This window comes from Streptomyces sp. NPDC041124 (assembly GCF_055592385.1).
Genome location: NZ_JBVIYR010000002.1, coordinates 449,322 through 559,200 on the forward strand (window position 1 = coordinate 449,322; position 109,879 = coordinate 559,200).

Consider the following 109,879-nt stretch of genomic DNA (forward strand, 5'->3'; position numbering starts at 1 on the left):
GGGCGACGCCGACGAGGACGGACGGGTGACGGTGACGCTGCCGGTGGAGTCCGAAGAGGTCGCGCACACGCAGCTGACGGCACTGGGGGCGGAGGCGGAGGTGCTGGCGCCGGCGAGGCTGCGGGAGCGGTTCGCGGCGGACGCGGCGCGGCTGGCGGAGGTGTACGGGCGGCGGTGACGGGGCCGGCCCCGGGCCGGCGTTCTCCGCCCCCGCCGTCCCTGGGGGCTCCGCCCCCGGACCCCCGTTCGCGCGGTTCCCCGCGCCCCTGTACGCGCGTCCGTGCGTGCACTGCGGGTGCGTCCGCGAGACGCAGGGTCGATGCTGGAGCACGTGATGGACGAGACGGAGTTCTGGGAGCTGGTGGACAACGCCCGGGAGGACGCCGAGGGCGACCCGGAGGAACAGGCCGATCTGCTCGTGGAGCGGCTCGTCCGGCTGGATCCGGAGGCCGTCCTGGACTTCGCCCGTCACTTCGAGTCCCGCTACCACCGCGCCTACCACTGGGACCTGTGGGGCGCCGCGTGGGTGCTCCTCGACGGGGCGAGCGACGACGCCTTCGACTCCTTCCGGTGCTGGCTGATCGGTCAGGGCCGTGAGGTCTTCGAAGGGGCCCTGCACGACCCGGACGCGCTGGCCGACCTGCTGGACGACGACTTCGACGAGGAGATCGACGGCGACGGCGAGGACCTCGGCTACGCCGCGGACGAGGCCTACGAGCAGCTCACCGGGACGGTGGCACCGGACCTGGAGCTGCCTCCGGCCCCGGTGGAGCCGGAGGGCACACCGCTCGACTTCGAGGACGAGGCGCTGCTCGCCGAACGCTATCCGCGGCTCTGGGAGCGCTTCCGGGACTAGGTCCGTCCCGCGGACCGTGCCGCGGCCCCCGTGGGTCCGCCCCCCGCCCGAGCCGGTCTCCCGAGCCGACCGGGCACGGCAGCCCGCGCGCGGCTTGATCCGCCGGAGGGGCCCTCGCGGGCTCCGCTCCTCGTCTCCTCGTCCGGTCACAGCCGCCGGTGGGGGGTCGGCGCCTGGCGCAGGGGGGCCGCGTTGGCCTGGGTGAGGGCGGAGGCGGTGTGGGCGGCCGGGCCGAGGACGACGGCCGCGGCGGCGCACAGCGCCGCCCAGGGGCGGCGCAGCGCGTCCGCCCAGGTGGTACTTCGAGGGGTGTCACTCATGGGTGTGCTCTTCGTTCTGTGTGACGTTCCGCTTCAGGGTGTCCCGTGTGGATGCGGCGGCCTCCTCTCGCATGGCCCGCTCTGCGGTGTCGCGGCCCTGGATGCGGGCCGCGAGGGTCCTGATGTCGGGGAGGCGGGCCTGCAGGGCGGCGCCCGGGCAGCTGGTCATGAAACCGTCGCTGTGGCCGGCGACCGCGTGCAGCGTGGCGGCGGTGCCGGCCGCGTAGCGGCTGCCGCCGTTGCTGGAGACCAGCCGCACCTCGGCGCGCGGATCGGTGCCGGACGTGCCGAGCTTCCACGCGGCCAGTGCGGCGATCGCGTCGAGCATCTCGGACGGCACGTGGGCGCCCTCCGTGAAGGTGCCGAGAGCGGCGATGCCGGTGGTGCGGTGGTTGAAGCCCTGGGTGTGGGCGCCGGTGACGGGGCGGTCGGTGCCGCCGGCGCGGCCCTCGTAGATGGTGCCGCAGCGGTCGACGACGAAGTTGTATCCGAGGTCGTCCCAGTCCCGGCCGACGGTCTGCCCCTCGTACAGGCCCTTGATGATGGCGGGCGCCTCCGCGCAGTCGTACGTGCCCGGCGAGTCGGTGTGGTGGATGAAGACCGCGACGACCTCGTCGTCGTAGCGCGGTGGCGGCTGCTCGCGGGCGCCGTCGCCCAGCCAGACCGCGCGCGGCACGATCGGCGGCCGGGGCGCCCGGAAGGCGGGTTCGGCCCGTGCGGCGGCGGAGGCCGTGCCGGCGGATCCCGCGGCCCGCTCGACGCCGTAGGCGCACAGCACCAGGGCGACGGCGGCGGCCACGCCCGGCAGACAGCCGAGCGCCACCGTGGCGGCTGCCGGCAGCCGGCGGGTGCCGCGCCCGCCGGGTATCCGGGAGGCGCGGCGCTTCCGCGCTCCGCGCGGTCGTCTCGGAACACGCATGGCCCCACTGTGGGTCCGGTCGGCGGGGTCCGCGATCCGTGCTGTGCCATCCGGTGGAACCATCGTGTCGGTCCGCGACGTTCTCCCCGTTACACGCGCGCGTGGCCGCTGCCCGGCGGCCGTCGCGCGCGTGGCTGATCACCGGGCCCCTCCCCCACGTACAGGGGGCCCGAGAGAAAGGCGGCGTGTGTGGACCTGCTCGACATCCTGCTGTTGCTGGTCGTCCTGGCCTACGCGGCGTCCGGTTACCGGCGCGGGCTGCTGGCCGGCTGTGTCTCGCTGGCCGGTTTCGTGGGCGGTGCGGTCATCGGCGTGTGGATCCTGCCGTGGGTCATGGACCTGGTGACGGCGGGGACGACGGGGGCGACCGTGACGGCCGTGTTCACGGTGCTGCTGCCGGCCGTGGTGGGTCACGAACTGGCGGGGCGGCTGGCGCTCCGGCTGCGGCGGGAGCTGGACCGGGGCCCGCTCAGAGTGGCGGACGGGCTCGGCGGCGCGGTGGCGAACTCGGTGGCCGTGCTGATCGTGGCGTGGGTGGCGGCGAGCGTGCTGGGGGCGTCGTCGTCCCCGCTGGTGACGTCGGCGATCCGCGACTCGCGGCTGCTGGGCGCGGTGCAGGACGTGATGCCGGACACCACTCCGGGCTGGTTCTCCCGGGCGACCTCGGCGCTGACCGAGGCGGGCTTCCCGCAGGTGTTCAACCCGTTCGAGAACGAGTCGACCGCCGAGGTCGCCGAACCGTCCGGCGACAGCGTGACGGCGGCCGCGACCCGCGCGGCGCAGCGCAGCACGGTGAAGGTGGAGGGCGTGGCGGGCACGCAGGGCCGCGAGGGCAGCGGGTTCGTGTACGCGCGGGAGCACGTGATGACCAACGCGCACGTGGTGGCGGGCATCGACGAGCCGACCGTGCGCGTGGGCGGGGTCGGGCGGACGTACGAGGCGCGGGTGGTGCTCTTCGACCCGCAGAAGGACGTGGCCGTGCTGTACGTGCCGGACCTGGGGGCTCCGGTGCTGGACTTCGTGGACGACGCGGGGCGCGGCGACTCGGCGGTGGTCGCGGGCTATCCGCAGGACGGCGACCTGAACCTCCAGGCGGCGACGGTGGCGGGCCGTCTCCAGGCCAGGGGGCAGAACATCTACAGCGACGCGACGGTCACCCGCGAGATCTACTCGATCCGCTCCACCGTCCGCCCCGGCAACTCCGGCGGCCCGCTGCTGACCACCGACGGCCGGGTGTTCGGCGTGGTGTTCGCGCGCTCCACCACGGACGCCGAGACGGGGTACGTCCTGACGGCGGACGAGGTCGCGGAGGACGCCGAGCGCGCCGCGGAGGCGACGGCGCCGGTGGACACGGGCGAGGTGGTGACCTCCTAGCGGCCGGTCACAGCAGCGGCCGGCCCATCGCGACGTCGTCGACGTACGCGCCGTCGAGGAAGAACTCCCCGGGCAGCACCCCTTCCACGGCGAAGCCCTCCGACGCGTACAGCGCCCGGGCGACCGTGTTGTGGCCCAGGACGCGCAGCGTGATGCGGCGGGCGCCCCGGCGTCGGGCCTCCGCCACGGCGGCCCGCACCAGGGCCCGGCCCGCGCCCCTGCCGCGCGCCTCCTCGGCGACGGCGAGGCCGCGGATCTGCTGGACGTGCGCGTTGGACTTGAGCGGGGTCGGGTGGCCGAGCCTGATGTAGCCCACGAGGCGGCCGTCGTGCTCGGCGACGAGGTGGGCGTCGGGCCCGCACGTCTCGCGGAAGAACGGTTCGTCCGGCTCGGGCCGGGGCATGACGGCGAACTCGTGGGACCAGGTCTCACGGTCGAGGCGTGCCAGGTCTCCCTCGTCCTCGGGGCGGGCGGGGCGTACGAGCGGCTCGGTCATGGCCTTGAGGTTACGGCTGCGGCGAGTGGTCCCGCCGAGAATTTCGCGCCGCCGGGGGGCAGGATGGACGGCATGGAGCGTTCGCGAATCGCGGTGGCCGGGGCGTCCGGGCTCATCGGGGCCGCCCTGGTGCGGTCCCTGACGGCTGACGGGCACTCGGTGGTCCGGCTGGTGCGGGCTGAGCCCCGGGGGGCGGACGAGGTCCGGTGGGACGCGGAGCGGGGATCCGTGGACGCGGCAGGGCTCGCCGGGTGCGAGGCGGTGGTGAACCTGGCGGGGGCGGGCGTCGGCGACCACCGCTGGACGGACGCCTACAAGGCGCGGATCCGCGCCAGCCGGGTGGGGGGCACGACCGCGCTGGCCGAGGCGCTCGCCGGCCTGCCCGAGGACGTCCGGCCCCGGGTGTTCGTGAACGGCAGCGCGATCGGCTACTACGGCGAGACCGGTGACCGGGCGGTGGACGAGAGCGCGCCACCGGGTGAGGGGTTCCTGCCGCGGGTGTGCGTGGAGTGGGAGGCCGCGGCGGCGCCCGCGCGGGAGGCGGGCGTGCGGACGGTGTTCGCGCGGACCGGCCTGGTGGTGGCGCGCGGGGGCGGAGCGTGGGGCAGGCTCTTCCCGCTCTTCCGGGCCGGTCTGGGCGGGCGGATGGGCGACGGACGCCAGTACTGGTCGTTCATCGCCCTGCACGACGAGGTGGCGGCACTGCGCCACCTCCTCGACACCGACGGGCTGTCCGGCCCGTTCAACCTGACGGCCCCCCATCCGGCGACCAACCGGGAGGTCACCGCGACGATGGCCCGGGTGCTGCGCCGGCCGGCGGTGCTCCCGGTGCCGGAGGCGGTGCTGCGGACGGTTCTGGGCGAGATGGCCGGGGACGTGCTGGGCAGCGCCCGGGTGCTGCCGGCGCGGCTGCTGGAGTCGGGCTTCCGGTTCGCCTTCCCGCGGATCGAGGGGGCGGTGCGGGCGGCCCCGTGAGCGGCCCGCGGCAGGCCGCCGAGCGCCGCCCCGCGAGCGGATCCGGTCGAATCCGACCGCTGCGCGCACGAAACTGAGCCCCCTGCGACCTCACCGTGCCCATCCGGTGTGTGTATGCGACCGTCGTGCGCCCGTGCACTGCCCATGCGCGACTGACCCGGCGACCGGACACGGACCTAACCTCGACCGGAACTCGGGTATCCCTGGGGCCTGTTGAGGGCATGACGTCTCCAGCGCCCGCGCAACCTCGAGGAGGGGCACGTGCTTGAGCCCACGTACCAGGCGGACGTCGTCGTCGTGGGAGCCGGGATCGCCGGACTCTCCGCGGCTCGACGACTGACCAGCGCAGGAGTCACCACCATCGTCCTGGAGGCAGCCCACGAGGTGGGCGGTCGCATGGCGACCGAGGAGATCGACGGCTTCCGGCTCGACAGGGTCGGGCGGCTGCTGTCCACGGCGTATCCCGAACTGCGGGAGACCCCGGGGCTCGACGGGCTGGTGCTGAAACCCTTCGATCCCGGTGTCCTGCTGCACAGCGACGGACGGCACCACCGCGCCGGCGCGCAGCCGGGCGCGCGGGGGGCGCGCAGCGCGAGGGGCGCACTCCATGCGGTGCGCGCCCTGGCGAGCACTCCCCGGCCCGGGGCCGGCCCCAGGAAGCCGGTGGCCGTGCCGGGCCGGCAGGTGTCCGTGCCCCGCAACCGCAGCGGCGCTCCGCTGGGCACGGCGGTGGACCAGGCCCGGCTGGGGGCGGCGCTGACCAGGCTCGCGGGCACGCCCGCCGAACGGCTGCTGGCCCGGCCGGAACTGCCCGCCGCCGAGGCACTGGTGACCCGGGGCCTGCCCGCCCGCACCGTCGACGGCTTCCTGCGCCCGCTGCTCGCCGCGCTGTTGTGCGACCCGGACCTCGTGACGTCCAGCCGGTGCGCGGATCTGGCCCTGCACTCCTTCGCCGGCGGGCGGCTGTGCCTGCCGGAGGGCGGCGCGGAGACGCTGCCGCGGCGGCTGGCGCGGACGCTGCCACCGGGCACGGTGCGCACGGGGGTGCGGGTCACGTCCGTGTCCACGACCTCGGTGACCACCGCGGAGCACGGCGAGTTCCGGTGCGGCGCGGTGCTGGTCGCGACGGGGGCGCGGGCGGCGGCGGAGCTGCTGCCGGGACTGCGGGTGCCGGGCTTCCACCCGGTGACGGTGGTGCACCACACGACCGACGCGGTCCCCTCGACCGGTGCGTCGCTGCTGCTGGACGCGGACCGGGGCGGACCGGTGGCGCACACGGCGCTCGTCAGCGCCGTCGACCCGTCCCGCGCGCCGGCCGGCCGCACGCTGGTGACCTCCACGGTCCTGGGGCCGGCGACCCCGGGGGTGGACACGGCGGTGCGGATGCATCTGGCGCGGCTGTACGGGGTGTCCACGGCGCGGTGGGAGACGCTGGCGGTGCGTCACACCGCGGAGGCGGTGCCGCAGATGCGGCCGCCGCACGACCTGCGGCGGCCGGTGCGCCTGCTGGCGGGGCTGTACGTGTGCGGGGACCACCGGGACACGGGGTCCGTGCAGGGGGCGTTGCACTCGGCTCGGCGGGCGGCCGCGGCGCTTCTCGCGGACCTGGGCGTGAGCCGTTCGCTGCACACGGCGGAACCGGTCCCGACGGCGCACGCGGCGTGACGCTGCCACACCGTGCTTGAGCGCACCCCCGGCGCCGCTGCGGGCCGGGAGGGTCCGCGCAGCCCGGCGCGGGCGGGGTGCCGTCGCGCCCGCCCTCCCCCATCGCCCCTGCGGCAGGACTGCCCGCGGAGAGCGGAGGGCGGCGGCACGACGGCGGACAGCGGCGCCGCAGGCGTACGACCGACCACCGTCAGCCGGCCGGCGACCCCGCCGCGACGCACCCGTCAGCTGTGGGCTGCCACCCTGTCGCGGTAGGTGCGGACCGGGCCCGCGTCACGGTACGGCTCGAGTCTGCGTTCGAAGTCGCGGACGTACTCCACCGCCCGCACCGAGCGCATCTCGGCCGCCTGCCCGGCCGCCTCCGCGGCCAGCTGACACGCCTGGTCCAGTTCACCGAGCCCCAGCCGCGCGGTGGCCAGCACCATCCGGCAGAGCAGCCTGCTGCGGGCGTACCCCGGCGACCGCAGCTGCAGCGAGCGCTCGGCATGCTGCGCGGCGGCCCGGAACTGCTGCAGGTCCCGGTGGCAGTGACCGAACTCGTCCGCGAGCTGCGCCTCGTCGAACGAGCGCGCCCAGTACGGCACCTCGTCCCCCACCCGCGCGCCCTCCAGCGCGCGTTCCGCGCGGGCCAGCGCCGCCGTGGAGGCCCGCACCTCTCCGAGCACCGCGTGCCCCCGCGCCTCGGCGGCGTGCAGCATCGACTGCACGGCGGCCGGTGCGGAGCCCCCCGCCCCCTGCTGGGCGACCCGCGCGAGCTGCACGGCTTCCCGCCCGTGCCCGAGGTAGACGGCCTGCCGGCTCATGGTGACCAGGACGTACGCGCCGTAGGGCCGGTCCCCCGCCGCCTGCGCGAGCCGCAGCGCCTGCACGAAGTACCGCTGGGCGAGCCCGTGCGCGGCGATGTCGTACGAGGTCCACCCGGCCAGCCGGGTCAGGTCCGCGGCAGCGGCGAACAGCCGGCGGCCCGTCTGCTCGCCGTACGTGCCCCGCAGCATCGGCTCGCACTCGTGCTCCAGGTACCGCACGAGGGCCTGGCGGGCGTGCCCGCCCCCGTACGCGTCGTCGAGGGTGCGGAACAGCTCGGCGACCGACCGCAGCGCGGCGATGTCGCCGCCGGTGACCCGCTGCCCCGGCCCGCGCTCGGCGGCGCCGCGCCTGCGGGCGAGGAGGTCGGGCGTCAGCAGGGTGCGGGGCGCGGGGCGCCCCTGCGCGGGCACCCGGGCCGGCGGTTCGGCGCGGGCGACCTTCTCGTCGGCCCGCCCGATGAGCCAGTCCCGGCTCGGTACGACCAGCCCGGCCGAGGTGAAGGCGATCTTGCGCAGTTCGGCATGGCTGCCGGAGTCCTTGCGCCACAGCCCGCTGACGATGTCGACGGCCTCCTCGGGACCGGCCGCGAACTCCAGTCCCGCGTAGACCGGGGCGCAGGCGTCGAGGCCGAGGTCCTGGGCGGTGAGGCGGCGCCCCAGCCGCCGGGTGAACACCTCGGCGATCAGCGCCGGCGTCGTCCCGCGCGGCTGCTGACCGCGCAGCCAGCGCGTCACGGAGGTCTTGTCGTATCTCAGGTCGAGTCCGTGTTCGAGACCGAGCTGGTCCACGCGACGGGCGAGTCCCGCGTTGGAGAACCCCGCTTCTGCGATGAGCGCGGCGAGCTGTCGGTTGGGCGTGCGCTGCGCGGGTCGTTCCGTCATCTGCGGTGCGGTCTCCTGCCTTCCGGCTGTGGGGTGCCCGGATTGCCTGTGAGCAGCCCATTCGGCGTCATGGGACGGCGCGAATGTAGCGGAGAGTGAGCACCTGATCGCAGGCAACAACCGGCATTCATCCGATCGTGTGAGGATTGACCCGAAAGCTGACGGGCGGGCGGCGGACGTACAGTGGCGTGGGCGCGTCGCGCGCCTGACGACGTTCTTGGGAGGCGTGTCGCCGTGAGTGAGTTGCGGTTCGTCCGGATGGGCTTCGGGGCCGAGGCCGTCGACTACCAGCTGGCCTGGGACGAGCAGCGCCGGGTGCACGCGGCGCGGTTCGCCGACGAGGCGCCCGACACCGTGATCCTCCTGGAGCACCCCCCGGTCTACACGGCCGGCCGGCGCACCGAGGCGAGCGAGCGCCCTCTCGACGGCACCCCCGTCATCGACGTGGACCGCGGCGGCAAGATCACCTGGCACGGCCCCGGCCAGCTGGTGGGCTACCCGATCCAGAAGCTGCCCCGCCCGGTGGACGTGGTCGCGCACGTCCGGCGCCTGGAGGAGGCGCTGATCCGCACCTGCGCCGACTTCGGCCTGGAGACCACGCGGGTCGAGGGCCGCAGCGGCGTCTGGGTCCTCGGCGACCCGGTCGAGCAGCGCCCGGCACTGGGCGGGCTCTCCCTCGACTTCGACCCCCGGCTGCAGGACGACGAGTTCGACCCCCGCCTCGACGGCCCGGAGTACGCGCCGTCCAACGCCGGCCAGCGCCGCGAGGACCGCAAGATCGCCGCGATCGGCATCCGGGTGGCCAAGGGCGTCACGATGCACGGCTTCGCGCTGAACGTGAACCCCGACAACAAGTGGTTCGACAAGATCATCCCGTGCGGGATCCGCGACGCGGGCGTCGCCTCCCTGGCGAACGAACTCGGCCGGGACATCACGATCGACGAGGTGCTGCCCGTGGTGGAACGCCACCTCCGGGACATCCTCCTCAACGCCGAGCTGAAGCCCCGGGAGATCGAGAGAACACCGGCATAAAGGCCGCCCGCCCGGTGTTGAACGCCTCGGGCGCCCAGGTCGCGGCGAGAACCGCGGGTGGCCGCCCTCAGCAGGGCCACACCCTCGCCGGGCCTTCACATCCACGGGCGTACGCTTGAGCACGCCGAAGAATCAATCGCTAGGGAGCCGGTCGTGTCCGCAGTCGCACCCGACGGACGCAAGATGCTGCGCCTGGAGGTCCGCAACAGCCAGACCCCCATCGAGCGCAAGCCCGAGTGGATCAAGACCCGGGCGAAAATGGGCCCCGAGTACTCCAAGATGCAGAACCTGGTCAAGAGCGAGGGTCTGCACACCGTCTGCCAGGAAGCCGGCTGTCCGAACATCTACGAGTGCTGGGAGGACCGCGAGGCGACCTTCCTCATCGGCGGCGACCAGTGCACCCGGCGCTGCGACTTCTGCCAGATCGACACGGGCAGGCCCGAGGCGCTGGACCGTGACGAGCCGCGCCGCGTCGGCGAGTCGGTCGTCACCATGGACCTGAACTACGCCACCATCACCGGCGTCGCCCGCGACGACCTGGAGGACGGCGGCGCCTGGCTGTACGCGGAGACCGTGCGCCAGATCCACGCGCAGACGGCCGAGCGCGCCGACGGCCGCACCAAGGTCGAGCTGCTGGCCCCCGACTTCAACGCCGTGCCGGAACAGCTGGCCGAGGTCTTCTCCTCCCGCCCCGAGGTCTTCGCGCACAACGTCGAGACGGTCCCCCGGATCTTCAAGCGGATCCGCCCCGGCTTCCGCTACGACCGCTCCCTGAAGGTCATCACCGAGGCCCGCGACTACGGGCTGGTCACCAAGTCCAACCTGATCCTCGGCATGGGCGAGACCCGGGACGAGGTCAGCGAGGCGCTGAAGCAGCTGCACGACGCGGGCTGCGAACTGGTCACCATCACCCAGTACCTGCGGCCCTCCGTGCGCCACCACCCCGTGGAGCGCTGGGTGAAGCCGCACGAGTTCGTGGAGCTGAAGGAGGAGGCCGAGCAGATCGGCTTCTCCGGTGTGATGTCCGGCCCGCTCGTCCGCTCCTCGTACCGCGCCGGCCGCCTCTACCGGATGGCCGTCGAGAAGCGAGGCACGTACGTGGCCTCCCAAGCCGTCTGAGACCGGCCCCGGAGGCACCACCCCGGGGACACGGACATCGCGTGTGAATTCACGCACAAGGCCCTACCGGCCGGTACCGGCCGAGAGAACGCGGTCCCGACCGTCCTCGCAGATGAGGGCACAGGTCGGGACCGCGTAGGCGTTCCGGGAGCGCCCACCGAGGCTTCATGCCTGTTTGACCGGCTGGTCACGCCCTGGTAACACCAGTCAGTGAGCCTGGAATCACCGCACGTACACCACGTGCCCCCCTACCCGCCCGCACCGAGGGAGACCTCCACCATGCAGGCCGCGCCCGTCCGCGCCACTCCCATCCCGTCCTTCACCACCGCACTGCGCGCCGTCGAGTCACTGCTGATGAGCAGTGGTCAGCGCACCGCCCGCCGCAACGCCTGGACCTCCGTGCTGGAGGACCGCCGGCGCGCCAGGGACCGGGTCGAGACCCAGCGGGTCCTCGACCGGACCGCCTCCCCCCGCCTCTGAGCCCGTCACCCCCGGCACTGCCGTCGAAGGCGCTCCGGGGGGCACGTAGACTTCATCGCATGGCGAGGAAGGAAACCGCAGCGGACGCTGCGAACCCCGGGCGACTGAAGCAGATCGCCCTGACCTACAAGATGACCCGCAGGGCCGACAAGAAGATCGGTCTTGTACTCGCGGCTGTCGGAATCGTCACCTTCGGTGTCTTCCTCGCGATCGGTTTCTTGATCGGGCACCCCATCTATCTCGGCATCCTGGGCTTCCTGCTCGCCTTCCTCGCGACGGCGATCGTGTTCGGGCGCCGGGCCGAGCGGGCGGCCTTCGGGCAGATGGAGGGACAGCCGGGCGCCGCCGCGGCGGTGCTCGACAACATCGGCCGGGGCTGGACGACGACCCCCGCGGTGGCGATGAACCGCAGCCAGGACGTGGTGCACCGCGCGGTCGGCAAGGCCGGCATCGTGCTGGTGGCCGAGGGCAACCCGAACCGGGTGAAGAGCCTGCTGGCGGCCGAGAAGAAGAAGATGAACCGCATCGTCGCGGACGTCCCGGTGCACGACCTGATCGTGGGCACGGGCGAGGGCCAGGTGGAGCTGAAGAAGCTGCGCACGACGATGCTCAAGCTGCCCCGGGTGCTCTCCGGCCCTCAGGTCACCGTGACCAACGACCGGCTGCGCGCCCTGGGCGACCTGATGAGCAACATGCCGCTCCCCAAGGGCCCGATGCCCAAGGGAATGAAGCTGCCGAAGGGCGGCGGCGGCCAGCGGGGCCGCTGACCCCCACCCTTTCGCGGATACGCCGATGGGGGCGCCGGAACCACTTCCGGCGCCCCCATCGGCGTATCCGTCACCTCTCGGGGCTGATCTCAGCTCCGCGCCCCGGCAGCGGGCCCCGGACGGCCGGATCCGCACCCTTCGACGGCGGACCTCAGATCCGCACCTCGACCGTGCGGGCCAGCCGGTCGTGCAGACCGCGCCCGTCGCGGTCCCAGATGAGGGCGGGGACGGCCAGGCACAGCAGGACCGAACGCACCAGCCCGCGCAGCGGCCGCACCCGGCCGCTGTCGAGGGCGACGACCCGCAGCCCGAAGAGGCGCTTGCCCGGGGTGAACCCGACCGTGCCGACGGTCAGGACGCTCAGCACAAGGAACACCAGCAGCGCCCAGTTGCCGGTCGACTGTCCGTCGTAGCCGTCGGTGATGAGACCGTATGCGATCAGCATGCACAGACCCCAGTCCACCGCGAGGGCGCCGAGCCTGCGGCCCGGGCGGGCGATCGAGCCCGGCCCGTCCTCCGGCAGTCCCAGCTGCTCGCCCCGGTAACCGAAGTCGGCACCGGCGTCCTCCAGGGCCGCGCGCGGCCCGGACAGCCATGATCCGATTGCTTGCCTGTTGTCCACCCGTCCACGGTACTGCGCACGGAAATGACCACAGGACGGCGGGGTGCGTCGGGGCTACCGTGGAAGAGGGGCTGGTTAACTTGTGCGAAACAAATGGGTCACGCACGAGAAATGACCCGTCCCTAGGGTCGAGTGCAGCGAGTGCCGCCCACACCCGGCAGCACAGACGATCTACCACCCCGGCGGGACGGTCGGGAGTAGGAGGAGCTGGATGTTCCAGAACGCCGACGACGCCAAGAAGTACCTCGCGGACGAGGACGTCAAGTTCATCGATGTCCGGTTCTGCGACCTGCCGGGTGTGATGCAGCACGTCACGATCCCCGCCGAGGCGTTCGACCCCGACGAGGAGCTCGCGTTCGACGGATCGTCGATCCGCGGGTTCCAGGCCATCCACGAGTCCGACATGTCGCTGCGCGCGGACCTGTCGACCGCCCGCCTCGACCCGTTCCGCCGTGACAAGACGCTGAACATCAACTTCTTCATCCACGACCCGATCACGGGCGAGGCGTACTCCCGCGACCCGCGCAACGTGGCGAAGAAGGCCGAGGCCTACCTGGCCTCCACCGGCATCGCCGACACTGCCTACTTCGGCCCCGAGGCCGAGTTCTACGTCTTCGACAGCGTGCGCTTCAAGACGTCGGAGAACGAGTCCTTCTACCACATCGACTCCGAGGCCGGCGCCTGGAACACCGGGGCCCTGGAGGACAACCGCGGGTACAAGGTCCGCTACAAGGGCGGATACTTCCCGGTCCCGCCGGTCGACCACTTCGCCGACCTGCGCGCCGAGATGTCCCTGGAGCTGGCCAAGGCCGGCCTGAAGGTCGAACGGCAGCACCACGAGGTGGGCACCGCCGGCCAGGCGGAGATCAACTACCGCTTCAACACGCTGCTCGCCGCCGCCGACGACCTCCAGCTCTTCAAGTACATCATCAAGAACGTCGCCTGGCGCAACGGCAAGACCGCGACCTTCATGCCCAAGCCGATCTTCGGTGACAACGGATCCGGCATGCACGTCCACCAGTCGCTGTGGACGGGCGGCGAGCCGCTCTTCTACGACGAGCAGGGCTACGCCGGCCTGTCGGACACCGCCCGCTACTACATCGGCGGCATCCTCCGGCACGCCCCGTCGCTGCTGGCCTTCACCAACCCGACGGTGAACTCCTACCACCGCCTGGTGCCGGGCTTCGAGGCCCCGGTGAACCTGGTGTACTCGCAGCGCAACCGCTCCGCCGCGATGCGCATCCCGATCACCGGATCGAACCCGAAGGCCAAGCGCGTGGAGTTCCGCGCCCCCGACGCCTCCGGCAACCCGTACCTGGCCTTCTCGGCACTGCTCCTCGCGGGCCTGGACGGCATCAAGAACAAGATCGAGCCGGCCGAGCCGATCGACAAGGACCTCTACGAGCTGGCTCCCGAGGAGCACGCCAACGTGGCGCAGGTCCCCACCTCCCTCGGCGCCGTGCTGGACCGCCTCGAGGCCGACCACGAGTTCCTTCTCCAGGGCGACGTGTTCACGCCGGACCTGATCGAGACGTGGATCGACTTCAAGCGCCAGAACGAGATCGCCCCGCTCCAGCTCCGCCCGCACCCGCACGAGTTCGAGCTGTACTTCGACGTGTGATCCTCCCGCGTCACGCCTGCGCCCCCGCCTCCGGTTCTCCGGGGCGGGGGCGCTGTCGTGTGTCCGGAAAGCTTCCCTCTGGGCGGACGGAGAGGGATCCTTGGTCTGACACTGCTGTTCGAGAGAAAGTCACGGGGATGTCCGAAAGGGACGACGAAGAGCGGGAGTTCGACCTCAGGTGGGCGGACGGCGCCGAGCACAAGGAGCCGTCGGCCCGGGCCCGTATGCTCGCCGCGCGCTGGAAGGACAACCCTCCCGGACCGGTCCCGTTCCGTGCCGACCCCGAGCACAGGGGGTCCTCCGGCCGCTCGTCCTGGGTGTCGACGGCCGTGGTCCTCGGCTGCGTCGTCGCGGTGATCGTCCTGCTCGGGTACATCAACTTCCAGCCGTACTGATTGGCCGCGCCCCACGCCCGCGCGGCCTCTACGCTCGTCCGGAGACGGCAGGCCGGCAGGGGTGGGGCGGTATGCACGACGACATCAGGAGCGGCGGGGCGGCGGCCGGCCGGGTCATCCGGGGCGTGCCCCTCACCGAGGCCCTGGACACCGCCGACGCCCTGGCGTGGACCGCGTTCGACCTGGGCGCCCGGGACCTGATCCGCTGCCGGCGCGCGCTGCCGTGGCCGGTCCCCGGCGCGGAGGCGGACTCCCGGCTCGCCCTCGGGCTGTGCCATCCGGACGGTCGGGTGCGTGAGGCGTCGCTGGACGGGGCGGTGGAGCACCCCGTGCTGCTGCCGCTGCTCGCCGTGCGGGCCGGCGACTGGGCCGGGCCGGTGCGCGGCATCTTGAGGCGGTGCCGGGCGCCCCGTACGGCGGGGGCGCCCGGCGCCGGTGCGGGTGTCAGGTGTCAGCGGTTGTAGCGCATGAACGCGCGCACCATGTGGCACGTCGTGTCCGACGGCGGGTGGACGCCGATCAGCGCCGCCGTGCGGCGGATCTTCTCGTTGCGTGCCTGGTTGGGCAGGTAGACGCCGGAGTCGAGCAGGGCGATGGCGAGCCGCATCGCCTTGAGCCGGCGGTTGTGGGTGACGTACCACTCGCGCGGGCGGCCCGCCGGCAGGGGGCTCTTCTCCACCGGGGCGCAGGGCAGTTCGAGCAGCACGGGGCGCGTCGCGGTGGACTGGGTGGGCAGGGGCTTCGGCTTCAGTGCGGCAGCGGGCACGGGCATCCTCCTGTCGCGGTCGGGGCGGTCGGCCGGGGTCCATGACGACCCCGGCGAATCCCTCGAACACTGCTCCCATTCTACTGCCCGGCACTGACAATCAGCAGACCTCCACGAGCCATCAAATGCGCTGGTGAGCACGGGATTTCACGTCTCGCCCCACCGGTCCCGCGTGACACGCGCGCCCGGGCCTGAAATTCGAACAAACAGGGAGCGGCGTACCGTGTGCGGCATGGAGATCTGGATCAATCCGGCCTGTTCGAAGTGCCGTGCCGCCCTCGGCCTGCTCGACGCCGAGGGGGCCGACTACACCGTCCGCCGCTACCTGGAGGAGGTGCCGGGCGAGGACGAGATCCGCGCGGTGCTGGAGCGGCTGGGACTGGAGCCGTGGGACATCACGCGGACCCAGGAGGCCGAGGCGCAGGAGCTGGGACTCGAGGAGTGGGCGCGGGACGCCGGTGCGCGGGACCGCTGGATCGCTGCGCTGGCCGCGCGTCCGAGGCTGATCCAGCGGCCGATCATCACGGCGGACGACGGGACGGCGGTCGTGGCCCGCTCGGAGGAGGCCGTCCGGGACGCCCTCTCCCGCCGAACGAGCGTGTGACACGAGCCACTTCGGCGACTTGGCGGGGCGGCTGAGCAACTCCGTTCGGTATCTCGTACATAGCGGCGTACGCCCCCCTACCTCTTCAGGAGGCGCGCATGTCGCGCAGGAGAAGTCTCGGTCCGAAGAAGAAACTCGCGCTGTTGCTGAGCGCCGCCACGGTGGCGGGCGGCGGTGCCGTCGTCATGGCGACCACGTCGAACGCCACCCCGCCTGCGGCCACCACCAGGTCGGCGGCGGACTCGACGGTCTGTCAGGGCCTGGCCACCGCGCTCGGCAACAACGAGAAGTTCATCGAGGGCCAGCGGGCCGCCCCCGACGCCCAGTCCCAGGCGCGGATCGCCAACCGTGAGGCGGTCATCGCGCAGATCAAGGTGCAGCAGGAGGCGTCCGGGTGCACGGTTGGGGAGTCGGCTCAGGGCTCCCGGACCGCGCAGCCGGAGCAGCCCGCCGCCCCGTCGCAGCCGGCCCAGGGTGACCAGGGCCAGGGCGGCCAGGACCAGGGCGGAGGCCAGGCCGGTGGTGAGGGCGCCGCGGCCTCGGGTGAGCAGGTGTGCAACGGGTCGACCGTCACCCTCTCCGGTGAGGCCGGCGCCCCGGCCGCGTCCAGCAACCAGTTCCCGGCCGGGACGAAGCTGAAGGTCACCAACCTGGACAACGACAAGTCCACGACGGTGGAGGTCACCTCGGTGTCCGGCAGCTGCGTGCTGCTCAACGACGCCGCCTTCGAACAGGTCCGCGAGCCCGGCAAGTTCCTGATACGCCGCGCGGTGATCGAGAAGGTGGGGTGAGGCCCGGATTCCCTCCCGGGGGCCCGCTGCTCACGGTCGGGAGCGGCGGGCCCCCGGCGCGTCCATCGCATACACCGCGCCCCTCCCCGCTCCCCTCCCACTGAGGGGGACGGGGCGCACCGCGGGCCGGTAACACGGGGTTCACATGCGGGCAATGGCCGGGAAATCGCCTGTTGACAAGCTGCGTGCCATCGACGGCGGCGCCCCAGTGCCGCAGCGCCGCAGCACCCGCACAAGCGCGCCAGACCCACCCCGAAGGATGTGGACCGTGAGCTTCAAGGCCGAGTACATCTGGATCGACGGCACCGAGCCGACCGCCAAGCTGCGTTCCAAGACGAAGATCATGGGCGACGACGCCAAGGGCGCGGACCTGCCGATCTGGGGCTTCGACGGGTCCTCCACCAACCAGGCCGAGGGGCACGCCTCCGACCGCGTCCTCAAGCCGGTCTTCGTCTGCCCGGACCCCATCCGCGGCGGTGACGACGTCCTGGTGCTGTGCGAGGTCCTGAACACGGACATGACGCCGCACGCGTCCAACACCCGGGCCGCGCTGGCCGAGGTCGCCGCGAAGTTCGCCGGCCAGGAGCCGGTCTTCGGCATCGAGCAGGAGTACACCTTCTTCAAGGGCGCCCGTCCGCTCGGCTTCCCGGAGGGCGGCTTCCCGGCCGCGCAGGGCGGCTACTACTGCGGTGTCGGCTCGGACGAGATCTTCGGCCGGGACGTCGTCGAGGCGCACCTGGAGAACTGCCTGAAGGCGGGCCTCGGCATCTCCGGCATCAACGCCGAGGTCATGCCCGGGCAGTGGGAGTTCCAGGTCGGCCCGCTGGCCCCGCTGGAGGTCTCCGACCAGCTGTGGGTGGCCCGCTGGCTGCTCTACCGCACCGCCGAGGACTTCGAGGTCTCCGCCACCCTCGACCCCAAGCCGGTCAAGGGCGACTGGAACGGCGCCGGCGCCCACACCAACTTCTCCACCAAGGCGATGCGCGAGGGCTACGACGCGATCATCACCGCGTGCGAGTCGCTCGGTGAGGGCTCCAAGCCGCTGGACCACGTCAAGAACTACGGCGCCGGCATCGACGACCGCCTCACCGGCCTGCACGAGACCGCCCCGTGGAACGAGTACTCCTACGGCGTCTCCGACCGCGGCGCCTCGGTGCGCATCCCGTGGCAGGTCGAGCAGGACGGCAAGGGCTACATCGAGGACCGCCGTCCGAACGCCAACGTCGACCCGTACGTGGTGACCCGTCTGCTGGTCGACACGTGCTGCACCGCGCTGGAGAAGGCCGGCCAGATCTGATCCGTCCCCGCTGTCCTCACGAGGGGCGTCCGCCGTTCACGGTGGGCGCCCCTCGCGTCGTCTGCTTCAATAGGCACATGGCCGGCTACCGCAAGTACGAGGCGACGAGGCGCAGTGACCTCGAGCCGTTCTGGCCGTCCCGTCAGCACCACGACTTCGACCGGGCGTGTTGTCGCGCGACGAACGCGCCGGCCCGCTGACGCCCGGATCTCCTCCCGGCCCTCGGCCGCCGCGCACCGCGTACGTCCCCGACGAACCCTTCGCGCGAAAGAGCTGACGTCCCATGGCGACCTCCCGTTCCCTGTCCTCCGTGCCCTCCGTCTCCCCCGCCGCTGCGGCCCCGCCCCGGCTGCGTGCCGTCGAACGGGACGAGGTGGTGACGGTCGCCGGTCTGCTGCCGCCCGGCGCCACCTGGCTGCCCGCGCCGCCGAACGCGGTGCCCGTGCTGCCCGGGCGGCCCCCGATGGTCGGCTATCTGGTGCTGGTCCCCGCCGACCGGCAGCCGCCGTTCGCGACGGCGGCACCGGAGCCCGCCGAACCCGCCGGTGATCCGCTCGTGCGCGTCGACCCGGTGCAGCGCACCGCCGAGGTGGACGGGCGCCCGCTCGACCTCACCTACCTGGAGTTCGAACTGCTCGCCCATCTGGTGGCGCATCCGGGCCGGGTGCACACCCGGGACCACCTGGTCGGCACGGTGTGGGGCTACGGCCATGTCGGTGACGGCCGGACCGTCGACGTCCACGTCGCCCGGCTGCGCCGCAAACTGGGAGCCGAGCACCGGGACACGATCCGCACGGTGCGCCGGGTCGGCTACAAGTACGTCCCGCCGGCGGGTCGCTGAGCGGACGGCACGGTCTGCCGTCAGCAGATTGCCGTTCCGTCCCGCCGCCCGGGCGGGCAGAGTCGCCGGTATGAGACTTCTGTTGCTGGGTGGTACGGAGTTCGCGGGCCGGGCCGTCGCCGAGGCGGCCGTGGGGCGGGGCTGGGAGGTGACCGTCTTCCACCGGGGCCGGCACGAGGCCCCGGCGGGCGTGCGGACGCTGCGGGGCGACCGGACCGCGCTCGACGGTCTGGCGGCGCTCGACGAGGACCCCGGTGAGTGGGACGCCGTCGTCGACACCTGGTCGGCCGCGCCGCGCGCGGTGCGGGACACGGCACGGCTGCTGCGGGACCGCGCCGGACGGTACGTGTACGTGTCGAGCTGCTCGGTGTACGCGTGGGCCCCGCCCGCCGGGTACACCGAGCAGGCTCCGGTGGTGGAGGGCGCCTCCCCCGACGCGGACCTCACGGACTACGCGCGGGACAAACGGGGCGGGGAGCTGGCCGCCGTGGACGCCTTCGGCGCGGACCGGTCGCTGCTGGTGCGGGCCGGACTGATCCTCGGGCCGTACGAGAACGTGGGGCGGCTGCCCTGGTGGCTGAACCGGACGGCGCGCGGCGGCCCGGTCCTCGCCCCGGGCCCGGGCGAGCTGCCGCTGCAGTACGTCGACGTCCGCGACCTCGCGGAATGGATCCTCGGGGCGGCCGAGCAGGGGCTGAGCGGGCCGTACAACCTGATGTCGCCGCAGGGGCACGCGACGATGCGCGAGCTGCTGGAGGCCTGTGTGCGGGCTACCGGCGGCTCCGCCGAGCTGCGGTGGACACCGCCGGAGACGGTCCTCGGGGCGGGCATCGAGCCGTGGACGCAGTTGCCGGTGTGGGTGCCGCCGGGCAGCGACCTGCACGACGCGCTGCACTCGGCGGACGTCTCCCGGGCGGTCGCGGCCGGGCTGCGCTGCCGCCCGGTCGCCGAGACCGTGGCCGACACCTGGCGCTGGCTGACGGAGATCGGCGGCACCGCGCCGCAGCGGCCGGACCGGACGACCCTGGGGCTCGATCCGGCGGTGGAGGCGAAGGTGCTGGGCATCACCGGGGAGGTATAGACAGCACCACCTCCCCGGCGGTCGCGGGCCGGCTGGTGCCGAGGGAACGGGCGGCCGCCGGGCACACCGCCGCTTCACCCCGGGTGTCTGCTCCGCAACTCCCGGTGCCACAGCGCTTGTTGACACCCCCGTGGCGTACTGACTTTCCATCGATTCACGGGACGGGTGAACACCCGTGGGGCGGCTTCCGTACTCAAGGGAGCCGCTTCACTCCTGTCGGGCCGCTCGACGCCCCGCAATGGGATGCCCCCGTAAGGAAGGTCAAGAGGAGTTCCATGGGACGCAACACAAGAAAACGTCGGATGCCGCTGGCGACCAAGGTGACCGCCGGGGCGGCGGCCCTGGCGCTCGGCGGGGGCGGGCTGGTCTGGGCGAACTTCTACGCCTCGGCTCACGAGGACGGAGGTCACCACAACCGGACGAAGTCGAGGAGCGCGCAGGTCGCGACGATCAACTGTCCGGACGTCGGCCAGAAGCTGACCAGGGTGCCGCGCAGCGCCCGCAAGGGCGTCGCGAAGGAACTGGCGGCGCTCGACCGGCAGATCACCGACGCCTACACGCGTCTGGCGGAGACCCGCCAGGCCCAGGCCGGCGACCCGAACTACGTCGACAACGCCATCCTCGGGCCGCTGAAGTCCAAGCGGACGGCCACCCTGGACCGCATCGGCATCAACATCAACCGGGCGGGCGGCAAGGCGCCGCGCGACTTCGGCCGGTTCGCCCCGTGCCAGGGCGTGCCCGTCGACCAGGGCAACGGCAACGGCGGCCAGGACCAGGGTGGTGGCGGCCAGGACAACGGCGGCGGACAGGACGGCGGCCAGGACAACGGCGGCGGACAGGACAACGGCGGCGAGCAGGGCAACGGCGGACAGGCCCAGAACGGGCCCGTGGCGGACGACTTCATCAGGATCGAGGACGTCCCGCCGAACTCCCGCAACCTGCCCAACGGTCTGGCGGCGAACGGCGACGGCGGTTCGACGGGCTCCTTCACCACCGCGTGCGGCACCAACGAGAACGCGCTGCGCAACTCGGACAACGTGATCGTCGCCCCCGGCGTCAGCAACGGTGCGCAGCACCAGCACGACTACGTCGGCAACCAGGCCAACACCGCCTTCGCCAGCGACCAGGACCTGGCGAACGGCGACACCACCTGCCAGAACCAGGGCGACCGGTCGTCGTACTTCTGGCCGGTGCTGCGGATCCAGGACGGTACGCAGGACATCGACCAGGGCCGGCCGGGCGGCGGCCAGGACGGCAACGTCGGCAAGATCGTCGCGCCCTCCGCGGCGGAGCTGAAGTTCGTCGGCAACCGCACGGGCGACGTCGTGGCGATGCCGAGGGCGCTGCGCATCATCACCGGTGACGCGAAGGCCTTCACCAACGGCCTGAACAACGCCAACACCGCCTGGAGCTGCACCGGCTTCGAGGACCGGCAGGTGACGGACAAGTACCCGATCTGCCCCGAGGGCAGCAGCGTGGTGCGGACCTCCGCCTTCCAGAGCTGCTGGGACGGCCAGAACATCGACAGCGCCAACCACCGCACGCACGTCGACTTCGTCGAGGCGGACGGCACCTGCTCGAACGGCTTCCAGGCCATCCCCCAGCTCCAGGTCCGCCTGGTGTACGACGACATCCCGGCCCCGCAGATCCAGGACGGGCAGGTCGTGAACCCGTTCGCCGTGGACTCCTTCCCGGAGCAGCTGCACAAGCCGATCACCGACCACAACGACTTCATCAACTTCTTCGACGAGGACCTGATGAACCAGATGGTCGAGTGCATCAACAGCGGCCAGGACTGCCAGTAGTCCGGTAGTCCGGTAGTCCGGTAGTCCGGTAGTCCGGTGACGTGACGCCGAAGAGGCCGGCGGTGGGGCCCCCACCGCCGGCCTCTTCGGCCGTCCGCGCCCGCCGGGTCAGCCGTGGTGGCCGCCCCGGTTGTGACTGCCGCCGGGGTTCATGTGCTCGGAGCCCTCCTCCATGGTCCCGCCGAGGGTGCTCCGCAGGGCCGTGACGGTCCTCTCCTCGCCCACGGCCACCCACTTGCGGCCGACGAGGTAGTAACCGCCGTAGTCCTTGGCCGTGTTGAGCCACTCGCGCTGGCCGCGGTCGGTGGCGAAGGTGGCGAGGACGTACTTCTCGCCGCCCTTCTCGCACAGCGCCTGGCGGATCGTGTCGGCGTCGGTCTGCATGTCCGGCTCGCACTTCGCCTCGGCGGCCAGGTGTTCCAGGCTGCCCGTCGCGGTGGGCGGCACCCGGTCCTCGTCCGTGCCGCCGGATCCGCAGCCCGCCAGTGCCAGGGCCGCCACCGCGCCGGTCAGCGCGAGCATCGGTCGGGTCACCCTCATGTGTTCCTCCGGTCCTTGACGGCGACATCGTGACGGCGACACGCCGCACGGAGCCCCGGCGCGGGGCCCTCGGCCTCCCATACGGACACGGTGGCCGCCGTGCTCACCTCACGGGCCGGGTCAGGTGACCATCCGCCCGTTCGGTCGTTCTGCTGGGCGTGCAGTCACAGGATGCCGCCCAGCCCGCCGCGCCCTCCCCTCCGGCCGGTCCGGTCGTCGACGTCGAGCAGGCCGAGGCCGCTCTCGTCGAGCACTATCCGCGGCTGGTCCGGCTCGCCTACCTGGTGCTGCCCTCCTCCATGGGCCGGCGCCGGCGGGTCCTCACCGCGCACGGCCTGGTGCAGCGGGCGCTGCCCCGCGGCCGCACCCCCGCGCCGCTGATCCCCGCCCAGCAGGCCGGCCGGACCGGCGACCCGGGGTACGCGCTGGTCCGGCTCCAGGTGCTGCGCACGGCGCTGGGGCGCGGGGCCCGCGGCGGCCGCTGGGCGCCGCTGCCGCCCCTGCCGCGGGTGTGGGGACTGAGCCTGTTCCCGCGTCCCGGCGGCGCCGGCGAACTCGCCCTGGACCAGCGGATGGCGGCCCTGTCCGGCCCGGCACGTGCCGCCCACGTGCTGCGCGGCCTCGAGCGGCTCCCGGACGGTGACGTCACCGAGGTGCTCCTGGCCGCGGGCGTCGCCGACGTGGAGGGCGCGCTGGTGGAGGCCGACGGGATTCCCGACCCGTACCGGCTGCTGGACTCCCCCGAGTTCGACCCCTGCTCGCTGCAGGCCCGGCCGCCGGACCTGCTGCGCCGCCGCCGGCACCTGAGGGCCGCGCTGGTCGGCGGGGCCGCGCTGGCGGTGTGCGGGACGCTGCTCGCGCTGCCGGGCGGCGGCTGGGGCGCGGACGGTGCCGCCGCTCCCCCGTACGCGCAGAACCCGGCGGCGCGGGCCGCGCTGGACCCCGGGAAGCTGACCCGGGTCTCCCCCGCCGCGTGGAAGACCTCCGCGCGCACCGACTTCTCCGTGTGGCCGGCGCGCGGCGAGCGCACCGGCGACCGGGCACTGCTGCGCCGCGCGCTGGCCGTGTGGGCGCGGCCCGGGAAGAGCGTGCGGGTGTCGGCGACCCCGGGCACCCCCGCCGGCGGGCCCGCGGGACCGCCCCAGCTGCTGTACGCGGGGACGGTCGACACCGCGCGGGTGGTGATCCTCTACGACGGTCTGCGGGTCGTCCGCTACGCGGAACCCGAGGAGGGCACCGAGGGTGCCGTGCTGGACCTCGCCCGCGCCGACGGTGCGGGGAGGGCCGGGTCGGGCGCGGTGGTGCTGAGCCGGGCCGACGGCAACGTCCGCTACCTGACCGCACCCTGGGTGCGCCGGGCCGCCGAGCGGGACCTGCGCGGGCCGGGCTCCGGCGCGATGGCCCTGACCCTCGTCGACGGGGTGACCTCGCCCCTGGCGAGCCCCGCGCTGCGGGAGGGTCCCTGCACGTCGTGGAACGTGCTGCGCCTGAGCGACGGCACGGGCACCCGGATGCTGACCGACCTGGGCGAGCTGGTCCCGGCCCGGCTGACCGCGGGGCCTCCCGGGGCACCGCGGGACGCCTCCGGCGCGAAGGCGCTGCGCACCTGGGCGCCGTACGCCTGCTCGCTGGCCGCGGTGCGCTCGGCGGGGGTGCGGAGCGTGAACGCCTGGGCGTTCGCGGAGCAGCCGCTGCCCGGGGCGGCGGGGGCGGCGCAGTGGGTGTGCACGCGGGCCGAGACCTGGCGGGGCGGCGGGGCCAGGGTGCTGGCGCAGTTCCTCGCGCCGGGTGCGCGGGCCGGGGCGGTGGCGGCGAAGGCGCAGGACGTGCCGGAGTGCGGGAAGCGGGAGCCGCGGGTGCTCGCCGGGGTGCTGTGGAGGTCGGGGGCGGGCGGCTGGTACCTGCTGGCCGCCGGCAGCCGCGACACCGCGTCGGTCAGGGCGACGGGCGGCGTCGAGGGGTCGGCCGGGGGCCACCTGCTGACCGTCCGCGCCGCGCAGGGTGCCCGGGCGGACCTCCGGGGGAGACTGGAGGACGGGCGGTCGGTCAGCGGGCTGCGCTGAGGGTGTGAACACCGTCGGCCGGTCCGGACCGTTCGCGGCCGAATTCGATCGGTAAGGTGTGCGCATGACTACCGGGGCGCGTCGCAGGATGGGAGTGGAGGAGCGGCGGCAGCAGTTGATCGGCGTGGCCCTCGAACTGTTCAGCCGGCGCTCCCCCGACGAGGTCTCCATCGACGAGATAGCGGCGCGGGCCGGCATCTCGCGCCCGCTGGTCTATCACTACTTCCCCGGCAAGCTCAGTCTGTACGAGGCCGCGTTGAGGCGTGCCTCGGAGGATCTGGCGTCCCGGTTCGTGGAGCCGCACGAGGGCCCGCTGGGATCACGGCTGCGGCGGGTGATGGCCCGGTTCTTCGACTTCGTCGAGGAGCACGGCCCCGGTTTCGCCGCCCTGATGCGCGGCGGCCCGGCGGTGGGGTCCTCGGCCACCAACGCGCTGGTCGACTCCGTACGGCAGGCCGCGTACGACCAGATGCTGTCGCACCTGGGGGTGGTGGGCCCGGCGCCGGCCCGGCTGGAGCTGGTCGTACGGTCCTGGGTCTCGCTCGTCGAGTCGACCGCGCTGATCTGGCTGGACGGGCGGCGGGTGCCGCGCGAGGAGCTGGAGGCGCAGCTGGTGCAGGACTTCGCCGCGCTCGCCGCCGTCGCCGCCTCCCGCGACGAGGAGCTGGCCGCGCTGCTGCGCGCGCTGCTGAAGAACGAGCCGGGGGACGGGCCGTTCACCGACCTGGCGGTCCGGCTGATCGCGCTGGCCGGTCCCTGAGTCCGGAACCGGAGGTGCGGGAACCGCGGGCCCGGGAACGGCGGGCCGGTGAAAGCACCGCGGCCGGGCCTCCCGCCGAGCCGGACGGACCGGCGGGGCCGGCGGCCGGCCCCGCCGAGGCGGACGAGGACGGCATCCCGGTGCGGCCGGCCTGGCTGGGCCGCCGCGGCCCGTCGTGCCCCCCTCCGCCGGCCCGAGCGGGCCTACTCGCCCTCGAACTTCCGGTACGACGCGTCCAGCTCCCGCACCTCGGCGGAGGCGTGCAGCGTCTGCCCCTCGGACGGCTTGACGTACTGCCGCAGCAGGTCCAGCACGGCCTCGGTGAGACGGGCCTTGGTCTCGTCGCTGCGGCCGGCCAGCAGGGCGATGTGGACGTGCACGAGGGCGTGCCCGTCGGTGTCGGGGCCGACCACGACGTCCTCGGTGCGCCGGAACCGCGTCTTGCACGCCGGCGGCCTGGCGGCCGCGATCTCCACCACGGCGGTGTGCAGGTCCCGCGCGAACGCGGGCCGGTCGAAGCCGTCCGTGAGCCGCTCGGAGTAGTCGACGGTGATCTGCGGCATGAGCCCTCCTGTTCAAGGTCAGGAGGGCTCACCCTAACCGCAGTGTCCTACGGGGTCAGCCGGCGGTGGTGAACACCGCGACCGTGCGCGCCGGAACGGTGAACGTGCCGGTCCCCTTCGCGTACGACGAGGTCTTCACGACCGCGTCCCCGCCCGCCGCCTGCACCGGGTGCAGCCGGTAGCCGGTCCCGGCGAGCGCGGCCACGGACTGCTCCTGCCGCTTGGGCGTGGCGTTGAAGACCACGACCAGGCCGCCGAGCCTCATGGTGATCACGCCGGGCGTCTCGTCCTTCCCGGAGAGCGGGAAGGAGAGCCGGGACTGCACCTGGGCCGCGGTGCCGAGGGAGAAGACCTTCTCCGTCGTGCGGATCCTCAGCAGGTCCTGGTACGCGGCCGTGGTGCCCTGGATCTGCGGGCAGCCGACCCGCACCGAGCCCAACAGGGGCTTCGCGTAGGGCCACTTGTCCTCGTTGTCGGCGGCCGGCGGCAGCCCCCGGCCGAAGCCGTTGCCGGCGGCGCAGTTCCAGTGGATGGCGTTGAACCAGTCGCCGCTGTCGTAGGAGTTGCGGTCCAGCGACTTGGAACGCAGCAGGTCGGTTCCCGCCTGGGACAGCGCCGGGCCCTGGGAGAGGGTGGCCGTCGCCATGGCGAGGACCTGCATGCGGGCCCGGTCGCCGGCCGGGGTGTCCTTCGGCAGCTTGAAGGCGAGCGCGTCGAACAGCGACTCGTTGTCGTGCGCGTCCGCGTAGGCGAGGGCGTCACCGGGTACGGCCGCGTATCCGGCGGGTGCGCCGTTGTAGTCGACCTGGGAGCCCTTGACCTCCTTGCCGCTGGTGTCGGTGAAGGTGTAGCCGGCGAGGTTGCCGGAGAGCCCGACCTTGATCAGGTCCTGGTAGTGCAGGAGGCGGGCCTTCTGCTCGGCCTCGGTGCCGTTGCCCTTCGAGGAGTTGGGGTCGGTGTAGAGGCCGGAGGCGAAGCCCTGCACGCCGGGGTCCTCGTCGAAGGGGCCGCCGCCGCGCACGGCGTCACGGGCCCGGTCGGAGAAGGTGGCGATGCCGGTGCCGGCCATGTTCTGCTGCGTGGCCTGCTCGAAGCGGACGTCGTCGGCGATCTCGCCGAAGTTCCAGCCCTCCCCGTACAGGATGATCTTCTTGCCGTCGACGCCGTCCTTCTTGAGGGTGAGCGCGTCGAGGGCCTCGCGCACGGCGAGCATGTTGGCCTTCGGGTGGTGGCCCATGAGGTCGAAGCGGAAGCCGTCGACCTTGTACTCCCTGGCCCAGGTGACGACCGAGTCGACGACGAGCTTGCCCATCATGGCGTTCTCGGGTGCCGTGTTGGAGCAGCAGGTGCTGTTGGCGACGGAACCGTCGGCGAGCAGCCGCTGGTAGTAGCCGGGCACGATCCGGTCCAGGACCGAGGTCTGCGCCTGGCCGTGGGACGCGGTGTGGTTGTAGACCACGTCCATGACGACCCCGAGGCCCTCCTCGTTGAGCGCCTTGACCATCTCGCGGAACTCGACCGTGCGGGCGGTGCCGTCCGGGTCGGTGGCGTAGGAGCCCTCGGGGACCGTGTAGTGGTACGGGTCGTAGCCCCAGTTGTAGGCGTCCTTGGCGGCGGCCTTCGCCACGCACTCCTGCTGCCGGGCGGAGTCGGCCGGGTGGGAGGCGAGGTCGCAGTCGACGGTCGCCTGGTCGGACTTCTTCTCGGGGATGGTGGCGATGTCGAACGCGGGCAGCAGGTGCACGTAGGAGGTGCCGGACTCCGCCAGCTCCCGCAGGTGCCTGCTGCCGTCGCTGTCCTTGTCGGTGAAGGCCAGGTAGGTGCCCGGGTTCTTCGCCGTGCGGTCCTCGACGGAGAAGTCGCGGATGTGCAGTTCCTGGATCTGGGCGTCCTTCAGCGGCACCGCCTTCGGCTTGGCGAGGGAGGTCCAGCCCTTGGGGGCGAGGCGCCGGTCGGCGAGGTCGACGACGAGGCTGCGCTCGGAGTCGGTGGTCAGGGCGACCGAGTAGGGGTCGGTGACCGTGTTGGTGGTGATCTCGCGGGTGCTGGGCGCCCACACCTCGACCTTGTACCGGTACTCCTCGCCCTTCCAGGAGGGCGGGCCGGTGACGGACCAGACGCCGGTGCCGTCGTCGCGGCGCATGCGCACGGTGCGGTCGCCGATCTCCAGCGACACGTTCCGTGCGGTGGGGGCCCACACGGAGAGGGTCGGGCGGCCGCCCTGGAAGACCGGGCCGAGCCTCGCCTTCGTGGCGCCGGCGGCGTAGAGGTCGTCGAGGACGCCTGCGGTCTGCACGCCGGTCGCCGCGAGCACGGCGCCGTTCGCCGCGTGCTGGGTGGCGACGACCTGGCCGCGCAGGGCCTCGCGCACCCGGTCCCGGTCACGCGGGTCGACGGACCAGGCGGTGCCCTGGGCGAGGTGCGGGAACTGCGCCTTCTGGGCGTCCGTGAGGGCCGTCTTCGTCAGGCGCAGCCAGCGGGCGTCGCCGCTCTGCAGCGTCCCGTCCCGGACCGTGACGGAGCCGGTGCGGGAGGCGAGGAGCTGGGTGGAGGCGGCGGCCTCGGAGCCGTCCCAGACGAGGGTGTCCCGGTCGATCCAGACCGCCTTGGAGGTGGTCAGGTCGAGGGCGGCCGCCGAGCCGGCGGGCTGCGGCAGCAGGTACTTCTCCTGGCCGCTCACCAGCCACACCTCGTGGCCGTTGGCCTTGAGGTCGAGCGACTGGTCGGTCGGGAGGTCCTTCTCGTCGCCCTTGTGGAGGATGTAGCTGAGGCTGGTGGCACCCGCGGCGAGCGGCACCTCGAAGACAGCGCCATAGGGGTCAGTCTTCACCGGCTCCAGGGGGTTCGACCAGTCGGTGGGCTCCGCGGCACCGGTCCAGGTGTGCAGGCCCCAGCCGTCGTAGTTCCCGTCCGCGCGGTGGTAGTGCAGGACCGCCTTGGTGGTGTCCTGGGCCGGGTACTCGGGCCGTTCGGTGACGACGGGTTCCTTGCCCTGCTCGATCCAGACCTCGCCCGCCTTGGTGAGGTCGATCGTGCGGTCGGTGGCGACGTCCTTGTTGCCGTCCTTGTCGATGACGAGGAAGCCCAGGTCGGACGCGCCGGGCTTGAGCTTGACGTAGGCGAAGGCGCCGTAGGCGTCGCGGCCGGTGAAGGGGTGGCTGTCCGGCCATTCGGTGGCCTCGCCGTCCGCGAGGTCGCCCCAGGCGTACAGGCCCCAGTCCTCGTAGTCGCCGTCGGCGCGCTGGTAGTGGACGACCGCGTAGTCGCGGGTGGCGGCGGTGGGCGGCTCCGTCACGGGCGGCGTGCCGGTGGTGGAGGCGGCCAGGGCGCTCGCGGTGCGGCCGGCCGAGTCGATGACGACGGCCTTGTAGCGCAGGGCGGTCCCGGCGGGCACGTCCTCGCCGATGGTGTGGGTGACCTTGTGGGGGGCGTGGTCGGCGGAGCCGAGGGTGCGCCACTTCCCGTCGCCGGTCTGGGCGGCGAAGACGACCCGGTTGAGCTGTCCGCCCGAGACGTCGGCGGTGAGCTCGACGGTGCCGGTGGCGCCGGCCTCGGGGGCCTTCAGGGTGACCGTGGGCTTCGCGGCGGGCTTGCCGAGCGGGCCGGATGCCTTGAGGACGATCGCCGAGCCCGCCGGGACGGTGACGGTGATCTTCTTGTCGGCGTCGCTGGTGACGGTGGCGTCGGTGCCGTACAGGCCCGTGAAGGCCATGCGGGCGGAGCCGGTCGGGAAGGTGGCCCGCTTCGCCTCACCGGCGTTGTTGAAGGCGACGACGTACTCGGTGGTGTCCTTGCCGGTGGCCGTGCGGGAGAAGGCGTAGACGCCCGCGCCGTCGGCGGCGTACCGCTCCTGCTGGATGCCGTCGGTCAGGGCCGGGTGTGCCCCCCGCAGCTTCGCGAGGGCGCTGATCTGCCGGTAGAGCGGCGAGCGCGTGTCGTAGGTGTCCTCGGCGTGGGTGCGGTCGGAGCCGATCAGGTCGTCGTCCAGGTAGTCGGCCGTGCGGGAGGCGAAGAGGGTCTGGCGGGCGTCCTTGTCGCCGCCGGCGCCGGTGAAGCCCTGCTCGTCGCCGTAGTAGACGACCGGGTTGCCGCGGCTGAGGAACATCAGCTCGTTGGCGAGCATGTCCTTCTTCAGCAGTTCCGCGTCGGACGCCTTGGGGTTGTCCTGCTTCAGGAACGTCCCGATGCGGCCCATGTCGTGGTTGCCGAGGAAGGTGACCTGCTCGTAGGCGTTGGCCCGGTCGGTCGTGTACTTGTGGTCGGCGCCGAAGACGGAGGCGAGCTTCTTGGCGCTGCCGCCCTGCGAGGCGTACTGGCGGGCCGCCTCCTGGAAGGGGAAGTCGAGCGTGGCGTCGAGGCGGCCCTCGGTGACGTAGGGGGCGGTGACGTCGGTGTCGGCGGAGTAGACCTCGCCGAACATGAAGAAGTCGTCCCGGCCCTGCTTGGCCGCGTAGGCGTCCAGGGCGGTGGCCCACTGGGTCCAGAACTCCATGTTGACGTGCTTCACGGTGTCGATCCGGAAGCCGTCGATGTCGAAGTCCCTGACCCAGCGCTGGTAGATCTTCTCCATGCCGTCGACGACCTCGGGACGCTCGGTCCACAGGTCGTCGAGGCCGGAGAAGTCGCCGTACTCGCTGGACTCACCGGCGAAGGTGGAGTCGCCGCGGTTGTGGTACATCGCCGGGTCGTTGAGCCAGGAGGGGACCTTGACCCGCTTCTTCGCGTCGGGCACCACGGGGGTGCGCGGGAAGGAACCGGTGTCCACGCGCGGGAACGGGCGGGTGCCGTCGGCGTAGTCGGTGTCGTCGAAGGGCTCGCCGTCCTTGGTCAGGTACGGGAAGGCGCCCTTGGAGAGGTAGCCGTAGGACTTCTCCTCGTAGTCGACGACGTCGGCGGTGTGGTTGGTGATGACGTCGAAGAAGACCTTCATGCCCTTGGCGTGGGCCTTGTCGATGAGGGTCTCGAGGTCCTTGTTGGTGCCGAAGTGCGGGTCGACCTGAGTGAAGTCGGTGATCCAGTAGCCGTGGTAGCCGGCCGAGGCGTCCTTGCCGGTGCCCTGCACGGGCTGGTTCTTGAAGATGGGCGCCATCCAGATGGCGGTGGTGCCGAGCCCCTTGATGTAGTCGAGGTTCTTCGTCAGGCCCTTGAGGTCGCCGCCCTGGTAGAAGCCCTTGTCGGTGGGGTCGTACCCGTGGGCGAGGCGTGAACCGGTCAGTCCGCCGCGGTCGTTCTTCGGGTCGCCGTTGGCGAAGCGGTCCGGCAGGACGAAGTAGAACTGCTCGCGGGTCAGGTCGTGTCGCGCCGGCGACGTGGCGAGCCGCGCGTCCGAGGGGGGCGCGGGCGGGGTGGCGGCGCGGGCCGCGAGCGGCTGCACGAGCGCCGCGGCGAGCGCGGCCACGGTGACGGCGGCGACGCGCCGCCCCCGTGCGGTGCGGCGCCCCGGGGGCGCGGTCCATCTGGGTATCAAGGCGTGAACTCCTTGCGCTTACGGCTCATTGGGTCCGACCCCACGCCACGGCACGGCCTGTTTCGGCCACGTCACCGGAGCGTCGGCGTGACGGTATCGCCGTTGAAAGCTTTACAGCAAGGGCTCTGAAAGTAACGGTAAGGAATTGCACCGGTGACGCCGGCCGCGCCGCCGCCGGTGAACGGCGGCGCGACCGGCGCGCGTTCAGCAGCCGGACTTGCCGGCGTACACCGCGAGGGCGGTGTGGGCGCCCAGGGTTGCGGTCAGCTGTCCCGAACCGTTCACCGTGACGGGGGTGTTGTTCTGCACGTTGCAGTACGTGCCCGCCGGGAGGGACGTCTGGTAGGTGCGGGTGAGGGAGCCGGACTCGTGGTTGATGGCCACGAAGCCCTTGCTGCCCCGGCCGAAGGCGATCGCGTCGCCCCCGTTGTCCCACCAGTTGGTGACCGCCTGTCCGCGGGTGGCGTTGCGGAAGGCCACCATGGACTTGATCTCCGGCCAGTTGTGCTGGCACTTCCAGCCGCTTTGCCAGCAGGCGTTCACCTGACCGCCGTTCGGCGGTCCGGCGTCGTGGTCGGAGAACTCGTAGCCGGAGTTGATGTCCGGGGCGCCGTAGGGCCAGGCCAGCATGAAGACGTTGGCCAGGGTGTAGGTGGCGTTGTCCTTGTAGGACAGCGTGCTGCCGTTGCGCTCCGTGTCGTGGTTGTCGACGAAGACGCCGGAGACGGAGCTGTTCATGTAGCCCCAGCCCTCGCCGTAGTTCTTCAGGTAGGCGAGGTTCTCGTTGGTGAAGACCCGCTTGAGGTCGTAGGCGTAGCGGAACTCCTGGACGTCGCCGTTGCCCGTGTACTCGGTGGGCTGCACGGCCTCGCCCGCGCCGAAGATGACCTCCTGCTTCCAGTACGCGCCCGGGTTGGTCAGGCGGGACTTGATGTCGGCGAGGTCGGCGGCGGGCATGTGCTTGGCCGCGTCGATGCGGAAGCCGTCCACGCCGAGGGAGAGCAGGTCGTTCATGTACCGGGCGATGGCTCCGCGGACGTAGTCCTCGCCGGTGTCGAGGTCGGCGAGGCCGACCAGTTCGCAGTTCTGGACGTTGCCGCGGTCGCCGTAATTGGTGATCTGCGAGGTGCAGTTGTCGAAGTCGTACGAGGAGTAGAGGCCGGGGTAGTTGTACTTCGTGTACGGCGAGCCGCCGGTGCCGGTGCCGTTGCCGGCGGACATGTGGTTGATGACCGTGTCGGCGACGACCTTCACGCCGGCCGCGTGACACGTGTCGACCATGTTCTTGAAGGCGGTCCGGTCGCCGAGCCGCCCGGCGATCTTGTAGCTCACGGGCTGGTACGAGGTCCACCACTGCGAGCCCTGTATGTGCTCGGCGGGCGGGGAGACCTGGACGTATCCGTAGCCCGCGGGGCCCAGGGTGGTGGTGCACTCGCGGGCTATCGAGGCGAAGTTCCACTCGAAGAGGACGGCGGTGACGTCCTTGCTGCCCGGCGGGGAGGCCTGCGCCCCGGTCGGGGTCATGACAACCGCGGCTGCCGCGAGTGCGGTGGCCACGGCGAGGGTTCTGCGTGCCATGTGGGGTTCCTTCTTCATCGAAGGGTGTGGGGAAGCCGCCGGAGTCGCCTGAAGCTTCTTGCAGAAACCTTCAGCAACCTTGCGGCAACGCAGATGTTAGAGGCCCGCCACCCGAAAGGGCAGCGGGCCGTACCAACTTCAATGAAAAAAGTTCCGGGACGGGCGAACGTCAGCCCGCGGTCCACCACACGGTGGTGTCCCCGGGGACCTTCGCCTCGGCGCCGGTTTCGGCGACCTCACCGTTGGAGATCAGCACCCGGCCGTACGAGGGCACGCTCACCGGCTCGCCCGTGGTGTTCGCGACGCAGACGACGTCACCGCGGCGGAAGGCCAGGACGCCTTCCGGGGCCGGCAGCCACTCCACCGCGTCACCCGCTCCGAGGTCGGCCTGGTCCCGGCGCACCGCGAGCGCGCTGCGGTACAGCTCCAGGGTCGAGCCGGGCGCGCCGGTCTGCGCCTCGACGCTCAGCTCGCCCCAGCCCTCCGGCTGCGGCAGCCAGCTGCCGCCGTCACCGAAGCCGTACGACGAGCCCTCGCGGGTCCACGGGATCGGCACCCGGCAGCCGTCGCGGTAGCCGTCCTGGCCCGCGCCCCGGAAGTACGCCGGGTCCTGACGCACCTCGTCGGGGAGGTCGACGACGTCGGGCAGGCCGAGCTCCTCGCCCTGGTAGACGTAGGCCGAACCGGGCAGCGCCAGCATCAGCAGGGTCGCCGCGCGGGCCCGCCGCAGGCCCAGCTCACGGTCGCCGGCCAGCCGGATCTGGGTGCCGAGGCCGGGCGGGTTGCCGAAGCGGGTGGCGTGCCGGGTGACGTCGTGGTTGGACAGCACCCAGGTGGCGGGAGCGCCGACCGGACGCATGGCGTCCAGCGTGCGGTCGATGACGGCGCGCAGCTCCTCGGCGTCCCAGTGCGTGCCCAGGTACTGGAAGTTGAACGCCTGGTGCAGCTCGTCGGGGCGCACGTAGTTGGCGGTGCGCTCGACGGTCGGGGTCCACGCCTCGGCGACGAAAATGCGCTCGCCGCTGTACTCGTCGAGGATCAGCCGCCACTGCCGGTAGATGTCGTGCACACCGTCCTGGTCGAAGAACGGCATGACATCGTTGCCCAGCAGCTTGAGCTGCTCGTGGTTTCCCAGGTCCGGCAGGCCCTCGGCCTTCACCATGCCGTGGGCGACGTCGATGCGGAAGCCGTCCACGCCCATGTCCAGCCAGAACCGCAGGATGGAGCGGAACTCGTCACCGACGGCAGGGTGCTCCCAGTTGAAGTCCGGCTGCTCGGGCGCGAAGAGGTGCAGGTACCACTCGCCCGGGGTGCCGTCGGGCTCGGTGACGCGGGTCCAGGCCGGGCCGCCGAAGATCGACTCCCAGTCGTTGGGCGGCAGTTCGCCGTTCTCCCCCTTGCCGGGGCGGAAGTGGTAGCGGTCGCGCGAGGGCGAGCCGGGGCCCTCGGCGAGGGCGCGCTTGAACCACTCGTGCTGGTCGGAGGAGTGGTTGGGCACCAGGTCGACGATGATCCGCAGGCCCAGTCCGTGGGCGTCGCGGATGAGCGCGTCCGCGTCGAGCAGGGTGCCGAACATCGGGTCGACGGCGCGGTAGTCGGCGACGTCGTAGCCGGCGTCGGCCTGCGGGGAGGCGTAGAAGGGGCTGAGCCACACGGCGTCCACGCCGAGGTCGCGCAGGTACGGGAGGCGGGCGCGGATGCCTTCCAGGTCGCCCATGCCGTCGCCGTTGCTGTCGGCGAAGCTGCGCGGGTACACCTGGTAGATCACCGCGTCCCGCCACCAGTCGCGGCGCCGTGCGACGGTGGCGACGGCCGCGTCGGTCGTGGGGGTCGGGGCCGGGGCGGCGGAGTGCTGCTGGCTCATGTCGTCCTTGATACGAGTGCGGTCGGGGAAGCGAGTGGGGGTCGGCGGCGGTTGGGCGGAAGACGAGGCGGCCGCGGTGACAGCGGGGTCTGGGGGTCCCCCCGCTCGAGCGAAGCCGAGAGCGGGGGGGGCACCGCGGCCGCCTGCCCGCGCGAGTCAGGCGCGCGGGAGTCGTTGCCCGAAGGGGGTCAGCCCTTCGTGCCGCCGGCCGTGAGGCCGGTGACCAGGTTCTTCTGCACGAGGTAGAAGAACGCGGAGACCGGGATCGCGATCAGGACCGCGGTGGCGGCCATGAGGTTGCGCTGTGCGTCGTGCTCGCTGACGAAGCTCTGCAGACCGACGGCGAGGGTGTACTTCTCGTCGTCGAGCATGAACGTCGTGGCGAAGGCGACCTCGCCGAACGCGGTGATGAAGCTGTAGAACGCGGCGACCGCGAGTCCGGGCTTGGCGAGCGGCAGGATCAGCCGCAGGAAGGTGCCGATGGGGGTCAGCCCGTCCACGCGTCCCGCCTCGTCGATCTCGAACGGGATGGTGTCGAAGTAGCCCTTCATCAGCCAGGCGCAGTACGGCACCGCCGTCGAGCAGTAGACGAGGATCAGGCCGAAGTAGGTGTCGATGAGCCGCAGGTCCGAGAGGATCTGGTACATCGGGACCATCAGGACGGCCACCGGGAACATCTGGGTGAGCAGGAGCACCCACATGAACTTCCTGTACCCCGGGAAGCGCATCCGGGAGACCGCGTAACCGGTGGTGGCGGCGACGAAGACGCCGATGACCGTCGTGCCGAGCGAGACGATCAGCGAGCTCTTCAGCCAGTCGAAGAAGTTCGTGTTCTGCAGGACGTGTGTGTAGTTGTCCAGTGTCATCTTGCCCCAGATGGCACCGGGACGCAGGTAGTCGTCCGGGTCGGGGCCGAGGGACAGGAAGACCAGCCAGGCGACCGGGAACAGCGCGATCAGGCTGGCCACGGTGAGGACGCCGTGCGAGGTGAGCTTGGCGAGCGGGCTCGCCTCGCCGCGCCGGCGGGACCTGCCGGCCGGGGGCTTGTCGTCGGCAGGCCGGTCCGCCGGAGCAGGGGTGGTGACGGTAGAGGTGCTCATGGGGACTCCTGCCTCAGATCGCGAGCTGCTGCTCATTGCGGTTCAGCCAGCGGCGGTAGAAGGAGGTGAAGACGACCAGGATGGCGAGCAGCAGCATGCCGTAGGCCGCCGACTCGGCGAACTCGCGCGGCTGCTGTCCGAAGCCGAGGTAGTAGGCCCAGGTCACGAGGATCTGCGCGTCCGGCGCGGTGTTGCCGAACAGCAGGAAGATCACGGCGAACTGGTTGAAGGTCCAGATGACGCCGAGCAGGACCACGGTGGAGCTGACCGAGCGCAGGCCGGGCAGGGTGACGTGGCGGAAGCGCTGCCAGGCGGTCGCGCCGTCCATCTCGGCCGCCTCGTACAGGCTGGCGTCGATGGACTGCAGTCCGCCGAGCAGGGAGATCATCATGAAGGGCACACCGCACCAGGTGTTGACCATGATGGCGGAGAACCGCTGCCAGAAGGTGTCCTCCAGCCAGGCCGGGGTCGGCAGGCCGAGGAAGTCCAGTCCGGAGTTGATGATGCCGGCGTCGGCGAGCATGAAGCGCCAGCCGAAGACGGTGACGAAGGTCGGCACGGCCCACGGCAGGATGAGGACCAGCCGGTAGAGGGTGCGGCCGCGCAGCTTCTGGTTGAGCAGCAGGGCCAGGCCGAGGCCGATGCCGTAGTGCAGGGTGACGCAGGCGGCCGTCCACACGATCGTCCAGAGGAACTTGGACCAGAAGCGGTCGTAGGCCGTCTCGCCCCACAGGATGTCGGCGTAGTTGTCGATACCGATGAACTTGTAGGTGGCCTCGATCTCGTTGACGCCGATGGTGCGGGCCGAGTTGAGGCTGTCGGCGTCGGTGAGCGTGAGGTAGAAGCCGTAGGCGAGGGGGTACAGCACGATGACGCCGAGCACCAGCGCCACCGGCGTGATCATGGCGTAGGCGTACCAGTACTTCTGGTATCCGCGCTTCAGGCGGCTGACCGGCCCGGGGCGGGGCGCGCGGTCACCGCGGCGCTTGCCGGTCGCGCGGTCGATGGCGACTGTCATGGTTCGGCACCTTCTGGATGATCAAGGGGGACGGCACACAGGCCGGTGGCCGCCGGACCCTCCCCTCCTGGAAGCGGATCCGGCGGCCACACGGGCGTTACTTGCTGAAGTCCGGCACCAGCTTGGTGATCGCGGCCTCGGCGTCGCTCAGGCCCTTGTCCAGGGACTCCTTGCCGCCGGCGATCTGCGGCAGCTCGGTGTCCATCGGGCCCCACAGGGAGCTGTACTCGGGCAGGGCCGGGCGCGGCTGGGCGGCGGAGAGGACCGTCTGGTAGCCGGCGATGCCCGGGTCGGCCTTGACCTGGTCGGTGTAGGCGTCGTCACGCGTGGGCAGCGTGGAGTTCTTCAGCGCGATGGTCTCCTGCGCCTTGGCCGAGGTCATGAACTTCACGAACTTCAGCGCGGCCTCCTGCTTCTCCTTCGTGGAGCCGGCGTAGACCGAGAGGTTGTGGCCGCCGGTGGGGGCGCCCGCCTTGCCGGCGGAGCCGGCCGGGACGGTGGCGATGCCGAGGTTGTTCTTGTCCGTGAAGGCCGTGCCCTTGTAGAAGTTCGTGATCTCCCACGGGCCCTGGATGATCGAGGCGACCTTGCCGTTGACGAACGCGTCCTGGATGTGGGCGTAGGCGTCGGCGGTCACGTCGGCCTTGTGCAGGCCCTTGCCCTCGAAGAGGCTCAGCCAGGTGCCGTAGGCCTTCTCGGCCTCGGGCGACTTGACGGTGATCTTCTTGGCGTCGGCGTCGACCATGTCGGTGCCCTCGCCGTACAGGTACGGCTGGGCGTAGTAGCCCTGGGTGGAGCCCCAGTAGCCGTCGACGCCGGTCTTGTCCTTGATGGTGGCGGCGGCCTTCTTCAGGTCGTCCCACGTCTTGGGGGCCTCGACGCCGGCCTTCGCGAACAGCGCCTTGTTGTAGACGAAGGCGAGGGTGTCCGTGGTGAAGGGGACGCCGTAGGTCTTGCCCTCGTACTTGGCCTGCTCGAGCAGGTTGGACTTGAACTTGTCCTGCTCGGCGAGGGCCTCGGTGCCGTCCAGCGGCAGGAAGAAGCCCTTCTTGGCGAAGGCGGGCGTCCAGCCGACCTCGGAGCGCAGCACGTCGGGGGCACCCTTGGAACCGGCGGCGGTGTCGAACTTGTTCTGCGCCTGGTCGAAGGGGACGTTGACGAACTTGACCTTGATGTCCTTGTTGGCGGCCTCGAACTCCTTGACCAGGGCCTGGTAGGTCGGCGCCTCGTTGGTCGCGTTGGAGGTGTCCCACCAGGTGATGGTGACCGGGCCGCCGGCCTTGTCGCCGCTGTCGCTGTCTCCGCCGCAGGCCGTCGCCGCGAGGGCGAGGGACGCCACCAGCGCGGTGGCCGCTATGCCACGCCGCATGAGGTTCTCCTTGAGGGTTAAAGCCCGTGAGTGCAAGAGCGGCCCCGTCTGCCGTCCTGCGAATCGTGCCGACTGCGCCGATGGAGCCGCCGGGCGACGTGAACGTAACAGCGCCGGAACGTTTCCGAAAGACCTTGCAGAAAAGTTTTGCAAGCGGGGTGGATGGTTATGCCGCCGTGACCTGTTCTCGACCGTCACGCGACACGGGTTTCCGCCCGTACGGCAGGGGTTCGGACTGTTGTGCAAGACTCTGCAAGCACTTGCCATCCGTTGCCGCCGGGGGAATCATCCCTTGCGGACCGGTCGCCGGCCACGACATGGCGGACCGGACCCCGACCACGACTTGAGGGATCGCGATGACCCAGCAGCCCGCGACGGGCCGTCCCACGGCGCGCACCAGGCGCCCGATCGGTGGGCAAGGCGGGAACAGGCAGCTACAGTCCGGTCCTGTGACCACACGGCTTGCTGATATCGCTGCTCAGGCGGGGGTGAGCGAGGCGACCGTCAGCCGGGTCCTGAACGGGAAGCCGGGCGTCGCCGCCACCACCCGCCAGTCCGTGCTCGCCGCCCTCGACGTGCTGGGCTACGAGCGCCCGGTCCGGCTGCGGCAGCGCAGCGAGGGCCTCGTCGGGCTGATCACCCCCGAACTGGAGAACCCGATCTTCCCGGCACTGGCCCAGGTGATCGGGCAGGCGCTGACCCGCCAGGGCTACACGCCGGTGCTCGCCACCCAGACGCCGGGCGGGTCGACGGAGGACGAGCTCACCGAGATGCTCGTGGACCGCGGGGTGGCCGGCATCATCTACGTCTCCGGGCTGCACGCCGACACCACCGCCGACATGCAGCGCTACGAGCGACTGCGGGCGCAGGGCGTGCCGTTCGTCCTCGTGGACGGTTTCTCGCCGAAGGTGCAGGCGCCGTTCATCTCCCCCGACGACCGGGCGGCGATGGCGCTCGCCGTCACCCACCTCGCCTCCCTCGGACACACCCGGATCGGACTGGCGCTCGGGCCGAAGCGGTTCGTTCCGGTGCAGCGCAAGATAGAGGGCTTCGTGCGCGCCGTGCAGGAGCAACTGGGCCTGACGGCCGAGACCGTGGAGACGGAGCTGGTCCAGCACTCGCTGTACACCCTGGAGGGCGGCCAGGCCGCGGCCACCGCGCTGATGGACCGCGACTGCACGGCGGTGGTGTGCGCGAGCGACATGATGGCGCTGGGTGCCATACGGGCGGCCCGGCAGCGGGGTCTGGACGTGCCGAAGGACATCTCGGTGGTCGGTTTCGACGACTCCCCGCTGATCGCCTTCACCGACCCGCCGCTGACCACGGTCCGCAAGCCGGTCCCGGCGATGGGCCAGGCCGCGGTGCGCACGCTGCTGGAGGAGATCGGCGGGACGCCCGCGCCGCACAGCGAGTTCGTGTTCATGCCGGAACTGGTGGTGCGCGGTTCGACCGCTTCGGCCCCTGGGGACCGGAATCGTCCTTAGGGCGGAGAAGATGCGGGTCCTGCCCGACCGAGGGATGATCGGTGGGGGACGTCTTCTCTGGCAGAATCTGTGCCCATGGGTGACCCGACCGTGACCACGCTCGAAGGCCAGGAAGAGGCCATAGCGCACCCCGTCGCGGACGAGGCGTCGGGGCGGCGGGGGCTGCTCCGTGCGCGCACCCCCCGACGGCCGCGGCTGTGGTTCGAGATCATGCTGATCGCGGTGAGTTACTGGACGTACTCACTGATCCGCAACGCGGTGCCCGAGCAGCGGGCCGAGGCCCTGCGCAACGCCGACTGGATCTGGCAGTTCGAGCGGCAACTGGGCCTGGCCTTCGAGGAGTCCGTCAACCACGCCGTCAACTCGGTGACCTGGCTCATCGTCGGCATGAACTACTACTACGCCACCTTGCACTTCGTGGTGACGCTGGGTGTCCTGGTGTGGCTCTACCGTAGTCATCCCGGCCGGTACGCGGCGACCAGACTGGTGCTGTTCACCACGACCGGCTTCGCCCTGGTCGGCTACTACCTGTATCCGCTGGCCCCGCCCCGGCTGATGAACGGCCAGGATTTCATCGACACCGTGCTGGTCCACCAGACCTGGGGGTCGATGGCCTCCGGCGATCTGAAGAACATGTCCAACCAGTACGCCGCGATGCCGTCGATGCACATCGGCTGGTCGCTCTGGGCCGGTCTGACGATCTTCGCGGTGGCCACCGTCCCGTGGGCACGGGTGCTGGGCCTGGTCTACCCGGTCGCCACCCTGGTCGTCATCGTCGCCACCGCCAACCACTTCTGGCTGGACGCGGTGGGCGGGGTGGTCTGCCTGGCCGTCGGCTACGGGATCGCGCTGCTCTGGTACGGCCGTCTGCCGTACGCCCTGCCCCGGCAGGTGGCCGGGCCCGCGCGGAAGAAGCGGGCTCCGGACGTCCCGTGGGCCGCGGAGGCCCCGGCCCCGGGCGCGTCGAAGTCCCCGGACGCCTCGAACTCCCCGGAAGTCCCGGAGGCACCGCAGCGGATTCGGGTGCCGAAGCAGGGCTGAATCCGGGTGCCGGTGCGGGGATGACCGCCCCGGGGCGCTACGCCCCCCCGTAGAACAGCTCCTCCACCACACCGCGTGCCCGTCGTGCCGTGCGCCGGTACGCGTCGAGCATGTCGCCCGCGTGACCGGGGCCGTAACCCAGGTAGCGGCCCACGGCGCCCAGTTCCCGCGGCGCGGTCGGGAAGGTGTCCCCCGCGCGGCCCCGCACCAGCATCACGGCGTTGCGCACCCGGGTGGCCAGCACCCACGCCTCGTCGAGGATGCCGGCGTCCTCCTCGGAGATCATCCCGGCCGTGCGGGCGGCGGCCAGCGCCTCCCGCGTGCGGGTGGTGCGCAGGCCCGGCTCCCGCGCCCCGTGCCGCAGCTGGAGCAGCTGCACGGTCCACTCCACGTCGGACAGACCGCCCGGGCCGAGCTTGGCGTGCAGCTTGGGGTCCGTGCCGCGCGGCAGCCGCTCGGACTCCATACGGGCCTTCAGCCGCCGGATCTCCCGCACGGCCTCCTCGCCGAGACCCTCGGCCGGATAGCGCAGCGGGTCGATCAGTTCGGTGAAGCGGCGGCCCAGCTCCTCGTCCCCGGCGACGGGTTCGGCGCGCAGCAGCGCGTGCCGCTCCCACACCAGCGACCAGCGCCGGTAGTACGCCTCGTAGGACTTCAGGGTGCGCACCAGCGGGCCGGACTTGCCCTCCGGGCGCAGGTCGGCGTCGATCAGCAGCGGCGGGTCGGCGCTGGACACCTGGAGCAGCCTGCGCATCTCGGCGACGACCTTGTTCGCGGCCTCGGCCGCCTCCCGCTCGTCGGCGCCCTCGCGCGGTTCGTGGACGAACAGGACGTCGGCGTCGGAGCCGTAGCCCAGCTCGTGCCCGCCGAAGCGGCCCATGCCGATGATCGCGAACCGGGTGGGGAGCGTGTCCCCCCAGCCCTCCCGGACCACCGCGCGCAGCGTGCCGGCGAGGGTGGCGGCCGTCAGGTCGGAGACCGCGCCGCCCACCAGGTCCACCAGGGCGCCCTGGTCGGCCTCGGCGGGCTGGGACTCGGTGCCGTAGGAGCCGACGATGTCGGCGGCGGACACGCGGAACAGTTCACGGCGGCGCACCCCGCGGGCAGCGGTGACGCCCTGGGTGGCGTTGTCGGCGCGGCGGACGGCGGCGAGCACCTCCTGCTCCAGCAGGGCGCGGGAGCGAGGGGTGAGCCCCCCGCCGTCGCCGTCGCCGAGCAGCGCCACCGCCTCGGGGGCGCGCATCAGCAGGTCGGGGGCGAGCCGCCCGGCGGAGAGCACCCGGGCCAGGTTCTCGGCGGCGGCGCCCTCGTCGCGCAGCAGCCGCAGATACCAGGGGGTCTTGCCGAGCGCGTCGGAGACCTTGCGGAAGTTCAGCAGACCGGCGTCCGGGTCGGCGGAGTCGGCGAACCAGCCGAGCAGCACGGGCAGCAGGGTGCGCTGGATGGCGGCCTTGCGGGTGACGCCGGACGCCAGCGCCTCCAGGTGACGCAGCGCGGCGGCCGGGTCGGCGTACCCGAGGGCCACCATGCGTTCCCGGGCCGCCTCGGCGCTGAGCCGGGCCTCCCCGGGGGCGAGCGCGGCGACGGCGTCGAGCAGCGGCCGGTAGAACAGCTTCTCGTGCAGCCGCCGTACGACGGAGGCGTGACGCTTCCATTCCCGGGTCAGGGTGGTGACCGGTTCGGTGCGCAGGCCCAGGGAGCGGGCCAGCCGGCGCAGATCGCTCTCGCCCTCGGGGACGAGGTGGGTGCGCCGCAGCCGGTGGAGCTGGATGCGGTGCTCCATGGAGCGCAGGAAGCGGTAGGCGTCGTCGAGCTGGGCGGCGTCGGCGCGCCCGACGTAGCCGCCGGCGGCGAGGGCCTTGAGCGCGTCGAGGGTGGTGCCGCTGCGCAGGGAGGCGTCGGCACGGCCGTGCACCAGCTGGAGCAGCTGCACGGCGAACTCGACGTCCCGCAGGCCGCCGGGGCCGAGCTTGAGCTGGCGGTCGATCTCGGCGGCGGGGATGTTCTCCACCACCCGGCGGCGCATCTTCTGCACGTCGGCGACGAAGTTCTCCCGCTCGGCGGCCCCCCACACCAGTGGCTGGACCGCGGCGACGTACTCCTCGCCGAGCGCGAGGTCACCGGCGACCGGGCGGGCCTTGAGCAGCGCCTGGAACTCCCAGGTCTTGGCCCAGCGCTGGTAGTAGGCGAGGTGGGAGGCGAGGGTGCGCACCAGCGGCCCGTTGCGGCCCTCCGGGCGCAGATTGGCGTCGACGGGCCAGATGGAGCCCTCGACGGTGGTCTCGGAGCAGATCCGCATCAGGTGCGAGGCCAGCCGGGTCGCGGCGCGCAACGCCTTGTCCTCGTCGGCCCCGCCCGCCGCCTCGCCCACGAAGATCACGTCGACGTCGGAGACGTAGTTCAGCTCGTGTCCCCCGCACTTGCCCATCGCGATCACCGCGAGCCGGCACAGGGCGGCGTCCTCCGGCGCGTCGGCCTGCGCGAGGGCGAGGGCGGCGCGCAGGGTGGCGGTGGCCAGGTCGGCGAGCTCGGCCGCGGTCTCGGCGACCTCGATGGTGCCGCAGACGTCACGGGCGGCGATGGACAGCAGGCAGCGCCGGTAGGCGACGCGGAGCGCGACGGGGTCGCCGGCGCCGGCGAGACCGCGTTCGAACTCCTCGACGCCGGGGTGGAGATCGCGCGGTTCGTAGGTGACCAGGGCCTGCCAGTCGCTGGGATGGCGGGCCAGGTGGTCGGCGAGCGCCTCGGACGCGCCGAGCACCCCGAGCAGCCGGTCCCGCAGCGGCTTGGCGGCTATCAGGGTGTCCAGCAGCTCCTGGTGGGCGGTGGGCCCCTCCTGCGCCTCGAGCATCCGCACCAGGCCGAGCAGCGCGAGATCGGGGTCGGCGGTCTGGCCGAGGGCGTCCAGCAGTACCGGGTCGTTGCGCACCGGCGCCAGCCCGTCGCTGTCGAGCAGCCGCTCGGCGGCGGACGGATCGGTGAAGCCGTGCCGCAGCAGCCGCGTGAAGATACTGCTCCTGCGCCCCGGCGCCGACGTCATCCCCGGCCTCCCTCGTGCCTCGGATCAGGGTCGTACGGCCATGAGCCTAGCCGGAGTACGGGCCCGCGGCCCCGGGTGGCCGGGGTCCGGGGCGGGGCAGGGTCCGGGGCCGGGGCGGGGTCCGGCCCCGCGATGAGTTCCGGGCGCGGGCGGGGTCTGATGGAGAGGGCACGAAAGGCCGACCCGTGAGGGAGTTCCCATGAGCGTCACCCCCGAGACCCGCCTCGACCCGCGCTACAGCGATCCGGAAGCCGGTCCGCCGCCGCCCTGGTCGGAGGTGGAGCGGCTGATCTCGGAGGCCGAACTGTTCTGGATCTCCACGGTCCGTCCCGGCGGCCGCCCCCATGTCACCCCGCTCCCGGCCGTCTGGTCGGCCGGCGCGCTCCACTTCTGCACGGGCCCCGGCGAGCGCAAGGCCCGCAACCTGGCGGAGAACCCGCACGTCGTGCTGACCACCGGCACCAACACCTGGAACCGGGGCTACGACGTGGTGGTGGAGGGCGAGGCCGTCCGGATCGCCGACGAGGCGCGACTGCGGGGGCTGGCGGCGGCGTGGGAGGCGAAGTACGGCGCTTTCTGGCACTTCGAGGTGCGGGACGGGCACTTCCACCACGGGCCCGGGCACGCTCTGGTGTTCTCGGTGGCGCCGCGGACCGTGTTCGGCTTCGGTAAGGGGGAGCCGTTCAGCCAGACCCGGTATCGGTTCCCCGACGCCGGTGACGCCGTATCCGACGAAGGAGCCGCAATCTCATGGACATGACCCTCGAAGTGATCCCGCTGTCGGTGCGCGACATCGACCGGTCCAGGGACTTCTACCGGGACAAGGTCGGCTTCCACGTCGACATCGACGAGGAGGTGATGCCGGGCATGCGCATCGTCCAGCTCACCCCGCCGGGTTCCGGCTGCTCGATCGCGCTCGGCGACAGCTTCTGGGAGACGACTCCCGGACCCACCCCGTCCCCCGGTTCCTACCAGGGGCTCCAGCTCTGCGTCGCCGACATCAAGGCGGCCCGCGCGGAACTGGTCGAACGGGGCCTGGACGTCTCCGAACCGGTCCAGTACGCGGAGTCCGACGGCGCCACCTTCATGTACTTCACCGACCCGGACGGCAACGGCTGGGCGATCCAGGAGTACCGCAGGCGGGCGGCGGAGCCGCTGCACAAGGTGCTGGGGGACCAGGCCGGGTGACAGATCCCCGGCGTCGGCGGTCAGAGATCGTCCGGGAGGATGCGGAAGCAGGAGAAGCCGCCACCCGCGGGCCGGAGCGCGCGGAAATCCCGGAGGTCCCTGGTGAGGACGGCATCCGTGCCGTACTCGGCGGCGAGCGCGACATTGACCGCGTCCAGCAGGTCCAGGTTCAGGGACGCGTAACGTGCGCGGACGGTCAGCGCGGCATCCATGATCTCAGGCGTCGGCGGGGCGAGGACCAGTCGCATCTGCCGTACGCGCTCGATGAGTGCGCGGAGGATCCCGTCGGCCGCCGCGCGACCGGCGCGGCTGGTGGCCACCTGATGCACCTCGGTGAGGGCGAGCGGGCTGACCACCAGGAAGCCGCACTGATCCGCGGCCTTTCTGGCCGCGTGATGATCCGGGTCGGCCCGATTGAAGAGGGTGAGGATGCCGGAGGTATCGGCGATGGCGATCACGCCGCGTCGCCCCGGTTCCGGCGCTCACGCTCTTCGTGGCCGTGGGTCACGGCGGACCGGATGTCGTCCTTGTCCACGGGGCCGCCGAGGTCGAACGTCTCCTCGTCGGACACGAACGGCTCGTCCCACACCCGGTGCGCCAAGGCGATGCGGTGGATTCCCTCGCGGATTATCTCCGCCTCCGGAACCCCCAGGCGAGCAGCCGCCTCCTTGATCAGGAGCAGGTCGCTGTCGTCGGCGTAGACATTGGTGCGCTTCAAAGCCATAGCGAAATGGTACAGGATGTGTACCACTGGACGGGCGCGACCGACGCTTCCACACTCCCAGCCCGGACGCGCCCCGCCGGACGGGGCGCGTCCTGTCCGGTCCGGCCCGCTCACCCGGCATCACACGGCAATTCCCCTTATTGCGTGTCAAAGCATCCCAAAAGGCCACTCGGACGGAGACGAACGGCCCTGCGTGTGCCGACGCGCGCGTTCCGGTCCCACACCGGGGCACGGGCACGGGCCGTACGTGGACATCCGATGAGGGGAAGTCGCCGATGAGTGAGTCCGTACGCACCGGAACCGGGAACACCGGAGAGAAGGTCAGGGCGGAGACCTCCGCGACGGCCGGACAGGCCAAACAGTCGGCCGGGCAGGTCGCGGGGACCGCGGCGGAACAGGCCCGGAACGTCGTGGGTGAGGCACGGCAGCAGGCCGGCACCGTCATGGAGGACCTGCGCGGCCGTGCGATCCACGAGGCGGACGGGCAGACGAAGCGGGCGGCCGGCACGCTGCGGAGTTGGGCGAACGACTTCTCCGGACTGGCCGCGCACGCCGAGAGCGACTCGCCCGCCCGCAGCCTGGCGGCCCGGGCCGGCGACAGGGGACAGCGGGCGGCGGACTACCTGGAACGGCGGGGAGTCGAAGGGCTCGCCGCCGATTTCCAGGACTTCGCCCGCCGCCGCCCCGGCGCCTTCCTCGGCGGCGCGCTGCTGGCCGGACTGGCCGTCGGGCGCCTGGCGAAGGTGACGCAGTCGGCGTCCCGGGCGGACGGGAACGGGCAGGCGCCGACCACCGCGGCCCCGGAGCCCCGGGCCCTGCCGGTCGCTCCCCCGCCGGTACCGCCGAACCCGATCTCGGCCCCGGCCGGCACACCGGGCCGCCCGTACCCGGAGGCCTGAGATGGCCACGATGTCGCCGCTGTCCCGGGCCCGCTCGGCCGAGCCCGCGGCCATGGAGCGGGAGAGGTCCACGGGTGAGCTGCTCTCCGAGGTGACCTCGGACCTCCAGGTCCTCTTCCGTCAGGAGGTGGAGCTGGCCAAGGCCGAGATCAAGGAGGAGGGCACCAAGGCGGGCAAGGCCGCCGGCATGTTCGGCGGAGCCGGCTTCGCCGGCTACATGGTCCTGCTGTTCCTGTCGCTCGCGGCCATGTTCGCCCTGGCCAGTGTGATGGACGAGGGCTGGGCCGCCCTGATCGTAGCCGCCCTGTGGGGAATCGCCGGAGCCGTGCTCTACCAGAAGGGCCGCGCGAAGATGCGCACCGTCTCCCCCAAGCCCGAGCAGACCGTCCAGACCCTGAAGGAGGACGCGGAATGGGCACGTCACCCGACCAAATGAGGGCCGAGATAGCGGCCACGCGCAACCAGCTGTCCGCGGACGTGGACCGGCTCGCCGACCGGGCCAGCCCGCGCCGCATGGCCCGCCGCCGCAAGGCGAGGATGCGCCGCACGGTGTCGGGCGTCCGCGACCGCGTCATGGGCACCGCGTCCCACACCGCGCACGGCGTGACCGGCACTGCCCGCTCGGCATCCGGTTCGGTGCAGTCCGCGGCGGGTTCCGCGGCCGGTTCGGTGCAGTCCGCGGCGGGTTCCGCGGCCGGCTCGGTGCAGGAGGGCACCGAGCGGGCGGCCGAGTCGGCGCGCGAGGCCGCCGAGCAGGCGGGGCAGGTCGTCCAGCAGACGCCCGAGATGGCCCGCCGCCGGACGCAGGGCAACCCGATCGCCGCCGGCCTGGTCGCCTTCGGCGTGGGCCTGCTGGCCGCCTCGATGATCCCGGCCTCCGAGAAGGAGCAGCAGAAGGCGTCCGAGCTGATGGAGCGCGGCGCCGAGGCGCTGGAACCGGTGAAGCAGGCCGCCACCGAGTCCGCGCAGAACCTGAAGGAAGGCGCCAAGGAGGCCACGCAGAGCGCGGCCGCGGAGGTGAAGGACACCGCCCAGCAGGCGGCCCGAACCACCCAGGACGAGGCCCGCGGCCAGGCCGGCCAGGTCACCGACCAGGCCCGCGACTCCGGCCGCAGCCTCAAGGACGAGGCCCGCGACCGCTCCGGTTCCCCTTAGGGCCGGGTCCGCGCACGGAGCCCCGCCGGGCCGCCGCACGCGGTTCGGTGGGGCGGCCCGGCGGGGCTCCGTGCGCCGTTTCGTGGCCCGTACCGCGGGCTGAGACCGGGGGCCGCCGCCAGGACGGCCCCCGGTACGCGTCAGCTCGCGTAGGTTTCGAACTCGGCGATCCTCGGGGTGCCGTTGGCGCTGGTGATCTCGAAGGTGATCTTCTTCAGGGACGTCGGGGCAAAGCTGATGGCGCCCGCTCCGCTGCCGGAGGCCAGGACCGCTCCCGTGTCGTGGTTGATGACGCGGTAGGCGCCGATGGTGCCCGAGCCGGAGGCCAGACGGACGTTGGCCTTGGAGACCGTGGTGGCGGAGCCCCACTTGACCGAGACCGAGCCGGTCGAGCCGGACGGCGACCAGTAGGTGCTCATGTTGCCGTCACGGACGTTGCCGTAGCTGGTGCCGTCGGCCTTGGAGGAGCCGTCGGCGCCCGCTGTGAGGCTGAGGTTGGTGCCGGTGGGCGGGTCGGTCGGGTCCGGGTCGGTGGGGTCCGGGTCCGGGTCCGTCGGACCGGGGTCGGTCGGGTCCGGGTTCTGCGGGGTGCAGCTGCCGTCCGAGACCTTCAGGCCCTTGTTGGCGCCGGCCGTCTGACTCACCACGCTCGGCACGCAGTTGGCCGCGTCGAGGGTGTAGGAGTACGGGATGCTCACCGAGGTGTTCGACGTCGGGTTCGGTCCGGCCGGGTTGTTGTCGCCACTGCGGGAGGACCAGGTCACGTTGTCGAAGATGTTGCCGCTGACCTGCCAGTAGCCGGCCTCGCTGGTGTAGAAGGTGCCGAGGACGTCCTTGGAGTCCTCGAAGTAGTTGTTGTCCACCTTGGCGCGGGCGCCGGCCCGGGAGTTGATCCCGGACTCGTTCAGGTTCTTGTAGTGGTTGTTGTAGACGTGCGCGATGCCGCCGCGCAGCAGGGGCGCACGGGAGTCGATGTTCTGGTACAGGTTGTGGTGGAACGTGACGTAGCCGTTGGAGCGGTCGCTCTCGCTGGAGCCGATGAGGCCGCCGCGGCCGGAGTTGCGCAGGATGCTGTAGGACAGGGTGACGTACTGGGTGTTGTCCTTCATGTCGAACAGGCCGTCGTAGCCCTCGGACTCACCCCCGGACGCCTCCAGCGTGGTGTGGTCGACCCAGACGTTGCGGACGCCGCTCTCCATGCCGATGGCGTCACCGCCATTCGACGTGGGCGAGCCGGACTTCTTGACGTTCCTGACGGTCACGTTCTGGATGATGATGTTGCTGGACTCCCGGATGTGGATGCCCAGTTGGTCGAAGACGGCACCGCTGCCGACGCCGACGATCGTGACGTTGCTGATCTGTTTCAGCTCGATCTTGTCGGCGGCGGTGTTGCAGCTGCTGCCGGACACCTTGGTGGTGTTGCCGTGGTTGATGGTGCCCTCGACCTGGATGATGATCGGGGTCGAACTGCTGGCCCGGCCGCACAGGGCCTGGTGGATCGCGGTACCGGTGGTGGCACGGACCGTCTGGCCGCCCGCACCGCCGGTCGTCCCGCCGTTCTGGGTGGCGTAGCCGGTGACGCCGCCGGTCGCGGCGGATGCCGTGGACGTCGACATGGCCACGCCGGTCGCGGCCGCGAGGGCTCCCGTGGCCAGTAATGCGGAGAGCCGTACGGCGACTGATCGTCTCATCTCGTCCTCGCCTTTCGTTCTCTGAGTCGGGGGTGGGGGAGGGCACGCATGCACGGGCAGAACTGTCATGCGCATGACAGCAAGACCGATGAGAGGGGGCGGGGTGGGCCGGACCCATCGGCGAGAAAGCGCTTTCTTTCTGCTCCTGTCGCGACAGTAGGGCCACGCCCGAGCGACTGGCAAGGCTCCGTGCAGTTACGGAATGTCGACGTCCGTTTCGATGGCCGCCGGCCTGGGTGCGTCCGTGCCGCCCTGACCTGCCGTTACGGCGACCACCGAGAGACGCCCGCGGCGAGGATCGCCACCGGATCTCCCCGACGCCGGTCTCAGCCGGCCGAACGACCAGCGACGTCGGACGCCAGGCTCAGAGCGGCCACCACTTCCTCGTCCTCGAAGTCCGATCCCCTCCGCGAGCGGTTCGGGCCTCGGAAGCCCCTTCCCGCCTCACGCCCGGTCTCGGTCGTCGGGCCACATCTGCACGACCCACTCCTCGAGGGGATCCTCGTGGGGCCCCTGCGGTGGAAAGGGGTCGAGCGCGAGGGGGGCCTCCACGTGATCCCGGCCCCGGCACAGCAACCGCAGCCGATAACGCCCCGGCCGAACAGCGATCTCGCCGTAGTCGACACCGCCCAGGTCGACGACGTACACCCTCTCTCCCAGCCGGGCGCGGAACATCCGCTCGTAGTCCCAGGAACCTGTCGGCTCACCCACGGGTCCGTCCCAGACCTCCAGGCGCACCAGGGGGTAGAAGTCGTTGTCGCTGGACGACAGACGCCAGCCGTCCCCGGGGATCTGGACGACATCGTCCTCCGCCGGTGCCTCGTCGAAGAAGAGGGGACCGACCTGGATGGTCCGGTGGAACACGCGGCCGGACGTCAACCGAGTTGACCGGACGGGGCACTTACTCTCCTCACCCGGCGGAACGAGCAGACGCCGTCAGGCTAACGCCGCCCTGCCGCCGAGTCGGCGGGTCACCCGCTCCGCACCTACAGCACGGGCAGGTTCTTGCGCAGTTCGAAGGCGGTGACCTCGGAGCGGTACTCCTCCCACTCCTGCTTCTTGTTGCGCAGGAAGAAGTCGAAGACGTGCTCGCCGAGGGTTTCGGCGGCGAGGTCGCTGCGCTGCATCAGGGTCAGGGCCTCACCCAGGTTCTGCGGGAGGGGCTCGATGCCGAGCGCGCGGCGCTCCGCGTCGGAGAGGGCCCAGACGTCGTCCTCGGCGCCCGGCGGGAGTTCGTAGCCCTCCTCGATGCCCTTCAGGCCGGCCGCGAGGAGCAGGGCGTAGGCCAGGTAGGGGTTGGCACCGGAGTCGAGGGAGCGGACCTCGACGCGCGCCGAGCCGGTCTTGCCGGGCTTGTACATGGGCACCCGGACCAGGGCCGAGCGGTTGTTGTGGCCCCAGCAGATGTAGGACGGAGCCTCGCCGCCGGCGCCGGCGGTGCGCTCCGAGCCGCCCCAGATGCGCTTGTAGCTGTTGACCCACTGGTTGGTGACCGCGGAGATCTCCGCCGAGTGCCGCAGCAGGCCGGCGATGAAGGAACGGCCGACCTTGGAGAGCTGGTACTCGGCGCCGGACTCGTAGAAGGCGTTGCGGTCGCCCTCGAAGAGGGAGAGGTGGGTGTGCATGCCGGAGCCCGGATACTCGGAGAAGGGCTTGGGCATGAAGGTCGCCTGAACCCCCTGCTCCAGCGCCACCTGCTTCATGACCAGGCGGAACGTCATGATGTTGTCCGCCGTGGAGAGCGCGTCCGCGTAGCGCAGGTCGATCTCCTGCTGGCCGGGGGCGCCCTCGTGGTGGGAGAACTCCACCGAGATGCCCATCGACTCCAGCATGGTGATCGCCTGGCGGCGGAAGTCCATGCCGACGTTCTGCGGGGTGTGGTCGAAGTAGCCGGAGTTGTCCGCGGGGGTCGGGCGGCTGCCGTCCAGCGGCTTGTCCTTCAGCAGGAAGAACTCGATCTCCGGGTGGGTGTAGAAGGTGAAGCCCAGGTCGGAGGTGCGGGCGAGGGCGCGCTTGAGGACGTAGCGGGGGTCGGCGAAGGACGGGGAGCCGTCCGGCATCAGGATGTCGCAGAACATCCGGGCCGTGCCGGGGGCCTCGGCGCGCCAGGGGAGGATCTGGAACGTCGACGGGTCCGGCTTGGCGATCATGTCGGACTCGTACACCCGGGCGAAGCCCTCGATGGCGGAGCCGTCGAAGCCGATCCCCTCGTCGAACGCCTGCTCCAGCTCGGCGGGGGCGACGGCCACGGACTTGAGGAAGCCCAGCACGTCGGTGAACCACAGGCGCACGAACCGGATGTCGCGCTCCTCCAACGTCCGGAGCACGAACTCCTGCTGCTTGTCCATCTTCCGCTTCCCCATCCTTGCCGGTCAGGCCGCCTGTCCGCGCCCGCGCCGCGGGAGGCGGGCGGGCGTCCGAGCGGGCACACGGGCATCCCACCACACCAGCGTTTCATACGCGTTGCCGACCTTGATCGGCCGACCGGCGGCGGGTCGAACACCTGGCACACGACAGGTGTACCGCTTCGGTGTCCATCTTGCCTGCTGGGGGCCGGGTGCGTCACGGGCGGTGGCCGCGCGGAGTCCTACGGCCTCGGCGAGATGCCCAGGAGCAGGGGACCGGTCGGGTCGGCGACGATGTCCGCGACCGTGATCGGGTCGAGCGTGGCGTAGAACGCCTCCTGGGCCCGGCGCAGGGCGCCGCGCAGCCGGCAGGCGGAGCTCAGCGGGCAGGGGGCCGACCCGGCCGTGCCCTCGCAGTCGACGACGTCCCCCTCGCCTTCGAAGGCGCGGACCAGGGCGCCCACCGAGGCGGTGCGGCCCTCCTCCGTCAGCCCCAGGCCGCCGCCCCTGCCGCGCCGGGCCGTGAGCAGGCCCCTGTGCTGGAGCTCGGCGACGACCTTGGCGGCATGGGTGTACGGCACGTCCATGGCCGTCGCCACGTCGCGGGTGGTGGGATTGGATTCGCCGGTCACGGCGAGGCGCATGAGGACCCGGAGAGCCAGGTCGGTGGAGCGCAGGAGCCGCATACCGTGCAGGGTAGGTAATGCGAATCGCGGGTTCAAATTATGGGGGTGTGGAGGTTGTGTGCGGGTTCGGCCGGGGAGCCGGCCGGGTTCGGTTCGGGAGCCGGGCCGTTTCCGATTCCGGTGCCCTCTACGACTCGCCCCGGCTCCCTATTACGATCAGCTGATCCGTTCGTCCCCCGCCTCCCCCGAAGGACACGCCCATGGGCTCCGCCAAGAAGAGCAGCGCGGCACGCACGGCACGCATAGAGGAGATGCGCCGCGCCGAGAAGGCCCGCGAGCGCCGCAACCGGATCCTCGTCATCGCCGCCAGTGTGGCGGTCGTCGCCGGGCTCGCCGTCGGTGGTGTGGTGCTCGTCCAGTCGCAGTCGGACGACGGCGGCGGCAGCACGGCGGGCGACGGCAAGAACCCGGGCACGTTCGTCACCGACAAGGACGGTGTACGCGCCTGGGAGGGCGAGCTGGGGCGCGACCACGTGACCAAGGCCGTGGACTACCCCGCCACTCCCCCGGTGGGCGGTGACCACAACCCGGTGTGGATGAACTGCAACGGCGACGTCTACCCCGACGAGATCAGGAACACCAACGCCGTGCACTCGCTGGAGCACGGTGCCGTGTGGGTGACGTACAACGCCGGCGCCGACAAGGCCGACGTGGACGCGCTGGCCGCGAAGGTGAAGAAGACGCCGTACACGTTCATGAGCCCCGTGGACGGGCAGAAGGAGCCGCTGCTGCTGACCGCCTGGGGGCACCAGCGGACGGTGACCGGGGCGGACGACCCGGCCGTGGACGCGTTCCTCGAGAAGTTCGTCCAGGGCGAGCAGACGCCCGAGCCCGGGGCCGCGTGCACGAACGGGCTGACCGAGTGAGGCAGTTCGGACTGATCGCCGGGGCCGCGCTGACGGCGCTCGTCGCGGCCGGTGCGATCACCTACGCGGTGGCCGGGGACGAGGGGTCGTCGGCTGTCGTGCCGGCCGCGGACTCGGCGGACGCCGGGTTCGCCCGGGACATGGCCGTGCACCACCAGCAGGCCGTGGAGATGTCGTACATCGTGCGGGACCGGACCGACGACGAGGAGGTCCGGCGGCTCGCCTACGACATCGCCCAGACGCAGGCCAACCAGCGGGGCATGCTGCTCGGCTGGCTCGACCTGTGGGAGCTGCCCAAGGTGTCCGCGGATCCGCCCATGACCTGGATGGGCATGGGCGACGGCGCCTCCGGCGAGGACGGGGCGCTGATGCCGGGGATGGCGACGAACGCCGAGATGAAGCGGCTGGGGACGCTCAACGGGAAACAGGCGGAGATCTTCTACCTCCAGCTCATGACGGACCACCACAGGGGTGGGGTCCACATGGCGCAGGGGTGTGTGAGCGCGTGCGAGGTCGGGGTCGAGAAGCGGCTCGCGCGGGGGATGGTGGAGGGGCAGGAGTCGGAGATCGCGCTGATGGAGGGGATGCTGGAGGAGCGGGGGGCGGCTGCCCGCCGACCGTAGGGGTGCCGGGTCCCCGCCGGCCGTGGCAGAGCTGGGGCTCCGCGACATCGCGTCGGTTTGACGATTACACTGGGGCGCGTGCCTCAACTACGTCTCGCCCTGAACCAGATCGACTCGTGCGTCGGCGACCTCGCCGGCAACGCCGAAACGATTGTCCGCTGGACCCGGCACTCCGCCGAACAGGGAGCGCACCTCGTGGCGTTCCCCGAGATGGTGCTGACCGGGTATCCCGTCGAGGACCTCGCCCTCCGGTCGACCTTCGTCGAAGCCTCGCGTGCCGCGCTGCGCTCCCTCGCCGCGCGGCTCGCCGAGGAGGGCTTCGGGGAGCTCCCGGTGATCGTCGGCTACCTCGACCGCAGCGCCGCCGCCCAGCCCCGGTACGGCCAGCCGGCCGGCGCCCCGCAGAACGCGGGCGCCGTGCTGTACGGGGGTGAGGTGGTGCTGACCTACGCCAAGCACCACCTGCCGAACTACGGCGTCTTCGACGAGTTCCGGTACTTCGTGCCCGGCGACACCATGCCGGTGGTGCGGGTGCGGGGTGTGGACGTCGCCCTCGCCATCTGTGAGGACCTGTGGCAGGACGGGGGGCGGGTGCCGGCGGCGCGTTCGGCGCGGGCCGGGCTGCTGCTGTCGATCAACGCCTCGCCGTACGAGCGGGACAAGGACGACACCCGGCTCGAACTGGTGCGCAAGCGGGCGCAGGAGGCCGGGTGCACGACCGCGTACCTGGCGATGACGGGCGGGCAGGACGAGCTCGTCTTCGACGGGGACTCCATCGTGGTGGGCGGTGACGGCGAGGTCGTGGCGCGTGCGCCGCAGTTCGCCGAGGCGTGTGTCGTGGTCGACCTGGAGCTGCCCGCGGCGGCCGCCGAGGCGCCGGTGGGTGTGGTCGACGACGGTCTGCGGATCGACCGGCTCGTGCTGTCCGAGGAGCCCGTGCCCGCGTACGAGGCGGAGCCCGCCGGGGGGTACGCGGAGCGGCTCGACGATGACGAGGAGGTGTACTCGGCGCTGGTCGTGGGGCTTCGGGCGTACGTCACGAAGAACGGGTTCCGTTCCGTGCTGATCGGGCTGTCCGGGGGGATCGACTCGGCGCTGGTCGCCGCGATCGCCTGTGACGCGGTGGGGGCGGAGAACGTGTACGGCGTGTCCATGCCGTCGAAGTACTCCTCGGAGCACTCGAAGGGCGACGCGGCGGAGCTGGCGCGGCGGACGGGGCTGAACTACCGGACCGTCGCGATCGAGCCGATGTTCGACGCGTACATGGGGTCGCTGGGGTTGACGGGGCTCGCGGAGGAGAACCTGCAGTCGCGGCTGCGGGGGACGCTGCTGATGGCGATCTCCAACCAGGAGGGGCACATCGTGCTGGCCCCCGGGAACAAGTCGGAGCTGGCGGTCGGGTACTCGACGCTGTACGGGGACTCGGTCGGGGCGTACGGGCCGATCAAGGACGTGTACAAGACGTCGGTGTTCCAGCTGGCGGAGTGGCGCAACCGGGCGGCGGTGGAGCGGGGGCAGACGCCGCCGATCCCGGAGAACTCGATCTCCAAGCCGCCGAGCGCGGAGCTGCGGCCGGGGCAGGTGGACACGGACTCGCTGCCGGACTATCCGGTGCTGGACGCGATCCTGGCGCTGTACGTGGACCGGGACCGGGGGGCCGACGAGATCGTCGCGGCCGGGTTCGACGCGGAGCTGGTGGCGAAGACGCTGCGGATGGTGGACCGGGCGGAGTACAAGCGGCGGCAGTATCCGCCGGGGACCAAGATCTCCCCGAAGGGCTTCGGCAAGGACCGCCGCCTGCCGATCACCAACGGCTGGCGCGAGGGGGCGCGGCCGGTCGGCTGACGGTGGTCGGTCGTGTGCCCGCGGCGCCGCTTGCCCTCCGGTGGGGCTTGGGTAGCGCCCACGGTGGGTGGGTGGTGCGGAGCCCTGCCGGGGGTGTCCGTCCTCCGCCCTCCGCGGGCAGTCGTGCCGCAGGGCGACGGGGGAGGGCGGGCGCGACGGCACCCCGCCGGCGCCGGGCAAGTACCGGGGCTGTGCAACGCCCCGCATCCGCCCGGCCGCAGGCGTCCGTTCAGTCCGACGGTGTCGCGAGCGTGACGCGGGCCGCGACCGGGAGGTGGTCGCTGGCCGTGGCCGGGAGGGTCCAGGAACTTTCCGGTTCGGCGCCCCTGATGAGGATCTGGTCGATCCGCGCCATCGGGAACGACGCCGGCCAGCTGAAGCCGAAGCCGCTGCCCCCGGCGCCCTGGGTGGAGCGCATCTGGGAGGTGACGGCGTTCAGGGCGCGGTCGTTCATCGTGCCGTTCAGGTCGCCGAGCAGGACGACGTTCTCCAGGGGTTCTCCGGCGATGGCCTCCCCCAGCGCGTCGGCGCTCTTGTCACGCTGCCGGGCCGTGAAGCCGGCCTCCATCTTCACCCGTACCGAGGGCAGATGGGCGACGTAGACCGCGACCTGGCCGGCGGGTGAGGAGACCGTGGCCCGCATCGCGCGCTTCCAGCCGAGGCGGATGTCGACCGCCCTCACGTCGGTCAGCGGGTACTTGCTCCACAGGCCGACCGTTCCCACCACCGCGTGGTGTTCGTACGCCGACGCCAGCGCGGATTCGTAGGCGGGTACCTGCGACGCCTTCAGCTCCTCCAGGGCCAGCACGTCCGCGCCCGCCGCGGCGACGTCGCGGGCCGTGCGCGTGGGGTCGGGGTTGTCGGCGTTGACGTTGTGCGTGACCACCGTCAGGTCGCCGCCGGGCACGTTCTTGTCGCTGAGCAGACCGCCGAAGAGGTTCAGCCAGACGGCCGCCGGGAGGATCGTCGCGATCAGCGCCGTCGCCGACTTGCGGACCAGTGCGAGGAGGAGCAGGACCGGGATGAGCAGGCCCAGCCAGGGCAGGAACGTCTCGACCAGGCTGCCGAGGTTGCCGATCCGGTTCGGGATGTGGGAGTGGGCCAGCATGACCAGGGCCAGCAGGGCCGCGCAGGCCGCCAGGACGAGGCCCCGGCGCCAGATCCGGCGGTCGCCGCGCCACCCTCTGCCCAGGCGGTCCAACAGGCGCCGGAACGGGGAGACCGGGCGCTCGGGCCCCGAGCCGCCGCCGTCCGTCTCCGTCATGTACGCCTGCTGCGCCATACCGTCGCCTCACAACCTGCCGTGCACACCGTCACCCCGTTGGTGAAGACCCTAGGGGATGATCGGCTCCGATCTCGCCGCCGCTCGGCGGCCGTACTCCGGCGAGGACGTACGGGGACGCTCGGGTAGTTCCGGGCGGGGGTGGTGAAAGCGCCGTCTGTGACGAAACGCGCACGGGGGGACTAGCCGCTGACGGGGCGTAGGCCCTGCAGGAGGGTGTCCACGACACGTTCGGCGAGGTCGTCCGGGAGGTCGGCGTCGGGGCGCAGGAGGGTGCGGACGAGGAGGGGGCCGACGACGATGTCGTTGAGGAGTTCCACGTCGGTGTCGGCGCGCAGTTCGCCGCTCTCCTGGCCCCGGCGCAGCACCTCGAGGCAGAGCCTGCGCCGCGGCACGACGACGGTGTCGTGGTAGGCGGCCCAGAGGTTGGGGCTGCTCTTCATCTGGGCGTGCACGTGGTGCAGGATCGCCGAGGTCCTGCCCGCCAGGCCGCGCAGCCGCAGGGACTCCAGCAGGACGACGAGGTCGTCGCGCACGGAGGTGCCGGGGAGTTCGGGGTCCGGTGCCTCGGCGGCGCGTACGACGTCGACGAAGAGTTCCTCCTTGCCGCTCCAGCGGCGGTAGATGGTGGCCTTGCCGACGCCCGCGGTGCGGGCGATGCGTTCGATGGAGAGCTCCGCGAGGGGCACGCCGTCCTCCAGGAGCGCCATCACCGACTCGATGATGGCGCGTTCGGCCGCCTCGCTGCGGGGGCGTCCCCGTGCGGGTCCGTCCTGCCGGGGGGCGGTGCCGGACGGGCTCACGTCGTCGGGTCCTTTCGGTGTGCTGCGGTGATTGTCCCCCTCTCAGTCCGCCGTCGAGACCAACTCCTGCCTGTGGTCGTCCTCTTCGGACTTCGATGGCCGGCCGGGCAGATACACGGCGACGACGATCGCGCCCAGCACCGCGATGCCCGCCCCCCACAGCGCCGTGACGTGCATCGCGTGCAGGAACGCCGCGTCGGCCGCGCCGGTCAGGGCCTCGCCGCGGGCGCCCAGGCGGTCCGCGACGGCCAGGGTGGCCTCGATGGACTCGCCCGCGGCGTGCCGGGCGGCGGGCGGGAGCAGACCGAGTTCGTCCTCGATGTCGCCGCGGTAGGCGGCGGACAGCACCGAGCCGAGCACGGCGATGCCGAGGGCGCTGCCGACCTGCCGGAAGGTGTTGCTGAGCGCGGACGCCGAGCCCGCCTTCTCGCGCGGCAGCGCCTGCATGACGAGGACGCTGACCGGCGTCATGACGTGCGCCATGCCGGCGCCCATGAGGAGGAAGACGACTTCCAGGACCCAGATCGGGGTGTCCCCGTCCAGGACGGCGAACGCGGCCAGCGTCGCCGCGAGCGTCAGCAGGCCGGCGGTCGTGGTGGCCCGGTTGCCGAAGCGGTCCACCAGGAGGCGGGCCCGGGAGGCGAAGTAGAACTGCGCGACGGCCAGCGGCAGCATCAGCAGGCCCGTCTCCAGCGGCGAGTAGCCGCGCACGCTCTGGACGTAGAACACCGCGAAGAAGGTCACGCCCATCAGGGCGAAGAAGACCAGGGTGATGGCGACGATCGACGCGGAGAACACCTTGTTGCGGAAGTAGGTGACGTCGACGGACGGGTGGTCGCTGCGCTTCTCGTGCACCACGAAGGCGACGAGCACGGCGAGACCGGCACCCGTGGTGGCGAGCACGGTCGGGTCGGTGAAGTCGGCGAGCTGGCCGCCCTTGATGATGCCGTAGACGAGCAGCACCAGGCCGGTGACGGACAGCACGACGCCGACGGGGTCGATGCGGCCGGGGTCCGGGTCGCGGGAGTCGGGGATCAGCCACAGCATCAGGGGGACGGCGAGGACGACGATGGGCACGTTGACCAGGAAGACGGAGCCCCACCAGAAGTGGTCCAGGAGCAGTCCGCCGGTGATCGGGCCGATCGCGATGGCCAGGCCCACGCCGCCGGTCCAGATGCCGATGGCCTTCGGCTGCTCGTGGCGTTCGAAGACGTTCATCAGGACGGCCAGGGTGGCCGGCATGACGAACGCCGCGCCGAGGCCCATCACGGCGCGGAAGCCGATCAGCTCGGCCGGTGAACCGGAGAACGCGGCGAACGCCGAACCGGTGCCGAACACCGCCAGACCACCGATCAGCACCTTCTTGCGGCCGAGCCGGTCCCCCAGCAGCCCCGCGGTGAAGAGCAGGCCGGCGAAGACGAGCGTGTAGGAGTTGATCGCCCACTCCAGCTCGCTCTGCGTGGCGCCCAGACCGGTGGGGGCCGGAGTGGAGATCGTCTTGATGGCGACGTTCAGGATCGAGTTGTCCAGGACGACGATCAGCAGGCTCAGCATCAGCACGCCGAGGATCACCCAGCGGCGCCGGTGCACGGCTTCCGGGACCCGGCGGGCAGGGGTGGTGGCGGCAGGTGAGGTCATGTGGCCCAGCGTAGCGATTTCCGATACGACACCGTCTCGTAACACGTGCGTTTTGCCCCGTTCTTTCCGGAACATTGCGCACGGACGCGGAGGCCCCGGGGCTGCCTCTGGCCCTCGCCCTGTCGAAGTGCCACCATGGACGTGGTCCGGGGACGCCGTCAGGGCGCCTCGAGATGACGTGTTGGGAGACGGTTCCATGACGCAGCTTTCGGCTGCCCAGACCGGGACGGCACCCGGTTCCCCCTCCGGCGGCAAGACGCTGTACGGGGGCAAGGGCTCGCGCCGCATCACTGTCCGTGACATCGCCCTCGCCAAGGAGCGCGGCGAGAAGTGGCCCATGCTCACCGCGTACGACGCGATGACCGCGTCCGTGTTCGACGAGGCCGGCATCCCGGTCATGCTCGTCGGCGACTCCGCGGGCAACTGCCACCTCGGGTACGAGACGACCGTGCCCGTCACCCTCGACGAGATGACCATGCTGTCCGCCGCGGTCGTCCGCGGCACCTCGCGCGCCCTGATCGTGGCCGACCTGCCGTTCGGCTCCTACCAGGAGGGTCCGGTGCAGGCGCTGCGCTCGGCGACCCGGCTGATCAAGGAGGCGGGCGTGGGCGCCGTGAAGCTGGAGGGCGGTGAGCGCTCCCACCGGCAGATCGAGCTGCTGGTGGAGTCCGGCATCCCGGTGATGGCGCACATCGGGCTGACCCCGCAGTCGGTGAACGCGATGGGGTACCGGGTCCAGGGCCGCGGCGAGGAGGCGGCGCAGCAGCTGCTGCGGGACGCGAAGGCCGTGCAGGACGCGGGAGCGTTCGCGGTGGTGCTGGAGCTGGTCCCGGCGGAGCTGGCGGCCGAGGTGACCCGGGTGCTGCAGATTCCCACCGTCGGGATCGGTGCCGGGCCGCAGACGGACGCGCAGGTGCTGGTGTGGACCGACATGCTCGGGCTCACCGGTGGCCGGGTGCCGAAGTTCGTGAAGCAGTACGCCGACCTGCGTGAGGTCATGAGCGGGGCGGCCAAGGCGTTCGCCGAGGACGTCGTGGGCGGGACGTTCCCCGAGGAGGCGCACTCCGTGCACTGAGCGGCTTCGCCGCCGCTGACCCGTTCGGGTCACCGAGCCACTGCCGCACCACCTGTCGGCCCCGCTGATCGTCCCCCGTCGGCGGGGCCGACCCCTGTGCGCCCGCGGGAGCCGTCGGTGCCGCCGGCCGGCCTGTCGGCGGGATGTCGGCGGTTTGTCGGTGGCGGTCGGCACAGTCGTCGGCATGACGCGAAACGACAAGGAACCGGGGAACGCCGTTTCCGTACGGGGGCTGGTCAAGCACTACGGGGAGACCAAGGCGCTGGACGGGGTCGACCTGGAGGTGCGCGAGGGCACCGTGATGGGGGTGCTCGGGCCGAACGGGGCCGGGAAGACCACGCTGGTGCGGATCCTGTCCACGCTGCTCGCTCCGACGGCGGGGCACGCCACCGTCGCCGGGTACGACGTGGTCCGCCGGCCCCGGCAGCTGCGCCGGGTGATCGGGCTGACCGGACAGTACGCCTCCGTGGACGAGAAACTGCCGGGCTGGGAGAACCTGTACCTGATCGGGCGGCTGCTCGACCTGCCCCGCAAGGAGGCACGGGCCCGTGCCGACGAGCTGCTGGAGCGGTTCTCGCTCACCGAGGCGGCCCGGCGGCCGGCGGCCACGTACTCCGGCGGGATGCGGCGGCGCCTGGACCTGGCCGCCTCGATGATCGGCCGGCCCGCCGTGCTGTTCCTGGACGAGCCGACCACCGGCCTCGACCCCCGTACCCGCAACGAGGTGTGGGACGAGGTCAGGCGGCTGGTCGGGGACGGGGTGACGGTGCTGCTGACCACCCAGTACATGGAGGAGGCCGAACAGCTCGCCTCCGAGCTGACCGTGGTGGACCGGGGCAAGGTCATCGCGAGCGGCGGCATCGAGCAGCTGAAGGCCAGGGTCGGCGGCCGTACGCTGCGGATCCGCCCGGCCGACCCGCTGCGGCTGCGCCCGCTGGCCGAGGCGCTCGACGCCCTCGGCATCACCGGGCTGGCGTCCACCACCGTGGACACCGAGCGGGGTGCCGTGCTCGTACCGGTGCTCAGCGACGAGCAGCTGACCGCCGTGGTCGGCGCGGTCACCGCGCACGGCATCACGCTCAGCTCCCTCACCACCGAACTGCCCAGCCTGGACGAGGTGTTCCTGTCCCTCACCGGCCACCGTGCCAGTGCCCCGCGGGACGCCGTGCCCGCCGAGACCCCCGAGGAGGCCGTCGCCGTATGAGTGCCGCCACCGCCACCACTGCCACCACCGCCACCACCACCGCCGTCGGCGACCTCCGTACCGACGGGCGCATCCCGCTGCGCGCCCATGTGCGGCACACGAGCGCGCTGGTGCGCCGCAACCTGCTGTGGATCCGGCAGGACCCGGAGTCGATGTTCGACGCCGTGCTGTTCCCGATCGTCTTCACCCTGCTGTTCGTGTACGTCTTCGGCGGCTCCATCGGGCAGTCGCTGGGCGGCGGTCAGGAGGCCTACGTGCAGTACATCGTGCCCGGACTGATGGCCATGATGGGCATGAACATGGCCCAGGGGGTGGGTACGGGGTTCAACCAGGACTTCAACACCGGGGTGATGGACCGCTTCCGGTCGCTGCCGATCGGGCGCGGCTCGGTGCTGTTCGCGAAGATCTCGGTCGAGATGATGCGGATGCTGATCGCCACGGCGATCCTCCTGGTCGTCGGGGTGCTCGTCGGGTTCGACATCACCGACTGGCCGGGGCTGTTCGCCGCCGTGGGACTGTCCGCGGTGTTCGGGTCGGCGCTGATGTGGGTCTTCCTCACCCTGGGGGTGGTGATGAAGAACGCGCAGTCGGTGCAGGCGATGGGCTTCCTGGTGCTGATGCCGCTGCAGTTCGGCTCGTCCATCTTCGCGCCGCCGCAGTCGATGCCGGGCTGGCTGCGGAACTTCACCGAGTACAACCCGCTGTCCTCGCTGGCGGACGCCGCGCGCGGGCTGATGGTGGGCGGCCCCGTCGCGCAGGACCTGTGGATGACGCTGGCCTGGTCGGTGGGGATCACCGCGGTGATGGCGCCGGTCGCCATCCACAAGTTCCGTACGAAGACCTGATCACGCGGGTTCGAGCAGGGCGGCGGCCTCCTCCTCGGAGAGGCCGGCGCCCTCGGCGTACGCGGCCTCGTACGCCGTGTCGCCGAGGACCGCCCGGGTGCGCGCCTCCGCGCGTTCGCGCACCTCGCGTTCCACCAGCCCGGCGTGGTGTCCGGGCGGCAGCCAGGAGTCGGCGGCGCCGACGCAGCGGGCCGCGTCCCGCGCGTGCCGTCCCGCGTCGAGTCCGGCGAGGGCGACGGCACCGAGGGTGAGGTAGGCGGCACGCATGTGCGGTGCCATGGCGGCGGCCAGCGGGTCGCCCGCCTGCCGGACCGCCTCCCGGATGACGGCCAGGGCCTGCTCGTCGTTGCCCTCGGCCACCTCCAGCCAGCCCTCGGCGCCGAGGATGAACGCGTCGAAGACGACGTAGTGCGCGATGACGAACTCCTCGCGCAGGGCCCGCAGATGCTCGCGCGCCTCAGCGGTGCGTCCGGTCGAGCAGAGCCAGCCGGTGAGGAAGAGCCGGGCGGCGGGCAGCGCCTCGGTGTGCCGGCCCCGCGTGTCGTCGATGACCCCGCGCAGCAGTCGCTCACCGCGCTCGTGGTCACCCGCCTCCAGCAGTGCGCTGCCCAGCCGGGCGGTGAGCACGGCCCGGTGGGCGCGGGCGCCGAGGCGGTCCGCGCACGCGATCGCCGCTTCGAAGTCCGCGGCGGCCTCCTCGTACGCGCCTGCCCGTTCGCGGGCCTCGCCGCGCGCGGTGAGGGCCTCGGCGATGCCCCAGGTGTCGCCGAGCCCGCGGTGGATCTCCAGGGCCTCGTCGGCGTCGCGGCGGGCGTCACCGGCCCAGTCGCTGCGGTTGGCCAGGAAGTTGGCGCGCAGCTGGAGATTGCAGGCCAGCTCCCACTCGAAGCCGGGGTTCTCCCGGCAGGTGCGGATCGCCGCGTCGACCACCAGGCGCAGCCGGTCCATGTCGCCGGTCAGCATCACGGCGAACACCCACAGCAGGCCGGGCGGCCGGCAGACCTGCGGCAGGCCCGGTTCGTAGGTCGCCCCGACGAGGCGCAGCTTGTGCTGGGCCTGAGGGGTCTGCCAGTCGTCCAGCTCCGTGTCCATGTGCGCCAGGTGGGCGAGGTGCACCCCGCGCCGGGCCTCGGCGAGGACCTCCCCGGTCATGGGTGGCGGGGCGTCGGTGCAGCGCTGCCACAGCGGCGCGGCGGGCCGTACCGGTTCGGCGAACGGGTCCGGGGCCAGGGCCATCACCTCCGAGCACCAGTTGCGGGCCTCGATGCGCAGGTCGCGCATCTGCCAGTACCAGGTGAGCGACAGCGTGATGCACAGGGCCTCCTGCTCGTCGCGCAGGGCGACGGCGCGACGCAGGGCCGTGCGCACGTTCTCGTACTCCCGCTCCAGCAGCGCGATGGCGGCCGGCTGGCGCGGGCCGCGCAGCATCGGCTCGGTGGTGCGGGCGAGTTCACGGTAGTGCGTCAGGTGCGCCCGCTCGGCGCGCGGGCGGCGGCCGGACTCGCCGAGGCGTTCGCCGGCGTACTCGGCGACGGTCTCCAGGAGGCGGTAGCGCATCCCGTCGTCGCCCGAAGGGGAGGCCACCACCAGAGACTTGTCGACGAGGGAGCCGAGCGCCTCGAGTGCGGCCGGTCCGCAGACGGCTTCGGCGGCGGTGAGGTCGCAGCCGCCCGCGAAGACCGACAGGCGGCACAGGACGTCGCGTTCGTCCTCGTCGAGCAGGTCCCAGGACCAGTCGACGACGGCCCGCAGGGTCTGCTGCCGGGGCAGGGCGGTGCGGCTGCCGGAGGTGAGCAGCCGGAAGCGGTCGTCGAGACGGTCGGCGATCTGGCGCGGGGTGAGCATCCGCAGCCTGGCGGCGGCGAGTTCGATGGCGAGCGGCAGCCCGTCGAGACGGCGGCAGATCTCGGCGCACGCCTCCGGATCGTCGTGCGTGGAGAAGCCAGGGCGGGCGGCGGCCCCGCGGTCGGCGAGCAGCCGCAGTGCGAAGGGCTCGGGCAGCGGCTCCACCGGGCGCAGCAACTCCCCGCGCACACCCAGGGGTTCGCGGCTGGTGGCGAGCACGGTGAGGCCGGGGCAGCGTTCCAGCAGCGCCTCGACGAGGTGGGCGGCGGCGTCGACGACGTGCTCGCAGTTGTCCAGGATCAACAGCATGCGGCGGGGGCCGCAGTGCTCGGCGAGGCGTTCCACGGGGTCGGCGTGCCGGTCGGTGACGGCCCGCATGCCCTCGGCGCCGGCACCGTACAGGACGGTCTCGCGGGCGCCGACGGCGGTGAGGACCGCCTCGGGCACGGCGCCGGGGTCGTCGACGGGGGCGAGTTCGGCCAGCCACACGCCGTCCGGGGTGGTCTGCCGCACCGTCTCGGCGGCTTCCTGCGAGAGCCGGGTCTTGCCCGCACCGCCGGGGCCGAGGAGGGTGACGAGCCGGGCGGCGGCGAGGTCGGCGCGAATCGTCTCGATGTCGCCCTCCCGGCCGACGAACGAGGTCAGCCGGGCCCGCAGGTTGCCGGGCGGCACGTCCCGCCGCGGCCCGGGAGCGGCCGGCTCCGGTCCCGGTCGCAGCAACTCCGTGTGCAGCGCGCGCAGTTCCGTGCCGGGGTCGGAGCCGAGGCGGTCGGCGAGCAGGCGTCGTACGTCCTCGTAGGCGGCGAGTGCCTCGGCGGTGCGGCCGGTGTCGCGCAGGGCGCGCAGCCGCAGCGCCTGGAGGGGCTCGTCGAGGGGGTGACGGTCGCACAGCGCGGTGAGTTCGGGCAGGGACTGGTCGGCGCCGCCGAGGGCGAGGGAGGCGGTGTGCCGGGCACGCAGCACGTCCAGGTGCCGGGTTTCGACGCGGGCCGCCTCGGCGGTGCGGTCGGGCAGTCCGGCCAGGGCGGCGCCGCCGGGCCACAGGGCGCGGGCGTCGTCCAGGACGGCGGCGGCCTTCGCGGCGTCGCCGTCGGCGAGGGCGCGCAGGCCCTCGCCGGCCAGCCGTTCGAAGCGGTGCAGGTCGATGTCGTCGGGCGCGGCCGTCAGCCGGTAGCCGCCGTCGACGGACGCGATCGCCTCCGCACCGAGCGTGCGCCGCAGCCGGCCGACCAGGGCCTGCAGGGCACCGGTCGCGTCGGCCGGCGGGTCGCCGTCCCACACCTCGTCGACCAGCAGCCCCGCGGGTACCGTGCGCCCGGTCCGCAGGGCGAGCACGGTCAGCAGCGCGCGCAGCCGCGCCCCGCCGACGGGGACGACGGTGCCGTCGGGACGGACTGCCTGGGTGGTGCCGAGGATGCGATAGCGCACGGGATCATTCTCTCCGGTAGCGGTCGCGGCGGTCACAGGGGCCGGCCGGGGTGGCGGGGCGTTTCCGGACAGGGGGCGGGTGCGGCACCGCCGACCGGAGGCGGCGGCCGGCGGTGCGGGCCGGTCGGCGCCGGGTCCCCGCAGGAACCGGTCGCCGGCGCGAGACGTTCTCCGGGTGCGCCCGGTACCGTCGGGCACTCCCCCGCCGTGCCGTGTAGCCGAGTGTCCGACAGTCCAGGGAGTTCCATGAGCACCGCCGCCGCCGCCCGTCCCAGTGACCGGAGGATCAGCCCGGTCTTCCTGGGCATCCTGGCCGTGACCGCGGTCACCGGGTGGGCCACCTGGACCGGGTTCGCCGAGCAGCCGGGCCTGGCGGTGTTCCTGTTCGTGACGTCCGCCTGGATCGTCTCCCTGTGCCTGCACGAGTACGCGCACGCCCGCACCGCGCTGCACAGCGGCGACATCTCGGTCGGCGCCAAGGGCTACCTCACGCTGAACCCGGCGAAGTACACCCATGCCCTGCTGAGCGTCGTGCTCCCCGTGGTGTTCGTGATCATGGGTGGGATCGGCCTGCCGGGCGGTGCCGTGTTCATCGAGCGCGGGCGGATCCGGGGGCGGTGGCGGCACAGCCTGATCTCGGCGGCGGGACCGCTGACGAACGTGCTGTTCGCGATCGTGTGCACGGCCCCGTTCTGGCTGGACGCGCTGGAGGGCGTGCCCGCGGACTTCCGGTTCGCGCTGGCGTTCCTGGCGCTGCTCCAGATGACGGCGGCGATCCTGAACTTCCTGCCGGTGCCCGGCCTGGACGGCTACGGGGTCCTGGAGCCGTGGCTGTCGCACACGGTGCGGCGGCAGGTGGAGCCGTTCGCGCCGTTCGGTCTGCTGTTCGTGTTCGCCCTGCTGTGGGTGCCCGAGGTGAACGGCGCGTTCTTCGGCGTCGTCGACGCGCTGCTGGGTTCCCTGGGGATCCGCGAGGTCGAGACCTACTGCGGTTACGACCTGTTCCGCTTCTGGAGCGACACCAGCGGGGTCTGCTCGGTCAGCCCGTGACGGAGTCCTCGCCCGTCCCGGCCCGCCCCCGCTTCACGTAGTACCAGGTCATGTTGGACGACAGGCCCGCCAGCAGCACCCACACGACGCCGATGAGCACGCTGCCCTGGACGAAGGAGACGACGGCCGCGGCGACGGCGAGGAGGCACACGACGAGGGCGTAGAGGGCGAGGCGGGGCATGGTGGTCGGCTCCTGTCGGGGGACACTGCTGGGGGCACTGCTACGCCCCCAGTGTCCCCCATCGCCTCATACGTCCGTGACGCGGAGCCCGGCGTGTGCCTTGTAGCGGCGGTTGACGGAGATCAGGTTGGCGACCAGGGACTCCACCTGGTGGGCGTTGCGCAGCCGCCCGGCGAAGATGCCCCGCATGCCCGGGATGCGCCCGGCCAGCGCCTGCACGGTCTCCACGTCGGCGCGGACCTCGCCGAGCACCATCACGTCGGTGTCGATCTCGTCGATCTCCGGGTCCTGGAGCAGGACGGCCGACAGGTGGTGGAAGGCGGCGGTGACCCGGGAGTCCGGGAGCAGCGCGGCGGCCTGCTGGGCGGCGCTGCCCTCCTCGGGCTTGAGGGCGTAGGCGCCCTGCTTGTCGAAGCCGAGCGGGTTGACGCAGTCGACGACGAGCTTGCCGGCCAGTTCCCCGCGCAGGGACTCCAGTGTCTTGGCGTGGCCGTCCCACGGCACGGCGACGATCACGATGTCGCTGCGCCGGGCGGTCTCGGCGTTGTCGGCGCCCTCGATGCCGTACCCGAGTTCACCGGCGGCGGCCCGGGCGCGGTCGGCGGCCCGGGAGCCGATGATCACCTTCTGGCCGGCCTTGGCGAGCCGGTAGGCCAGGCCCTTGCCCTGGGGTCCGGTGCCGCCGAGCACGCCGACGACGAGCCCGGACACGTCGGGCAGGTCCCAGGGGTCCTTGGCGGGGGCCTTCGCGGGCTGCTGTGCGCTGTCGGTAGAGGTCATGGGCCGACTCTACGTCCGTGGCAGCGCCGCCACCGGTCCGGGTGAGCGCCGTCACGCGGCGGCGGGCGCCCGTCCCCCGGCCGGGCGAATCCGGGACGAACACCGGGCCGGGAACCGGCGGTTGGGGCAGGATGCGGCCGCATGGACGCCGTACGGGTCGCGCTGCTGCGGGAAGTGCTCGCCGGGACGGGGTGGCTGGCCGCCACCCGGCACTTCGCGGGGACGCTGCGCGGGTCGGTGGTGGCGCACGGCGGCGGGCTGCTGCTCGTGGGCACCCCGGAGTACGAGCCGTGGCACCTGGCGGCGCATCTGGCGGACGAGGCCGCCTGGTCCGGCACTCCGGAGCTGGCTCCGACGCTCGTACGGCACGACGCCCGGCCCGCGGACCCCGCGCACCTGGCGGTGGGTCCCGGGCGGCTGGAGGCGGCGCGGCGGGGCGAGACGCTGCTGGTGGTGGCGCCCGGGGAGCCGCCCGCCCCGCTGCTCGAGCGGATCTCCGACGCCCGCAGGGCCGGGGCGACGCTGCTGTCGCTGGGCCCCGGCGCGGGGGAACTCCCGGCGCTGGCGCACGAGGTCCTGCCCGTGCCCGACGGGTCCGAGCTGGACCTGGACACCGTGCAGCACCTGGTGAGCGCGGCGGCCGGGGAGAACTCCCTGCCGGCCCGCAGGGGCCGGCGCCGTTTCCGGGACCGTCTGTCGCGGCTGGCCGACCTGCTGACGGCTCCGCCCCCTACGCGCTGGTGACGGCCGCGAGGCGGTCAGCCGTCGTCGCGTTCACCCTCGTTCCCCGCCGGGGCGTCGTGCCACTTGGGGTCGTTCTCCCACTGGAGGTTGCGCTCGCGGGCCGTCTCCATGGCGTGTTCGGCCTCGGCGCGGCTCGCGTACGGGCCGAAGCGGTCCTTGCCGGGGCAGTCGGGGCCCTCCTCGACCTTCTTGTGTTCCAGGCAGTAGAACCACTCGCCCGGCTTGCCGACCGTCCGCTTCTTGAACAGGGGCACGACCGTCTCCTCTCACCGTCTCGCCTCGACCTCGGCCTTCTCCTCGGCCCTCGCCTTGAAGATGGTCCCCCGTCGCCGCTGAATTAGACTCGCCGGCATGTCTGGCCAGTCGCTGCTCGTACCTGGGGAACTGTCCCCCACCCGTTCCGTGCCCGGGAACATCCGCCGTCCCGAGTACGTCGGCAAGCCCGCCCCGACGCCGTACACCGGTCCGGAGGTGCAGACGCCCGAGACGATCGAGGCGATGCGGACCGCCGGCCGGATCGCGGCGCGGGCGATGGAGGAGGCCGCGAAGCTCATCGCGCCCGGTGTCACCACGGACGAGCTGGACCGGGTGGCGCACGCGTACATGTGCGACCACGGCGCCTACCCGTCCACGCTCGGCTACCGCGGTTTCCCGAAGTCTTTGTGCGCGTCGGTCAACGAGGTCATCTGCCACGGCATCCCGGACTCGACGGTGCTGCGCGACGGGGACATCGTCAACCTGGACGTGACGGCGTACATCGGCGGGGTGCACGGCGACAACAACGCGACGTACCTGGTCGGCGACGTGGACGAGGAGAGCCGCCTGCTGGTGGAGCGGACCCGGGAGTCCCTCGACCGGGCGATCAAGGCGGTCAAGCCGGGCCGGCAGGTCAACATCATCGGCCGGGTGATCGAGTCGTACGCCAAGCGGTTCGGCTACGGGGTGGTCCGCGACTTCACCGGCCACGGCATCAACTCGTCCTTCCACTCGGGCCTGATCATCCCGCACTACGACAGCCCGCACGCGACGACGGTCATCCAGCCGGGGATGACCTTCACCATCGAGCCGATGCTGACGCTGGGCACCCACGAGTACGACATGTGGGACGACGGCTGGACGGTCGTGACGAAGGACCGCAAACGGACGGCGCAGTTCGAGCACACGCTGGTGGTGACGGACACGGGGGCCGAGATCCTGACGCTGCCGTAGTGCCGCTCCCTCCCCTTCTGCCCGCTCTCTCCTGCTGAGGGCGGGCCCTTGCGTGCTCCGGCCTGCGACCGGGGAGGTTGCCGACAAGCTGTCGGCAAGACATTGACTTAGGCAAGCCTAACTCTAGAGGATCGGGCCATGGACTCCTTCTCGACCCTCCTCCGCACCGCCTCCCACGAGCAGCACGTGGAGGCGGAGGCCTCGACCTTCATGAGCGATCTGCTCGGCGGCCGGCTGGGCGTGGACGCGTACGCGCGCTACACCGAGCAGCTGTGGTTCGTGTACGAGGCACTGGAGGCCGGCACGCGGGCGCTGGCGTCGGACCCGGTCGCGGGCCCGTTCGTCCGGCCGGAGCTGTTCCGGCTGGCCGCGCTGGAGCGGGACCTGACCCACCTGCGCGGCCCCGGCTGGCGCTCCACCCTGACCGCCCTCCCCGCCACCGAGGCCTACGCCTCCCGTGTCGCCGAGTGCGCCCGCACCTGGCCGGCCGGCTACATCGCCCACCACTACACCCGCTACCTGGGCGACCTCTCCGGCGGCCAGATCATCCGCGGCACGGCGGAGAAGACCTGGGGCTTCGCACGCAAGGGCGACGGCGTCCGCTTCTACGTCTTCGACGAAATCCCCAACCCGGCCGCCTTCAAGCGCGGTTACCGCGAACTGCTGGACGCGGTCCCGGTGGACGATCTGGAGAAGCAGCGCATCGTGACGGAGTGCAAGCACGCGTTCGCCCTCAACACGGACCTCTTCCGGGCCCTGGGCGAGGAGTTCCCCCTCTCGGCGTGACGGCAACGTGGGCCGGGAATGAGACATGCCTTGCGGAAAGCGTGAGCAGAGAGCGGGGTAATGCCCGTCAGGCGCTCGGATGAGCGGCAGGTGGGCAGGGAGAGCCGAGTTGCTCACGCCCGGTACACCACAGCTCGCACGACACCGCGATCCGTGCCCGATGCCGGAGACCGCACCGTCCGAGGCACTCCCCCGTGCGTGAGACCGCCCGGGCATACGGCCGCGCGGCGAAGCCGTCAGCGCTCCAGGTAGACCCGGCCGCCGATCTCCGTCCAGCCCTCGGGCTGCGGGGCGGTCAGGATCTGGGATCCGGTGCCCTGGGTGATGTTCAGGGCCCGGCCCAGGCGGTCGGTGAGCAGGAGTGCCGCCGCGCCCGTCGCCTCGTCCTCGTCGATGCCGTCGTCCCGCCCCGGGAAGGCGCGGGCGCGGATCCGGCCGGCCGCCTCGTCCAGCCAGGCCCAGGCGTAGATCCACTCCCCCTTCGGCGGCACGGGCAGGTCGTCGACCTCGGCGGCGGTGGCGTACTGGCGCAGGGTGCGCGGCGGCACCCACTCCGCCCGCGCCTCGATCCAGCAGAACTCCCCGTCCTGCCGGGCGCCCATCACCCCGGCGGGGACGACGAGTTCGGGGACGTCGATCAGCCAGGCCGTGCCGACGCAGGGATGGCCGGCGAAGGGGAGGCGCAGGGTGGGGGTGTAGATGTCGATCACCCCGCGCTCGGGGTCGTCGACGAACACGGTCTCGCTGAAACCGAGTTTGGCGGCGAACGCCTGCCGCTCCTCCCGCTCCGGCATGGCGGATCCGTTGCGGACGACACCCAGTTCGTTGCCGTACCCGCCACGGGGCCCGCAGAAGACACGCAGCACGTCGTAGTCAGTCACGGGGTGCATTCAAGCACCGCGCGCAGGGCTACGTCGTCCCAGGTGGCGGGGCACCTGCGGCTACCGGTCCGGCGGGATCGCGGCGACCGTGACCTGTCCGTCCATCAGGCACTCGATGATCACCGGGCTGCCGAGCGGATGGATCCAGAAGTGCGGACCCGCGTCCAGGATGTCCCGGGCGTGCCGCACCGCTACGTCCGCGGGCATGGTCACGGCCGGCATCACATAGTTGGCCCAGATGACGGCGATCCGGTCCCCGCGCCGCACGTACGGGAACAGCAGGTCGGCCGCCATCCTCGTCCAGTCCTCCTCGTCGTCCCACCAGAGGCGGTCCTCGTACGGAGTGGAGCGGAAGTCGATGACGTCACCGGCAGCGGCCGGGAACCTGCTGAGGCTCGCCGCCGCCAGTTCGCGATTCTCGGCGACATCGAGCCTCACCACCTGGCGGCCGTCATCATCGCGCGCATCGTTCATGAATTCCGGAAGGTATTCCGGGTGAGTTCCATAGGAACTGATATCCGTCACGCATTCCACTCCGGAAAAGTAGTCGCACCCCGCGGCCAACCTCAGCGCCCTCTCCGTCCACCTGCGGAGCGGTATCACCACCCGCCAGAAGCGCCTGGCGGAGCCGATCACAGGTCATCGGCATAACAAAATGATCAACTTCACGAACGCAACTGGCAAACGAATAGCCGAAAAGGGGCGACCCGAAAGCGCACCCTCCCGGCAAATACCCCATCGGACATGTCCCCGGTTGTACGACTTGAGGGAACATCGAGGTGGCGCAGCCCGAGCGGAGCCGGCCGGCGCGACCTCGTCGCGTCCTGAAAGAGCTGTTACCGTGCGGAAAGTTTGCGGGCTCAAAGGGCCCGCCGTTTTGGTGAACGCCCCGGGTTTCAGCGATGAGGAGGTGGCGCCTGTGGGTGGACTGGAAACAGCTCAGTTCAGCGCACTGGTGGTCGTGGGTCTGCTGGTCTTCTTCTACGGGGGGACCTTCCTGATCTCGACCCGTATCGGCAAGAAGGAAGAGAACGCCGACGGCTACATGACCGCCGGCAACAACATCGGTTTCGGTATCTCCGCGGCCAGTATGACGGCGACCTGGATCTGGGCGTCCTCCATGTACGCCTCCGCGACGTCCGGGTACACCTACGGCATCTCCGGGCCCATCCACTACGGGCTGTGGGGGGCGCTGATGATCCTGTTCATCTACCCCTTCGGCAAGCGGATCAGGGCCGTGGCGCCGAAGGCGCACACCCTCGCCGAGGTCATGTACGCCCGGCACGGCCGTTCCAGCCAGCTGATGCTGGCCGGGTCGAACATCGTCGGCAGCCTGATCAGCCTGATGTCCAACTTCCTCGCCGGTGGCGTGCTGATCTCGATGCTGTCGCCGTTCACCTTCACGCAGGGCGTGTTCGCCGTCGCCGCGGGCGTGCTGCTCTACACCCTGTGGTCCGGTTTCCGCGCCTCGGTGCTCACCGACTTCGTGCAGGTCGTCGCGATGCTCGGCGCGGTCGCCGTCATCGTCCCGTTCATCTTCGTCGCGGCCGACTTCCCCGCGGCCTTCGAGACCGGCGCCGGCCACCTGACCGCGGAGCAGGGCGACTTCTTCTCCAGCACGGCCTTCATGGAGCAGGGCGCCCCGTACATCGCGGCGGTGCTCGCCTACGCGATCGGCAACCAGACCATCGCGCAGCGGCTGTTCGCGGTGAAGGAGAGCCTGATCAAGCCGACCTTCCTCACGGCGACGGTCGGTTACGGCGCCATGGTGATCGGTGTCGGCATGCTCGGTGTGCTCGCCCTCTACCTCGGCTACGAGCCGGTCGGCGGCGACGTGAACAACATCATCCCCGGGATGGCCGCCGAGTACCTGCCGCCCGTGCTGCTGGCGGTGTTCTTCATCATGATCGTCGGTGCGCTGTCGTCGACCGCCGACTCCGACCTCGCGGCCCTCTCCTCGATCATGATGGCGGACGTCTACGGCCAGAACGTGGCCGGCAAGGAGAAGGCGAACCCCAGGACGATGCTGCTGGTCGGCCGGAGCACGATGGTGGTGGCGACCGCGGCGGCCGTGGCGTTCGCCAGTCTCCAGCTGAACATCCTGGACCTGCTGGTGTTCGTCGGCGCGCTGTGGGGCGCCCTGGTCTTCCCGGTGCTGGCCAGCTTCTACTGGGACAAGGTCACCGGGAAGGCGTTCACCACCTCGGTGGTCGCGGCGCTCGCGGTGTTCCTGCCGGTCCGCTTCGGCTGGATCCCGGTGGACGGGATCTTCGGCGTCGTGGTGGACGTGCTGTCGGTGGTCGGCATCGGTGTCGTCCTCGGCCTGATGGTGTTCGGCTTCTTCGGCGCCCGGGCGGCGAAGATCGTCGGTGTGGCGGCGGTCGTGGTCTCCGCGCCGTTCGCCGTCGGGTCCCTGCACGAGTACGCGACCCTGTGCGGCTCGCTGGTCGCCTACGCGGTGTCCACGATCGTCTGCTGGGCGATGAGCGCGCGCCGGCGCGAGGGCTTCGACTTCGCGCTCATCGCCCAGCGCACCGGTGACTTCGACGACGGCGACTCGGCGGCGGTCGCCGGCGCGGGCGTGGTCGCCCCGGCCGCGGACGGCGATCCCGAGCCCGCCGCAACCGCTACCCAGTGATCCCCCAGGAGGCAGCATGACCACCGCGGCCCTGACCGTCTACGTCCTGATGTGGCCCGTACTCGTGGCCGTCGTCCTGTTCGTGATCAGTCGCGGGTTCTTCCGCGAGTGGGCGCAGTCCCGGCGCGACGGGCGGGACTTGATCTGACGTCACGTCACGCGACATGGGGGAGCCCCTCTCCGGGGGCACCCCCGCGTCGCGTCCCACCCGGCCGTCCTGCGGCGCGACCTCGCGCCTCCGCCCGATCGGGGCCGGCCGGCAGGTCACGGTGTGGCCGCTGTCCGTGGTCCCGGCGCTCGCCCCGTCGGCCGCCCCGGTAGGGTTCGCCTCCGGGAAGGGGAAGGTGAAGGAACCGGATGAGCAGGGATCGCGGCCTTCGAAGGCTCCGCAGGCACCGCAGACTTGACACCTGCGTGCTCGTGACCGCTTTGTCGCTGACGGCGAGCGGCTGCGTGGTGGTGCACGGCGAGCGCGAGGTGCTCCCGGCCACCACCCGCGCCGAAGCCGCCGAAGCCCTCGCGGAGTTCACCGCCGCGTACAACGAGGCCGACAAGGCGTACGACAGTTCCCTGGACGCCGGGCACACCACCGGTGCCCTCGCCGACATCGACGCGGCGCGTCTGAAGGCCGGACGGGCCAACAACCCCCGGGGCAACCCCAGGCACACGCCGCTGGAGCTGACGGACGCGAAGTTCACCATCCCCGCGAAGGCGGGCTGGCCGCGCTGGTTCGTCGCCGACGCGGACGGCAACAAGGGCGGCGCGGCCCGCTGGCTGCTGGTGTTCACCCGGGACGCGCTGGACGAGCCGTGGGAGGCGGCGTACCTGACGCTGGTCGCCCCGGACGAGATACCGGACTTCACGACGGACAAGGACGGCTGGGCGGAGGCCGTGCCCGCGAACTCGACCGATGTAGTGGTGCCGCCGGGCGAGTTGAGCCAGGAGTACGCGACGTTCCTCAAGGACGGCGGGGACGTCTTCGCGGACGGCCCCCACACCAGCGCGTGGCGGGCGGCGCGGGCGAAGAAGTCGCAGCGGCCGGGTCTGGCCACGCAGTACATCGACGAATCGGTGACGCGCGGCGACTACGCTCCGCTGGCGCTGCGCACGAAGGACGGTGGGGCGCTGGTGTTCTTCGCCACGCGCCACTTCGAGAAGCAGACGGCCGCGGCGGGCGCGTCGGTGCCGACGCCGAACAAGGGCGTGCTGGCCCTGACCACCGGGGAGATCAGGCAGTCGCTCACCATGGAGTTCGTCTCCAGCGAGGTGGCGCTGGCCCCGGCCGACGGAGAGGTGCGGGTGCTGGGGCGCGTGCAGGGGCTGACGTCGGCGAAGGGCGAGTAGGTCCGGGTGCTCTTCCCGCCGGGTTCAGCGGCGCAGCGGCCAGGCCGTGCCCGTGTGGTCGGACTGCTCGCCGACGTGGCGGGCGCAGGAGTCGGTGAGGTACTCCAGCAGGCTCAGCGGGTCGGGGAGCGGATGCTCCAGGCCGCGCACCCAGTGCACCGACCGGTCGTCGTCGCCGGGGAGGCGGGCCGGTGGCACGAGGACGTAGGAGCCGCGGCAGTGCCAGCGCAGGCCGGGATGCTCGTCCATGGTCTCCGGGTGGCAGTCCAGTTCGCACGGCCACCACTCGTCCTCGTCCTCGGGGGTGCCGCGGGTGAGGGTGAAGAACAGCATGCGGCCGTCGTCGCTCTCGGCGACCGGGCCGACCTCGACGCCCGCGTCGAGCAGGCGGGTGAGCGCCTCGCGGCCGGCGTCGAGGGGGACGTCGAGGACGTCGTGCACCATGCCGGTCGCGGTGATGAAGTTGGCCTGCGGCTGGTGGCGGGCCCAGCGCTCGATCTGCTCGCGGTCGGTGGTGGACTGCGTCTGCCAGGCGAAGGACACCGGGTGCCGGGCGGGGGTGGGACAGCCCACGCGGTCGCAGGAGCAGCGGTAGCCGGCGGCGGGGTGCGCGGCGGGTGCGAGGGGCAGTCCCGCGTCGGCGGCGGCGAGCAGCAGGGCCTCGCGGCCGCCCTCGTCGGCGGCCGGCTTCGGACGGCGTCCGCGCAGCCACTGGGAGAGTTTGCCCTGTCGGCCGCTCGGGCCGCCGAACTCCGCGCTCATCTATCTCCTCGCCTCGCCGTCCTGCGCTTCAGCATGCCCTATGGTCCCACGATCGTGCGCATCGGGGGGCCAGAGCCCACAATCGGTGCAGGTGGGACGAGGGTGACCCGAACGGACGCAGGGTGCCGGGCGGCACGAAGGGGACGTCCGGCCGGCGGGGAGCGCGGGGTGGTATCGGGTGTCATGGAACGGTATGGCCGGATACGCCCGCCTACCGTGGTCACATGGTCACACTGATCGCGTCGACGGGCCTGGCTGCCGTGGCCTCCGTGGTCTCCCTGACCGCCTCCCTGACCCTCACGGGCGGGCACGCGGGCGGCCCTCCGCTGGAGTGGGGCGCGGGCCCGCTGACGGTGGACTCGCTGCCCCGGGTGCCGTACGTCGCCCATCGGGGCGGGGCGCGCGAGGTGCCGGAGAACAGCATGTCGGGGCTGATGGCGGCGTTCCGGCGCGGTACGGCGCAGGTGCTGGACGTCGACACGAGGGTGCTGCGGGACGGTACGCCGGTCGTCTTCCACGACGCGACCCTGAACCGCACGACGTTCCTCGGCGGCGAGGTGCGCGCACTGGACGCCGGGGAGTGGCGCACCGTACGGCTGCGTCCGCGTGACCGGCTGCCGGGGAGCTGGCGCGCGGAGCGGCCGCCGACGGTCGCCGAGGTGCTGGACCGCTTCGGCGGGCGGATCGTGCTGATGCTGGAGGTGAAGGACCCGCGCGGCCTCGACCGGCTGGCCGGGCTGATCCGCGCCCGCGGCCTGACCCGCTCGGTGTTCGTGAACACCAACGACCCCGGGGTGGCCCGCCGGATCCACGGCCTGGGCCTGCTGACCCAGCTGTGGCGCTCGGCCCGTCAGCTGCGCACCGACCGTCCCGGGCTCTGGCGCTCCTACGTCGACGTCCTCGACGTCGACATCGGGGCCCGCGACGCCGACCTGACCCGCGCGGTGCGCTCCGGCATCCCCAGGGTCTGGGCCCACACGGTCGTCACCCCGGCGCAGCGCGACCGCGCCCTGGCCCTCGGCTGCAACGGCGTCATCACGGACGCTCCGGGCCGTCTGTCCCGGCATCCGGTGCGCGGGCCGGGGCGGTGACCGCGGCACGGAGGCGGTGACCGCGGCGCGAGAAGTGCGGCCGGGGCGGTGAGGCGGCGGGGCGGAGCCGGGGCTCAGCGGGGCGCGATGCCGTTCAGGGCGTAGTCGACGAGGGTGTCGGTGTAGTCGTGGCTGATCGGGGCGGTGTACTGGAGCCAGCGCTGGGCGAGGGGCGAGACGAAGAGCTCCAGGGCGATGCGCGGGTCGACGTCCGCGCGGACGTCACCGGCCTCCTGGGCCGAGCGCAGGCGGGCGACGTAGAGCTGGAGCTGGGGTTCCAGCAGCCGGGCGACGAAGGTGCGGCCGAGCTCCTCGTTGACGACGCCCTCGGCGGCCAGGGCGCGGGAGGGGGCCTCGAAGACGGGGTCGCGCAGTTCGTCGACCGTGGCGCGCAGGACGGCCTTGAGGTCGGCGGCGAGGTCGCCGGTGTCCGGGATGCCGTGGACGGCCCCGCCGTCGGCCTGTGTCTCCCGGGCCGCCTCGGCCGCCTGCTCGCTCAGGTCGAGGAACGCCTCCAGGAGCACGTCCGCCTTCGACGACCACCAGCGGTAGATCGTCTGCTTGCCGACGCCGGCACGGGCGGCGATGCCCTCGATGGTGGTCTTCGGGTAGCCGACCTCGGCGACCAGGGCGAGGGCGGCGTCGTAGATGGCCCGTCGGGACCGCTCGCTGCGGCGGGTGGCGTCGGGGACGGGGGCGGGGTGACTGGCGGACTGGTTTCTGGCCATGGGTCGAATGTAACAGGTTGACAAGACGGCGCGTCTCGCCGGACAGTGGACTCGTCCACGGCGAGACGGCACGTCTCGTATCAGGTGTTGTGCTGAGGAGAGGGAATCCATCCATGGCCCGAGGCGGAGCGGGAAACATGCTGGGCGTCGGTGGCACCCGGCGGCACCTCGGCCGCGAGGCGCTGCGCGGCGGCGGGCGCGGCGGACGGATCGGGGGCGGGCTCGACGCGCGGGCACAGAAGCGCGAGCTGCTGCGCACACTGCGCGAGGAGCGCAAGGAGGAAGGGAAGCGGCAGGAGGAGGGAGAACCGGGCCGGACGTCCGGCTAGGCGTGGCCGGCCGGGGGCCAGGGGTCGCCCCAGTCGGTGTCGCGGGCGGCCCGGTACAGGTCGCCGTGGCGTTTGGTGACCGTGGTGCGGAGCAGGGCCGGGTCCGTCTCGCACAGGTCGAGGAGGACCTGGCCCTTGCGGATCTGCGGCTTGCGGACGACCCGGGCGGGGGCCGGCGTGGCCGGGAGGCGGGTGGCGGCCACGTAGCTGAACTTCTCGTCCTCGTACGGGAGGGAACCGCCCTTGACCTGCCGGTGCAGGGAGGAGCGGCTGACCCGCGCGGAGAAGTGGCACCAGTCCGTGCCGGGGACGATGGGGCAGGCGGCGCTGTGCGGGCAGGGGGCGGCGACGCGGAACCCGGCGGAGATCAGACGGTCGCGGGCCTCGATGACGCGGGCGTAGCCGTCGGGGGTGCCGGGTTCGACGATCACCACGGTCCGCGCGGCGCCGGCGGCGGCGTCGACGAGGGCCGCGCGGTCGGGCGCGGTGAGTTCGTTGAGGACGTAGGAGACGGTGACGAGGTCGGTGCCGGCGAGGGTGAGCGCCGCCCCGATGCGGGCGCGCTGCCAGCGGGTCGTGCGGTGCAGGGCCGGGTTCGCGGCGGCGAGTTCCCGGCCGAGGGCGAGGGCGGGCTCGGCCCAGTCGAGGACGGTCACGGGGCGGTCCCCGGCCCAGGTGGCGCTGACGGCCCAGGCGGCCGCCCCGGTGCCGCCGCCGACGTCGGTGTGGTCGCCGGGCGCCCATCCGGGCACGGTGTCCGCGAACGCCTCCAGCGCGGAGCGCACGGCCTCGAAGGTCGCGGGCATGCGGTAGGCGGCGTACGCGGCGACGTCGGCGCGGTCGCGCAGGATGGGGACGTCGGTGGGGGTGGCCCCGCGGTAGTTGGCGATCAGCCGCTCGACGGCCTGCGCGGCCTGCCGCGCCGGAAGCCCGTCGAGCGCCGCCGCGAGGGCGGAACGGAGCGTTTCGGCGGTGTGCAGGGGGGCGGGGGCGTTCACCCGGCGATTCTACGGGGCGGGCCGGACGGGCACGGCTGAGGTCGGGTGGACGCGGGCGCGGTACCGCTGCCGGGCGGACGCCGGTCGCGGTACCGCTGTGTGGCGGGGTGGCCCGTTCAGATCCCCCGTACCGCACGTGCCACGCGGGTCGCCGCCTCCGCCCTCGGTCTGCTGTCCGGGGAGCGGGGGCGGCGGGGGTGGACGGTGTTGGCGAGGAGGACGACGTAGGTGTCGGTGGCGCGGTCGAGGGTCAAAGACGTGCCGGTGAAGCCGGTGTGGCCGGCGGCGCCCCGGCCGGACAGTCCGCCCATGAACCACGGCTGGTCGACGGCGAAGCCCAGGCCCGGCGGGGTGAGGAGCAGGTCCACGAAATCGGGGCCGAGTATGCGGGCAGGGCCGTAGGAGCCGCCCGCGAGCAGGGTGCGGCAGAAGACCGCCAGGTCGCGGCCGGTGGAGAAGAGGCCGGCGTGCCCGGCGACGCCGCCCAGCGCCCAGGCGTTCTCGTCGTGCACCTCGCCCCGCAGCATCCCCCGGTCCGCCTTGGCCCACGGCCGCCGCTGGTCCTCGGTCGCCGCCGCGTCCGGGCACGGTCCGAAGGCGGTCGCGGTCATGCCGAGCGGGCGGGTGATGCCGTCGCGGACCAGGGTGTCGAGCGTGCGCCGGGTGAGGCGCTCCAGGACGTGCTGGAGGAGCAGCATGTTCAGGTCGGAGTAGCAGTACGTGCCGGGGACGCCGACCGGCGGCTCCGCGCGGAGCCTCGCCAGCCGTTCCGCGTCGTCGGCGCAGTCGTACAGGGGGAGTTCGGGCCGCAGTCCGGAGGTGTGGGTGAGCAGTTGGCGCACGGTGATGCCGTACCGCACCGCCGCGGTGAAGTCCGGGAGGTACGCGCCGACGCGGGCGTCGATGCCGAGCGTGCCCCGCTCGATCTGCTGGACGGCGGCCACCGAGGTGAACAGCTTGGTGAGGGACGCCAGGTCGAACGGCGTGTGCACGGTCATCGGGACGCGCCACTCCGGCGGCAGTTCGACCGGGGTGTCCGTCTCCTCGTCGTACGCCGCGTAGCGCACGGCCCAGCCCGCCGCCTCCTCCACCGCGAGCACCGGGCCGCGCCCGACGACCACGACGGCGCCGGCCGCCCAGGGCCTCTCGCCGCCGGTGCGGGCGTGGACCGCCCGGATCAGGTGCCGGAGTTCCCCGGCGTCGAGGCCGGCCCGTTCCGGTGTGCCGGGGCGCAGTCGTGGCGCGCTCAGACGCCCCCGCCCTTCTCGCCCGCGCGTCCGTTCCACGGGCGGCACATACCCAGGAAGCAGCCCAGCGCCACCAGGGCGGCGACCAGTTGGACGACGGCCATCGGGACGGCGGTGTCCTCGCCCGCGATCCCCACCAGTGGGGAGGCGATCGCGGCGACGAGGAAGGACGTCGTACCGAGCAGGGCGGACGCGGAGCCGGCCGCGTGCCGGGTGCGTATCAGGGCGAGCGTCTGGGTGTTGGGCAGGGTGATGCCCATCGCGGACATCAGCACGAACAGCGCGGTGGCCACCGGCACCAGCCCGGTCTCGCCGAACACACCCGTCGACATCAGCAGCAGGGCGACCGCGGCGACGACCACGACGGTGAGCCCGACTCCGAGCACCGTGTCCAGCCGGACCCGGCCGACCAGGATCCTCCCGTTGACCTGCCCCATGATCATCAGGCCGATGGAGTTGAGCCCGAACAGCAGGCTGAACGTCTGCGGTGAGGCGCCGTAGATCTCCTGTATGACGAACGGGGACGCGGCGACGTAGGCGAAGAGGGAGGCGAAGGCGAATCCGCCGACGAGCGTGTAGCCGGTGAAGGCGCGGTCGGCGAGGAGCCGGCGCATCGAGCCGAGGGCCTCGCCGACACCTCCGCCGTGCCGCTCGGCCGGAGGCAGCGTCTCCGGCAGCTTCGCCCACACGACCGCGGTCAGGAGCAGCCCGAGGACGGTGAGGACGACGAACACACCCCGCCAGTCCGTGATCCGCAGGACCTGACCGCCGATCAGCGGCGCCACGATCGGCGCGACTCCGGAGATGAGCATCAGCGTGGAGAAGAAGCGGGCCATGGCCACGCCGTCGTACAGGTCACGGGCGACCGCCCGCGCGATGACGATGCCGGCCGCGCCCGCGAGGCCCTGGGCCAGGCGGCAGGCGATGAGGAGTTCGACGGTCGGGGCGAAGGCGCACAGCGCGGTGGCGACGACGTAGACGGCGAGGCCGATGAGCAGCGGGCGGCGGCGGCCCCAGCGGTCGCTCATCGGGCCGACGACCAGCTGTCCGAACGCCATGCCGGCCAGGCAGGCGGTGAGGGTGAGCTGGATCGTGGCGGCGGGCGCGTGCAGGGACCGGGTGACCTCCGGGAGGGCGGGGAGGTACATGTCCATCGCGAGCGGGGGTGTGGCGGTCAGGCCCCCGAGGAGCAGGGTGACCAGCAGACTGGTGCGGCGGGCCGCGGTGGTGCCGCGGTGGTGCGGCGTGGCGGTCGCCCCGCCTCCCCCGGCCGCCGCCGGTGCAGTGTCCGGTGCCCCGCCTTCCGCCGGATTCGCCGCCGCGTTCGGTATGGACGCCCCACCCTCGGGCATGTGACCCCTCCCTTTTCATGCCATCGGCTCCCTATGCTCTCAGCTCGTGGGGAGTGCTCGGCGTCGACGACGATGTCATGGGAGCGCTTCCACGACGGTCCGGCGACCATGCGTCGACGCAACACGAACAGGGTGGGACGAACGAATGACGGAGCAGAGGACGCGCTGGGGAATCCTGGCGACCGGCGGCATGGCCGCGAGGTTCGCGGCGGATCTGGTGGGCATGCCGGACGCGGAGGTCGTGGCGGTGGCGTCGCGGTCGGCGGAGTCGGCGAAGACGTTCGCGGAGCGGTTCGGGATACCGCGGGCGTACGGCGACTGGGAGTCGCTGGCGCGGGACGAGGAGCTCGACGTCGTCTACGTCGCCACTCCGCACTCGGCGCACCGCGCGGCGGCCGGGCTGATGCTGGAGTCCGGGCGGAACGTGCTGTGCGAGAAGCCGTTCACGCTGAACGCGCGGGAGGCGGAGGAGCTGGTCGCGCTGGCGCGCGGCAACGGGCGCTTCCTGATGGAGGCCATGTGGATGTACTGCCATCCCATGGTGCGGCGGCTGAAGGCGCTGGTCGACGACGGGGCGATCGGTGAGGTGCGGCACGTGCAGGCGGACTTCGGTCTGGAGGGGCCCTTCCCTGCCGGGCACCGGCTGCTGGACCCGGCGCTGGGCGGGGGCGCGCTGCTGGACCTGGGGGTGTACCCGGTGTCGTTCGCGCAGTTGCTGCTCGGTGAGCCGTCGGACGTCGCGGCGCGGGCGGTGCTGTCGGAGGAGGGGGTCGATCTCCAGACGGGAGCCCTGCTGTCCTGGGAGGGCGGCGCCCTCGCCTCGGTGCACTGTTCCCTCGTGGGCGCTACGGCGACCTCCGCGTCGGTGACCGGTTCGAAGGGCCGGATCGACATCGCGTCCGGCTTCTTCTTCCCGGAGCGGTTCACGCTGCACCGCAACGGCAGTGACCCGGAGGAGTTCACGGCCGACCCGGCCGACGGTCCCCGGGGCAGCCTCCGGCACGAGGCGGCCGAGGTGATGCGGGCGCTGCGGGCGGGTGAGACGGAGTCGCCGCTGGTCCCGCTGGACGGCACCCTCGCCGTGATGCGGACGCTCGACGCGATCCGGGAACGCGTCGGCGTCCGCTACCCGCAGGAGACCGCTCAGGCCGCCCCCGGGGTCCGGGAGGTCACGCCGGCTTGAGTCCGGGCTGCCCCGCCTCGGTCACGAAGGAGGCGGCGGTCGTGAGCGGCGCGCCCTGCGTGGTGACGTGGGAGACCGTCTTGAAGTCGGCGCGCGCCAGCTCACGGCCGAGGGAGACGGTCGTGTAGCCGCGCAGCCCGCTGTAGAACCGCAGGTGCGGGTTGGCGGCCATGTACGTCTCCCAGTTGGCCGGTTTCGCGGAGCCGTTGCCGCCGCTGGAGACGGAGGTGGTGACGATCTCCGTGCCCACGGTCCTGGAGTCCGGGTCGGAGAAGTCGCGTTTGATGTCGAAGCCGTAGTGGACGTGCACGTCGCCGGTGAGGACCATGAGGTTGTCGACACCGGCGGCCTGCGCGCCGGCCAGGACCCGCTCGCGGGAGGCCGGGTAGCCGTCCCAGGAGTCCATGGAGACCTTGGACGGTGCCGTGGTCGAGTTGAACCGCTGGGAGAACGTGACCTGTTGGGGCACGATGTTCCACAGGGCGTCCGAGCGGCGCCAGCCGCCGAGCAGCCAGCGTTCCTGGGCGTCGCCGGTGAGGGTGCGCGAGGGGTCCTCGGACCCGGGGCCCGGGTACTGCCAGCCGTCGCCGTAGGCCTGGTCGGAGCGGTACTGGCGGGTGTCGAGGACGTCGAACTGGGCCAGCCGGCCCCAGTGCAGGCGGCGGTAGAGCTTCAGGTCGGGGCCGGCGGGGAGCTGGGGCCGGCGGAGCGGCATGTTCTCCCAGTAGGCGCGGTAGGCGGCGGCCCGGCGCAGCAGGAACTCCTCGGGCGGGACGCTGTTCTCCGGGGTGTCGCCGGAGTAGTTGTTCTCGGTCTCGTGGTCGTCCCAGGTGACGACGAAGGGGTGCGCGGCGTGCGCGGCCCGCAGGTCGGGGTCCGTCTTGTAGAGGGCGTAGCGCAGCCGGTAGTCCTCCAGCGTCACGGTCTCCCGCCGGAACACCTCGGGCAGGGTGCCGGCCGGGTAGGCGCGGGCGCCGGCGACGTCGTTGACGGCGTACTCGTAGAGGTAGTCGCCGAGGTGGAGAACGACGTCCAGGTCCTCCTCGGCGAGGTGCCGGTACGCGGTCCAGTAGCCCTGGTCGTAGCGCTGGCAGGAGACCACGCCGAAGGTGAGCCCGGCGGCCCGGGAGCGGGTGGCGGGCGCGGTGCGGGTGCGGCCTGCCGGGCTGACGAAGCGGCCCGCGCGGAAGCGGTAGTGGTAGACCTGGCCGGGGGCGAGGGGGCCCGCCTCGACGTGCACGGTGTGGTGGAACTCGGGGTGGGCGGTGGCCTTGCCCCGTCTGACGACGCGGCGGAACCGTTCGTCGAGGGCGATCTCCCAGTCCACGGTGACGCGCCGCGCGGGCAGTCCCCCGTCGGCCTGGTACGGGACGGGCGCCAGGCGGGTCCACAGGAGCACGGAGTCGGGGTGCGGGTCGCCGGAGGCGACGCCGAGCGTGAAGGGGTCGTCGGTGATCCGGGCGGGGTCGAGTTCGGCGGCGGCCGCGGTGCCCGCGCCGGGCACGTTGACCGCGAAGGCGAGCGCGGCGGCGGCGCCGGTCACGGTCAGGAAGCGGCGGCGGCCGATGTGCCGTGCGACGGCGCGGAGTTCGGGGTGGTGCGGGGTCCGGCGGAGCTCGGGTGTCGTCATGCGTTCCTCCCCTGGCATGTGGATGCGAGGGGAATTGGAGTGCGCCGGGACGACCATTCATTGACGCGTACACAGCATTCGGATGACGGTCGCATGAGTTCCGGGGGCGCCGGGTGCGGGACCGGCCCGCGGCATGACGAGCCTCCACATACGGAATATCGAGGTCCGCCCCCTTGTGGCCGGTGGCGGACTTATGCTCAACTCGCCCACACCAAAGCTTCACATGTGGAGTGGGCGTCTTCCGCAGGCCATGTCCAGGGGGAGGCGGCAGTCGTTCCACACCGCCGGAGGGGGTGGCCCCGCGCGAGCGCGGGTACGCACCGGTGGGTGGAACGGCTGCCGCGCAAGACGTCCGCCCCGGCGGCTACCCGCCGGCCAGGACGCGCCCCGCCTCGGCCATCTGCTCCTCGTCGAGCGGGCCCTTCTCCAGCGCCGCCGCGTTCTCCTCGGCCTGGGCGACCGACCGGAAACCGGGGATCGGCACGGTGCGCGGGCTGCGCGCCCAGAGCCAGGCGAGGGCGCCCTGGGCGAGGGTGCGCCCGTCGCTGGTGAGGACCTCCCGCAGCGCCTCGACGCGCGCGAGCCACTCCGGGTCGGCGCCCGTCCCCGCGCCGAACCCCCGCAGCCAGACCGGCGGTCTGCTGCGGATGTCCCCCTCCTGGAGCGGCGCCCGGCCCGCCTGCTTCCCGGTGAGCAGGCCCATGGCGAGCGGGCTGCGGTTCACGGAGGCGAGGTCCTCCTCCTCGCACAGCCGGAGCATCGCGGGGGCGTCGTCGAGCACGTTGAGCGCGTGCTGTACGGCGGCGCAGTGCGGCCCCTCGGCGAACACGGCGGCGCGCTGCGGGTCGTCGGTGCTCCAGGCGTACGCCCGGATCAGTCCCTCCGCGACCAGGTCCTCGCAGGTGTCGCGCAGCCGGGCCGCCCGCTCGGGGTCGGCGTCGGCGATGTGCAGTTGGTAGAGGTCGATGTGGCCGGTGCCGAGCCGGCGCAGTGAGGCGGTCAGGGCGCGGCGCAGGTGTTCCGGCGAGTCGTCGCTGCCGGTGAGGGTGCGGGTGTCCGGGTCGAAGACGTTGCCCCACTTGGTGGCGACGACGACCTCGTCCCGGCGCCGGCCGAGGGCCCGGCCGAGGATGTGCTCGCTGTGGCCCGTCCCGTAGACGTCGGCGGTGTCGAAGAAGGTGACGCCCAGGTCGAGCGCGCGCCGGACGGCCCGCACCGATTCCTCGTCGTCGACCTTCCCCACCCCAGCGGCTGCCCGTCCGGCCCCTGCCACTCCCCGCCGATCGCCCAGCAGCCGAACCCGAGGGCGCTGACCTCGATACCGCTGCGCCCCAGTGTGCGCGTGATCTCCATGGCCGGGACGTTACGAGTTCGAGCGCGCGCTAAGGCAAGCCGCCTGGCGGCCGGTCCTCAGCGGCACGGGCACCCGACGCGACCCCGGGACCCTGTCCGCACGCCACCCGGCGTCACTGGTCGTCGGGCCACAGCCGGAACGCGGCGTGCCCGGTCAGGGGGCGCACCATGCGGAAGTGCCGACGGTCCAGGGTGAGGATGGCGTCGGTGTGATACTCGGCCGCCATCACCACGTTCATCGTGTCCGTGAGGCCGATCTGCGGGTACCTGCGCATGGTGACCAGGGCCGTCGACAGGTGCGGTTCGATCTCCGGGACGGCGTACCTGCGCACGGCGGCACGGTCGCGGACATGACTGAGTGCCGCGTGTGCGGCTTCGGGCCCCACACGTGTGCTCAACAGGTAGTCGAGTTCCGCGAGGACCAGCGGCGTCACCACCAGGTGGGATGCTGCCGCGACGGCCTTGCGGCAGGCCCCGTGTTCGGGATCGTCCGCGTCGAACAGGGAGAACAGGCCCGAGGTGTCGGCGACGAGCACGGTCATGCGCCGAACCCTTCCAGGTAGGAGCCGCGCCCCTGGGACCAGTCGATCCTGGAGCCACTGCGGAAGACGGGGATGTCGTCGTCATCGCCCATCGGGTCCGTGGGGTGATCGGGTACGGGTTCCTCGGTGACCGGCGACAGTATGGCGACCGGCCGTCCGTTCTTAGTCACCGTGATCCGCTCTCCGCGCTCGGCCGCGGCGAGGATCTTCGAGGCGTTCTGGTTGAAGTCACGCGCGGTCGTCTCCATGTACTACAGGATAGTACGTGGGGCGTCCTTCCCTCCGTCCCGTCGACGCCGCACCAGGTCGCGGGCCGCGTCCGGCCACGCCGGGTGGGTGAAGCCGAAGCCCGCGTCGAGCAGCCGTCCGGGGACCACCCGCCGGCTCTTGAGCAGCAGTTCGGTGTCCGAGCGGAGCGCGAACGCGCCCACCTCGGCCATCCACCGCGTCGCCGGAAGCCCTACCGGCACACGCCACGCCCTGCGCAGGCCGCGCATGAACTCCCGCTGCGGCAGGGGCTCGGGGGTCGCGAGGTTCACCGGGCCGGTCAGATCCCCCCGGCCGATCAGGAACTCGACGGCGCGGACGAAGTCGTGGTCGTGGATCCACGACACGTACTGCCCGCCGCCCGCGACGGGCCCGCCCAGACCGAGCCGGGTCATCCACGACAGGACGTCGAAGACTCCGCCCCGGTCGGGGCTCATCACCATGGCGGAGCGCATGGCCACCTTGCGGGTGTGGGGGGTGTCGGCCTCTTCCTGCTCCCGCTCCCAGCACCTGGCGATCTCGACGCTGCGGGACCAGTAGCCCGGCACGTCGGGCTCCGTGCCGCCGATGACGCCGGTGGCCTCGTCGTGGGGCGCGTCGAAGCGGTGGGCGTAGACGGTGGCGGTGCTCATCTGGAGCCAGACCCGCGGCGGGCGCACCGCCGCGCCGATCGCCTCGCCGACGACGCGGGTGGACAGCACCCGCGAGTCCATCATGGCGCGGAGGTTGGCGGGCGTGTACCGGCAGCTCACGCTGCGCCCGGCGAGGTTGATCACGACGTCGCTGCCGTCGATCTCGCCGGCCCACTCCCCCGGGGTCCGGCCGTCCCAGTACACCTCCCCCGGTCCCGCCGGCCGCCGGGTCAGCACCACGACCTGGTGCCCGGCAGCGCTCAGCGCACGCTTGAGGACGCTTCCCACCTGCCCGGTGCCCCCGGGAATCACGATCTTCATCAGCCCCGCCCTTCGTCGGGCCTCACCCTACACAGCTTTTGAACGTGTTCAAATATCTGCTCCGACGTGTCACGATGGCGGGTGCGGGGGTCCGTCACCCGCACGCCGACGAGCCGACCACCTCGAGCGAGGAGCCACCATGGCCACCGCATCCTCATCCGCATCCGAAGACAGCCCCGCGACCCTCTACGGCCCGGTCTCTCTCGTCCTCGGCACGGCCGCCCTGGTCGCCGCCGTGTTCGCCGGGCTCCTCGGCATCGCGCTCCCGCTGCTCCTCGGCAGCCTGGCCGTCACCTTCGCGGTGCTCGGGCTCGGCCGGGGGCTCCACCGTGTGCGGTGCGGCGTCGGCCTGACCACGGGATCGCTGAGCGTGCTCTACCCGGTCCTCCTGGCCGCGGCCTGGACATGACGTGGCGGAGCCCGGGAGTCGTATCCAGCTCCCGGGCCCCTGGGGATGCCACCCACGTGCGCACGCCGGCGGCGTTTAAGAGGACGGATCAGTCATCATGCCGTCGTGTTCTTCCTTTGAACTACCGCGCCAGGAAAGAGGCGCAGGCGAGAGTCGAACTCGCATCCGACGGCGTTCGTCCGTCCCCGGTCGATCCGGCGATCGGCGGCGATGCTGAGACTGGAGCGAGAGTCTGAGATTGACCGCGGCCGCCGTCTCGGCGAGCCGCGCTTTCAGGCTGAACTTCAGTTTCAGCTTGCGCTCCTGGCACGAACCGGTCCTCAATCCGGCCCGCGCCCCGTAGCGCACCCCCGCGCTCGCACGCGGGGGCGATCATGATGGCTATCTTCGGTCGGCGTCAGCCGAACAGGTAGCCGAACACCGCGTCCCCGACCCGCTGGTCGGTGACCTCGGCGCCGTTGGCCTCCTCGCGGGCGAACTTGACCGCCTGCTGGAGCTTCTCGACCCGCTCGGCGAGCTCGTTGACCCGCCGCGCGGGGAGCGCCCCGGAGAACTTCACGGTCGTCCAGTACCCGATGGGCACGTCCTCGTAGTACACCTCGACCTGCGCCGGGTGCTTGTCGGTCGCCTCCGCCTTGACGTGGTTGCGCGGCACCTTCTTCGTACGGATGGTCCGCACCGGGTCGGTCTTCCACCAGTCCGTGGACGGGTCGTGGGACCAGGACTCGGCGGCGTCGAGGGTGGGCAGCTTCTTGACGAAGGTGTGCAGATCGGTGAGCTGCTTCTCCAGGAAGAGGAGATAGCTGACCGGCACGTCGGCGACGACGGTCCGCCCGTCGACGGTGACGTCCGCCCGGGCCGTGCAGTTCGCCCAGTCCTTGGTGGCGGTCACGTCGAACAGCCGGGTCAGCGAGGCGGCCATCTCCCGCAGCACGTCCTCCCCCTGCACCTGCACCCGCGTCGACTCGGGCGGCAGCTGCTCGCCCTCCTCGTCCTTCGGCTGGTACGTCCGCGAGATCCCGGCCAGCAGCGCGGGCTTCTGCACCTTGGCGTGCGCGGCGTTGATGTCCTGGAGCGACTTGCTCTTGACACCCTTCTCGACAGCGATGATCTGGTTCAGCTTCGCCATGTCGCGTTCCCCCTCTTCGAACACCAGGGAACCTATCGGCTGGCAGCTCTCGGCTCAGCTCATTTTCCGCCGGCCCGGCGCTGACACGGGAGTCCCCGGCCCGGGCAGCTGGTGGAGGCCTAGCCCTCCACCGCTGCGGTCACCTCGCGCCGGCCTCCCGCAGCCGCCGGTCCAGCTCTGCGTCGAGAGCCACCAGATCGCTCTCGCTCGGGTCGTAACCGTTCCACTCGCGCAGGCCGATACGGACCTGTTCGGCCCGCGTCGTTCGCTCCTCGGGGATGCCCGGGCCACCGGGTTGGTACGACGACACGTCAGGAATCCTGAGGGCAGACGTCGCGGTGATTGATCAGGGCCCGCTGTGCGTGCGGCGTGAAGCGCGTGACGTACCCCATACGGTCAGTCCTGCCCGGCGCGGAGCATGGCGGCCATCTCCTCCCGCGAGACCGCCCCCTCCAGCCCTTCGGACTCGGCTTCGTCGGCCAGCCGGTTGAGATGTGCATCAAGTGCGGCCTGAACCTCGTGCTCCGCCCAGACCGTCTTGCCCGGACCGTCCGGTCGCGGATGCCAGCCCCAGTGGGCGGCGAGCGCTGCGACCAGGAGGAGGCCCCGGCCGGTTTCGTCGACGGCGGGGACCGCGGGCCCGGGGTCGCCCGGCCGGCGCGGGACCCGTTCGCCCCGGGTGTCGGTGACCTCGACCCGGACGGTGGCGGAACCGGGCCCGGTGCGCAGGTGGAGCCGGAGGTGGAAGTCCCGGCCGGGGACGTTGCCGTGCAGCACGGCGTTCGCCGTCAGTTCGGCGACGATCAGCGCGACCGCGTCGTGGTCGTCGGTGTCGTACGCGACGCCCCAGGCGTCCAGGCGGACGGCGGTGAGACGCCTGGCGAGACGGGCTCCGCGCGGGGTGGAGGTGAACCGCATCTGAAAGGTGCGGCCGGCCGACGCGAGTTCGGGTGGGGTCTTGGCCAAGTGAGCGATGGGGGTGGCGAGTCGGCCGGGGCCGGTGAGGCCGGCGGTGTTGTGCGTCATGCCGACCACGGTCCCGTTGGTCGCGTAGCGTGACCAGTGGTGACGCACCGACGCGGCCCGCTGTACGCGAGGTGTCGGCGCGCGTACGAGGCGTGCGGCGTGACGGCGTCCCCGGCGGGCGCGTTGAGCCGGAGAAGGCGGTGGTGCATGACGAAGCGTACGGACGCGGAAGCCCTCGCGGGCGGCGGCGACGGCGGAACGGTCGTGAGTGTCGGGGACGGGTGGGAGAGCGACGACGGCGGGGGCGGCGCGTGCCGTCCCGAGGACGGCGGCGGCAGGGGCGTGGTCGCCGCGTTCGGGCAGACCCTGAAGACGCTGCGGCTGCGGGAGGGGCTGGACCGGGCGGAGTTCGGGAGCCGCATCGGGTACTCGGCGGCCACGGTCGCGTCGTTCGAGCAGGGACGGAGGATTCCGTCGCCGAGGACGATCGAGCGGGCGGACGAGGTGCTGGGGGCGGGCGGGCTGCTGTGCGTGTGGAAGGAGGAGGTGGAGCGGGCTCAGTATCCGGTGTTCTTCCAGGGCATGGCGGCCTTGGAGAAGGAAGCCATTGAGCTGCTCGCCTACGACACGCTCGTCGTCAAAGGGCTGCTCCAGACGGAGGAGTACATGAGGGCACTGCTGGGGATGCGGCGCCCGGTCTTGGATCCGGAGACCATCGAGCAACGGGTGGCGGCACGACTGGCCCGGCAGGACATCTTCGACCGCTGGCCTGCGCCGTTGTTGAGCTTTGTGATGGACGAGTCAGTGTTGCGGCGTCCGTATGGCGGAAAGGACGTGCTGCGTGGACAGTTGGAGCAGCTTCTCCTCTTCGGCCAAAAGCCGAACGTCGAGATTCAGGTGATGCCACTCGACTGCGCGGAGAACGCAGGCGTGGACGGTCCGTTCACCGTCGTCACCCGCAAGGACGGCAAAAAGTTCGCGTACGTCGAGGCCCAGGGGACCAGCGCCCTCCAAACCGACCCAGAACAGACGGCTCTTGCCGCCGCCCGCTATGGGATCATCCGATCGCAGACTCTCACTTCGCGAGAGTCCCTGACGCTCATCGAAGGGTTGCTGGGATCGCTATGAACAACGCTGAGTCCTCGACCGCCGCGTCCGGCTTCGCCTGGTTCAAGAGCAGCTACAGCGGAGCCGAAGGCGGCGATTGTGTAGAGGTGGCGGCCGGTACGGCAGTCGTGAGCGTCCGGGACTCCAAGGCCGCCGCCGGGCCCGTCCTCACGGTGTCACGTGACGCGTGGGCGGGGTTCGTCGGGCTGGCTACCTCGGAGCGGAGCGTCTGACACGCGTACGGTCACAAGAGCCCTGCCGGTCCCATCGGACGGCAGGGCTCCCGTGTGCGCCGGCCAACGTCTCTGCTCAGCGACGCCCCGCCAAGGGGCGGTTTTCGGCCGATGCGCGATCCCCGGCCGCTCGGCCCCCGGGCAGCTCTGTCGCACCTGATAGTTGATCAATAACCTTGTGCGGTACATGAAATGACGTCTCTCCTGGGAGCCCCATGTCCACCGCCCAGCAGGTGCCCGACATCCTCTCGCCCGAGTTCGCGGCGAACCCCTACCCCGCCTACCGGGTGATGCGGGAGACCGCGCCCCTCATCTGGCACGAGGCGACGAAGAGCTACATCGTGTCGCGGTACGAGGACGTCGAGCGCGTCTTCAAGGACAAGGCCGGCGAGTTCACCACCGACAACTACGCCTGGCAGATCGAGCCCGTGCACGGCAAGACGATCCTCCAGCTCAGCGGGCGGGAGCACGCCGTGCGCCGGGCCCTGGTCGCCCCCGCGTTCCGCGGCAGCGACCTGGAGCAGAAGTTCCTGCCCGTCATCGAGCGCAACTCCCGCGAGCTGATCGACGCCTTCCGGCACACCGGCTCCGCCGACCTGGTCGCCGACTACGCCACGCGCTTCCCGGTCAACGTCATCGCCGACATGCTGGGCCTGGACAAGGCCGACCACGCGCGTTTCCACCGCTGGTACACGGCCGTCATCGCGTTCCTCGGGAACCTGTCGGGCGACCCGGAGGTGACGGCGGCGGGCGAGCGCACCCGGGTGGAGTTCGCCGAGTACATGCTGCCGATCATCCGGGAGCGCCGCGAGAACCTGGGCGACGACCTGCTGTCCGCGCTGTGCGCCGCCGAGGTGGACGGGGTGCGGATGAGCGACGAGGACGTCAAGGCGTTCTGCAGTCTGCTGCTCGCCGCCGGCGGGGAGACCACCGACAAGGCCATCGCGGGCATCTTCGCGAACCTGCTGCTCCACCCCGACCAGCTCGCCGCCGTCCGCGCGGACCGCTCGCTGATCCCCCGTGCCTTCGCCGAGACCCTGCGGTTCACCCCGCCCGTGCACATGATCATGCGGCAGTCCGCGACGGAGGTGGAGCTCAGCGGCGGCACCATACCCGCGGGCGCCACCGTCACCTGTCTGATAGGTGCCGCCAACCGCGACGAGAGCCGCTACGCCGATCCCGACCGCTTCGACATCTTCCGCGACGATCTCACCACCACGACCGCCTTCTCCGCCGCCGCCGACCACCTCGCCTTCGCGCTCGGCCGGCACTTCTGCGTCGGCGCGCTGCTGGCCAAGGCGGAGGTGGAGACCGGCGTCGGCCAGCTCCTCGACGCCATGCCGGACATGCGCCTCGCCGACGGCTTCGAACCGGCCGAGCAGGGCGTGTTCACCCGCGGTCCGCAGCGCCTCCCGGTGCACTTCACCCCCGTGACCGGCTGACCCGGCCAGACGGTCCACACCGGCGCGCCCGGCCCGTACGGCGATCCGTACGGGCCCCCTCCGTACGGGTCACCCCGTACCGGCTGCCCGCTCCAGGTACCCCGTCCCCGGCCGAGAGGCCGAGGCCCGCTACTGCATCACCGGCGTGAACCGCACCGGGAGCGCGCTCAGGCCCCGCATCCAGATCGACGGACGCCAGCTCAGCTCCGCCGGGTCCGCGGCGAGGACCAGGTCGGGAAGCCGCTCCAGCAGCGTCTCGACCGCCGTGCGCGCCATCACGTCCGCCAGCAGGGGCGCCGGGTAGGGGCAGCGGTGCTCGCCGTTGCTGAACGACAGGTGCGCGGCGTTCTCCGCCCCGACGTGCCCCTCGGGCCAGATCTGCGGGTCGGTGTTGGCCGCGGCCAGCCCCAGCACCAGGCAGTCGCCGGCCCTGATCTGCCGGCCGCCCAGCTGGACGTCCCGCACGGCCCACCGCCCGATGAAGTTCTGCGTCGGCGTGTCCAGCCACAGCACCTCGTTGAGCGCCTCACCGACGCTGAGCCTGCCGCCCGACACGTTCACGGCGAACCGCTCGTCCGTCAGCAGCAGGCGCAGCGTGTTGCAGATCCAGTTCCCCGTCGGCTGCTGCGCCGCCGCGATCACCGAGATCAGGTCCTGGACGATCTCCTCGTCCGTCAGTCCCGCCGGGTGGGTCAGCATGCGCGAGGTGACGTCCGGGCCGGGGGCGGCCCGCTTGTCCTTCACCAGCTGCCGCAGCCGCTCACCCACCCGCCCGTACGCCGCGACCGGGTCGTCGCCCTCCCCGGCGTCCAGCGAGATCCGCAGGTCGTCGACGAGCCGGCGGGTGTCCTCGCCCGAGGTCGGCATGCCGCACATCTGCACCACGGCCCGCATGGGCAGGGCGTGCGCGAAGTCCGCCATCAGCTCCGCCTGGCCGCTGCCGGCGAAGCGGGCGATGAGGTCGTCGGCGATCAGCCGGCAGTCGTGCGACAGCTCGAACTGGTCGACGCCCTCCAGTGCCTCGGTGATCACTCCGGCCCGCCGCCGGTGGTCCTCGCCCTCGGTGAACAGCACCGACGGCTGGTACCCGACGAAGGGCAGCAGCGGCCAGTCGGGCGGGATGTTCTCCCACTGGTTCCAGCGCCGCGAGTCGCGCGCGAACAGCTCGTCGTGGCTGGTGACGTACGTGACCTCGGAGTAACCGAGGACCAGCCAGGCGGGGATGTCGCCGTCGAGCAGCACCGGCGCGAGGGGGCCGTGTTCCCGGCGCAGCGCGCGGTAGAGCTGCGACGGCGTCTGCTGGTACTCGAGCCCTCCCAGGCGTACCGCGCCGGTGTGGGCGGGGCAGCCCGGGGGCGCCGGGTGGGCGGAGGGGTAGCCGGAGTCGGTCACAGTGTCGCCTCCTGGGCGATGGCCATGTCGTGGAGGTGGTTGACGAGGGTGATCAGCACGTCCTTGCCGGACTGCCTGACCCGCGCGTCGCAGTCGACCATCGGCACGTGCGCGGGCAGGGCGAGCGCCTGGCGGATCTCGTCCAGGGAGTACCGGGCGGTGTCGTCGTCGAACCGGTTCACGGCCACCACGAAGGGCGTGCGGTGGTGTTCCAGCCTGTCTATCGCGTACCAGGAGTCGTCCATCCGGCGCGTGTCCACAAGGACGACGGCGCCCAGGGTGCCGGAGAACAGCCTGTCCCACAGGAACCAGAAGCGCTCCTGCCCGGGCGCCCCGAACAGGTACAAGACCATGCGCTCGTTGAGGCTGATCCGCCCGAAGTCGAAGGCGACCGTCGTGGTGGTCTTCGTCGCCACCGCGCCGGGCTCGTCGACGCCCACACCCGCCTGGGTCATCACCTCCTCGGTGTTGAGCGGCCGTATCTCGCTCACGGAGCGGACCAGGGTCGTCTTGCCGACGCCGAACCCCCCGACGACGACGATCTTCAGACCGGTCTCCGCGGTGTCGTTCAGCGGCGTGCGGTGGGAGGGCAGCTCAGAGGTTGCGGAGCCCATGGAGCACCTCTTGGAGTAGAGCGGAATCGGGCATGGAGGCGACGGACGGTGCCGCGCGCGGATGGCGGGCGGTGATGCGGCCCGTGTCCTGCAGGTCACCGAGCAGGATCCGCACCACCGTGACCGGCAACCCGAGCTCCGCGGCGATCTCGACGACGGCGGTGGGGTGCCGGCACAGCTCCAGGATCCGGGCGTGCTCCGACTGCATCCCCGGCACCGGCGCGCTCTCGCTGACCACGAGGGTGACCAGGTCGAAGGAGTCGTCGGCGCGGCTGCGTCCCCCGGTCACGGTGTAGAGCCGGTCGGGGTCGCCCGTGTCGACGGGTTTGCGCGTCACGACGTGCCGCTCACGGCGGCCGGGTCCCGGGGCTCGGCCCGCAGGTGCTCGCCGATCTGCTCGACCAGCTCCGTCATCTGGTGGCCGACCACTCCGGGATCGGCGTCCTCCCCGGCGACGACGGCGAGGTGCGCGCCCTGGCCGGCCTCCACGATGAACAGCAGGCCGCCGTGGAATTCGGTCATCGACTGCCGGACGCCGCCGGATCCGTCGCCGAACTCCATGGAGGCCCCCTGGGCGAGGGCCTGGATGCCGGAGCAGATCGCCGCCAGCTGGTCGGCCCGGTCGAGCGTCAGGTGCTCGCTCCAGCAGAGCTTGAGGCCGTCACGGGACAGGACCAGGGCGTGCCGCGCGCCGGGCGTCTGCTCCAGGAGGCTGTGCAGGAGCCAGCTGAGGCTGTTGTCGGTGGTCTGCATGGTGGGTGATGGGACGGTGGTGTCCGGCTGACCGGTCACCGGCCCGTACCTCCTATCTCACGAACTGGGGCGGGGCGGGGCGCCGTCGCCCCGGACTCCGTACGGGAAGGACTGGGACTAGGGAGCCGCCGGCGGCTCGGCCCCGGGGCGCGCCCCCGGTCCGGCGGTGCCGTTTCCGGACTGCCGTGCGCGGTGGAAGGCCCCGAACCGGGAGCCCGCGTCGCGTGCGGGGCGCCGCGTCGCCGGTACGTCACCGGTCTGCCCGGACGCCCGCATCCGCTGCTCGCGTTCGCGCTCCGCCTCGGCCATGGTGCGGCCGGGGGCGCGGACCGGCAGACCGTTCGGCGTGGTGCCGCCGGGCCGCCGGTGCCGTCCCTGTTCGGGCAGTTCGGGGCGTGCGGCGGGGCTGCCGGTTTCCGGGGACCGGTCGGTGACCGCGAACGGGTCCGTGGCGGCGGGCAGTTCCGCGGCGGCGGCCGGACGTGCGACCGGCGGCAGTTCCGGGGCCGCGGGGCGGGCAGGGGCCTCGCGTGAGAGGGCCGGCGCGGGGGCGGGTGTGGCCATCGCGGCGGGCCGGGGGGCCGCTTCGTGCGGGGCCAGGTCGCGCTGCTGGGCGAGCAGGTCCAGGGGCAGCAGGACGACGACGCCGGTGCCGCCGCGGGAGGAGGGGCGGTAGTTGACGCTGATGCCGTACTTCGCCGCGATCCGCCCCACCACGGCCAGGCCGAGCCGGGTGCCCTGGAGCGAGGCGAGGTCGGTGACGCGGCCGGCCACGGCCTCCTCGGCGCGGCGCATCGCCGCGTCCGCCATCTTCAGGCCGCTGTCCTCGATGGTGACGACGATGCCCGCGCTGCGGTCCTCGACGTAGACGTGCACCTGGTCGATGGGCGGGGAGAAGTTCGCGGCGTTGTCCATCAGCTCGGCGAGCAGGTGCATCACGCCTTCCGCGGCGAAGCCGGAGACCGCGGCGCGGGTGGAGCAGTGCAGGCGCACCCGCTGGTAGGCGGCGATGCGGCCGACGGCGCCGCGCAGGATGCTCTCCATCACGATCGGCTTGTTCCAGGCGCGGCTGGACCTGCCTCCCATGAGCAGGGCCAGCCGGTCGGTCATCAGGCCCAGCTGGGAGGTGCTGTGGTCCAGCTTCAGCAGGTCGCCGAAGACCTCCTCGCCGTGCCGCTCCTGCATCTCCCGCAGGTCGGCGAGCATTCTCACGGCCTTGGCCTGGACGCGGCTGAGGGCCTTGGCGGAGGCGGCCTGAGCGGCGGCGGCGCGCCGCTCGCTGTGGGCGAGCTCGCGGACGAACGACTCGGCGGGGGTGCGCACCGCGGGCAGTCCGGGCAGTTCGACCTCGGCGAGGACGGTGGCGGCGGACCGGCCGTCGCGCAGCCGGGTGATCGCGGCGGGCAGCGTCTCGCGCGCGAGCCGCTCCAGCTCCGCCAGGGTCCGGTCCAGTTCGTGCCGGGTCTTGCGGTACTCGCCGTCCAGGGCGGCCGCCCTGCGCACGTCCTCCTCGACGGTGGTGGCGAAGGCGTGCGTGAGCCGCTGCAACTGCGGGTCCGACGGCGGCGGCACACTGCCCAGCACGTCGGTGGCGGCCGAGCCCTCCCGCAGCCGGGTGGTGACGGCGGGCAGCGTCACACCGGCCAGGTGCGAGATCTCGGCCGAGCGCCGGGCGGCCTCCGCCGCGAGACGGCTTTTGTCCGCCTCCTGCTCGGCGGCCGCTCTCCGGGCCCGGTGGACGAGCCGGTGACCGGCGAGGACGGTGACGGCCACACACACCCAGGCGGCGGCCACGACGGCCAGGGTCCAGGTGAAGGCGTCGGACGGTGCCAGGGCGAGCGCCGCGCCCGAGGCGGCGGCGCTCGCCACCAGCACGGCCGACGGCACGGCGAACGAGGTGCGCGGCGCCCCCACCGGTTGATGCTGGCTGGGCGAAGCAGGCACTGGCATGGAGCGGTCCCTCGGTCTGTGCGAGCAGGGGAATCGGGGCGGCGGCACAGGGCGGCCGCGGGCCGGAAGGGAGGTCAGCCAACGGGAGGGCGATCTTCCGACCACGTACGGCTCATGCTAGTCACGCCGCTGTGCGGGAAGACGCCGTCGAGGGCATAGTCCGTCGGCATTCCGGGTTTCGTCGTGAACCCATCGCCCGTACGTCCCCCTGTGGTATCCGGGGACGCGGGCGGGGCCGCCCGAAGGAAGCGGCAGCACACGGGAGAAGTGCTCTGACGGAGCGTCATGTGATGTCAGAAGAAAGGCACTTACTGATCAAACCACTCAAGCGGGTGACCGAATTTCGGCCAACTATGCGCGTTGGACGCCCTGTTCGCGCGCGGACCGCGACAGCGACCGGCACGCCCGAAGTGCGGACATGCCGCTGATCGTGAAGGTTCGGTGATAGAGGCCCGCCCCCCACCACCGTACCCCCAACTCGTTGGCGATCTCTTAGCCCAACCGGTCGTCGAGTTCATAGCCGGCTTCCTCGACGGCAGCACGCACGTCCGCGATGCCGAGATCCCTGTCGCTGGTCACCGTGACCTCACATCTGTCGACGTTCACCGCCACGGCGATGACGCCGGCGACGCGTTCGATCTCCTCGGTGACGAAGTCCGCGCAGCGTTCGCAGGCCATTCCACTCACGGTGTAGGTGCTCTCGGTCATGCCGGCCGCACCTGCCCCTCGGGCACCTCGGGCGTCGGCTGCCCCGGGCCCGCGTCCGACGGGACGGTGCGGGTGAGGATGTGCGCCCGGCGCATCCGCCCGTCATCCGTGAACTGAGCGAACATGTGCGTCTCGATGGTGAGGGCTCTCTTGCGGTTCTGTACGTACAAGGTGGACCGGACGGCGATCCGGTCCCCGTTCACCAGCGCTTCGTGCACATCCCAGCGGCCGCTGGGCCGGTTCTTGCGCACCGGGCGGGTGTGTGCGATGAGCTTGTCCCGGTCCATCCGGTGACCGTCGGCGATCTGGACGATGTCGGGCGTGTGATAGCGGTCGACGATCAGTCCCGGATCCTCGTCGCTGTTCAGGATGTCGTTGTGGAAGGACGCGAAGAAGTCGGCGATGAACTGCTTGGGGTCGATGTCCTCGAACGGACTCATGATGCTCCCGTCACACCCGTCACACTGCTGGCCGGCCCACCATCTCTTACAGTCTGTAAGATATCCACGCCCCGCAACCTTGACAAGGTGTAAGAGATGACTCCGCGCCAGACCCCGCATCGCCGCGCCGACGCTCAACGCAGCAGGGCCGCCATCCTGGACGCGGCGGTCCGGCTCCTGAACACACACCCCGACACCAGCATCGAAGTCATCGCCACCGCCGCGGGCGTGACTCGCCAGACCGTCTACGCCCACTTCCCCTCGCGGGAACACCTGCTGACAGCCGCCCTCGACCGGATCACCGATGAAGCGGTCGCCGCGATGGACGCCGCAGGCCTTGACACCGGACCCGCCACGGATGCCCTGCTGCGACTGCTCGATGCCAGCAACCGGACAGCCGGGCGCTATCCCGTCCTGCTCCGGAAGATCAGCCTGCTGCCCGTTGATCCGCACACCGAGCACGAACGCCACGCGCCGGTCGCCGACCGGCTGAAGCGGGTGATCCGGCGCGGTCAGGAGACCGGGGAATTCGACAGCCGACTCCCACCTGACTGGCTCGTCACCGTCACCATCACGCTCGGCCACGCCGCGAGTGGCGAGGTGGACGCCGGCCGGATGTCCGGCGAGGAGGCAGCGGAAGCCCTCCACACCAGCCTGCTCCGCGTACTGGGCGCAGTCGGCGCGCAGCTTCCCCGGCCCCACGGGAGCGTGCCCCCAGACGAGCACGGCCCGAGGGCCTGACCAGGACATTGAGTCCTCTTCAGGCCCTCGGCACGAGACGAGTCGGGCTGTACGCCGGGTTCTGTTCCCGGGATTCCTCGCGGAGTCCCGGGCGACGGCCATCCATCTAGGGCCGGTGTTGCCACCGGCCTCGTGCGGTCTACCCGCGGACTCGGGCGGGCAGCCCTCGAACGTCCGCGCAGAGACGCCGAGGCGTCTCCTCTTGACCTTGCTCCGGGTGGGGTTTACCTAGCCGCCTGAGTCACCTCAGGCGCTGGTGGTCTCTTACACCACCGTTTCACCCTTACCGAGGACCGAGGTCCCCGGCGGTCTGCTTTCTGTGGCACTGTCCCGCGGGTCACCCCGGGTGGCCGTTAGCCACCACCCTGCCCTGTGGAGCCCGGACGTTCCTCGGGAAGTCCCGTGAGGGACTCCACGCGGCCGCCCGCCCGGCTCGTCTGCCGTGTCGACCATGATACCGGGCGTGAGCGGCGCTTCGGCGCGGTGGCCGTGGCCAGGACCGAGCCGGTGAGGATCAGCGCGAAGGCGGCCAGGACCGGACCGGTCAGGGGTTCGTCCAGGAAGAGGGCTCCGGCGGCCACGGCGATCGCCGGATTGACGTACGTGATCACCGAGGCGCGGATCGGTCCGGCCTCCTTGATGAGTTCGAGGAAGGCGACGAAGGCGATCGCCGTGCAGACCACGCCGAGAGCGGTCAGGGCGGCGAGCGTCTCGGCCGGGGGCAGGGCCGCCGGGCGGGTGGTGACCGCCGCGGGAGCGTAGACCAGGGCGGCCAGGGCGAGACAGGGCGTGATGAGGTGCAGCGTCGGGACGTCCCTGAGGTGGCGGTCGGCGATCAGCGGGGCGGTGGCGTAGCCGATGACCGTGACCAGGACCTCCGCCAGGGACAGCGCGTCGCCCCCGGCCAGGTGGGGGACGGTGAGGACGCCCACGCCGCCGAGGCCGAGTGCGAGGCCGGTGACGCGGCGGGCGCCCAGCGGCTCCGCCGCGCCGAAGAAGCGGGACAGCAGGACGCCGACGATGGGTACGCCCGCGATCAGCAGGCCGGCCGTGGAGCTGGAGAGGTGGCGCTCGGCGTCGGTCAGGGTGTACCAGGGGCCGACGATCTCGATGACCGCGAACGCCAGCATCGGCTTCCAGTGCGTCCGTACGTTCCGGGTCAGCCCCCGTTGCCGCAGGGCGAAGGGGAGCAGGAGCAGCGCGCCGAGGGCGCAGCGGGCGAAGACCACCGCCGACGGGGACATCTCGTCCACCGCCACTTTGATGAGCAGGTAGGGGATGCCCCAGACCACTCCCATCAGGGAGAACAGGAACCAGCCGCGTGCAGTCATGCGGTGAGTGTCGGTCCGTTCAACGCCCGGCGTCTTGAACGCTGTTGCGGTACGCGGCCGGGGTCACCCCGAGGACGCGGCGGAACCAGCGGGTCAGGTGCGCCTGGTCGGCGAAGCCGACGAGGCCGGCCACTTCGGCGGGGCGCCTGCCGGCGTCCAGCAGGGCGCGGGCCCGGACCACCCGGTGCTGGGCGAGCCAGGCGTACGGCGGCACCCCCATCGTCGTGCGGAACGCGCGGAGCAGCTGGTAGCGGGAGAGACCGAAGTCGGCGGCGAGTGCGGCGAGGGAGGGAGGGGCGAGCACGTCGTCGGCGAGGCGGTCGCGGACGGCGAGCGCGATGGGGCCGGCGCCGGGGACGGTGTCGTCGCCCGCGCGGGACGTGGAGTGGCGGCGGGTGAGCGCGGTGAGCAGCCAGGGGAGGCGGGACTCGGCCTCCAGGGGGTCGGGGTGGGCGCTCAGGTCGGTGTGGGCGTGGCGCAGGGCGGCGGCCAGTTCGGGGTCGTCGAGGACGGGCTCCCGGAAGTGCGGGGACCCACCGCCGTCGAGGGTGCCGTCGGCGAGGAGGGCGGGGGCGGCGTAGAGGGCCCGGTAGGAGTAGCCGTCGGGGGAGGCCGGGCCGCCGGTGTGCATCTCGCCGGGTTCCAGGACGACGATCGTGCCCGGTCCGGACACGATGCGTCCGCCCCGGTAGGCGATGGTCTCCAGCCCGCCGGTGGTGACCCCGACGGTGAACTCGTCGTGCGCGTGGGGGGCGTACTCGTGCCGGTCGAAGCGGGCGGTGAGCAGGTCCAGGGGAGGACCGCACCGGCCGAGGCGTGCCCTGGTCCAGCTGGCCTGTTCCCTTGCTTCTGTCACCGCGCACCCCCGCCCACAGGGGATCAGAGGAAGTCCGCGGTGTCCAGGGCGAGGAACCCCTCCAGCAGGACATCCGCTTGCGAGAGCGGCTCGTGGGCCATGGCAGTCATGTCACGCCCCTCCTTCGGTCGCTCGCCGGACTCGGGCATCGGATGATCACCTGTCCGTGAGATCGGGAACCGTTCCCTCGATCGTGGCACGGCATCACGGTTGCCGTCAGGCGCGCCACGGCCGACCGCTTGACCCTGCCGCAGCGTCAACGTTTCTACTGGTGGCATGCGGATCGGAGAGCTTGCCGCGACCGTCGGGGTCACCACGCGGGCGGTGCGGCATTACCACCAGCTGGGGCTGTTGCCGGAGCCGGAGCGGCTGGGCAACGGGTATCGGGACTACACGCTGCGGCACGCGGTCGTGCTGGCGCGGGTCAGGCGGCTGACGGAGCTGGGGCTGGGGCTGGCCGAGGTGCGGGACGTGCTGGCGGACGACGCCGGGAAGGACCTGGCCGAGGTGCTGACGGAGCTGGACGAGGACCTGGCGCGGCAGGAGGCGGCGATCAGGGAGCGGCGGGCGCGGCTGCGGGGACTGCTGGAGTCGGGGGACGGGCCGAGCGGGGAGGGGCCGGTGTCGCCGGAACTGGCGGCGCTGTTCCGGGAGGTGGGGCGGGTCGACGGCTCGGCCATGGCGGCCAAGGACCGTGAGCTGCTCGCGCTCATCGAAAACTCGGCGCCGCCCGGGGAGCGGCGGCGGCTGATGGAGCTGCTCGGTGGTGTGGTGGGCGCCGCGGGTGGGGCGGAGCGGGCCGTGGGCCTGTACCGGATGCTCGATGCGCTCGCCGGGGTCGAGCCGGACGACCCGCGGGTGGCGGAGGCCGCGCGGGAGCTCGCCGCGTGCGTGCCCGCGGAGCTGGTGTCGCAGGGCACGGAGCTCGACGAGGGGGGCAGCTTCCTGCGGGCCTTCTACGCCGACTTCGCTCCCGGGCAGGCGGAGGCGATCCGGCGGGCGCTGCGGATCGCCGCGGAGGGCGGGCCGTGAGCGCGGTGCGGGTGGGGCTGGCGCTGGCGCGGCACGAGGCGCGGCTGATGGCGAGTCTGGCGCTGTGGTCGGCGCGGCGCACGCACGGCACCGGCGGTGGCGGTACGGCGTTCGGGTACGCGCGCGGGCAGACGGCCGTGATGCTCGGGTTCGCGTTCGTGTGCGTGGTCGAGACGGTGGCGATGTCCGTGCTGCTGAGCGACTGGCCGACGGTGCACGCGGTGGTGCTCTTCCTGGACGTCTACACCGTGGTCTTCGTCGTCGCGCTGCACGCCGCGTCCGTCGTCCGTCCGCATGTGGTGGACGGGGACGCGCTGCGGGTACGGCGGGCCGTGCACGTCGATCTGCGGATACCGGTGGAGCGGATCGGCGCCGTCCGGCGTGAGCTGCGGATGACGCACGAGGCGGCGGACGGCGTCCTTGACCTGGCCGTGGGTGCGCAGACGAACGTCACGGTGGAGCTGACCGGGCCGGTCACCCACGTGACCCTCTTCGGCGGCCGTCGCGACGTCTCGATGGTGCGCCTGCACGCGGACGACCCCGACGGGCTCGTACGGGCTCTGGCCGCCGGGCCTGCCCCGGCGTGATCCGGGCTCCGGCCGCCGGGCCTGCCCCGGCGTGATCCCGGCCGCGGCTTCCCCGCGCCACGGTGCCGCGCGGGACGTACCGACCCACGCCGTACCCTGGCTGACGGGTTCGATGAAGGAGTACGTGTGCTTGTCCTGCTGCCGCCGTCCGAAGGCAAGGCCGCTTCCGGCCGCGGTGCCCCGCTGAGGCTCGAGTCGCTGTCGCTGCCGGGTCTGACGGCGGCGCGGGAGACGGTGCTCGAGGAGCTGGTGGAGCTGTGCGCCGCGGACGAGGAGAAGGCGCGCGAGGTGCTGGGGCTCAGCGAAGGGCTGCGGGGCGAGGTCGCGAAGAACGCGGGGCTGCGGACCGCGGGGGCCCGGCCTGCCAGGGAGATCTACACCGGGGTGCTGTACGACGCCCTGGACCTGGCGACCCTCGACAGGGCGGCGAAGCGGCGGGCGGCGGCGTCGCTGCTGGTCTTCTCCGGGCTGTGGGGCGCGGTGCGGGTCACCGACAGGATCCCCTCCTACCGCTGCTCGATGGACGTGAAGCTGCCCGGTCTCGGGGCGCTGGGCGGGTACTGGCGCGCGCCGATGGCGGAGGTGCTGCCCGAGGCGGCGGGCGGCGGGCTCGTCCTCGACCTGCGGTCAGCGGCGTACGCGACGGCCTGGCGGCCGAAGGGCGAGGTGGCCGGCCGGACGGCGACGGTGCGCGTGCTGCACGCGCCGACCCGGAAGGTGGTCAGCCACTTCAACAAGGCGACCAAGGGCCGGATCGTGCGGAGTCTGCTGACGGCCGGGGCTGCCCCGAGGAACCCGGCCGGGCTGGTGGAGGCGCTGCGGGACCTCGGGTACGAGGTGGAGGCGACGGCGCCCGCCAGGGCGGGGGCGGCCTGGGCGCTGGACGTGCTGGTGGACGAGGTGCACTGAATCCGCCCCGTTGCACTTAATGCAACGCGCTTTGCGAAGGGTGCACCGTCGGCGGCAGGATGACGGGCATGAGCTCTCCCCTGCCCTCCTCCCCCGCTTCCGCCTCCGTGCTGGACCTCGCGCCCGTCCTGCCCGTCGTCGTGATCGACGACGCCTCCGACGCCGTACCGCTGGCGCGGGCGCTGGTGGCCGGAGGGCTGCCGGCGATCGAGGTGACGCTGCGGACGCCCGCCGCTCTCGACGCGATCCGGGCGATCGCCGGCGAGGTGCCGGAGGCCGTGGTCGGGGCCGGCACGCTGATCACGCCGGAGCAGGTGGACGAGGTGGTGGCGGCCGGGGCACGGTTCCTGGTCAGCCCGGGGTGGACGGACGTCCTGCTCGACGCCATGCGGGCGTCCGGGGTGCCGTTCCTGCCGGGGGTGTCCACTGCTTCCGAAGTGGTGGCACTCCTTGAGCGGGGGGTGCGGGAGATGAAGTTCTTCCCGGCGCAGGCGGCGGGCGGCACGGCGTATCTGACATCGCTCGCCGGGCCGCTCCCGCAGGCCCGCTTCTGCCCCACGGGCGGTGTCGGCCCCGAGTCCGCTCCGGACTATCTCGCGCTGCCCAACGTCGGCTGTGTGGGCGGCAGCTGGATGCTCCCGGCGGACGCGGTGGCCGCCCGGGACTGGGCGCGGGTCGAGGGGCTGGCGCGGGAGGCGGCGGGGCTGAGGTCCTAGCGCAGGTGCGAGGTGTCGTTGAACAGGCGGACGCTGGCGTTGCCGTCGGCGTAGTACGCCACGGCGGAGAGCGAGGCCGCCGACAGTTCCATCCGGAACAGTGCCTCGGGCGGGGCGCCCAGGGCGAGCCGGATGAACGTCTTGATCGGTGTGACATGGGTGACGAGCAGCACCGTGCGTCCGGCGTACGCGGTGATCAGCCGGTCACGGGCGGCGGCGACCCGGGCGGCGGTGGCCGCGAAGCTCTCGCCGCCGCCGGTGGGTTCGGCGTCCGGGGAGGACAGCCAGGCGTTCAGGTCGTCGGGGTGGCGCTCGCGGACCTCGCCGAAGGTGAGGCCCTCCCAGGCGCCGAAGTCCGTCTCGCGCAGCCCGTCGTCCACGTCCACCCCGAGACCGAGGCGGGCGGCGACGATGCCGGCGGTCTCGCGGGTACGGGCGAGGGGTGAGGCGACGACCGCCTGGACGGTGCCGCGCCGGGCGAGGAACTCGGCGACCCTCTCGGCCTGCTCCCGGCCGACGCCGGAGAGGGAGGGGTCGCTGCCGCCGCTTCCCGAGAAACGCTTCTGCGGTGTCAGCGGGGTCTCCCCGTGCCGCAGCAGGACGAAGGTGGCCGGCGCCCCCATGTCGGCGGGCGCCCAGCCGGCGCTCGGGGTGGCGACGGCCTGCGCGGCCCGCCGGTCGGCGTCGGCCCCGGTCCCGGCCCCGGCCCCGGCCCCGGCCCCGGCTCCAGCTCCAGCTCCAGCTCCAGCTCCAGCTCCAGCTCCAGCTCCAGCTCCAGCAGCGTCCGGGGCGAGGCCGCTCCCGGCGGTCGGCCCGGCGTCCGTGCCCGGCTCACCGGCCGCTGAGGCCCCGGCCCGCACCGCGCCCCGAGCGAGGGCTTCCGCCGTGCCCGACGGGACACGTCCGTCCCCGGTCTCCGTCCCGGCCGACGGGACCTTTCCATCCCCGGAATCCTCGGCCCCCGCGGACGCGCTCCCACCCGGTGCCGGCCGCGCCCCGGCTTCCGGCCGCTCCCCGCCGACGTCGGCGCCCCCGGAGGCCGACGCCAGGGCCGCGCGGACGCGCGCCGCGCCCGCGGCCGCGTCGGCCGGCGGGGCCGGGGCGGCGGGCGGGGCCGGGGCGGCGGGCGGGGTGTCCAGGTCGGCCCGGGACGCCGCGGGCGACCACGCCTCGCCCCGCTTGCCCGCGTCCATCGCCTCGTTGGCGAGGCGGTCGGCGTGCTTGTTCCGTTCGCGGGGGATCCACTCGTACGTCACCCGCTCCCGCGGGAAGGCGCGCGCCGCCTCCGCCGCGAGCGGCTTCATCGCCGGGTGCTTGATCTTCCAGCGGCCCGTCATCTGCTCGATGACGAGCTTGGAGTCCATCCGCACGTGGACCCGCGCCTGCGGGTCCAGTTCACGGGCGGCGTTCAGACCGGCCACCAGACCCCGGTACTCGGCGACGTTGTTGGTGGCGACACCGAGGTACTCGGCCGCCTCCACCAGGGTCTCCCCCGTCACCGCGTCGCTCACCACGGCCCCGTAGCCGGCCGGTCCCGGGTTGCCCCGCGACCCGCCGTCCGCCTCGACGATGAACTCCCGCACAGCCGAACCCGCCCTCAGCCCTACAGCCCCGACTCCGACGTGCGCACCAGGATGCGGCGGCAGTTCTCGCAGCGCACCACCGTGTCGGGCGCGGCCGAGCGGATCTCGTTCAGCTCGGTGATGGCGAGCTCCTGGCGGCAGCCCTGGCAGGTGCGGGCGTACAGCTTCGCCGCGCCGATACCGCCCTGCTGCCCGCGCAGCTTGTCGTACAGGCTCAGCAGGGGGGCCGGCACGGCACCCGAGACGACCTCGCGCTCCTTCGTCACGGTGGCCACCTCACCGTCGATCTCCTCGACGGCGGCGTCCCGGCGCGCGGTCGCGTCGTCGATCTTCCCCTGGACGGAGCCGACCCGCTCGGTCAGTTCGGCGACCCGCTCCTGGGCGGACTCGCGGCGCTCCATGACCTCCAGGACGACGTCCTCCAGATCGCCCTGCCGCTTGGCGAGGGAGGTGATCTCGCGCTGGAGGTTCTCCAGGTCCTTGGGCGAGGAGACGGCACCGGAGTCCAGGCGCTTCTGGTCGCGGGTGGCACGCTGGCGCACCTGGTCCACGTCCTGCTCGGCCTTGGTCTGCTCGCGGGAGCAGTCGCTCTCCTCGGTCTGCGCGGCGACGAGCAGGTCGCGCAGCTGGGTGAGGTCCCGGTTCAGCGACTCGATCTCGGCGTGCTCGGGAAGCGACCGGCGCTTGTGGGCGAGCTGCTGGAGACGGACGTCGAGGTCCTGGACCTCCAGGAGTCGGATCTGGTCGGCGGGCTCGGCGTTCAGTTGGGGGCTCCAGATGTGTCGGAATCGGAAGGGGCGCTCGGAGCGCTCCCCTGAAGGGCGGTGGTGGACGACGGGCGGGCGGAGGCCGCGTGGGCCGTCCACGGGTCGGTGACCGTCTTCGAGACGTGGACGCGCAGGCCCCATCCGTGACGGTCGGAGATCTCGTCGAGCTGGGCGGCCGCCAGCTCGCACCAGGGCCACTCGGTGGCCCAGTGCGCCGCGTCGAGCAGCGCGAGGGGGCTGTGGGCGCGGGCCTCGGACACCGGGTGGTGACGGAGGTCCGCGGTGAGGAAGGCGTCCACTCCGGCGGCCCGGACGTGGTCGAAGAGGCTGTCGCCGGAGCCGCCGCTGACGGCGACCGTGCGCACGAGCGCGTCGGGGTCGCCGGCGACGCGGATGCCCTGCGCGGTGGCGGGCAGCCGTTCGGCGGCACGGGCGGCGAGGTCACGCACGGTCAGCGGGTGGTCGAGCTCGCACACCCGGCCCAGGCCCCTGCGGCCCTCGGGATCGGACGGGTCCGGCACCAGGGGCCGGACGACCCTGAGGTCCAGGGCTCCGGCGAGGGCGTCGGAGACACCCGGGTCGGCGGTGTCGGCGTTGGTGTGGGCGACGTGCAGCGCGATGTCGTTCTTGATGAGGGTGTGCACCACGCGGCCCTTGAAGGTGGAGGCCGCGACCGTGGTCGTACCGCGCAGGTAGAGCGGGTGGTGGGTGACGAGCAGGCCGGCGCCGAGCGCCACCGCCTCGTCGACGATCTCCTGGACCGGGTCGACGGCGAAGAGGACCCGCGTGACCTCCTGGCCCGGCTCGCCCACGACGGTGCCGACCGCGTCCCAGGACTCGGCCCGCTCGGCGGGCCACAGGTTCTCCAGCGCGGCGATGACTTCTGACAGACGGGGCACGCTGCAAGGCTACCTGCCTGCCCTCCTCGCCAGAACCGGCGCCGCTGTCGCGGAGGCGGTCGCCCCTCACGGAGCACAACTCCTCCCCGACCTCAGGCGAATCGTTCCTGGGGCACCCGTATGTGTGAAGCGGGCCGTCAGCCGCCGCCGCGGGTGCGGGCGATAACTACCGTTCGTCACCGGAGGTGACCGACGATGACGGTCTGTGCCATCGAACCTGTGGCGGGACATGAGGGCGGAGCGGGACGGGCGGGCTGCACCATCACCGCGGACGGGAGCTACGCCGCGCGCCTGGCAGTCGCCGGTGACTCCTTCTTCCCGGAGCGCTGGACCCTGGACGGCCCCGAGCCGTACGCCGTACCCCTGCCGGGAAACCAGCCGGAGGAGCCCGGCACCGAGGTGCAGCCGCTCGGCGACGGGCGGGTCCTCATCCACCGGCGGGCGGACGGACGGCACGTCTTCTCCTTGCTGTACCCGGCCGGCGCCGGTACCGGGGAGCTGCCGCTGGGCACGGTCGCCTGCCCGGAGGAGGGGACCGGGCCCCGGCTGCTGCCGCCCGCGCCGGGCGGGGAGCGGGCGTACGTGATCGCCGCGGGGCCGCGCTCGACGGCGGTGTGGCTGGTGGCGGGCGGCGCTCGCGGACCCGAGCGGGTCGCGGAGGTCCCCGGCCGCTGCTCGGGCGGGGTGTGGCTGGACCGGGCGGGGCGGATGCTGGCCCTGGACCGGGAGGCCGGCGGGTGCACCAAGTCGGTCGTGGTGGACCTGGAGCGCGGCGGTGAGGTGTCCCCGCTGCTGCAGATCACCGACGGCAGCGACGACCGGGTGCTGCTCGCCGACCCGGACAGCGGGCTGCTGCTGATCCGTTCGGACGCGCCGTCCCCGGGGCGGGACCGGCTGGGCTGGGGGGTGCTGGGCAGCACGCTGCCGGTGCGTTTCCCTCAGTGCCTGCGGTTGCCGGACTGCACGGTGACGCCGTTCGCGATCCAGCCGGGCCAGATGCTGACTCCGGAGGGCTGCGCGGTGGCGCTGCGCGTGGACGGCGCGGCCGGCAGCTGGATCGCGGTGTGGCGGCCCGTGGAGCGGAAGGTGCGTCACTTCCCCGCCCCGGCGGGGTGGTTGACGGGCTCCGGGCTGTGGACGGCGGACGGTGCGCTGCGGCTGCCGTACGCCACCCGGTCGGTGCCGTGCGGTGTGGCGGTGCTGCGGGTGCCGGGACAGGAGCGGCAGCCGGAGGGACTGGAGGTCCGGCCGGCGGCGGGCGTCTTGGACGCTGCGGGTGCGGGTGCGGCATCGGGGGAACTGCCGCCGGAGCGGCGACAGTCGGGTGCCACGTCCGGTGAACTGCCGTGTGGGGTGGCCCCGGTGGCGTACGGCGTCTCCGCGACCCTGGCCGTACCCCGCCCCGTTCCGCTGCAACAGGCGCCCCTGGCACGGCTTGTAACGAAGTAGCGGCGGTCGGCGTGGCCGCCTGGATCCGGGGTGCGGTGGGGCGGTTAGACTCGCCCGGCTGTAGGAAAGATCATGTTTACGGGGTGAATTCCTTCCGATGAGCGATATCCGCACGAACCAGGCACAGACCGCCGAGGACGGGCAGAGCACCGCCGGTCGCGGCAGGCACCGGGGGCCGGTCTCCACGCAGGAGGCTGAGGCGTCCCCGCGTGGCCGTCACCGCAGGCCGGCACCGGAGAACGAGTGCGTGGGATCGGCTGCCTGACGGTACGTCA

General features: G+C 72.3%; 106 protein-coding genes, 1 other RNA gene and 4 pseudogenes (1 of these 111 running past the window's edge). 54 read left to right on the forward strand and 57 right to left on the reverse strand.

What is annotated here, in order from left to right; all coding sequences use genetic code 11:
* Positions 1-178, forward strand: partial view of a helix-turn-helix transcriptional regulator gene (locus ACZ6A9_RS06440; protein ID WP_468979467.1) — the 3' end only. Its footprint begins 800 nt before the window's first position; the window shows 178 of its 978 coding nt (coding positions 801-978); the start codon falls outside the window, past its left edge; the stop codon is at positions 176-178.
* 156 nt (positions 179-334) lie between these two features.
* Positions 335-856 carry a DUF4240 domain-containing protein gene (locus tag ACZ6A9_RS06445; RefSeq protein ID WP_468980679.1) on the forward strand — a complete coding sequence of 174 codons (522 nt, stop codon included), beginning with the start codon at positions 335-337 and terminating at the stop codon, positions 854-856.
* A gap of 146 nt (positions 857-1,002) precedes the next feature.
* Here ACZ6A9_RS06445 and ACZ6A9_RS06450 read toward each other — a convergent pair whose 3' ends face one another.
* Both ACZ6A9_RS06450 and ACZ6A9_RS06455 read right to left on the reverse strand, forming a co-directional pair.
* The gene (locus tag ACZ6A9_RS06450; RefSeq protein ID WP_190095597.1) at positions 1,003-1,176 is read right to left on the reverse strand and encodes a hypothetical protein; all 174 of its coding nucleotides are present in this window, start codon (positions 1,174-1,176) and stop codon (positions 1,003-1,005) included.
* On the reverse strand, positions 1,169-1,999 hold the full coding sequence (locus ACZ6A9_RS06455; RefSeq protein ID WP_468980682.1) for a peptidoglycan recognition protein family protein: 831 nt from the start codon (positions 1,997-1,999) through the stop codon (positions 1,169-1,171). The genes ACZ6A9_RS06450 and ACZ6A9_RS06455 overlap by 8 nt, the downstream gene beginning before the upstream one ends.
* Before the next feature lie 285 nt (positions 2,000-2,284).
* Between ACZ6A9_RS06455 and ACZ6A9_RS06460 the strand changes: the two genes are divergently transcribed.
* Positions 2,285-3,469: a MarP family serine protease gene (locus ACZ6A9_RS06460; RefSeq protein ID WP_468979476.1), complete on the forward strand. Its 1,185-nt coding sequence runs from the start codon at positions 2,285-2,287 to the stop codon at positions 3,467-3,469.
* A 7-nt stretch (positions 3,470-3,476) separates the two neighbouring features.
* On the opposite strand, the gene ACZ6A9_RS06465 is transcribed toward ACZ6A9_RS06460, so the two are convergent.
* Positions 3,477-3,965 carry a GNAT family N-acetyltransferase gene (locus ACZ6A9_RS06465; protein WP_468979481.1) on the reverse strand — a complete coding sequence of 163 codons (489 nt, stop codon included), beginning with the start codon at positions 3,963-3,965 and terminating at the stop codon, positions 3,477-3,479.
* Between the two features lie 72 nt (positions 3,966-4,037).
* On the opposite strand from ACZ6A9_RS06465, the gene ACZ6A9_RS06470 reads away from it, so the two are divergent.
* Positions 4,038-4,940 (forward strand): TIGR01777 family oxidoreductase, encoded by a 903-nt coding sequence (locus ACZ6A9_RS06470; protein WP_468979486.1) that lies wholly within the window; start codon positions 4,038-4,040, stop codon positions 4,938-4,940.
* Positions 4,941-5,201: 261 nt separating this feature from the next.
* Complete coding sequence (locus ACZ6A9_RS06475; RefSeq protein ID WP_468979492.1) at positions 5,202-6,605, forward strand: NAD(P)/FAD-dependent oxidoreductase; 1,404 nt, start codon at positions 5,202-5,204, stop codon at positions 6,603-6,605.
* 224 nt (positions 6,606-6,829) lie between these two features.
* Here ACZ6A9_RS06475 and ACZ6A9_RS06480 read toward each other — a convergent pair whose 3' ends face one another.
* Positions 6,830-8,293: a regulator gene (locus ACZ6A9_RS06480; protein ID WP_468979498.1), complete on the reverse strand. Its 1,464-nt coding sequence runs from the start codon at positions 8,291-8,293 to the stop codon at positions 6,830-6,832.
* A gap of 234 nt (positions 8,294-8,527) precedes the next feature.
* Between ACZ6A9_RS06480 and lipB the strand changes: the two genes are divergently transcribed.
* From lipB to ACZ6A9_RS06500, 4 genes are all read left to right on the forward strand, one after another.
* Positions 8,528-9,325, forward strand: a complete 798-nt coding sequence (gene lipB / locus ACZ6A9_RS06485) for a lipoyl(octanoyl) transferase LipB (RefSeq protein WP_468979501.1) — start codon at positions 8,528-8,530, stop codon at positions 9,323-9,325.
* A 153-nt stretch (positions 9,326-9,478) separates the two neighbouring features.
* Entirely contained in the window at positions 9,479-10,444 is a 966-nt protein-coding gene (gene lipA / locus ACZ6A9_RS06490; protein ID WP_468979505.1) for a lipoyl synthase, read from the forward strand.
* 279 nt (positions 10,445-10,723) lie between these two features.
* A complete protein-coding gene (locus ACZ6A9_RS06495; RefSeq protein ID WP_468979508.1) occupies positions 10,724-10,924 on the forward strand; it encodes an SCO2195 family GlnR-regulated protein in 201 nt (66 codons plus the stop codon).
* Between the two features lie 59 nt (positions 10,925-10,983).
* Positions 10,984-11,691, forward strand: coding sequence for a DUF4191 domain-containing protein (locus ACZ6A9_RS06500; protein ID WP_468979510.1), 708 nt, complete (start codon positions 10,984-10,986; stop codon positions 11,689-11,691).
* A gap of 151 nt (positions 11,692-11,842) precedes the next feature.
* Here ACZ6A9_RS06500 and ACZ6A9_RS06505 read toward each other — a convergent pair whose 3' ends face one another.
* On the reverse strand, positions 11,843-12,313 hold the full coding sequence (locus ACZ6A9_RS06505) for an RDD family protein (protein WP_468979513.1): 471 nt from the start codon (positions 12,311-12,313) through the stop codon (positions 11,843-11,845).
* A gap of 211 nt (positions 12,314-12,524) precedes the next feature.
* On the opposite strand from ACZ6A9_RS06505, the gene glnA reads away from it, so the two are divergent.
* The 3 genes from glnA to ACZ6A9_RS06520 all read left to right on the forward strand — a co-directional run bounded on the left by glnA (position 12,525) and on the right by ACZ6A9_RS06520 (position 14,793).
* Positions 12,525-13,934, forward strand: a complete 1,410-nt coding sequence (gene glnA / locus ACZ6A9_RS06510; RefSeq protein WP_468979518.1) for a type I glutamate--ammonia ligase — start codon at positions 12,525-12,527, stop codon at positions 13,932-13,934.
* Between the two features lie 137 nt (positions 13,935-14,071).
* Entirely contained in the window at positions 14,072-14,329 is a 258-nt protein-coding gene (locus ACZ6A9_RS06515) for an SCO2583/SCO2584 N-terminal domain-containing protein (protein ID WP_468979523.1), read from the forward strand.
* Positions 14,330-14,400: 71 nt separating this feature from the next.
* On the forward strand, positions 14,401-14,793 hold the full coding sequence (locus ACZ6A9_RS06520) for a hypothetical protein (RefSeq protein WP_468979528.1): 393 nt from the start codon (positions 14,401-14,403) through the stop codon (positions 14,791-14,793).
* On the opposite strand, the gene ACZ6A9_RS06525 is transcribed toward ACZ6A9_RS06520, so the two are convergent.
* Positions 14,781-15,095: a hypothetical protein gene (locus ACZ6A9_RS06525; RefSeq protein ID WP_468979531.1), complete on the reverse strand. Its 315-nt coding sequence runs from the start codon at positions 15,093-15,095 to the stop codon at positions 14,781-14,783. The two genes, ACZ6A9_RS06520 and ACZ6A9_RS06525, sit on opposite strands and share 13 nt — an antisense overlap.
* 232 nt (positions 15,096-15,327) lie before the next feature.
* Between ACZ6A9_RS06525 and ACZ6A9_RS06530 the strand changes: the two genes are divergently transcribed.
* The 6 genes from ACZ6A9_RS06530 (at position 15,328) to ACZ6A9_RS06555 (ending at position 21,514) form a co-directional block, all read left to right on the forward strand.
* Positions 15,328-15,699 carry an ArsC/Spx/MgsR family protein gene (locus ACZ6A9_RS06530; RefSeq protein ID WP_468979534.1) on the forward strand — a complete coding sequence of 124 codons (372 nt, stop codon included), beginning with the start codon at positions 15,328-15,330 and terminating at the stop codon, positions 15,697-15,699.
* A gap of 98 nt (positions 15,700-15,797) precedes the next feature.
* Positions 15,798-16,490, forward strand: a complete 693-nt coding sequence (locus ACZ6A9_RS06535) for an RlpA-like double-psi beta-barrel domain-containing protein (RefSeq protein WP_468979537.1) — start codon at positions 15,798-15,800, stop codon at positions 16,488-16,490.
* A gap of 268 nt (positions 16,491-16,758) precedes the next feature.
* Positions 16,759-17,787 (forward strand): glutamine synthetase, encoded by a 1,029-nt coding sequence (gene glnII / locus ACZ6A9_RS06540; protein ID WP_468979541.1) that lies wholly within the window; start codon positions 16,759-16,761, stop codon positions 17,785-17,787.
* Between the two features lie 283 nt (positions 17,788-18,070).
* Positions 18,071-18,628: a winged helix-turn-helix domain-containing protein gene (locus ACZ6A9_RS06545; protein WP_468979548.1), complete on the forward strand. Its 558-nt coding sequence runs from the start codon at positions 18,071-18,073 to the stop codon at positions 18,626-18,628.
* Between the two features lie 70 nt (positions 18,629-18,698).
* Complete coding sequence (locus tag ACZ6A9_RS06550; RefSeq protein ID WP_468979550.1) at positions 18,699-19,709, forward strand: SDR family oxidoreductase; 1,011 nt, start codon at positions 18,699-18,701, stop codon at positions 19,707-19,709.
* Positions 19,710-19,984: 275 nt separating this feature from the next.
* Positions 19,985-21,514 carry a DUF1996 domain-containing protein gene (locus tag ACZ6A9_RS06555; RefSeq protein WP_468979553.1) on the forward strand — a complete coding sequence of 510 codons (1,530 nt, stop codon included), beginning with the start codon at positions 19,985-19,987 and terminating at the stop codon, positions 21,512-21,514.
* Positions 21,515-21,622: 108 nt separating this feature from the next.
* Here ACZ6A9_RS06555 and ACZ6A9_RS06560 read toward each other — a convergent pair whose 3' ends face one another.
* Positions 21,623-22,054, reverse strand: a complete 432-nt coding sequence (locus ACZ6A9_RS06560) for a hypothetical protein (protein ID WP_468979555.1) — start codon at positions 22,052-22,054, stop codon at positions 21,623-21,625.
* A gap of 158 nt (positions 22,055-22,212) precedes the next feature.
* Between ACZ6A9_RS06560 and ACZ6A9_RS06565 the strand changes: the two genes are divergently transcribed.
* Together ACZ6A9_RS06565 and ACZ6A9_RS06570 are read left to right on the forward strand one after the other, a co-directional pair.
* Positions 22,213-24,117 carry a hypothetical protein gene (locus tag ACZ6A9_RS06565; RefSeq protein WP_468979558.1) on the forward strand — a complete coding sequence of 635 codons (1,905 nt, stop codon included), beginning with the start codon at positions 22,213-22,215 and terminating at the stop codon, positions 24,115-24,117.
* A 64-nt stretch (positions 24,118-24,181) separates the two neighbouring features.
* Entirely contained in the window at positions 24,182-24,877 is a 696-nt protein-coding gene (locus tag ACZ6A9_RS06570; protein ID WP_468979560.1) for a TetR/AcrR family transcriptional regulator, read from the forward strand.
* A 203-nt stretch (positions 24,878-25,080) separates the two neighbouring features.
* Here ACZ6A9_RS06570 and ACZ6A9_RS06575 read toward each other — a convergent pair whose 3' ends face one another.
* The 7 genes from ACZ6A9_RS06575 to ACZ6A9_RS06605 all read right to left on the reverse strand — a co-directional run bounded on the left by ACZ6A9_RS06575 (position 25,081) and on the right by ACZ6A9_RS06605 (position 37,836).
* Positions 25,081-25,440 (reverse strand): 5-carboxymethyl-2-hydroxymuconate Delta-isomerase, encoded by a 360-nt coding sequence (locus tag ACZ6A9_RS06575; RefSeq protein ID WP_468979562.1) that lies wholly within the window; start codon positions 25,438-25,440, stop codon positions 25,081-25,083.
* Positions 25,441-25,495: 55 nt separating this feature from the next.
* Entirely contained in the window at positions 25,496-30,907 is a 5,412-nt protein-coding gene (gene pulA / locus ACZ6A9_RS06580; RefSeq protein WP_468979565.1) for a pullulanase-type alpha-1,6-glucosidase, read from the reverse strand.
* Positions 30,908-31,111: 204 nt separating this feature from the next.
* Complete coding sequence (locus ACZ6A9_RS06585) at positions 31,112-32,485, reverse strand: alpha-amylase (protein ID WP_468979567.1); 1,374 nt, start codon at positions 32,483-32,485, stop codon at positions 31,112-31,114.
* 169 nt (positions 32,486-32,654) lie between these two features.
* Positions 32,655-34,349 (reverse strand): glycoside hydrolase family 13 protein, encoded by a 1,695-nt coding sequence (locus tag ACZ6A9_RS06590; protein ID WP_468979572.1) that lies wholly within the window; start codon positions 34,347-34,349, stop codon positions 32,655-32,657.
* A 188-nt stretch (positions 34,350-34,537) separates the two neighbouring features.
* Positions 34,538-35,449 (reverse strand): sugar ABC transporter permease, encoded by a 912-nt coding sequence (locus ACZ6A9_RS06595; RefSeq protein ID WP_468979578.1) that lies wholly within the window; start codon positions 35,447-35,449, stop codon positions 34,538-34,540.
* A gap of 13 nt (positions 35,450-35,462) precedes the next feature.
* Positions 35,463-36,467, reverse strand: coding sequence for a carbohydrate ABC transporter permease (locus ACZ6A9_RS06600; RefSeq protein WP_468979585.1), 1,005 nt, complete (start codon positions 36,465-36,467; stop codon positions 35,463-35,465).
* A gap of 97 nt (positions 36,468-36,564) precedes the next feature.
* Positions 36,565-37,836, reverse strand: a complete 1,272-nt coding sequence (locus ACZ6A9_RS06605) for an extracellular solute-binding protein (protein ID WP_468979590.1) — start codon at positions 37,834-37,836, stop codon at positions 36,565-36,567.
* Between the two features lie 449 nt (positions 37,837-38,285).
* On the opposite strand from ACZ6A9_RS06605, the gene ACZ6A9_RS06610 reads away from it, so the two are divergent.
* Positions 38,286-39,320, forward strand: a complete 1,035-nt coding sequence (locus ACZ6A9_RS06610; RefSeq protein ID WP_189595768.1) for a LacI family DNA-binding transcriptional regulator — start codon at positions 38,286-38,288, stop codon at positions 39,318-39,320.
* Between the two features lie 75 nt (positions 39,321-39,395).
* Positions 39,396-40,361, forward strand: coding sequence for a phosphatase PAP2 family protein (locus tag ACZ6A9_RS06615; RefSeq protein ID WP_468979599.1), 966 nt, complete (start codon positions 39,396-39,398; stop codon positions 40,359-40,361).
* A 37-nt stretch (positions 40,362-40,398) separates the two neighbouring features.
* Here the strand turns inward: ACZ6A9_RS06615 and ACZ6A9_RS06620 are convergent, their stop codons facing one another.
* On the reverse strand, positions 40,399-43,401 hold the full coding sequence (locus ACZ6A9_RS06620) for a bifunctional [glutamine synthetase] adenylyltransferase/[glutamine synthetase]-adenylyl-L-tyrosine phosphorylase (RefSeq protein ID WP_468979602.1): 3,003 nt from the start codon (positions 43,399-43,401) through the stop codon (positions 40,399-40,401).
* A gap of 199 nt (positions 43,402-43,600) precedes the next feature.
* On the opposite strand from ACZ6A9_RS06620, the gene ACZ6A9_RS06625 reads away from it, so the two are divergent.
* Positions 43,601-44,161 (forward strand): pyridoxamine 5'-phosphate oxidase family protein, encoded by a 561-nt coding sequence (locus tag ACZ6A9_RS06625; protein ID WP_468979607.1) that lies wholly within the window; start codon positions 43,601-43,603, stop codon positions 44,159-44,161.
* Complete coding sequence (locus ACZ6A9_RS06630; RefSeq protein ID WP_468979611.1) at positions 44,152-44,589, forward strand: VOC family protein; 438 nt, start codon at positions 44,152-44,154, stop codon at positions 44,587-44,589. Before ACZ6A9_RS06625 ends, ACZ6A9_RS06630 begins: the two co-directional genes overlap by 10 nt.
* 20 nt (positions 44,590-44,609) lie before the next feature.
* On the opposite strand, the gene ACZ6A9_RS06635 is transcribed toward ACZ6A9_RS06630, so the two are convergent.
* The gene (locus ACZ6A9_RS06635; RefSeq protein ID WP_468979614.1) at positions 44,610-45,047 is read right to left on the reverse strand and encodes a type II toxin-antitoxin system VapC family toxin; all 438 of its coding nucleotides are present in this window, start codon (positions 45,045-45,047) and stop codon (positions 44,610-44,612) included.
* Positions 45,044-45,313: a hypothetical protein gene (locus ACZ6A9_RS06640; protein WP_468979617.1), complete on the reverse strand. Its 270-nt coding sequence runs from the start codon at positions 45,311-45,313 to the stop codon at positions 45,044-45,046. Before ACZ6A9_RS06640 ends, ACZ6A9_RS06635 begins: the two co-directional genes overlap by 4 nt.
* Positions 45,314-45,588: 275 nt before the next feature.
* Between ACZ6A9_RS06640 and ACZ6A9_RS06645 the strand changes: the two genes are divergently transcribed.
* The 3 genes from ACZ6A9_RS06645 to ACZ6A9_RS06655 are packed head-to-tail and all read left to right on the forward strand — an operon-like array spanning position 45,589 to position 47,367.
* Positions 45,589-46,212 carry a hypothetical protein gene (locus ACZ6A9_RS06645; protein WP_468979620.1) on the forward strand — a complete coding sequence of 208 codons (624 nt, stop codon included), beginning with the start codon at positions 45,589-45,591 and terminating at the stop codon, positions 46,210-46,212.
* 1 nt (position 46,213) lies between these two features.
* Positions 46,214-46,648, forward strand: coding sequence for a phage holin family protein (locus ACZ6A9_RS06650; protein WP_468979625.1), 435 nt, complete (start codon positions 46,214-46,216; stop codon positions 46,646-46,648).
* Positions 46,624-47,367 carry a DUF3618 domain-containing protein gene (locus tag ACZ6A9_RS06655; RefSeq protein ID WP_468979627.1) on the forward strand — a complete coding sequence of 248 codons (744 nt, stop codon included), beginning with the start codon at positions 46,624-46,626 and terminating at the stop codon, positions 47,365-47,367. Before ACZ6A9_RS06650 ends, ACZ6A9_RS06655 begins: the two co-directional genes overlap by 25 nt.
* Before the next feature lie 140 nt (positions 47,368-47,507).
* On the opposite strand, the gene ACZ6A9_RS06660 is transcribed toward ACZ6A9_RS06655, so the two are convergent.
* From ACZ6A9_RS06660 to ACZ6A9_RS06675, 4 genes are all read right to left on the reverse strand, one after another.
* On the reverse strand, positions 47,508-49,058 hold the full coding sequence (locus tag ACZ6A9_RS06660) for a pectate lyase family protein (protein WP_468979631.1): 1,551 nt from the start codon (positions 49,056-49,058) through the stop codon (positions 47,508-47,510).
* A 444-nt stretch (positions 49,059-49,502) separates the two neighbouring features.
* The gene (locus tag ACZ6A9_RS06665) at positions 49,503-49,922 is read right to left on the reverse strand and encodes a hypothetical protein (protein ID WP_468979633.1); all 420 of its coding nucleotides are present in this window, start codon (positions 49,920-49,922) and stop codon (positions 49,503-49,505) included.
* Between the two features lie 122 nt (positions 49,923-50,044).
* The gene (locus ACZ6A9_RS06670; protein ID WP_468979636.1) at positions 50,045-51,406 is read right to left on the reverse strand and encodes a glutamine synthetase family protein; all 1,362 of its coding nucleotides are present in this window, start codon (positions 51,404-51,406) and stop codon (positions 50,045-50,047) included.
* Between the two features lie 239 nt (positions 51,407-51,645).
* A complete protein-coding gene (locus ACZ6A9_RS06675) occupies positions 51,646-52,089 on the reverse strand; it encodes an RrF2 family transcriptional regulator (RefSeq protein WP_468979638.1) in 444 nt (147 codons plus the stop codon).
* Between the two features lie 200 nt (positions 52,090-52,289).
* Here ACZ6A9_RS06675 and ACZ6A9_RS06680 point away from each other — a divergent pair, with 200 nt between their 5' ends.
* From ACZ6A9_RS06680 to ACZ6A9_RS06690, 3 genes are all read left to right on the forward strand, one after another.
* Positions 52,290-52,955, forward strand: coding sequence for a DUF3105 domain-containing protein (locus ACZ6A9_RS06680; RefSeq protein WP_468979641.1), 666 nt, complete (start codon positions 52,290-52,292; stop codon positions 52,953-52,955).
* Complete coding sequence (locus ACZ6A9_RS06685; protein WP_468979643.1) at positions 52,952-53,578, forward strand: DUF305 domain-containing protein; 627 nt, start codon at positions 52,952-52,954, stop codon at positions 53,576-53,578. Before ACZ6A9_RS06680 ends, ACZ6A9_RS06685 begins: the two co-directional genes overlap by 4 nt.
* A gap of 78 nt (positions 53,579-53,656) precedes the next feature.
* Positions 53,657-55,423, forward strand: a complete 1,767-nt coding sequence (locus ACZ6A9_RS06690; RefSeq protein ID WP_468979645.1) for an NAD+ synthase — start codon at positions 53,657-53,659, stop codon at positions 55,421-55,423.
* A gap of 229 nt (positions 55,424-55,652) precedes the next feature.
* On the opposite strand, the gene ACZ6A9_RS06695 is transcribed toward ACZ6A9_RS06690, so the two are convergent.
* From ACZ6A9_RS06695 to ACZ6A9_RS06705, 3 genes are all read right to left on the reverse strand, one after another.
* Entirely contained in the window at positions 55,653-56,705 is a 1,053-nt protein-coding gene (locus tag ACZ6A9_RS06695; protein ID WP_468979647.1) for an endonuclease/exonuclease/phosphatase family protein, read from the reverse strand.
* Between the two features lie 182 nt (positions 56,706-56,887).
* On the reverse strand, positions 56,888-57,508 hold the full coding sequence (locus tag ACZ6A9_RS06700; protein WP_468979649.1) for a TetR/AcrR family transcriptional regulator: 621 nt from the start codon (positions 57,506-57,508) through the stop codon (positions 56,888-56,890).
* A 42-nt stretch (positions 57,509-57,550) separates the two neighbouring features.
* Positions 57,551-59,146 (reverse strand): MFS transporter, encoded by a 1,596-nt coding sequence (locus ACZ6A9_RS06705; protein ID WP_468979651.1) that lies wholly within the window; start codon positions 59,144-59,146, stop codon positions 57,551-57,553.
* A gap of 196 nt (positions 59,147-59,342) precedes the next feature.
* Between ACZ6A9_RS06705 and panB the strand changes: the two genes are divergently transcribed.
* The 3 genes from panB to ACZ6A9_RS06720 all read left to right on the forward strand — a co-directional run bounded on the left by panB (position 59,343) and on the right by ACZ6A9_RS06720 (position 62,270).
* Positions 59,343-60,221 carry a 3-methyl-2-oxobutanoate hydroxymethyltransferase gene (gene panB / locus ACZ6A9_RS06710; protein WP_468979653.1) on the forward strand — a complete coding sequence of 293 codons (879 nt, stop codon included), beginning with the start codon at positions 59,343-59,345 and terminating at the stop codon, positions 60,219-60,221.
* 184 nt (positions 60,222-60,405) lie between these two features.
* Positions 60,406-61,425, forward strand: a complete 1,020-nt coding sequence (locus ACZ6A9_RS06715; RefSeq protein ID WP_468979656.1) for an ATP-binding cassette domain-containing protein — start codon at positions 60,406-60,408, stop codon at positions 61,423-61,425.
* Entirely contained in the window at positions 61,422-62,270 is an 849-nt protein-coding gene (locus tag ACZ6A9_RS06720; RefSeq protein WP_468979660.1) for an ABC transporter permease, read from the forward strand. The genes ACZ6A9_RS06715 and ACZ6A9_RS06720 overlap by 4 nt, the downstream gene beginning before the upstream one ends.
* Here the strand turns inward: ACZ6A9_RS06720 and ACZ6A9_RS06725 are convergent, their stop codons facing one another.
* Positions 62,271-65,543 carry an AfsR/SARP family transcriptional regulator gene (locus tag ACZ6A9_RS06725; protein WP_468979663.1) on the reverse strand — a complete coding sequence of 1,091 codons (3,273 nt, stop codon included), beginning with the start codon at positions 65,541-65,543 and terminating at the stop codon, positions 62,271-62,273.
* Positions 65,544-65,789: 246 nt separating this feature from the next.
* On the opposite strand from ACZ6A9_RS06725, the gene ACZ6A9_RS06730 reads away from it, so the two are divergent.
* Positions 65,790-66,593 carry a site-2 protease family protein gene (locus ACZ6A9_RS06730; RefSeq protein ID WP_468979665.1) on the forward strand — a complete coding sequence of 268 codons (804 nt, stop codon included), beginning with the start codon at positions 65,790-65,792 and terminating at the stop codon, positions 66,591-66,593.
* On the opposite strand, the gene ACZ6A9_RS06735 is transcribed toward ACZ6A9_RS06730, so the two are convergent.
* A complete protein-coding gene (locus ACZ6A9_RS06735) occupies positions 66,583-66,774 on the reverse strand; it encodes a hypothetical protein (RefSeq protein ID WP_468979668.1) in 192 nt (63 codons plus the stop codon). The two genes, ACZ6A9_RS06730 and ACZ6A9_RS06735, sit on opposite strands and share 11 nt — an antisense overlap.
* Positions 66,775-66,840: 66 nt before the next feature.
* Complete coding sequence (gene npdG, locus ACZ6A9_RS06740) at positions 66,841-67,554, reverse strand: NADPH-dependent F420 reductase (protein ID WP_468979670.1); 714 nt, start codon at positions 67,552-67,554, stop codon at positions 66,841-66,843.
* A 141-nt stretch (positions 67,555-67,695) separates the two neighbouring features.
* On the opposite strand from npdG, the gene ACZ6A9_RS06745 reads away from it, so the two are divergent.
* On the forward strand, positions 67,696-68,298 hold the full coding sequence (locus ACZ6A9_RS06745) for a hypothetical protein (protein ID WP_468979672.1): 603 nt from the start codon (positions 67,696-67,698) through the stop codon (positions 68,296-68,298).
* A 14-nt stretch (positions 68,299-68,312) separates the two neighbouring features.
* Here ACZ6A9_RS06745 and ACZ6A9_RS06750 read toward each other — a convergent pair whose 3' ends face one another.
* A complete protein-coding gene (locus ACZ6A9_RS06750; RefSeq protein WP_228968463.1) occupies positions 68,313-68,552 on the reverse strand; it encodes a hypothetical protein in 240 nt (79 codons plus the stop codon).
* A 97-nt stretch (positions 68,553-68,649) separates the two neighbouring features.
* Here ACZ6A9_RS06750 and map point away from each other — a divergent pair, with 97 nt between their 5' ends.
* Entirely contained in the window at positions 68,650-69,507 is an 858-nt protein-coding gene (map, locus tag ACZ6A9_RS06755) for a type I methionyl aminopeptidase (RefSeq protein WP_468979676.1), read from the forward strand.
* A 138-nt stretch (positions 69,508-69,645) separates the two neighbouring features.
* A complete protein-coding gene (locus ACZ6A9_RS06760) occupies positions 69,646-70,293 on the forward strand; it encodes a biliverdin-producing heme oxygenase (protein ID WP_468979678.1) in 648 nt (215 codons plus the stop codon).
* 236 nt (positions 70,294-70,529) lie between these two features.
* Here the strand turns inward: ACZ6A9_RS06760 and ACZ6A9_RS06765 are convergent, their stop codons facing one another.
* Both ACZ6A9_RS06765 and ACZ6A9_RS06770 read right to left on the reverse strand, forming a co-directional pair.
* A complete protein-coding gene (locus ACZ6A9_RS06765) occupies positions 70,530-71,174 on the reverse strand; it encodes a PhzF family phenazine biosynthesis protein (protein ID WP_468979683.1) in 645 nt (214 codons plus the stop codon).
* Between the two features lie 60 nt (positions 71,175-71,234).
* The gene (locus ACZ6A9_RS06770; protein WP_468979691.1) at positions 71,235-71,648 is read right to left on the reverse strand and encodes a hypothetical protein; all 414 of its coding nucleotides are present in this window, start codon (positions 71,646-71,648) and stop codon (positions 71,235-71,237) included.
* Positions 71,649-72,093: 445 nt separating this feature from the next.
* Between ACZ6A9_RS06770 and ACZ6A9_RS06775 the strand changes: the two genes are divergently transcribed.
* The 4 genes and pseudogenes from ACZ6A9_RS06775 to ACZ6A9_RS06790 all read left to right on the forward strand — a co-directional run bounded on the left by ACZ6A9_RS06775 (position 72,094) and on the right by ACZ6A9_RS06790 (position 75,156).
* Positions 72,094-73,812 (forward strand): sodium:solute symporter family protein, encoded by a 1,719-nt coding sequence (locus tag ACZ6A9_RS06775; RefSeq protein WP_468979693.1) that lies wholly within the window; start codon positions 72,094-72,096, stop codon positions 73,810-73,812.
* 16 nt (positions 73,813-73,828) lie between these two features.
* The gene (locus ACZ6A9_RS06780; RefSeq protein WP_468979695.1) at positions 73,829-73,960 is read left to right on the forward strand and encodes a putative transporter small subunit; all 132 of its coding nucleotides are present in this window, start codon (positions 73,829-73,831) and stop codon (positions 73,958-73,960) included.
* 112 nt (positions 73,961-74,072) lie between these two features.
* Positions 74,073-74,219, forward strand: a pseudogene (locus tag ACZ6A9_RS06785) (iron transporter); the annotation flags it as partial.
* Positions 74,170-75,156 (forward strand): SCO2278 family lipoprotein, encoded by a 987-nt coding sequence (locus ACZ6A9_RS06790; RefSeq protein WP_468979697.1) that lies wholly within the window; start codon positions 74,170-74,172, stop codon positions 75,154-75,156. The pseudogene ACZ6A9_RS06785 and the gene ACZ6A9_RS06790, both read left to right, overlap by 50 nt.
* A 24-nt stretch (positions 75,157-75,180) precedes the next feature.
* Here the strand turns inward: ACZ6A9_RS06790 and ACZ6A9_RS06795 are convergent, their stop codons facing one another.
* A complete protein-coding gene (locus ACZ6A9_RS06795) occupies positions 75,181-75,918 on the reverse strand; it encodes a bifunctional DNA primase/polymerase (protein WP_468979700.1) in 738 nt (245 codons plus the stop codon).
* A gap of 224 nt (positions 75,919-76,142) precedes the next feature.
* On the opposite strand from ACZ6A9_RS06795, the gene ACZ6A9_RS06800 reads away from it, so the two are divergent.
* On the forward strand, positions 76,143-77,009 hold the full coding sequence (locus ACZ6A9_RS06800; protein WP_468979702.1) for a glycerophosphodiester phosphodiesterase: 867 nt from the start codon (positions 76,143-76,145) through the stop codon (positions 77,007-77,009).
* A 74-nt stretch (positions 77,010-77,083) separates the two neighbouring features.
* On the opposite strand, the gene ACZ6A9_RS06805 is transcribed toward ACZ6A9_RS06800, so the two are convergent.
* A complete protein-coding gene (locus ACZ6A9_RS06805; RefSeq protein WP_468979709.1) occupies positions 77,084-77,737 on the reverse strand; it encodes a TetR/AcrR family transcriptional regulator in 654 nt (217 codons plus the stop codon).
* A gap of 113 nt (positions 77,738-77,850) precedes the next feature.
* Between ACZ6A9_RS06805 and ACZ6A9_RS06810 the strand changes: the two genes are divergently transcribed.
* Positions 77,851-78,066, forward strand: a complete 216-nt coding sequence (locus tag ACZ6A9_RS06810) for a DUF6243 family protein (protein WP_468979711.1) — start codon at positions 77,851-77,853, stop codon at positions 78,064-78,066.
* On the opposite strand, the gene ACZ6A9_RS06815 is transcribed toward ACZ6A9_RS06810, so the two are convergent.
* The 3 genes from ACZ6A9_RS06815 to ACZ6A9_RS06825 all read right to left on the reverse strand — a co-directional run bounded on the left by ACZ6A9_RS06815 (position 78,063) and on the right by ACZ6A9_RS06825 (position 81,663).
* Positions 78,063-79,064: a small ribosomal subunit Rsm22 family protein gene (locus tag ACZ6A9_RS06815; protein WP_468979714.1), complete on the reverse strand. Its 1,002-nt coding sequence runs from the start codon at positions 79,062-79,064 to the stop codon at positions 78,063-78,065. The two genes, ACZ6A9_RS06810 and ACZ6A9_RS06815, sit on opposite strands and share 4 nt — an antisense overlap.
* Before the next feature lie 116 nt (positions 79,065-79,180).
* Positions 79,181-80,350: a serine hydrolase domain-containing protein gene (locus tag ACZ6A9_RS06820; protein ID WP_468979717.1), complete on the reverse strand. Its 1,170-nt coding sequence runs from the start codon at positions 80,348-80,350 to the stop codon at positions 79,181-79,183.
* Positions 80,311-81,663, reverse strand: coding sequence for a multidrug effflux MFS transporter (locus ACZ6A9_RS06825; RefSeq protein WP_468979721.1), 1,353 nt, complete (start codon positions 81,661-81,663; stop codon positions 80,311-80,313). Before ACZ6A9_RS06825 ends, ACZ6A9_RS06820 begins: the two co-directional genes overlap by 40 nt.
* Before the next feature lie 145 nt (positions 81,664-81,808).
* Between ACZ6A9_RS06825 and ACZ6A9_RS06830 the strand changes: the two genes are divergently transcribed.
* Positions 81,809-82,846 (forward strand): Gfo/Idh/MocA family protein, encoded by a 1,038-nt coding sequence (locus ACZ6A9_RS06830; RefSeq protein WP_468979726.1) that lies wholly within the window; start codon positions 81,809-81,811, stop codon positions 82,844-82,846.
* On the opposite strand, the gene ACZ6A9_RS06835 is transcribed toward ACZ6A9_RS06830, so the two are convergent.
* The 5 genes and pseudogenes from ACZ6A9_RS06835 to ACZ6A9_RS06855 form a co-directional block, all read right to left on the reverse strand.
* Positions 82,833-84,476: an alkaline phosphatase D family protein gene (locus tag ACZ6A9_RS06835; protein ID WP_468979732.1), complete on the reverse strand. Its 1,644-nt coding sequence runs from the start codon at positions 84,474-84,476 to the stop codon at positions 82,833-82,835. The two genes, ACZ6A9_RS06830 and ACZ6A9_RS06835, sit on opposite strands and share 14 nt — an antisense overlap.
* A 364-nt stretch (positions 84,477-84,840) precedes the next feature.
* Positions 84,841-85,829, reverse strand: a pseudogene (locus ACZ6A9_RS06840) (aldo/keto reductase).
* 113 nt (positions 85,830-85,942) lie between these two features.
* Positions 85,943-86,371 carry a PIN domain-containing protein gene (locus ACZ6A9_RS06845; RefSeq protein WP_468979735.1) on the reverse strand — a complete coding sequence of 143 codons (429 nt, stop codon included), beginning with the start codon at positions 86,369-86,371 and terminating at the stop codon, positions 85,943-85,945.
* A complete protein-coding gene (locus tag ACZ6A9_RS06850) occupies positions 86,368-86,619 on the reverse strand; it encodes a type II toxin-antitoxin system Phd/YefM family antitoxin (protein ID WP_399985602.1) in 252 nt (83 codons plus the stop codon). Before ACZ6A9_RS06850 ends, ACZ6A9_RS06845 begins: the two co-directional genes overlap by 4 nt.
* 3 nt (positions 86,620-86,622) lie before the next feature.
* Positions 86,623-87,591, reverse strand: coding sequence for a DUF1731 domain-containing protein (locus ACZ6A9_RS06855; RefSeq protein WP_468979744.1), 969 nt, complete (start codon positions 87,589-87,591; stop codon positions 86,623-86,625).
* 139 nt (positions 87,592-87,730) lie between these two features.
* On the opposite strand from ACZ6A9_RS06855, the gene ACZ6A9_RS06860 reads away from it, so the two are divergent.
* On the forward strand, positions 87,731-88,000 hold the full coding sequence (locus tag ACZ6A9_RS06860) for a hypothetical protein (protein WP_468979746.1): 270 nt from the start codon (positions 87,731-87,733) through the stop codon (positions 87,998-88,000).
* Between the two features lie 397 nt (positions 88,001-88,397).
* On the opposite strand, the gene ACZ6A9_RS06865 is transcribed toward ACZ6A9_RS06860, so the two are convergent.
* The 3 genes from ACZ6A9_RS06865 to ACZ6A9_RS06875 all read right to left on the reverse strand — a co-directional run bounded on the left by ACZ6A9_RS06865 (position 88,398) and on the right by ACZ6A9_RS06875 (position 90,155).
* Positions 88,398-89,129 carry a DUF7873 family protein gene (locus ACZ6A9_RS06865; protein ID WP_149549652.1) on the reverse strand — a complete coding sequence of 244 codons (732 nt, stop codon included), beginning with the start codon at positions 89,127-89,129 and terminating at the stop codon, positions 88,398-88,400.
* A gap of 139 nt (positions 89,130-89,268) precedes the next feature.
* Positions 89,269-89,439 (reverse strand): hypothetical protein, encoded by a 171-nt coding sequence (locus ACZ6A9_RS06870; protein WP_468979749.1) that lies wholly within the window; start codon positions 89,437-89,439, stop codon positions 89,269-89,271.
* Positions 89,440-89,525: 86 nt separating this feature from the next.
* Positions 89,526-90,155 carry an ATP-binding protein gene (locus ACZ6A9_RS06875; protein WP_468979751.1) on the reverse strand — a complete coding sequence of 210 codons (630 nt, stop codon included), beginning with the start codon at positions 90,153-90,155 and terminating at the stop codon, positions 89,526-89,528.
* Positions 90,156-90,302: 147 nt separating this feature from the next.
* Between ACZ6A9_RS06875 and ACZ6A9_RS06880 the strand changes: the two genes are divergently transcribed.
* The 3 genes from ACZ6A9_RS06880 (at position 90,303) to ACZ6A9_RS06890 (ending at position 92,877) form a co-directional block, all read left to right on the forward strand.
* A complete protein-coding gene (locus tag ACZ6A9_RS06880; protein WP_468979754.1) occupies positions 90,303-91,223 on the forward strand; it encodes a helix-turn-helix domain-containing protein in 921 nt (306 codons plus the stop codon).
* Entirely contained in the window at positions 91,220-91,435 is a 216-nt protein-coding gene (locus ACZ6A9_RS06885) for a DUF397 domain-containing protein (protein ID WP_468979759.1), read from the forward strand. The genes ACZ6A9_RS06880 and ACZ6A9_RS06885 overlap by 4 nt, the downstream gene beginning before the upstream one ends.
* A 215-nt stretch (positions 91,436-91,650) precedes the next feature.
* Positions 91,651-92,877, forward strand: coding sequence for a cytochrome P450 (locus ACZ6A9_RS06890; protein ID WP_468979761.1), 1,227 nt, complete (start codon positions 91,651-91,653; stop codon positions 92,875-92,877).
* A 129-nt stretch (positions 92,878-93,006) separates the two neighbouring features.
* Here the strand turns inward: ACZ6A9_RS06890 and ACZ6A9_RS06895 are convergent, their stop codons facing one another.
* The 7 genes from ACZ6A9_RS06895 to ACZ6A9_RS06925 form a co-directional block, all read right to left on the reverse strand.
* Positions 93,007-94,269, reverse strand: coding sequence for a cytochrome P450 (locus tag ACZ6A9_RS06895; protein ID WP_468979765.1), 1,263 nt, complete (start codon positions 94,267-94,269; stop codon positions 93,007-93,009).
* Positions 94,266-94,883: a GTP-binding protein gene (locus tag ACZ6A9_RS06900; RefSeq protein WP_037940278.1), complete on the reverse strand. Its 618-nt coding sequence runs from the start codon at positions 94,881-94,883 to the stop codon at positions 94,266-94,268. The genes ACZ6A9_RS06895 and ACZ6A9_RS06900 overlap by 4 nt, the downstream gene beginning before the upstream one ends.
* Positions 94,864-95,220, reverse strand: a complete 357-nt coding sequence (locus tag ACZ6A9_RS06905; protein ID WP_228968433.1) for a DUF742 domain-containing protein — start codon at positions 95,218-95,220, stop codon at positions 94,864-94,866. The genes ACZ6A9_RS06900 and ACZ6A9_RS06905 overlap by 20 nt, the downstream gene beginning before the upstream one ends.
* Positions 95,217-95,636 carry a roadblock/LC7 domain-containing protein gene (locus ACZ6A9_RS06910; RefSeq protein ID WP_468979770.1) on the reverse strand — a complete coding sequence of 140 codons (420 nt, stop codon included), beginning with the start codon at positions 95,634-95,636 and terminating at the stop codon, positions 95,217-95,219. The genes ACZ6A9_RS06905 and ACZ6A9_RS06910 overlap by 4 nt, the downstream gene beginning before the upstream one ends.
* Positions 95,637-95,753: 117 nt before the next feature.
* A complete protein-coding gene (locus tag ACZ6A9_RS06915; RefSeq protein WP_468979773.1) occupies positions 95,754-97,586 on the reverse strand; it encodes a sensor histidine kinase in 1,833 nt (610 codons plus the stop codon).
* Between the two features lie 492 nt (positions 97,587-98,078).
* The gene (locus tag ACZ6A9_RS06920; RefSeq protein WP_468979777.1) at positions 98,079-98,294 is read right to left on the reverse strand and encodes a heavy-metal-associated domain-containing protein; all 216 of its coding nucleotides are present in this window, start codon (positions 98,292-98,294) and stop codon (positions 98,079-98,081) included.
* Positions 98,291-98,734: a nuclear transport factor 2 family protein gene (locus tag ACZ6A9_RS06925; RefSeq protein WP_468979781.1), complete on the reverse strand. Its 444-nt coding sequence runs from the start codon at positions 98,732-98,734 to the stop codon at positions 98,291-98,293. The genes ACZ6A9_RS06920 and ACZ6A9_RS06925 overlap by 4 nt, the downstream gene beginning before the upstream one ends.
* Positions 98,735-98,830: 96 nt before the next feature.
* Here ACZ6A9_RS06925 and ACZ6A9_RS06930 point away from each other — a divergent pair, with 96 nt between their 5' ends.
* Positions 98,831-99,475, forward strand: a complete 645-nt coding sequence (locus ACZ6A9_RS06930; protein WP_468979785.1) for a TetR/AcrR family transcriptional regulator — start codon at positions 98,831-98,833, stop codon at positions 99,473-99,475.
* A 34-nt stretch (positions 99,476-99,509) separates the two neighbouring features.
* Here ACZ6A9_RS06930 and rnpB read toward each other — a convergent pair.
* The 4 genes and pseudogenes from rnpB to ACZ6A9_RS06950 all read right to left on the reverse strand — a co-directional run.
* Positions 99,510-99,911, reverse strand: an RNA gene (rnpB, locus tag ACZ6A9_RS06935) — RNase P RNA component class A.
* A 115-nt stretch (positions 99,912-100,026) separates the two neighbouring features.
* Positions 100,027-100,806 (reverse strand): annotated as a pseudogene (locus ACZ6A9_RS06940) (DMT family transporter); the annotation flags it as partial.
* Positions 100,807-100,825: 19 nt separating this feature from the next.
* Positions 100,826-101,662 (reverse strand): AraC family transcriptional regulator, encoded by an 837-nt coding sequence (locus ACZ6A9_RS06945; RefSeq protein ID WP_468979788.1) that lies wholly within the window; start codon positions 101,660-101,662, stop codon positions 100,826-100,828.
* A gap of 32 nt (positions 101,663-101,694) precedes the next feature.
* Positions 101,695-101,772 (reverse strand): annotated as a pseudogene (locus tag ACZ6A9_RS06950) (Uma2 family endonuclease); the annotation flags it as partial.
* Between the two features lie 166 nt (positions 101,773-101,938).
* Here ACZ6A9_RS06950 and ACZ6A9_RS06955 point away from each other — a divergent pair.
* The 4 genes from ACZ6A9_RS06955 to ACZ6A9_RS06970 all read left to right on the forward strand — a co-directional run bounded on the left by ACZ6A9_RS06955 (position 101,939) and on the right by ACZ6A9_RS06970 (position 104,906).
* Complete coding sequence (locus ACZ6A9_RS06955; protein ID WP_468979791.1) at positions 101,939-102,694, forward strand: MerR family transcriptional regulator; 756 nt, start codon at positions 101,939-101,941, stop codon at positions 102,692-102,694.
* Between the two features lie 47 nt (positions 102,695-102,741).
* Positions 102,742-103,281: a hypothetical protein gene (locus tag ACZ6A9_RS06960; protein WP_468980685.1), complete on the forward strand. Its 540-nt coding sequence runs from the start codon at positions 102,742-102,744 to the stop codon at positions 103,279-103,281.
* A gap of 126 nt (positions 103,282-103,407) precedes the next feature.
* Positions 103,408-104,190 (forward strand): peroxide stress protein YaaA, encoded by a 783-nt coding sequence (yaaA, locus tag ACZ6A9_RS06965; RefSeq protein ID WP_468979794.1) that lies wholly within the window; start codon positions 103,408-103,410, stop codon positions 104,188-104,190.
* 68 nt (positions 104,191-104,258) lie between these two features.
* Positions 104,259-104,906 (forward strand): bifunctional 4-hydroxy-2-oxoglutarate aldolase/2-dehydro-3-deoxy-phosphogluconate aldolase, encoded by a 648-nt coding sequence (locus ACZ6A9_RS06970; RefSeq protein WP_468979799.1) that lies wholly within the window; start codon positions 104,259-104,261, stop codon positions 104,904-104,906.
* On the opposite strand, the gene ACZ6A9_RS06975 is transcribed toward ACZ6A9_RS06970, so the two are convergent.
* Genes ACZ6A9_RS06975 through ACZ6A9_RS06985 form a run of 3 tightly spaced genes read right to left on the reverse strand, consistent with a single transcriptional unit; the run spans position 104,903 to position 108,155 of the window.
* Complete coding sequence (locus tag ACZ6A9_RS06975) at positions 104,903-106,489, reverse strand: bifunctional RNase H/acid phosphatase (RefSeq protein ID WP_468979802.1); 1,587 nt, start codon at positions 106,487-106,489, stop codon at positions 104,903-104,905. The two genes, ACZ6A9_RS06970 and ACZ6A9_RS06975, sit on opposite strands and share 4 nt — an antisense overlap.
* A 20-nt stretch (positions 106,490-106,509) precedes the next feature.
* Positions 106,510-107,253 (reverse strand): zinc ribbon domain-containing protein, encoded by a 744-nt coding sequence (locus ACZ6A9_RS06980; protein WP_468980688.1) that lies wholly within the window; start codon positions 107,251-107,253, stop codon positions 106,510-106,512.
* A complete protein-coding gene (locus tag ACZ6A9_RS06985) occupies positions 107,250-108,155 on the reverse strand; it encodes a Nif3-like dinuclear metal center hexameric protein (RefSeq protein WP_468979804.1) in 906 nt (301 codons plus the stop codon). Before ACZ6A9_RS06985 ends, ACZ6A9_RS06980 begins: the two co-directional genes overlap by 4 nt.
* Positions 108,156-108,350: 195 nt before the next feature.
* Here ACZ6A9_RS06985 and ACZ6A9_RS06990 point away from each other — a divergent pair, with 195 nt between their 5' ends.
* Positions 108,351-109,604, forward strand: a complete 1,254-nt coding sequence (locus ACZ6A9_RS06990) for a hypothetical protein (RefSeq protein WP_468979807.1) — start codon at positions 108,351-108,353, stop codon at positions 109,602-109,604.
* Positions 109,605-109,879: the final 275 nt, after the last annotated feature.

Bases quoted from the DNA above. Each gene is read 5' to 3' on its own strand.
- ACZ6A9_RS06445 (WP_468980679.1), top strand. From the start codon at position 335: ATGGACGAGACGGAGTTCTGGGAGCTGGTGGACAACGCCCGGGAGGAC.
- ACZ6A9_RS06450 (WP_190095597.1), bottom strand. From the start codon at position 1,176: ATGAGTGACACCCCTCGAAGTACCACCTGGGCGGACGCGCTGCGCCGC.
- ACZ6A9_RS06465 (WP_468979481.1), bottom strand. From the start codon at position 3,965: ATGACCGAGCCGCTCGTACGCCCCGCCCGCCCCGAGGACGAGGGAGAC.
- ACZ6A9_RS06470 (WP_468979486.1), top strand. From the start codon at position 4,038: ATGGAGCGTTCGCGAATCGCGGTGGCCGGGGCGTCCGGGCTCATCGGG.
- ACZ6A9_RS06480 (WP_468979498.1), bottom strand. From the start codon at position 8,293: ATGACGGAACGACCCGCGCAGCGCACGCCCAACCGACAGCTCGCCGCG.
- ACZ6A9_RS06495 (WP_468979508.1), top strand. From the start codon at position 10,724: ATGCAGGCCGCGCCCGTCCGCGCCACTCCCATCCCGTCCTTCACCACC.
- ACZ6A9_RS06500 (WP_468979510.1), top strand. From the start codon at position 10,984: ATGGCGAGGAAGGAAACCGCAGCGGACGCTGCGAACCCCGGGCGACTG.
- glnA (WP_468979518.1), top strand. From the start codon at position 12,525: ATGTTCCAGAACGCCGACGACGCCAAGAAGTACCTCGCGGACGAGGAC.
- ACZ6A9_RS06515 (WP_468979523.1), top strand. From the start codon at position 14,072: ATGTCCGAAAGGGACGACGAAGAGCGGGAGTTCGACCTCAGGTGGGCG.
- ACZ6A9_RS06520 (WP_468979528.1), top strand. From the start codon at position 14,401: ATGCACGACGACATCAGGAGCGGCGGGGCGGCGGCCGGCCGGGTCATC.
- ACZ6A9_RS06530 (WP_468979534.1), top strand. From the start codon at position 15,328: ATGGAGATCTGGATCAATCCGGCCTGTTCGAAGTGCCGTGCCGCCCTC.
- ACZ6A9_RS06535 (WP_468979537.1), top strand. From the start codon at position 15,798: ATGTCGCGCAGGAGAAGTCTCGGTCCGAAGAAGAAACTCGCGCTGTTG.
- ACZ6A9_RS06545 (WP_468979548.1), top strand. From the start codon at position 18,071: ATGGCGACCTCCCGTTCCCTGTCCTCCGTGCCCTCCGTCTCCCCCGCC.
- ACZ6A9_RS06550 (WP_468979550.1), top strand. From the start codon at position 18,699: ATGAGACTTCTGTTGCTGGGTGGTACGGAGTTCGCGGGCCGGGCCGTC.
- ACZ6A9_RS06555 (WP_468979553.1), top strand. From the start codon at position 19,985: ATGGGACGCAACACAAGAAAACGTCGGATGCCGCTGGCGACCAAGGTG.
- ACZ6A9_RS06560 (WP_468979555.1), bottom strand. From the start codon at position 22,054: ATGAGGGTGACCCGACCGATGCTCGCGCTGACCGGCGCGGTGGCGGCC.
- ACZ6A9_RS06570 (WP_468979560.1), top strand. From the start codon at position 24,182: ATGACTACCGGGGCGCGTCGCAGGATGGGAGTGGAGGAGCGGCGGCAG.
- ACZ6A9_RS06575 (WP_468979562.1), bottom strand. From the start codon at position 25,440: ATGCCGCAGATCACCGTCGACTACTCCGAGCGGCTCACGGACGGCTTC.
- ACZ6A9_RS06585 (WP_468979567.1), bottom strand. From the start codon at position 32,485: ATGGCACGCAGAACCCTCGCCGTGGCCACCGCACTCGCGGCAGCCGCG.
- ACZ6A9_RS06590 (WP_468979572.1), bottom strand. From the start codon at position 34,349: ATGAGCCAGCAGCACTCCGCCGCCCCGGCCCCGACCCCCACGACCGAC.
- ACZ6A9_RS06595 (WP_468979578.1), bottom strand. From the start codon at position 35,449: ATGAGCACCTCTACCGTCACCACCCCTGCTCCGGCGGACCGGCCTGCC.
- ACZ6A9_RS06600 (WP_468979585.1), bottom strand. From the start codon at position 36,467: ATGACAGTCGCCATCGACCGCGCGACCGGCAAGCGCCGCGGTGACCGC.
- ACZ6A9_RS06605 (WP_468979590.1), bottom strand. From the start codon at position 37,836: ATGCGGCGTGGCATAGCGGCCACCGCGCTGGTGGCGTCCCTCGCCCTC.
- ACZ6A9_RS06615 (WP_468979599.1), top strand. From the start codon at position 39,396: ATGGGTGACCCGACCGTGACCACGCTCGAAGGCCAGGAAGAGGCCATA.
- ACZ6A9_RS06620 (WP_468979602.1), bottom strand. From the start codon at position 43,401: ATGACGTCGGCGCCGGGGCGCAGGAGCAGTATCTTCACGCGGCTGCTG.
- ACZ6A9_RS06625 (WP_468979607.1), top strand. From the start codon at position 43,601: ATGAGCGTCACCCCCGAGACCCGCCTCGACCCGCGCTACAGCGATCCG.
- ACZ6A9_RS06630 (WP_468979611.1), top strand. From the start codon at position 44,152: ATGGACATGACCCTCGAAGTGATCCCGCTGTCGGTGCGCGACATCGAC.
- ACZ6A9_RS06640 (WP_468979617.1), bottom strand. From the start codon at position 45,313: ATGGCTTTGAAGCGCACCAATGTCTACGCCGACGACAGCGACCTGCTC.
- ACZ6A9_RS06645 (WP_468979620.1), top strand. From the start codon at position 45,589: ATGAGTGAGTCCGTACGCACCGGAACCGGGAACACCGGAGAGAAGGTC.
- ACZ6A9_RS06650 (WP_468979625.1), top strand. From the start codon at position 46,214: ATGGCCACGATGTCGCCGCTGTCCCGGGCCCGCTCGGCCGAGCCCGCG.
- ACZ6A9_RS06655 (WP_468979627.1), top strand. From the start codon at position 46,624: ATGGGCACGTCACCCGACCAAATGAGGGCCGAGATAGCGGCCACGCGC.
- ACZ6A9_RS06660 (WP_468979631.1), bottom strand. From the start codon at position 49,058: ATGAGACGATCAGTCGCCGTACGGCTCTCCGCATTACTGGCCACGGGA.
- ACZ6A9_RS06670 (WP_468979636.1), bottom strand. From the start codon at position 51,406: ATGGACAAGCAGCAGGAGTTCGTGCTCCGGACGTTGGAGGAGCGCGAC.
- ACZ6A9_RS06675 (WP_468979638.1), bottom strand. From the start codon at position 52,089: ATGCGGCTCCTGCGCTCCACCGACCTGGCTCTCCGGGTCCTCATGCGC.
- ACZ6A9_RS06680 (WP_468979641.1), top strand. From the start codon at position 52,290: ATGGGCTCCGCCAAGAAGAGCAGCGCGGCACGCACGGCACGCATAGAG.
- ACZ6A9_RS06695 (WP_468979647.1), bottom strand. From the start codon at position 56,705: ATGGCGCAGCAGGCGTACATGACGGAGACGGACGGCGGCGGCTCGGGG.
- ACZ6A9_RS06705 (WP_468979651.1), bottom strand. From the start codon at position 59,146: ATGACCTCACCTGCCGCCACCACCCCTGCCCGCCGGGTCCCGGAAGCC.
- panB (WP_468979653.1), top strand. From the start codon at position 59,343: ATGACGCAGCTTTCGGCTGCCCAGACCGGGACGGCACCCGGTTCCCCC.
- ACZ6A9_RS06715 (WP_468979656.1), top strand. From the start codon at position 60,406: ATGACGCGAAACGACAAGGAACCGGGGAACGCCGTTTCCGTACGGGGG.
- ACZ6A9_RS06720 (WP_468979660.1), top strand. From the start codon at position 61,422: ATGAGTGCCGCCACCGCCACCACTGCCACCACCGCCACCACCACCGCC.
- ACZ6A9_RS06730 (WP_468979665.1), top strand. From the start codon at position 65,790: ATGAGCACCGCCGCCGCCGCCCGTCCCAGTGACCGGAGGATCAGCCCG.
- ACZ6A9_RS06735 (WP_468979668.1), bottom strand. From the start codon at position 66,774: ATGCCCCGCCTCGCCCTCTACGCCCTCGTCGTGTGCCTCCTCGCCGTC.
- npdG (WP_468979670.1), bottom strand. From the start codon at position 67,554: ATGACCTCTACCGACAGCGCACAGCAGCCCGCGAAGGCCCCCGCCAAG.
- ACZ6A9_RS06745 (WP_468979672.1), top strand. From the start codon at position 67,696: ATGGACGCCGTACGGGTCGCGCTGCTGCGGGAAGTGCTCGCCGGGACG.
- map (WP_468979676.1), top strand. From the start codon at position 68,650: ATGTCTGGCCAGTCGCTGCTCGTACCTGGGGAACTGTCCCCCACCCGT.
- ACZ6A9_RS06760 (WP_468979678.1), top strand. From the start codon at position 69,646: ATGGACTCCTTCTCGACCCTCCTCCGCACCGCCTCCCACGAGCAGCAC.
- ACZ6A9_RS06770 (WP_468979691.1), bottom strand. From the start codon at position 71,648: ATGAACGATGCGCGCGATGATGACGGCCGCCAGGTGGTGAGGCTCGAT.
- ACZ6A9_RS06780 (WP_468979695.1), top strand. From the start codon at position 73,829: ATGACCACCGCGGCCCTGACCGTCTACGTCCTGATGTGGCCCGTACTC.
- ACZ6A9_RS06790 (WP_468979697.1), top strand. From the start codon at position 74,170: ATGAGCAGGGATCGCGGCCTTCGAAGGCTCCGCAGGCACCGCAGACTT.
- ACZ6A9_RS06795 (WP_468979700.1), bottom strand. From the start codon at position 75,918: ATGAGCGCGGAGTTCGGCGGCCCGAGCGGCCGACAGGGCAAACTCTCC.
- ACZ6A9_RS06800 (WP_468979702.1), top strand. From the start codon at position 76,143: ATGGTCACACTGATCGCGTCGACGGGCCTGGCTGCCGTGGCCTCCGTG.
- ACZ6A9_RS06805 (WP_468979709.1), bottom strand. From the start codon at position 77,737: ATGGCCAGAAACCAGTCCGCCAGTCACCCCGCCCCCGTCCCCGACGCC.
- ACZ6A9_RS06810 (WP_468979711.1), top strand. From the start codon at position 77,851: ATGGCCCGAGGCGGAGCGGGAAACATGCTGGGCGTCGGTGGCACCCGG.
- ACZ6A9_RS06825 (WP_468979721.1), bottom strand. From the start codon at position 81,663: ATGCCCGAGGGTGGGGCGTCCATACCGAACGCGGCGGCGAATCCGGCG.
- ACZ6A9_RS06830 (WP_468979726.1), top strand. From the start codon at position 81,809: ATGACGGAGCAGAGGACGCGCTGGGGAATCCTGGCGACCGGCGGCATG.
- ACZ6A9_RS06835 (WP_468979732.1), bottom strand. From the start codon at position 84,476: ATGACGACACCCGAGCTCCGCCGGACCCCGCACCACCCCGAACTCCGC.
- ACZ6A9_RS06845 (WP_468979735.1), bottom strand. From the start codon at position 86,371: ATGACCGTGCTCGTCGCCGACACCTCGGGCCTGTTCTCCCTGTTCGAC.
- ACZ6A9_RS06850 (WP_399985602.1), bottom strand. From the start codon at position 86,619: ATGGAGACGACCGCGCGTGACTTCAACCAGAACGCCTCGAAGATCCTC.
- ACZ6A9_RS06855 (WP_468979744.1), bottom strand. From the start codon at position 87,591: ATGAAGATCGTGATTCCCGGGGGCACCGGGCAGGTGGGAAGCGTCCTC.
- ACZ6A9_RS06860 (WP_468979746.1), top strand. From the start codon at position 87,731: ATGGCCACCGCATCCTCATCCGCATCCGAAGACAGCCCCGCGACCCTC.
- ACZ6A9_RS06865 (WP_149549652.1), bottom strand. From the start codon at position 89,129: ATGGCGAAGCTGAACCAGATCATCGCTGTCGAGAAGGGTGTCAAGAGC.
- ACZ6A9_RS06875 (WP_468979751.1), bottom strand. From the start codon at position 90,155: ATGACGCACAACACCGCCGGCCTCACCGGCCCCGGCCGACTCGCCACC.
- ACZ6A9_RS06880 (WP_468979754.1), top strand. From the start codon at position 90,303: ATGACGAAGCGTACGGACGCGGAAGCCCTCGCGGGCGGCGGCGACGGC.
- ACZ6A9_RS06885 (WP_468979759.1), top strand. From the start codon at position 91,220: ATGAACAACGCTGAGTCCTCGACCGCCGCGTCCGGCTTCGCCTGGTTC.
- ACZ6A9_RS06890 (WP_468979761.1), top strand. From the start codon at position 91,651: ATGTCCACCGCCCAGCAGGTGCCCGACATCCTCTCGCCCGAGTTCGCG.
- ACZ6A9_RS06900 (WP_037940278.1), bottom strand. From the start codon at position 94,883: ATGGGCTCCGCAACCTCTGAGCTGCCCTCCCACCGCACGCCGCTGAAC.
- ACZ6A9_RS06910 (WP_468979770.1), bottom strand. From the start codon at position 95,636: ATGCAGACCACCGACAACAGCCTCAGCTGGCTCCTGCACAGCCTCCTG.
- ACZ6A9_RS06915 (WP_468979773.1), bottom strand. From the start codon at position 97,586: ATGCCAGTGCCTGCTTCGCCCAGCCAGCATCAACCGGTGGGGGCGCCG.
- ACZ6A9_RS06920 (WP_468979777.1), bottom strand. From the start codon at position 98,294: ATGACCGAGAGCACCTACACCGTGAGTGGAATGGCCTGCGAACGCTGC.
- ACZ6A9_RS06925 (WP_468979781.1), bottom strand. From the start codon at position 98,734: ATGAGTCCGTTCGAGGACATCGACCCCAAGCAGTTCATCGCCGACTTC.
- ACZ6A9_RS06930 (WP_468979785.1), top strand. From the start codon at position 98,831: ATGACTCCGCGCCAGACCCCGCATCGCCGCGCCGACGCTCAACGCAGC.
- ACZ6A9_RS06955 (WP_468979791.1), top strand. From the start codon at position 101,939: ATGCGGATCGGAGAGCTTGCCGCGACCGTCGGGGTCACCACGCGGGCG.
- ACZ6A9_RS06960 (WP_468980685.1), top strand. From the start codon at position 102,742: ATGGCGAGTCTGGCGCTGTGGTCGGCGCGGCGCACGCACGGCACCGGC.
- ACZ6A9_RS06970 (WP_468979799.1), top strand. From the start codon at position 104,259: ATGAGCTCTCCCCTGCCCTCCTCCCCCGCTTCCGCCTCCGTGCTGGAC.
- ACZ6A9_RS06990 (WP_468979807.1), top strand. From the start codon at position 108,351: ATGACGGTCTGTGCCATCGAACCTGTGGCGGGACATGAGGGCGGAGCG.